Here is a 115,343-nt window from a genome sequence, read left to right on the forward strand (position 1 = left end):
ACGCCGACTTTATTAAGAACATGATCACCGGTGCCGCCCAGATGGACGGTGCGATCCTGGTCGTGTCGGCTGCTGACGGCCCGATGCCGCAGACTCGCGAACACGTGCTGTTGGCTCGTCAGGTAGACGTCCCTGCACTCGTTGTGTTCCTCAACAAGATCGACCTCGTCGACGATCCCGACCTGCTCGAGCTCGTTGAAATGGAAATTCGCGAACTGCTCACCAAGAACGGCTTCCCCGGCGACGACATTCCAATCGTCCGCGGTTGCGCCCTGCCCGCTTACCAGAATCCTTCGGATCCTGCTGCTCGTAAGTGCATCGAAGACCTGCTCGACGCAGTCGATAGCTACATTCCCCAACCAAAGCGCGAAGAAGACAAGCCATTCCTTATGGCTATCGAAGACGTCTTCTCGATCGAAGGTCGCGGTACTGTCGCCACCGGTCGTATTGAGCGCGGCGTAGTGAAGGTTGGCGACGAAGTCATGATCATCGGTCTCAGCAAAGAGCCGACCAAGACCACCGTCACTGGCGTCGAAATGTTCCGCAAGGAACTCGGCGAAGGTCGTGCAGGAGACAACGTCGGTTGCTTGCTCCGTGGCGTTCGTCGCGAAGACATCGAGCGTGGCCAGGTTCTCGCCAAAGCCAACTCGATCACCCCGCACACCAAGTTCGAAGCAGAAGTGTACTGCTTGTCGAAGGAAGAAGGTGGTCGCCACACTCCGTTCTTCAGCGGTTATCGCCCGCAGTTTTACTTCCGCACCACCGACGTGACCGGTACTGCCGACCTCGTCGGTGCCGACATGTGCATGCCTGGCGACAACGTCAAGGTTGTGGTCACACTGCACAAGCCCATCGCCATGGATGACGGCGTGCGTTTTGCTATCCGCGAAGGTGGCAAGACCGTCGGTTCGGGCGTTGTGACCAAGGTTGTTGAGTAGTCCAAGATAAATCTCAGCTGGCGGCCCTCGTTTGGGGTGTCGCCAGTGCTGGCAGATTTGTAGATTAATACAGGTGAGCCGCCGGTTTCTAGTAGATCCAGCGGCACCCATTGCCCGGGCCCTTTGCGGTCCGGGCGTTTGCTTACGGGTGTAGCTCAATTGGTAGAGCACCGGTCTCCAAAACCGGGGGTTGCGGGTTCGATTCCCTCCGCCCGTGCTGGCAGAAGGTTGGATTGCCGCAAGGCAATGTTGCCTCAGTAAAAGATGTTGCCTTAATAACTTGTTCAATTGGGGGACGGCGAGGATCGCCGGCTCCATGCTCGCTCAGCGATGCACTTCGGTGCCCTGCTGAAAGAGCAGCACCGCCGGGCAAGGGACCATGTCAAAAGATAAAGCGGCGTCGAGTATGGGACTGAATTTGATTCTCAGCGAATTCCTGAGCACTGGGCTGTACAAGCGTAGCCAGGGTCGCCTCGCGCGCCAAATTACGTGCGTGGTGATCTGGGTAGTTGTCGCTTTTGGTGCCTGGCGATTGGCTGAAGCTGGCCTGCAGGGGCAGCAGAATGCTGTTCGCTACGGCATTGCTTCGGCAGTGCTGCTAGCTGGCCTCTGGATTGGCTATCGACTGGTAAACTATCCGCCATTCGCCGATTTTTTGATCGCCGTCGAAGCGGAAATGAACAAGGTCTCGTGGCCGACCTGGCGCGAGTTGTCGCGCAGCACCACGGTGGTGATTGTCTTGATTATCGGCCTGACGGCTGTCCTGTTTGCCCTCGATGCTGCCTGGCTGGGCATCTTGACGGCCCTTGGCGTTGCCAAGGGTTAGGTTTGTTGTCCCGCATCGACGTTGGTTCTCGAGTACCGGTGAAGGCCCCGAAAATGCATCCCGATAGTCCCGAAAATTCCGAGCCTGATGCTGGTCCTGCGACTTCCAGCGATGTGGTGCCGCCCGTCGAGCCAACTGCTGCCACGCCCGCACAGCCTCAGCCCGATGATGTCACGCTCTCGCCCGGTTCGCTCGCCGCCTCCAGCCAGGCTGGCGATCCTCCGCATCGCGCTACCGAAGAAGCGCAATTGGATGCCACCGAGATTGACGAACCAGAAGTCGAAGCTGATGAGCCGGAAGCAGACGTTCCGGACCGCGAGCCGCTTGAGTTCATCGATGAATCGCGGCTCGACGACTCGCTGACGTTCGATTGGTACATCCTCAAAATCCAGGTCAATCGCGAAGACTCGATCAAGGACGCCCTCCTTCGCCGCATCAAGATGAATGGGGTGGAGCGGTACTTCAAAGACGTGGTCGTTCCCACCGAAGATGTGGCCGAGTTCACCAAGACCGGCAAGCGCAAGGTTGTCAAAAAGAAGCTCTATCCGGGCTACTTGCTGATTAACATGGCCGTCAACGATGAGTCGTGGTTCGCGATTCGTGAAACGGCCGGCATTGGCGACTTCACCGGCTCCGGCGGCAAGCCCACGCCGATGTTGCCGCACGACGTTGAGACCATTCTGCGGAAGAGCAAGGTGCTCACCGACGAAGCGACTCCCGTCAAGTCGACCATTCCTTTCAAGAAGGCCGATCGTGTTCGGGTCAAGGAAGGGAACTTCCAAAACTTCGAGGGCGAGGTTGCCGCCGTCGATCAGGCCAACGGACGGGTCAAGGTTCTGGTGCTCATTTTTGGTCGCTCGACCGAGATCGAGTTCCAGCACTGGCAGATCGAACTCATTTAGACAAAGACAAGCCAGTCGCCGGTAATCGCCGCAGGCCGCGCGATTCCGCATTAAATCAAGTTTCCATTCGTTTTGTGAAGGCAGTAGTAGCATGGCTAAGGTTAAGCAGGTTACGGGTCAGGCAAAGTTTCAAGTGACGGGTGGTCAGGCTACCCCGGCCCCGCCAGTTGGTACTTCGCTCGGTAAGTTCGGTATCAACCTCGGCCAATTCGTCTCGCAGTTCAATGAGCGAACTCGCGAATTCATGGGGATTCCAATTCCCGTGGTCGTGACCGTTTATAACGATCGTTCGTTCGAATTCATCACCAAGAGCCCCCCCGCGTCAGCGTTGCTCAAAATGGCTGCTGGCTGTGCCAAGGGTGCAGGCGTGCCGAACAAAGACAAGGTCGGCAAGGTGACCAAGGCCCAAATCTTGGAAATCGTGAAAAAGAAAGAGGACGTCCTGAACTCGATGGATCCCGAGCGTGCTGGCAGAATGATCGAAGGGACGGCTCGCAGCATGGGGATTGTTGTCGAAGGTTAATTCGAACCCCCTTGTCACCTAGCAGGCATCTCGCTAGGATACTCGATTCTCCGCATCCCGCACTATTCCCGCGAGGAGAGCCTGGGGCTCTCTGTTTTCCATGCCCAAGCAATCGAAGCGTTTTCGTGCCCTCCTCAAGGTCGCGCCGCCCACTAAGGACGTTATTTCCTTGGACAAGGCTGTCGAGCGCCTGAAGCAGTTTGGCAATACCAAGTTCGATCAAGCGATCGAAATCCACATGCGTTTGGGTGTTGATCCCAAGCAGGCCGACCAAATCGTGCGTGGTAGCGTGGTGCTGCCTCACGGCATTGGCAAGGCTCAGCGCGTTGCTGTGTTCGCCAAGGGCGAACTGGCTGCGGCAGCAACTGCTGCTGGTGCCGACTTTGTGGGCCAGGAAGAATTGGCTCAGAAGATCAAGGACGGCTGGACCGATTTCGATGTCTGCATCGCCGCTCCCGACATGATGGGTCTCGTTGGTCCGCTCGGTCGCGTGCTCGGCCCGCGTGGCTTGATGCCGTCGCCTCGCGCCGGCACCGTGACGCCCGATGTATCGCGCGTGGTCAAGGAATACAAAGCTGGTAAGGTCGAATTTCGCAACGACAACGGCGGCATTGTGCACGCAATTGTTGGCAAGGCGAGCTTCGAAGCACCCAAGCTGAAAGAGAACATCGAGGCCTTCGTGCAGTACGTGTTGGGCCTGAAGCCAAACACGGTGAAGGGCACTTACGTAAAGAGCGTGGCCCTTTGTGCCACGATGAGCCCGGCGGTTCGCATTGCAGTGTAGTGATTGCTGTTTGCTGGCGTTTTGTTGGTCGGCAATTGGATTTCATTGAGAATAGAAGTGCGGCATGAGCAAGACACTAAAGCGTCTGATCACTGAAGAAATCAAGCAGCGGCTGCAGGGCGTGAACGACGCCGTGCTCGTCAACGTGATTGGCTTGGATTCTTCGAACACCTATAACCTGCGGCGCGAGCTGAAGAAGAAGGGCCTGTCGTTGATGGTGGTCAAGGCGAGCTTGGCTCGTCGCGCCACTGAAGGGACTTCGCTGGCGCCGGCATTCGAAGGTGGCGAGGGAAGCTTGGCAGTGGTCTATGGCGGCGAAGACTTCGTCTCGCTGGCCAAAGAGATGGCTGCAATCCACAAGAAGCCAGAGTTTGAAAAATGCCTGCCTCGCGGCGGCGTGATGGATGGCGAGAAGCTCTCGGCCGAAAAGATGAAGGAAGTGGCCAAGTGGCCCAATCGCGTGGGGCAAATCAGTTTGCTGCTCGGGCAGATTTTGTCGCCCGGAGCCAAGCTCCTCTCGCAAATCAATCAGCCCGGCGGTGCTCTGCTCAGCCAGGTCAAGAAGATTTCGGAAAAAGAGCAGGTTTCAGAAAAAGAGGGTGCCGAACCGGCTGCCAGCTAGTTCGCTCCTATTTGTATATCTTGGGTGGCCCGCCGCGTGTGGCTGGGCGTTTACTAATTGGTGATTTTCAGCGGTAGTTGCGGTCGGTGCCGTCCAATCAAGGTATTGGGCACCAACCGGCCGCGGGTTCAGAAAGGGTTGTGTATCATGGCTGACGTAGACATTTCGTCCTTGGGTGATCAAATCGCCAACCTGACGCTCAAGCAGGCCAAAGAGCTGAGCGATTACGTGAAGGATAAGTACGGTATCGAACCTGCTGCAGGCGGCGGCATGATGATGGCTGCACCAGCTGCTGATGCTGGCCCGGCCAAGGCTGCCGAGCAGACCGAGTTCGACGTCATCCTCACCGCTGCTGGCGACAAGAAGCTGGAAGTCGTGAAGGCCGTGAAGGCCATCACTGGCGCCTCGCTGATGGACGCCAAGAAGTTGGTCGACGCTCCTCCAGCGAAGATCAAGGAAAAGGCCTCGAAGGAAGACGCTGCCAAGGTCAAGGCTGATCTCGAAGCTGCCGGTGCTACTGTCGAATTGAAGTAGTTTTGGGTGGTAGATCGGCTGGCTGGAGTCGGTTCAGCTAGCTGTTCTTGGGTTTAACGGGGTTCCCTACTGGTCCCGTGATGGTTTTGCGCGTACGCTATGAAGAATGGCGGATGTTGTTTCCTAACTCTTGGCGCCGCAGGTGGTTTGTTGCTCTCGCGGCACAGGCAGGCAGAATTGATCGACACCCCGGACCCGTCCAGCGGTTTTTCGCTACTGGAATGGTGCGGGGTCGTCTCGCGCGCAGTCGGTGTTAACGGCGGCCCTTCACGTATTTCGTCACCACTTGTTATGGCGGTGCTGAGCGGCTGTTAGCTGTTCGCATCGTCCGACCGGTTTCGCTGATAGCTCACGGATGACGCTCGGCGGTTGGCAGCAACTCTTTCTCCTGTTTGGAGTGTTTCCGGCTTATGGCTATTCCTACCCAGCGCCGCTTGATTCCCCGCGAAGTCCGTCAGTTTGGTTCGGGTCGCGAGCAGCACCCGATTCCGAATCTGACCCAGATTCAAACCGAAAGCTACGCTGCGTTCCTGCAAGAAGATATTCCAACTGAAAAGCGGAAAGATCACGGGCTCGAATCGGTCTTGCGCGAGATTTTTCCCGTCGAAAGCTACGACAAGACGATCAAGCTTGAGTATCTGCGGTACGAACTCGGCAAACCTCGCTACACGCCCGAAGAATGCCGCCAGCTACGTTTGACCTACGGCAAGCCCTTTCGCGTTTGGCTCCGCCTCAACAAAGAGCAGCCGATCGAGGAAGAAGTTTATCTCGGCGATATCCCCGTTATGCTCGGTGGTGGTGAATTCATCATCAACGGTGCCGAGCGCGTGGTCGTCAGCCAGTTGCACCGCAGTCCGGGTGTCGACTTCGTCGAAGAACTCGAGGGAACCAGCGATCGCAAGTTGCCAAGTTGCCGCATCATCCCCGAACGCGGCAGCTGGATCGAAGTCAATGTGACCAAGAAAGATGCGCTCAATGTGCGCATCGATCAAAGCGGCAAGTTCTCGGCCGTAACGCTGCTCCGCGCGATGAGCGCCAAGTACAGCACCGACACCGATCTGATTCGTGCTTTTTACGAGACAACCTCGGAGAAGATCACCGATGGTCGCAGTGTCGTAAAGATCGAAGGGAAGATCTCGGTCGACGACGTTTGCTATCCTGTTAGTTCGGAACGGGCTGGCGAAATCATCGTCGAAGCTGGTCACAAAATTTCGAAGACTGCGGCGGAAATCATCTGCACCGCAGGCGTTTCGAAGGTCGAAGTGATGCCGGTTCCCAAGGTGCCGGTCGTCCTCAACAGCCTGGCTGAAGACGCCACTTCGAGCCACGAAGAGGCTCTGCTTCGCATCTACCAACGTCTTCGCCCCGGCAATCCGCCCCAGTTGGAAAAAGCTCGCACGCTGTTCAATGAGAAGTTTTTCGATGTGAACCGCTATCGGCTGGGTCGCGTCGGGCGTTTCCGCCTCAACCGCAAGTTGCGTCAGGACGTCGCCGAGAAGGAAATGACGCTGCGGCCGGAAGATCTAATCGCCGCCGTGAAGTACCTGATCGACTTGCTCGAGAAGAACGATCGCGCTCAAATCGACGATATTGATCACCTCGGCAATCGCCGCCTCCGCACGATTGACGAGTTGGCTGCCGACGAACTCCGCAAGGGCTTTCTCAAGCTCCGCCGTACCGTCCAAGAGCGCATGAGCCTCAAGGACCTGGAGGACATGACTCCCCGCAGCCTGGTAAACCCCAAGAGCATTTCAGCTGCGATCGAATACTTCTTCGGCCGCGGTGAGTTGTCGCAGGTGGTCGATCAGACCAATCCGCTCTCGCAGTTGACGCACGAGCGTCGTCTGTCGGCACTCGGACCAGGCGGTTTGAATCGTAAGCGTGCGGGCTTTGAAGTTCGCGACGTTCACATTTCGCACTACGGCCGCATCTGCCCGATTGAAACGCCGGAAGGTACGAACATCGGTCTGATTTCCAGCCTGGCGATTTACGCCAGTGTGGATGAGTATGGCTTTTTGGTTTCGCCCTATCGCAAGGTTGCCAAGGGCAAATTGACCGACGAAATTGTCTGGCTACGGGCCGACGAAGAGGCCGATGCCTATGTGGCACCGTGCGATACGAAGGTCGAAGACAACAAGATCGTCCCCGGGCCATCGCTGATCGCTCGCCACCGCAGCGACTTCGAAATCGTGACCCCGGAACAGGTCTCTTACATCGACGTGGCTCCGAGCCAGATGGTCGGTGTATCCGCCGGGTTGATTCCGTTCCTCGAACACGACGATGCGAACCGCGCACTCATGGGTTCCAACATGCAACGGCAAGCTGTGCCGTTGCTCGTCACCGAGCCCCCCATCGTCGGCACGGGGATGGAAGTCGACGTTGCTCGCAATAGCAGCATGGTCGTGCGGGCCAAACGGGCCGGCAAGGTTTCGTACTGCGATGCCACGCGGATCGAAATCGGCAGCGACGTCTACCACATGCGTAAGTTCCAAGGTTTGAACGAACGAACCTGCCTCAACCAGAAGCCCATCATAAACGTGGGCGAGAAGGTGGAGAAGAATCAGGTTCTGGCGGATGGACCGGCAACGTACAAGGGCGAACTAGCCCTAGGTCGTAACGTGCTCGTCGGCTTCATGTCGTTCGACGGTTACAACTACGAAGATGCGATCATCATCAGCCAAGAACTGGTGCAGAACGACACCTACACTTCAATTCACATTGAAGAGTTCGACGTCGAAATTCGCGAAACCAAGTTGGGCCGCGAAGAGTTCACTCGCGATATTCCCAACGTCAGCGAGAAGGCTCTTCGCAATCTCGACGAAAGCGGTATCGTTCGGGTCGGTACCTATGTGAAGCCCGGCGATATTCTCGTTGGCAAGGTTTCGCCCAAGAGCAAGACCGAACTGACGCCAGAAGAAAAACTGCTGCACGCGATCTTCGGTCGCGCTGGCGAAGACGTGAAGAACGATTCGCTCGAAGTTCCTTCGGGCATCGAAGGGATCGTGATCGATACCCAGAAGTTCTCGCGCCGCATGAGCTTGTCCGAAGACGAACGTAAGAAGTTCGAAAAGGAACTCAAGGACGCCGAAACCGAAGGGAACAAGTGGGTTGCCCAGGCTTTCACCACCATGGTGGAAGAGCTGGAAGGAATCATGGGCAAGACGCTGACCGACGAAGACGGTACTCCGCTGGCCAAAGATCAAGATCCGAAGTTCATTGCCGAAAAGGCCGCAAACTTCCGGTTGTCGACCCACACCAGCAAGTTGCGTAGCGAAGACAAGATCGCCGATTCCGAAAAGGCCGTGAAGATTCACTGGCCTAATGTGGAACTCGCGATCGACAATCGCGACCGCAAGCTGAACAGCATGAAGCGGGGCGATGAACTCCGCAGTGGTGTACTGCAAATGGTCAAGATTTACATCGCGACCAAGCGGGTGATTTCGGTCGGTGACAAGATGGCCGGTCGCCACGGTAACAAGGGTGTGATCGCCAAGATCCTCCCGGTGGAAGACATGCCATTCCTGCCAGACGGCACCAGCTTGCAGATCATGCTCAATCCGCTGGGCGTGCCTTCGCGTATGAACGTCGGTCAAATTCTCGAGACCCACCTGGGTTGGGCTGCCGCTGCGTTGGGTTTCCAAGCCGTGACGCCCGTGTTCGATGGTGCGACCGAAGCCGACATCAACAAGTGCCTCGCGAATGCCAAATTGCCTTCGCACGGCAAGCAACGTCTGCAAGATGGACGTACCGGCGACCTGCTACAGCAGGAAACGACGGTTGGTTACATCTACATGCTGAAGTTGCACCACCTGGTCGACGACAAGGTGCATGCCCGCAGCACAGGTCCATACTCGCTCATCACACAGCAGCCGCTGGGTGGTAAAGCCCGGTTTGGCGGCCAACGCTTCGGCGAAATGGAAGTGTGGGCGCTGGAAGCCTACGGCGCAGCCTACATCCTGCAGGAGTTGCTCACGGTTAAGAGCGACGACGTCGAAGGTCGTACCAAGATTTACGAGTCGATGGTCAAAGGCGAAAACACTCTGGAAGCCGGAACGCCCGCCAGCTTCGAGGTGTTGTGCAACGAAATCCGCGGGCTGGCCCTTAACATCCAATTGGAGAAACGACGCGTCTAGCGCTGCACAAATCCAGGTGTCAGCGCACCGCAGTTTTTCGGTAGGAAGTTTCCAGTCCCGTTCACGTTGCACAAATTCGAAATCGCACAGATTCCACCGTGAGATCGCACGGTGATCCCTTTAGGAGTCAGACCCTATGTCGTCCTCGTCCATTGGCGATACCAACTACGACCGCATTAATGACTACGCTTCGGTAAAGATTAGCCTGGCTCGGCCGCACGATATCCGCAGCTGGTCCTTTGGCGAAGTAAAGAAGCCCGAAACGATTAACTACCGCACGTACCGGCCAGAAAAAGACGGCCTGTTCTGCGAGCGCATCTTTGGCCCTGAAAAGGACTGGGAATGCGCTTGCGGTAAGTACCGCGGCATGAAGTACAAGGGCATGATCTGCGACCGCTGCGGTGTGAAAGTCACCCACAGCCGCGTCCGCCGTAAGCGGATGGGTCACATCGAACTGGCCGCGCCAGTCGTGCACATCTGGTTCTTTAAGGCAATGCCGAGCCGGCTGGGCAACCTGCTGGATATGAAGACCAGCAGTCTCGAAAAGGTGATCTACTTCCAAGATTACGTCGTGGTGAATCCCGGTACGACTGACCTCGAACGGGAACAACTACTGACAGAAGAAGAATACCGCGACGCGCGCGCTCAATATGGCGAAGGCTCGTTCGAAGCCGACATGGGTGCCGAAGCCGTCCGCAAACTGCTCGGCGGACTTGATCTGGTAAAGCTATCAGAAGAACTTCGTAAGAATCTGTTCGAGACCAACTCGAAGCAGAAGAAGAAGGATCTGATCAACCGGCTGAAGATCGTCGAATCGATTCGCGACAGCGATAACCGTCCCGAGTGGATGGTTCTCGATGTTGTCCCGGTTATTCCTCCGGATCTGCGCCCGCTGGTGCTCCTCGATAGCGGCAACTTTGCGACGAGCGATCTCAACGATCTCTATCGCCGCATTATCAACCGCAATAATCGTCTGCGCAAGCTGGTCGACCTGAACGCGCCGGAAGTCATCATTCGCAACGAAAAGCGGATGTTGCAACAATCGGTCGATGCCCTGTTCGACAACAACCGCTGCAAGCGCCCCGTGCTCGGTTCGAGCAATCGCCCGCTCAAGTCCCTCACGGACATGATCAAGGGTAAGCAGGGTCGTTTCCGCGAAAACCTGCTTGGTAAGCGCGTCGATTACTCGGCCCGTTCGGTGATCGTGGTCGGTCCTCGTTTGCGGCTGCACCAATGTGGTCTGCCGAAGAAGATCGCGCTCGAACTCTACCAGCCGTTCATCATTCGCAAGCTCAAGGAACTCGGTCACGCCGATACCATCAAGAGCGCGAAGAAGATGCTCGAACGGAAGGACGAAGAAGTTTGGGATATCCTCGAATCGGCCATTCAGAATCACCCTGTGATGCTGAATCGTGCTCCGACGTTGCACCGTATGGGTATCATGGCCTTCGAACCAGTGCTGGTCGAAGGGAACGCCATCCACCTGCATCCGCTGGTGTGCAAAGGCTTCAATGCGGACTTCGACGGCGATCAAATGGCCGTTCACTTGCCGCTGTCGATCGAAGCTCAGGTCGAGGCGCATACGCTGCTCCTTTCGCCGCATAACATTTTTGCTCCTTCGAACGGCCGCCCGATCATGAGCCCGTCGCAGGACATGGTTATGGGTTGCTACTACGTCACGGTAGAACTGCCAGGCTTGCTGGGCGAAGGAATGATCTTTTCTTCCGTCGCCGAAGCCGAAATGGCCTTCTCGATGGGCAAGATTCACTTGCACGCCCGCGTCAAAGTCCGCCTGCCACCATGGCAGAAGCTGAAGACCGAAGGCGAAGAGAAGCTTAAGGGTGGCGCGATTATTCAAACCACCTACGGCCGCATGGTGTTTAACAACATCCTGCCAAAGGGGATGGACTTTTATAACAAGGCCATGAAGGGTAGCGATCTGGCCAGCTGCATCAGCGACTGCTACCAGGCGCTCGGCCGCAAACCGACGATTCAGCTGCTCGACGACATGATGCAACTCGGCTTCCGCGAAGCGATGCGGAGCGGTCTGTCGTTCGCGACGGACGATCTCGTGACGCCCGACTCGAAGGTGACCCACATCTCGGACGCCGAGAAGAAGGTGATGCGGTTCAAGAAGCTGTACGAACGTGGCGTCATCACCGAGAAAGAACGATACAACCAGGTGCTCGATACCTGGACGCACGCCCGCGAAGCGATCACCAGTGAAATGCGTGAAGCGATGCGTACCGACGACCGCGGTGGTCACGGTTACGTGAACCCGGTGTACTTGATGGCGGACTCGGGTGCCCGAGGTGGTATCGAACAGATTCGCCAGCTCGCTGGTATGCGTGGTCTGATGGCCAAGCCGACCGGCGAAATCATCGAAACGCCGATCAAGTCGAACTTCCGCGAAGGTTTGACGGTGCTCGAATACTTCAGCTCGACGCACGGTGCCCGTAAGGGTCTGGCCGATACGGCTTTGAAGACGGCTGACTCGGGTTACCTCACCCGTAAGCTGGCCGACGTAGCTCAGAACGTGGTTGTAACGACCTTCGATTGCGGTACGACCCAAGGTATCACCAAGGGAACGATTTATCGCGGTGAAAAGGTGGAAGTCAAGCTGTCCGCGGCCATCCACGGCCGCGTCAGCCGCCAAAGTATCGTGAATCCGATCACGGACGAAAGTATCGTGAAGGAAAACGAGCTGATTACTCCCGAGATTGCCAAACGCATCGAAGACATGGGTCTCGAGAAGATCCAAGTCCGCAGCTCGATGACCTGCGAAGCGCCGCTCGGTGTGTGCCGCCTGTGCTACGGCATGGATTTGGCAACCGGTTCGATGGTCGAAGAAGGCATGGCCGTCGGCATCATCGCCGCTCAGAGCATCGGCGAACCCGGTACTCAGCTGACCATGCGTACGTTCCACATCGGTGGTACGCACACCGGTCAGGTCGAAGAGCACGAAACCAAGTCCAAGCGCGACGGTATCGTCAAACTGACCCGCATTCGTTCGGCCAAGAACGAAGATGGCCAGGACGTGGTGCTGACGCGAAACGGCGAAATCACCCTGCTCGATGCCAAGGGTCGCGAACTCGAAAAGTATGACGTGCCGAACGGTGCCATCCTCAAGATTCAAGAGAACGAAACCGTCAAGGCTGGCCAGGTACTGCTCGAATGGGATCCGCACAGCATCCCGATTCTCGCCGAAGTTGCGGGTAAGGTCCGCTACGAAGACGTGGTCGAAGGGGAAACTCTCCGCGTCGAGAAGGACAACAGCGGTAACATGCGGCGCATGATCATGGATCACAAGGGTGAACTACATCCTCAGATCGTGATCGAAGACTCCGAAGGGAAGCCGGTCGAAGTTTACTACTTGCCGGAACGAGCCCACATTGTGGTCGAAGAAGGCAAGATCGTGAAAGCTGGTTCGGTGCTCGGTAAGACGCCGCGTGAAGCAACCGGCATTGCGGACATCACGGGTGGTCTGCCGCGGGTTACCGAAATCTTCGAAGCTCGCAAGCCGAAGGATCCAGCTGTGATGGCTGAGGTCGACGGTATTGTCGAAATTCTGCAAGAGAAGCGGCGTGGTAAGCGAACGATCATTGTTCGCAGCGAAAGCGGCATCGAACGCGAGCACCTGGTGCCGCACGGCAAGCGGTTCCTCGTGCACGCTGGCGATCACGTCAAGGCTGGCCAGGCTCTGGTCGATGGCCCGCTCGTGCCGCACGACATCCTGCGGATTTCGGGCGAAGAAGCCCTGCAGCAATACCTGCTGCACGAAATTCAAGGTGTGTATCGCAGCCAACGCGTGGAAATCAACGATAAGCACATCGAGATCATCGTCGCTCGCATGCTGCGGAAGGTGCGCATCGAAACTTCGGGCGATACCAACCTGCTGCCGGGTCTGGTGATGGATCGCTTCGACTTCCGTTCGGTGAATACGAACCTGTCGAAGTGCTTGAAAATCTCCGACAAGGGAGATGCCGATTTCGCCGAAGGCGCCATCGTGCCGAAGGAAGCGATCGAGCAAACCAACAGCGGCATTGATGCCCTGGGCGGAAAGACTGCCCGCGGCGTGAAGCCCAAGTCGGCGACGGCGAGCACGCAGTTGCTCGGCATCACGAAGGCGGCCGTGCAAAGCAGCAGCTTTATCTCGGCGGCCAGCTTCCAAGAAACGACCAAGGTTCTCACCGAAGCGGCTTTGGCCGGCAAGGTCGATCACCTGGTTGGTTTGAAGGAAAACGTGATTCTGGGTCACTTGATCCCCGCCGGTACCGGCTTCCGTGCCTTTCAGGATTCGGAAGTTCGCTATCGCCCCGAAGCTTTGCAGGCGATGTCGCTGGAGAAGGACAAGACCTTGGAGTCTGCTTTCCCGCTACTCCAGCAAGGCGACACCAACGGCAATGCGGCTGCCACAACTGCTGGCAGCAAGAGTGGCAGCAATGCCCTCGAAACCCTGTTGGGTGGCGGCAAGGATTAGACAAACGAAGACTAGGTAATCTGGATGGGCGAATTGGGGCCGTCTCCACGGCGGCCCGGTTTGCCAAAACGATGACAATTTCAGGGCCAGCCTTAGAGCTTGCCTTGACAGACCCGCCAGCATTGGTAGGCTATTGGATTCCCAATTCGGCGATAACAGTCGCGAACTATCGATATAGAATTACGGACCTTGTAACGCGTTATGCCCACGATCAATCAACTGGTACGCAAACCGCGTCGCCAAAAGCGTGTCTTCAGCAAGTCGCCCGTGCTGGAAAAGAACCCCTTCAAGCAAGGCGTTTGCTTGATCGTCCGCACGATGACTCCGAAGAAGCCTAACTCGGCTCTGCGGAAGATCACCCGCGTTCGTCTGTCGACGGGCCGCGAAGTGACCGTTTACATCCCAGGTGAAGGTCACAACCTGCAAGAACACTCGATCGTGCTCGTCCGTGGTGGTCGTATCCGCGATCTACCAGGTGTGCGCTATCACGTCGTCCGCGGCGTCCGCGATACACTCGGCGTCAATGGTCGCAAGCAAGCCCGTAGCAAGTACGGGGCTAAGGGCAGCTAAGCCCACCGAGAGCACCCGCTCTCGCCTGAGAATCATTTGCCGCTGCTCGTCAACAACCGACAGCGGCCGCGGCGGATCGAGCGATCCGCCGTCTTGGCTAGAACATCACCGCATTTGCAATTTCCGGATTTCGTATGGGCAAGATTACTGCCAGTGCAACGTCGCTTAAACCCGACCCGCGTTATCGTTCGATCCTCGCCGGCAAGTTCATTAACTGCCTGATGTACAGCGGCAAGAAGAGCGTCGCGCAAGTTCTCTTCTATGCAGCCCTGGACTACATCAAAGAGAAAATTCCGGATCGCGAACCGATCGAGGTGTTCCACACCGCGCTCGAAAACGTGAAGCCCTACATCGAAGTTCGCTCGCGCCGCGTGGGTGGTGCCGCCTATCAAGTGCCAATGCAGGTGAACCGCAATCGTCAGCAGTCGCTGGCCATTCGCTGGCTGCTCGCCGCTTGCCGCGAGAAGAAGGGGCGTCCGATGTATCTGAAATTGGCCGACGAACTGATCGCCGCCTACAACAAAGAAGGCGTTGCCTTCACCAAGCGCGAAAACGTCCACCGCATGGCCGATGCGAACAAGGCGTTCGCTCACTTCGCCTGGTAGTTTTGCTGATAAAATCAAAGCCGCGGTGCCTGCAAACATCGCGGCTTTTTCGTGCGCCGACCGAATTCAAGTTCTGAGTTTTGAGTTCAGAGCTTTGCGACCAGAGTACTCGAACAATGCTTGTCTCAGAACTCTAAAACCTTAGAACGCAGAACTGATATCCATGTCTCGCCAGATCGAAAAAATCCGGAACATCGGCATTATTGCCCACATCGATGCGGGCAAGACGACGGTCACGGAACGCATGCTCTTCTTAAGCGGTGCCAAGCATCGGGTGGGCGAAGTCGACAAGGGAACCACCGAGACCGACTCCGATCCTGAAGAGCAACAGCGCGGCATCACCATCTATGCGGCGTGCGTCACGTTCAATTGGAAGGATGTGATCATCAATCTGCTCGATACTCCCGGGCACGTCGATTTCACTGCCGAAGTCGAACGCTGCCTGCGTGTGTTGGACGGTGCCGTTGTCGTCTTTAGTGCCCGCGAAGGTGTCGAAGCCCAGAGCGAAACGGTCTGGCGCCAGGCCGATCGCTACAAAGTGCCGCGCGTCGCCTTCGTCAACAAGCTGGATCGCGAAGGAGCCAACTTCGAAGCCGTGGTCGGGCAAATCAGCGATCGCCTGCATGGCAATCCGCTGGTGATCGAAATTCCCGTGGGGCAAGGCCCACCGCATACGAGCAATCCGTTTCGCGGTGTGATTGACTTGATCGATCTGAAGTTCCTCACTTTCCCCACCGATCGCGACAGTCGCGACGTGAACATCGGCGAGATTCCCGAAGACATGCAGCTCGAAGCGCAAGCCTGGCGCGAGCAGATGCTCGAAAAATTGTATTCCTACAGCAACGAATTGATGGAGCTTGCACTCGAAGAAAAGCCGATTCCTTCCGACTTGATCCGCAAGGCCTTGCGCGAAGCGACTCTGGCCATGCAAGTTCAGCCGGTGCTTTGCGGTTCCGCCTTGCACGGCATCGGCGTGCAGCCGGTGCTCGATGCGGTGCAGTACTATCTGCCGAGCCCGGTCGATTTGCCTCCAGTCGAGGGCGAGAGTGTTGGCGAAAAGAACAAGAAGACCATTACTCGCAAGGCAAGCAATGACGAGCCGATGTGCGGGCTGGTGTTCAAAGTGCTGCCGGCCAAGACGGGCGATATTCACTGGGTGCGAGTCTATTCCGGCGTGCTGAAGTCGAATAGCCGCGTGCTTAATCCAGGCAAAGACCTGAAAGAGAATGTTGCCCAGCTATGGCAGATTCATGCGCAAAAGAAAGATAAGGACGGCCAGGTCGATAGCATCGAAGCGGGGGACATCGTCGGCGTGATTGGAATGCGCCAGTCGATTACGGGCGATACCATTTGCGACACACGCGAGCCCATTTTGCTGGAGACGATCAAGTTTCCCGAGACGGTCATTTCGATGGCTATCGAGCCAGAGAATAGCACCGAGCGAAAGAAACTCAACGACACGCTCGACATGCTCAAGCGGCAGGATCCAACCCTGCATGTAGTCAGCGGCGAAACGGGCCAAACGCTCATCAGCGGTATGGGCGAATTGCACCTCGAAGTGATGAAGAATCGCTTGCTGCGCGACTTCGCCCTGAATGTGAAGTTCCACAAGCCGCAGGTCAGCTATCGCGAGACAATCGACCACGCCGTGGAAGTCGTTGGTGAGTGCCATCGCATGATCGCCGGGCAGCAGTTGTTCGCCAAGGTCCGCATCAAAATGGAGCCCGTGCAGGGTGCTGCTTCGCCGGTGACGGTCCTCAACTTCAGCCCCGTCGATGGCGTGCCTCCCGAACTCATGACCGCTGCAGTGGAAGAACTCAAAGCGGCCGGCGAAGGTGGCGGGCATATCGCAGGCTTCCCGCTGATCAAGATTCGCGTCAGTGTGCTGGGGGGTGAATGGAACCCGGAACAGACCGATATTCGCGCCATGAAGATCGCTGCTTCGGACGCCTTTGAGAAGGGATTGGAACAAGGGGGCAAGGTCTTGCTCGAGCCAATCATGAAGCTCGACATTGTGACGCCCGACGACTATCACGGCGACTTCGTCGGCGACTTGCAACGCCGGCGCGCGATCATCGCCCGCACCGATAACCGCGGCACGCTCACCACGATCGAAGCCCATGCCCCGCTCAAGGAGCTATTCGGTTACTCCAGTGCAATGCGGAGCCTGAGCCAAGGTCGGGCAAGTTGTTCGATGGAGCCCCTGATGTATGCTCCGGCACCGCCCGAGGTGGTGAAGACGTTTGAGATGTAGATGACATACTGGAACTTTGGCCCAAATTTTCTACTTGCTAGGCCGGGGACTCGTCGATATTGTTAGGAGTAATGCAGGGGCTCTGCTGACAACATGATTCTCTTCTGCGAGCTGTCAGCGGTCGGAACAGAAGTTTGAGGTCCGATCCATGCCCCGTTTCTCTGCCTCGTGGCGATTGCGCCACCTGTTGGCGGTCGTCGCCACTTTCTCCATTTCCTTCGTGATTGGTTCTTTCGCTCAGGGTAACAGCCCGGACGAAACACTGCCGCAACCCCTGTTTGCCGCGATCGCCGCGGGTGATCTGGAAGCCCAGGTCGTGCCGCGCGACTCCAAGCGGCTGACCATTCAGTTCAAGAACAAGACCGACCGGCCCCTGACCATTCAAATGCCGGCCGCCATGGCAGCGGCTCCAATTCTGGCCCAGCAACAGCCATTCAACTTCTTTCCAGGTCAACCGAACAATCAGCAGCCAAACAACCGCCAGCAGTCGCCGCAGCAATTGGGCATGCCCGGCATGAATAACAACAACGGCGGGAACAACAATCTCTTTGGAAACGGGATCTTCAACATCCCCGCCGGCCGAGCCATCAAGATTAAGGCTGACTGCGTTTGCCTCGAATATGGCAAGCCGGAGCCCGATGCTCGGATGAAGTACGAACTGAAGCCGCTGGCAGAGGTTTGCGACAAACCCGAGTTGGCGACCATGCTCCGCTCACTCGGCGATGAGCAAATCGACCAGCGCGTGGCCCAGGCTGCTGCCTGGCACCTGACGAACGAGCTCGGCTGGGACGAACTGGCCGGTCTGGTGAGTCGCCGAGTTGGCAGCTACACCGAGCATCAGTTCACTTCCGCTCAAATTGCGGTGGCCAAGCGAACTCTGGGCCAGATTGCCAGTAATAAGCAATCGCCCAAAGTCGGAACCGTAGCGTCGAAGTCTGCTACCACCCGATAGAGCAGCCCGCTACACCAGTCTGCACCGTTCTCCCCAAAATGCGGTCCACAAGTTACCATCAGCAGCAAGCAATGCGGATGGTAACAGGGCGGCGGATCAGTAGATTGGGGCTCTCATGGCGAGTGGTTTTCTAGAACAGCTGTTTGGACTGAATGGACAGACAGCTGTCGTGATTGGCGGAACGGGCGTACTTGGCGGCGCGCTGGCCGAAGGGCTAGCTCAGGCAGGGGCTAATGTCATCGTGGCCGGCCGCTCTCACGAACGTGGTGCAGAGCGCGTTGCCGCGATTGAGCAGGCCGGTGGTCGCGGGCTCTATTTGGAAGTGAATGCCGAGCAGCGCGAGTCAGTTCAGCAACTCCTGCGCAGCACCCTTGCCCGCTTTGGCAAGGTCGACATGCTGGTCAATTGCGCGGGGACCAACTCGGCCGTTCCCTATGCCGAGATAACCGACGAACAGTGGAACTCGGTGGTTACGAGTCAACTCTTTACCACACACCTGGGTTGTCAGATCTTCGCGCCTCAAATGGCCCAGCAGGCCGATGGCGGCAGCATTCTGAATATCGGCAGCGTGACCTCGCACTTGCCGCTGTCGCGCGTCTTCGCTTATTCAGCAGCCAAGGCGGCGGTCATCAACCTGACGAAGAACGTCGCGCGCGAATACGCCACGCAGAAAGTCCGGGTCAACGCGATTTGCCCAGGCTTTTTCCCGGCCGAACAGAACCGGAAAATTCTCGATGCCCAGCGTGTCGAGAATATCATGCGGCAAACGCCGATGGCCCGCTTTGGCGAACCCAAGGAACTGGTCGCCGCTGCGATTCTGCTTCTCTCCCGTGCTGGTGGCTCGTTTATCACGGGTGAAGACTTGTACGTCGATGGTGGTTTCACTTCAATGCGATTCTAAGACTCCGCTGTTTGCTTTTGACTGTTTGTAATCAGGACACGCTCATGCCGCACACGGTTGTGATCTTTGGTGCCTCTGGCGATCTAACTAGTCGCAAGCTCATCCCCGCGCTCTATCTCTTGCATCAAAAGGGACGACTGCCAAAAGAGACTCGCGTGGTCGGCGTGGCGCGCACTCCCTTCTCGCACGATGCCTGGCGCGCGGAACTCGAAACCAGCACCAAGAAGTTCACTGGCAAGGAATTCGACGCCACCGCCTGGCAAACGTTTGCCAGCACCATTTTCTATCAGCGGGGCGACATCGACGATGCAGCCAGCTTCACGGCGCTCAAGTCGTTCCTGGAGACCGACATCGAAAAAGGAGCGCCGGCCAGTCGTTTGTATTATCTGTCGACCAGCCCCACGCTGTACGAAGCGGCCATCGAGCAATTGGGGGCCGCTGGCATGGCGGAAGAATCCCAGGGGGTGCGGCGGATCATTATCGAAAAGCCTTTCGGCACCAATCTGGCTTCGGCAAAAGCGCTGAACATCGCCACGCACAAGGTTTTTAGCGAGAAGCAAGTCTATCGCATCGACCATTACCTGGGCAAAGAGACCGTCCAGAACCTGCTGGTGCTTCGCTTTGCCAATACGATTTTCGAGCCGATCTGGAATCGCAACTACATCGACCACGTGCAGATCACGGTGGCCGAAGAGGTCGAGGTGGGGAGTCGTGGCGGCTACTACGATAAGTCCGGCGTGCTTCGTGATATGTTTCAGAATCACATTCTGCAACTGCTGATGATTACCGCCATGGAAGCGCCGGTCCGTTATCAGGCCGACTTCATTCGCGATGAGAAAGTGAAAGTACTGCGGGCCATCCGTCCGCTGAGCGGAGCCGATTTCGCCAACTGCACGATCCGCGGCCAATATGCGGGCTATCGTGAAGCCAAAGACGTGCCGCCCGATAGCAACGTGGCCACCTTTGCCGCGCTAAAGTTGCAAGTCGACAATTGGCGCTGGAACCGAGTGCCGTTTTATCTGCGCTCGGGCAAAGCGATGAGCTGCCGGACAACGCAGATTGTGATTCAGTTCAAAGAGCCACCTCAACTCCTCTTCGGCGATGGCCCGCGCTCCAACCTCGATGCCAACAAGTTGGTGATTCAGATTCAACCGGCGGAAGGAATCCAGATTCACTTCCTAACCAAGGTTCCCGACGCTGGCATGAAGCTGCGAATGACCGATCTGAACTTCAGCTTCAGCCGCGAATACGTCGGCAAGTCCCTGCCCGACGCTTATCAGCGCCTGCTGCTCGACGCCCTCAATGGCGACGCCAGCCTCTTTGCCCGCAGCGACGAAGTGGAGCTTGCCTGGGGAATTATCGACCCTATCCTCGCGGCGTGGCAAAGCCCCGCAGCACCGCCGCTCGAGTTCTATCCGCCCGGCCAATGGGGACCGGATCTCAGCGACCAATGGATGCACGAGCAAAAACGCAGCTGGTTTGATGTCTGCCCGGTGCTGCACTAACAGCACCTTGAACATGCCCCCGGATTGCGCCGGGGGCGAAGTTGCGACTACTGCGAATAATTATCGTTCCGAAGCTGGAATGTGAATGGCTGCGAACGAGGTCAGACCAAAGCCAATCGGCTTCATCTTGGCGGGTCGCAGGCGATCGGCAGGGTGCCCGTTGAAGTTGACATAGAGCACACTCCCATCCGGGCTGAGCTTGATGCCGTAGGTGCCACCAGGAACATATTCCAGTTCCTTGTTGAGCGTCGGTGCCAAGAATGCGATGACCTTTTGCGTACGAGTGGCAATCTCGTACTGAATCACGGGTGTGCCGTCGAGCCACGCTTTGCCGTGAGCGCCGGGCAGGTAGTACATGTACTTCTCGTCGGGCGAGAGTTCGCACACGGCAACGTACGAGCCGGCCAGCCAATCGCTGCCGAGCATTTCGAGTTCGTCTTTGCGCGTGTCGTAGCGGAACAGCTGCGTGTTCTTGTAGGTGATGCCGTAGATCTGATGATCCTTCGTCTCGCGCGTCGTGCAGCGCATGCCCGGCGAGCCCTTGAACACACTGTTCGTTTTGTGGATCACCTTGTCGGCGAGATTCAACCGCATGATCGGGGCATCTTCGCCGTTCAACTCACCGTTGAAGTAAATCGTGCCATCGTTGCCGAGAGCGAAGTTGCGATTGAAACCAACGCTCTTGTCTTCGCCTTGATAGACGGGCTTGCCGGTCTTCATGTCGAGGCACCAGAGTGCGTTCCCTTCGCCGGATTCCAGATTGCACCACCAGAGATTTCGTTCTTGATCGAGAATCGATGTCGCTGTGCAACGGCGGGGCGGCAAACTGGCAAAAACACTTGTCTTGCCGGTTTTGGGGTCCCAACGATAAACCTGACCGCCAGGAAGTCCGTCGTGAAAGCCGTGCGTCGGCAGCTTGGCGCGATTGCCATCGTTGAGCGTGCAGCTGAAATAGATCATGCCGTCCGGACCTTCATCGACTTTGGCATGGACCTTCGACCAGGCTGGTTGTCCCATCTTCGGCGGAATCACCTGGTTCATATCGACGATCTGCGTCAGCTGCGAAACCTTCGGATCCCAGCGATAGATAAAGCAGCGCGCGTCGCCGCCGACATCGTTGCCGTGATCGCCAATCGCGACATATACGTTGCCATCTTTAGCGATGCCAATATCACCCCAAGACGACCACAAGCGGCGCGTGGCCGCTTCGGTGCCCAGCTGTTCGTGCAAGGCGATCTCCACGCGGGGAGGAGTCTTCGCCATTACGAACTTGGCCGAGCCTGCTTGGGCCGCTAGTTCGGCAACCTTCTCAGGTACATCGAGAAACGATTTGTCTTCGACGACCGCGGTCCCTTTCGTTGCACCTTTGAGTGGTGGCGGCCAAGGTGTGGCCTCTTGAGCGAAGTTGGTTTGCCATACGCCGCTAATGAGAAAAACGACGAGCCAGAGTGAGCGCGCGAAAGTGGTGGGCATCAGTTAGAATCCTCGAGGTGGGAAGAAAGGCGGGACTACGCAATTTCATCCGGAGTAGCGGCTCGATGCAAGTAAAAAATTCGACCTTTCTGGTGACCGGTGGCGCTTCGGGTTTAGGACAAGGAACGGTTCGCCGCTTGGCGCGGGCTGGTGCGAATGTCGTCATCGCCGATCTGAATACCGCAGCCGGTCAAGCGATGGTGGACGAACTAGGTGCGGACAAGGTCGTGTTTCAATCAACCGACGTCACATCTGCCGAGAGTGCCCAAGCGGCCGTCGATCTCGCCGTTCAGCGTTATGGCGGCTTGCAAGGGTTGGTAAATTGTGCGGGCATTCTGGGGGCCAGCCGCGTGCTGGGCAAAGAAGGGCCACACGATCTGGCCCTCTTTCGCCGCGTGATCGAAGTGAACCTGATTGGCACCTTCAATATGATTCGCCTCGCTGCCACTGCGATGGCCCAGGGCCAGCCCAACGAAGAAGGTGAGCGGGGCGTTATTGTTTGCACTGCATCGGTCGCCGCTGAAGAAGGACAGATCGGCCAGGCTGCTTACTCCGCGTCGAAAGGTGGCGTGGCCTCCATGACGCTGCCCATTGCTCGCGAACTGGGCAAGCACGGCATTCGCATCGTCTCCATCGCTCCCGGCGTGTTCGAAACCGCCATGATGCAAGCCGCCCCGACCAACGTACGCGATTCACTTGCCGCTCAGATTCCGTTTCCTTCGCGCTACGGCAGGCCTGATGAGTTCGCTCAGCTCGTGCAACAGATTGCCGAGAACACTTATTTCAATGGAACCATGATTCGGCTGGATGGTGCAATCAGGATGGGAGCGAAGTAGGGAATTGCAGAATGTAGATTGCAGAATGCAGAATGAAATACAGCGCGGAATTCTCTGTTCAATAGCAGTCTTGATGCGACCGCTACAGCTTACCAGCGTTCTGCAGGTGGTATCTTTCGCAAGTGAATGTTCAGGGCGGTACAGGCTGTTCGATGAAGAAGAGGCAGTGAAGCCTTCTTCTAGGAGCTTGCCGCTGATGAACGGATCTGAATCTGCGGAAAATGCGGTCGCCCGTCACTCGTTGCTGGCAGAGCTTGATGCCCGGCAGGACGAAGTACTGGCAGCCCTCGATGCCCTTAACGATCGAATTGAAGCTGCTCTGCGGGACGCGATTCCGCACGACAAGCTAGCGGAGGATTCCGCTGCGAAGTCGGCAGAGCTAGAAATCGTCGAACTCCCCGCAGCGGTAAAGCATCTGCCCATCAAAAAGGCAGCGTAGGTTTTTCGGCGCACTACTGGGGCACACTGATTACAGGTTTAGCCCCAGTCGCCCAAATCGGGCGAACACCGCTCGTTCCCCAGCCTTCCCTTGCCGCGCCTGCGAAACTACGATGCAGGATTGCCGTTTTTGCAGGGGAAAGGTGAATGACCGAACAGAATTTTGACGCGAATGACGACCCGTGCATCAGCGGGGGGAGTGCAGCTCAATTGCAGGGCTCGGCTCATGGCGCGGTAGCCGGGGATCCCAAACCCGTGGACTTGCCGCGGATCGAACGAGCCGTGCGCGAAATTCTCGCTGCGGTGGGCGAAAACCCCGATCGCGAGGGACTGCTCGAAACCCCTGCGCGCGTGGCTCGCATGTACGCTGAAATGTTCGCCGGTCTGCACCTCGATCCGCGCGAGCACTTGCGCAAGTTCTTCACGGAAGAATACGACGAGGTCGTGCTGGTGAAGGACATCAGTTTTTGCAGCATGTGCGAACATCACTTGCTGCCGTTCATCGGCCACGCGCACTTGGCGTATGTCCCCGATGGCAAAGTCATCGGTCTGAGCAAATTGGCCCGCGTGGTCGAAGTGGTCGCGCGGCGGCCGCAAGTGCAGGAACGCATGACGGAAGAAATCGCCAGCCTGCTGGTGAACGACTTGGGTGCCAAGGGAGTGGCGGTCGTCGTGGAAGCTTCGCACAGCTGCATGACCATTCGCGGCATTCGCAAACCGGGCAGCATGTGCGTAACGTCATCGATGAAAGGGCTGTTCCGCTCCAACCTCTCGACCCGCGCCGAAGTGATGCAACTGATCTACGGCGGCAAACGGTAATCTTCGTAGCGTGGGCTTCAGCCCACGTCATAGTAACGTGATTTGGCAAACGCTAGTTGAATTCCTCTGTCGACTGACTTTCGGCGTTGCGGCGTCGATGACGTTGATACCTGCGCAGTGGGTTACGAGCGGTTTCTTTCGCGTTCACCTTTGGGTACTGATGGGGCTGCAAACATTCGCCGCTTTGGCACTCTGGTCGCTGCGAGCGGGAAGCCCGGCCGGCGAAGGGGTCGTCTTTTGGCAAGTCGTGGCCGCTGTAATCGCCGCCGTGGTGAGTTACCTGGGCGCCGTGATTTGGATGTATGAAGCGCGTAGCGCCGGCAAAGCTGCACTGATCATTGTGGCAGCGGCCGCGTTCTTCATTTGCCTGGCACCGAGCGCAATGAGCCCTGGCGCAACCACCAGCGTAACCGCTGCGCCAATTGTGTCGCCCGGCATCAAAACGGTGGAAGTACTCAGTGGTGGCCTGCTGGTGGGATTGATTACCACCGCGATGCTGCTCGGACATTGGTACCTGAACACACCGACGATGAAGCTCGAACCGCTCCAGCGACTCCTCGTCTACCTGGCCATTGCTATCCTCGTTCGGATGGTCATCAGCGTCATCGGCACCAGTTGCGAAGCGGCCCGCTTGCTGCAGACCTCCGGGGGCCTGCAAACATCGTGGTTAGTGTTCATTTCACTCCGCTGGTTTGCCGGGCTGCTGTTGCCGCTGCTACTCACTTACCTGACCTGGCAAACGCTCAAGATCCCCAATACGCAGAGTGCGACTGGCATCCTCTATGCCGGCGTCATCCTCGTCTTCATCGGTGAACTCGCTGCCCAGATGCTCTCCGCTGCGACTTCGTTTCCGTTATGATTGGAGTAGCCTGAGTAGCACCCATGAACGTTACCTATCGTTGTCCTCATTGCGACGCAGTGGCCTCCGCCGAGTTGACGGAACCAGCCGGCGACTTTTCCTGCACCGCCTGCCAGACCGCCATTCATCCTCCTGCGGGGGCGATCCGCGAAGGGAAAGTGTTGCAGTGCCTGATCTGTCCTTGCCAGGAACTTTACGTTCGCAAAGACTTTTCGCAGACGGTCGGGATCGGCATTATCGCCATTGGCTTTATCATCAGTAGCGTGTTCTGGTTCTATCGCATGCCCCTCTGGACATATGGCACTCTCTTCGCGACTGCCATTATCGATCTGGTGTTGTACGTAACCGTGGGCAACGTGTTGCAGTGTTATCAATGCCAGGCGCAGTACCGCGGCATCAAGGAACTAGAGCAACACGAGGGCTTCGATCTCGAAACCCACGAAAAGCATCGCCAGCAGCAGATTCGGCTGGCTAGGGCCGGTGTCGGTGCCAGTTCACAATTGCCCCCAGTGCGCGAGTAAATATGATAAAGTTAGGACAGGCACGGACTTCGGCTGCGATGCGTTCATCTTTCTGCCTGTCGGCAACTTGCTCAACAACGTGACTAACCTCCCACGATGGACCCTCAGCGCGAACGTATCCAAGCCGATCTGAGGGGATTACTCTCCGGGCAGGTTCGTTGCGACGATGCGTTCGTGCAAATGTACAGCACCGACGGCAGCATCTATGAAGTGGCTCCGCTAGGTGTCGTGCGGCCGCGCAGTGTGAACGATGTGCAAGCCGCCGTTCGTTACGCTGCCGATAACGTGATTCCCCTGCACGCGCGCGGGGCAGGTACTGGCCTGGCCGGCGAATCGCTTGGTCCGGGCCTGGTGATCGACTTCTCGCAGGGAATGCGTCGAATTGTTTCCGTGGCCCAGGATCATGTCGTCGTCCAGCCCGGCGTGGTCCTCGGACAGTTGAATCGCTACCTGGCCGCCTTTGGCAAACAGTTTGGTCCCGATCCGGCAACTGGCGGTGTAACAACCATCGGCAGCGTCGTAGCGCTCGATGCTTCGGGCAGCAATTGGCTCCGCTATGGTTCCGCCCGCAAGCACGTTCGCAGTTTGCAAGTTGTGCTGGCCGATGGCGAAACTTTCGAAGCGGGCCGTCATCCCATCACCGATGACCCCGCGCTTGATCCCAATCCCCGGCGGCGCGAAATTGTCAAACGGCTCGCCGAACTCCTTCAGCGGGAAGATGCCGTTATCCGCGCGAATCAATCGAAAGCGTGGGTGAATCGCTGCGGCTATCACTTGAGCGATGTCCTCAGTGACGGCCAGCTCGACTTGGCGCGACTCATTGCGGGCTCCGAAGGGACGCTCGCACTAATCACGCAGCTGACGCTCGGCATTGTGCCGATACCCAAGCATCGCGGTCTCTGCCTGATGTTCTTCGACCGTCTGGAAGCGGCCGCAACCGCGGCCAGCGAAGCACAGTCGCTGGGTGTGAGCGCTTGCGACCTGATGGATCGTCGAATTCTTTCACTGGCCCGCGATCTCGACCCGCGTTATGCGCAGGCGATTCCGCGCGAAGCCGAAGCAATGTTGATGGTGGAGCAATTGTCCGACGATGCCGGACAGGTTTTAGAAACGTTGCAGCAGGTGGCTGTCCGCTGGCAACGGCGTCGCCGGCTGGCGTTTGGCTTTCATCTGGTCTTGGCACCGGATGAATACGATCTGTTCCGTCGCCTCGCCCGGCGCGTCTCACCCACTCTCTTTCGCGTGCAAGGTTCCGAACGACCGGTGCCGTTCATCGAAGACGTCGCGGTTCCGCCCGATGTGCTCCCCGAGTTTCTCGTCAAACTGCAAAACGTCCTCAAGAACTACCAGGTCACCGCATCATTCTTCGCGCATGCGGGACATGGTCAGATTCACGTTCGCCCGTTTATGGATTTGTCGAATCCAGCCGACATTCAGAAAATGCCGGAGTTGGCGACGCAGCTGTACGAAGAAGTCCTGGCCGTCGGCGGCACAATCAGCGGCGAGCATGGCTGCGGGCTGAGTCGAACGTGGTACGTCCGTCGGCAAACGGGCCTGCTCTACGACGTGCTGCGCGAGGTGAAACGGATCTTCGATCCCGAGAACCTGCTAAACCCCGGCAAAGTCGTGGCCGATGTGCCGCAGCCGTTGACGAAGAACCTGCGCTTGTCAGCCGCGGATATCGCCATCGACGAACGGATCACTTCTGAATCGCAAATCGCCGAAGCGGAAGCCAAGAAGCGCGAGCCGCTTGATTTGCATCTCGTCTGGCGACATCTGCCGCAGGTGGAATCCGAAAGTTGCAACGGCTGCGGCCGCTGCCGGACCATGTCCCCCGAAATGCGCATGTGTCCGATTTTTCGCTATGCACCTGCCGAAGAAGCCTCGCCCCGCGCGAAGGCGAACCTCATGCGGGCCGTGTTGCAGGGGCAACTGCCGACGACCTCACTCGCCGGCGAAGAGCTGAAAGAAATCGCCGACCTTTGCGTTAACTGCCATCAGTGCCGGCTGGAGTGTCCCGCCGAAGTCGACATTCCCAAGCTAATGGTTGAGGCGAAGAGCCAGTACGTCGTCGCCAATGGACTCGATACCACCGACTGGCTGCTCGCGCGGCTCGATTGGGTTTCGCGCTGGGCCGCGCGGTTTGGCCCGATTGCGAACTACGCGCTGCATACGCGTTGGACTCGCTGGGTGATCGAAAAACTCACGGGCCTGGCCCAAGGACGAAAGTTGCCCAAGCTTGCGGCGACGACATTCCTCCGCCGGGCCGATCGGAATCGCCTGACTCGCCCAGCACGTCGCACCGGCGGCAAAATCCTGTACTTCGTCGACGTCTACGCAAATTGGTACGACACCCAACTTGCTGAATCCCTCGTCGCGATCATGCAACATCATGGCATTGCCGTGTATGTGCCGCCGGGACAACTCCAATCGGGCATGGCCCGCATTTCGCTCGGCGATGTGGAGCGCGCTCGCAAGTTAGCGGCGCGCAATGTCGCCTTACTTGCCGATGCGGTACGCCAGGGATATCAAATTGTTTGCACCGAACCCTCGGCAGCACTCGCGCTCACGCACGAATATCCCAACTTGCTCGACGATGACGATGCTCGCCTGGTCGCCGAGCACACGACTGAAGCCTGCGCTTACTTGTGGAAGCTGCATCAGATTGGCCGCTTGGAACTTGACCTTCGTCCCATCAATCTCACGCTCGGCTATCATCAACCTTGCCACTTGCGGGCCCTCGATGTAGGTTCACCCGGCGAAAGCTTGCTCCGGCTGATTCCGGGACTAAGTGTCAAGCGGATCGAACGCGGCTGCAGTGGCATGGCCGGCACCTTTGGTTTACGGCGCGATAACTACCGGGCCAGCTTGCGGGCGGGCTGGGGGCTGATTTCGTCTTTGCGCGATCCGCTCATTGATCTAGGGACGACCGAGTGCAGCGCGTGTAAAATTCAGATGGAGCAAGGGACGACGAAGCCGACCATTCATCCCCTCAAGATGTTGGCGCTTGCGTATGGCCTGATGCCCGAAGTCGAATCGCTGCTGACGGCCCGGGGTGAGGAGTTGTTGGTGACATGATTGTCTGGGTCAAACTGTTTGCCGCTGCCCGGCAACGTGCTGGCACGCCAGCGACGAATTTTTCGTTAGCCGAAGGAGCCACCGTGCGCGACCTGCGGGCAGCCATTGTGCAAGAGTACCCGACTTTGGCCGATTTTTTGCCTCATTGCCGGATTGCTGTCGATCGGGACTTCGCGCCAGACGACCATGTACTGACGGAAACTCAGGAGGTCGGCATCATTCCGCCGGTAAGTGGAGGATGAGCCGGAAGCGTCAGCACCCGGAGATCTTACCACTAGTAAAAGTCGATACTCTCCGGGCGCTAACGCTTCCGGCTCAGGAACCATGATCCAACTTGTTCACGAACCGATCGATACGCAGGCCATTCTGGCGGCAGCGGCACACCCGCATGCCGGTGCGGTCGTGCTGTTCTTGGGTGTGACCCGTCAACTGACGGCGGGGCGCGAGACGGAATCGCTCGACTACGAATGTTATCCCGAAATGGCGATTTGCAAGTTGAGAGAGTTAGAAGAACAGGCCCGTGCGAAATGGCCGCTGCTCCATTGCGTCGTCGTCCATCGGCTGGGGCATTTGGAAATCAGCGAGGCCAGCATTGCGATCGCCGTGAGTTCGCCGCATCGGCGCGCGGCGTTTGAAGCGGGGCAGTGGTTGATTGACACCATCAAAGAGGTGGTTCCCATTTGGAAGCAGGAGAACTGGCAGGATGGTTCCCGCGAATGGGTCCACCCTGGCACCGGTTTACCGAAAGCAACATGACAGAGCGTGAGCCACTTTACGATGCGCTGGGACGCGTGCATACCAGCTTGCGAATCAGCGTGACCGACCGCTGCAACATTCGCTGCTTCTATTGCATGCCCGAGGAGAACGTGCGCTTTCGCCCTCGCCACGAGTTGCTCACCTTCGAAGAAATTACGCGGCTCGCGCGGGTCATGGCTTCGCTGGGCGTCAACAAGTTGCGACTCACCGGCGGTGAACCACTCGTGCGTGCTGAGTTGCCAAAGCTCGTCGCACAATTGGCAGCTGTGCCAGGCATCCACGAAATTGCCCTCACCACCAACGGCATTTTGCTGGCCGAGCAGGCTCAAGCACTGAAAGATGCCGGGCTGACACGGGTGAACATCAGTTTGGATGCGATGACCGAAGAGACTTTTCGCCGCATCAGCCGGCGAGACGGTCTCGACCGGGTAATCGCCGGCATTCATGCTGCCAAGCATGTTGGCCTGGCACCGATTCGGCTCAATACGGTTGCGATCAAGGGAATCACCGAGCCCGAGATTCCCGCGCTCGCCAGGTTCGCCCGCGACGAGCAGCTGGAACTGCGTTTTATTGAGTTCATGCCACTGGACGCCGATCAACAATGGAATAACGACCAGGTGCTGACGGGCGAGGAGATACGGCGGCAGTTGGAAGCAGCGATTGGACCTTTGGAACCAGCGGATCGCCCCGATCTGAGCCAGCCGGCGATGGACTATCAGTATGCCGACGGTAACGGGCGGATTGGCTTCATTAATCCGGTCTCGCAGCCATTCTGCGGCGACTGCAATCGTCTGCGCGTAACTGCCGAGGGCCAACTGCGGAATTGTCTATTCTCGACAGTCGAATGGGATGCTCGGGCGCTACTCCGCGCGAGTGCCACCGACGACGAACTGGCTCAATTGATTCGCGATTGTGTCCGCGCCAAGAAACCCGGCCACGGCATCGACTCCAGCGAGTTTATTCGCCCGCAGCGAGCCATGTATCAGATCGGCGGGTAGGGCAGACCTTGTGACCGAGCCACGCATCTATCTCGATAACGCAGCCACTAGTTGGCCGAAGCCACCCGGCGTTTATCAGGCTGTCGATGACTACCAGCGCAACAATGGCGCTGCTGCGGGGCGCGGCGTTCATCGCTCGGCACAAGCGGCCGAGCGGATTGTGTCGCAATGTCGCAAGCGAATTGCCGATCTGCTCGGTGCCCAATCACCGGAGCAAATCGTCTTTACACTCAATGGCACCGATTCGCTCAATTTGGCTTTGCATGGTGTGCTCAAGACCGGCGATCATGTGGTCACCAGTGTATGCGAACACAACAGTGGGCTGCGGCCACTCAGACATCTGGCCGATACCCAGGGAATAACCTTCGACACCGTCGGTTGCGACCGCGAAGGGTTCATCAACCCTGCTGAAGTGCGAAGCGCGATTCGTCCTCACACGCGTTTGATCGCGCTCACCCACGCGTCGAATGTGACTGGGGCAATTCAACCGCTGGCAGAAGTCGGTGAAATTGCGGCCGAGAAGCATGTACTGTTTTTGGTCGATGCTGCGCAGTCGCTCGGTCATTTTGGAGTGAGCGCGGGCAAACTCGGTTGCCACTTGTTGGCAGCCCCTGGACACAAAGGGCTGCTTGGTCCGCTGGGGACCGGGTTCCTCTATCTGGCTCCCGGCATGCAGGACGAGCTATCGGCCGTGCGCCAAGGCGGAACAGGTACTCGGAGCGACGACGACCATCAGCCCGAGTCGCTGCCCGACAAATACGAATCTGGCAATTTGAATGTCCCCGGCATCGCGGGCTTGAGCGCCGGACTCGCCTGGCTGACTGAAGCAGGGATCGACAAGATTGCAGGGCACGAGCGCGATCTCACACAACAGCTTTTGAGCCAGTTGAGCGAGCTTCCCCCCGTCACAATCTATGGTCCTCGCTCAGTTGAACGGCGCGTCGGCGTGGTCAGCTTCAATGTGGCTGGCTTTGATCCGCAAGAAGTGGCTGCTGGGCTCGACGCAGTGGCCGGCATCGAAGTGCGCTCCGGTCTGCATTGTGCGCCGCGCATGCATCAAGCACTGGGGACTTCTCCTGCTGGCACTGTCCGGGCGAGCATCGGGCCCTTCACAACTGGGGACGATATCGACTCCCTGGTGGCCGCCTTACGCGAGCTGTCTTCCTAGCAACCATATCGGGGGGTGTCCAATTAAGGGTTTCTTAATTGAACAGCAGTTAGCGCAACTCTCGGGTTTCCGAGCGATTGGTGTCCAATTAGGAGGGTCGTAGTTGAACACTTTGGTTGAACGTGCAAGGCTTGATTCTGCCGTGGCGAGTCGAGAACAGTGCAGTCATTGAGCGGTCAGACGGGCTGGTCCAAGTTGGTCCTCCTGAGCGAATAAGACTTTCTTGCTCTCATCACTGGCTACCGATACGATGAACGAGTTGAAAGGGCCAATTCCGGGGCTGATTGAATTCTTGCCAAGCTAACACCGCTGCCAGAGCGGTTGAAGGAGCACTGCCATGCAGGTGCCAATGTCCCGTGGTCTATGCGCGTTCTTGTTTTTGCCCTTTGCCGCGTTCGCGTCCGCTGATGAAGCGGAGACCAAAGCAGGCATCGTGCGAATGATGGAGGTTGGCTGGAGTGTGACGCCCACAGCGCGCTCGGCAGCTGATGCCAAGTTTGTCGAGTTGCAGGCCATCGCGCCGGGTGATCCACGCTTGCTGACTGCTGCGTCGCTCGTCCTGCTGCAGCAGCGCCGTTATGAAGAGGCAGGGAAAAAGCTGGAAGAATTGCTGGTTCAGGATCCCGATAACATTCTGGCCCTGCGGGCGAAATGCTGGTTGGCTGCGACCTTCAAGAACTTTGGAGTCGCGATGGTTGACGCCGAGAAGTTGCGAGCGGCCTTGCCCGCTGCATCCACACAGGAAGAGGCGGCCAGCGAAGCGGACGCTCGCGAAAACCTGGCATTTCTCGGTCGGCTGTGTGGGTATCTGTCGGGGCCCGCTGCCGAGAATGTGGACCAACTGGCCCGCAAAGAGCTTGAGAAAACGATCATCACCGGCTTGAATGCCGACCGCCTCTTGATCTTTGAACAAGCTCGCGATGGCGTGACGCAAAAGTTCTTCGAACTGACCGACACTAAGACCGATGTCGAAGCCAAGAACATCGAGGATCGCAAAGTTGAAGCTGGCAAAACGCTGCAAGATGTCGAAGCGACGCGGCAGGAGATTGCCGACCGGGTAAAAGACCTGGAAGCTCTCGCGGCCAAACTACAGAAGGAATTGAACGATGAATTGGCAGATATCGCTCGGCTCGACCGGCCACTGGTCGCAGAGCTGCAACGCTTAGAAGTGCGCGCAGCGTCGATCAGCAACGACCTAGGTAATACCGAGGTTCAGATCGATCGCTTGCAGTTTCAATTGAATCGCGAGAAGGACCCCGTGGTGCGCAGCCTGTTGCGCCGCGATATCGATCAATTGGTTTTTGTAGCCAATCGCATTTCGAACGATCTGTCTGCTCTCAATCGCCAGGCACAAAACGTACAAGGTCAACGTGCCCAACTTGCCCAGCGGCAAGCCCAAGCCCAGAACAACTTCGGGGGGCAAATCAATCGGGCGAACAACGAACTGGTAGCGCTCGGCAAACGTGAGAAGCGGGCTGATTATGAAGAGAAGAAAGCCAAGCGACCAGTGACGGGGAGTTCCACACGAACCGTGGCCCTGTCTTCACTGGTGACCGCGCTTAGCACCTACGACAAGTTCCCGCTGGAAGCGGCGCGTCAGCGTTTGCTTAACGAACTACGTTAGGTAAGCGCCAAGATGTGGAACCTCCCGCAATCGCGTGAGGAACACACCACGCGAGGAGCGATTCATCGCTAGCACTGCGCTGCATCATTTCCGGATTTCCCCGCAAGATTACTCAAGTTCTCGGGTTTTCCTCTTTCAAAAATGTAGAAATCCACGGTACGTTTTGTATATCTTACAAAGGTCGATCGACAGCAGAGAGCAATCCTCCCGCCGGACAAACGCGGGAAGACCTTGCCCCGCAAGAGGTTGCACTTAGCCTAGGGACGCCCGGTAAGATTGATGGAAGAAACTGGCCCCGCGATTGCTTAGAGGTGATTCGAGGTCAGATCATGGCACTCTCGCACGATGCGGGAGAGCGAAATTAGGGTCAGCACGAGTCGGATGCCCTGCCTCAGCCGTAGTGACTGGTTCAGCTGGTTTGGTTGGTTGACTACGTCTGTCGCTATAACTCCCGATTCGTGAATGATCACAACTCTCTGGAAGGATCCAAGAGCATGGAAGCTCGCCGTGTCATTGCCGCGCACATTGCGCTGTTCACGCTGCTGCTGTCGCCCGTCGTTACGTTCGGGGCCAGCGTTCGTTCACAAAACTTTATTGTGAGCGCCCCCACCAAAGCCCTCGCCCAGGAAATTTGCGAAGCGGCCGAAAGCCAGCGACGCGACCTGGCCATCGAATGGCTTGGGCAGGAATTGCCACCGTGGTCGCAACCCTGCCCCGTCGAGTGCCAGATTCATCCGCAGCTTGGTGCGGGCGGAGCGACCCAATTCAGCTTCAGCCGCCAAGGCGTGCCTTTTGGCTGGACGATGTCGGTACAAGGCTCTCGCGAGCGAGTGCTCGACTCGGTATTGCCCCACGAAATCACCCACACCATCTTTGCTTCGCACTTTGGCCGACCACTGCCCCGCTGGGCCGATGAAGGTGCTTGCACCACGGTCGAGCACACCAGCGAAAAGCGGAAGCAAGAGAAGTTCCTCATCGACTTTTTGATGACCGAACGAGGTATCCCCTTCAACAAGATGTTTGCCATGAAGGAGTATCCACCAGATATGCTGCCGCTGTACGCTCAGGGCTATTCGCTGGCCCGCTACTTGATCATGCAAGGTGGTAAGCGGAAGTATGTGCAGTATGTGGGCGAAGGGATGCAGACCGACAACTGGCCAGCCGTCACTCGCAAGTATTACGGCCATAAAGATCTCTCGGACCTGCAAGTGACCTGGCTGGAATGGGTGCGGCTGGGAAGTCCCATGCTGGACAGCGTCGAAGGGCGCAGCGACGTGATGGTGGCCAGTAACAATCGGCCGACCGCGGTTCAACAAGTGGCTCAGCAGGTTGCCCCTGTGAACAACGCGATAGTCGCTACACCCCAGACCCATGCCATGCCCAACATCGTTCACCAGCCAGCCGCACCGGTCGCTCCCGCTGGGAATTACGGCTCGTATTCGCAGCCCGCAGGTGCAGTGTCGCCTCCGCGACCCGACTTTGGTTCGGCCACCCGACCAGAAGCTCAGGCCAGCAATGTGGCTCGCCCTTATTCAGAAGGCTGGTACTCGCGCCAGGCTCGCCAAGGAACTGACGCCCCTCAAGCTCAACAAGCAGCAGAAAACTCCGGGAATCTGGCAAATCAGCAGTTGTTGGTTCCCCCACCGGCCCCAGTACCTGTACAATCGCAACTTCAATCGAATGGCGAACGGGCAAACGTTGCTCCGCCAGCGAATCGTCGCGTGATGATGGAGTGGTCGCGACCGACGAATCAGCCTTGGGATCCTGCCTCCGAATTGGCCGCGAATCCTGCAGTTGCGAATTTCTCGGCCCGAGTCCCTTTGGAACCACGCAGTGCCGAACAGTTGACACGCCGCGACCTGCCCGCTGAAGCCAGTGATCAGGCGTGGCGGTAGCGAAGGGCGAGGCTATGAGCCTCGCTCACAAAGAAACGAAGCAAACGGATGCAGACTTCCTTATCCCCGGCCCAGCGGCGCCTTCGAGTTCACTGGTTTGCCCTACGTCTCGCGGTGACCGCAGTCGGTCTGCTGGTTATCGTTCTCTTCTCGTCGTTGATTGTGTCGCTAATTGCCGAAGAGACGCCGCCCCAGGAACAAGCAAAGCAGCCGACGATCGATCTGAAGTCGATTCAGCCCGATTTGCAGACGCCCGCGATCGAAGATGCTCCACCTGCAGCGGGGAAGCGTGTCAAACAACAATTGCCGCAGTATCGCGATAGCAAACTTTTCCATGCTCTCTATCTTCCGACCGACTGGACACGCGAACGCCGCTGGCCAGTGATTGTCGAATATCCTGGTAATGGGCCCTATTCGAACTCCCAAGGAGACACGAATAGTGGATTCGTCGAAGACTGCAATCTGGCCTACGGTTTGAGTGGCGGTAAAGAGTTCATCTGCGTTACTCTGCCGTTCGTAAACAGTGAGAAACAGGAACACCAGCGTCAGTGGTGGGGCAATCCGACTGCGACGGTGGAATACTGCCTGCAAGCGGTCGAACTGATTTGTCGCGATTTTGGCGGTGATCTCGACCAGCTTGTGCTCTGCGGATTCTCACGTGGCGCAATTGCGTGCAACTATATCGGCTTGCGGGACGAACGGGTTGCAAAACTATGGAAATGCTTCGTCGTGCACAGTCACTACGATGGCGTACGCCGCTGGCCCTACGACGACAGTGACCCTGAATCAGCTCGCGCCCGCTTGGCGCGATTAGCAGGACGACCTCAATGGATTTCGCACGAGTCTAGCATTGCAGCAACAGAAAAGTTTCTGGACGATTCGCAAAGCCAGGCGAAGGCTTCTCTCGGCCAATTCACCTTCGTCTCACTCCCCTTTGCGAACCATACCGATACGTGGGCGCTGCGCGATATTGAACCCCGCCGCGCTGTTCGCGCATGGCTCCGCGAGCGGCTAAAGTAGCAATCTAAGCCTAATACGTTGGCTGCCGGGTAATTTCTTTTCGCATCCGGCAAGTTTCTGCAGATTTTGCAGATGTTCTTCGCGCGTTCATACAACGCCAACATTGGCCATCTAAAACATGCCTCATCGGACTGACAGAGCGCTTGACTGACGCAGAAGTGCCACAAGCTGGGTAATTCATGCGGACGTTAAGTGTTTTGCCTCGGTAAGTACAGGCATCTTCACAATTTCTTCACTGGGGGCACACGCGACCTTGATCCTGGTTCTGCCTAATGCTTTGCACCTTAGGAGCCACACTCGGTCCTGCCTACCTCAACGAGCGCGAATGGATTCGCAAACTGGAGAATTTTCGATGCCCACCAAACAAATTTACCCTTTGAAACCGCTTCCACGAGCTAAGAACATGCGACTTCATCGCGCATTTACTCTCGTTGAAATGCTGGTGGTAATTTCGATTATCGGTATCCTGGTCGCTCTGCTCCTGCCTGCTCTTGGCGTAGCGCGTGAAACGGCTCGCTCAGTCGCATGTCAGAACAATCTGCGTCAGTTCGGCATTGGGTTGATTGCTCACTCCGAGCGAAACAACGGGGCAATGTGTACCGGCGCATTCGATTGGCTAAACGACGGAGCCGTGACGGAAAAAGGCTGGGTTGCTGACCTGGTGAATGTTGGTACTCCCACTGGGGAGATGTTGTGTGCATCGAATAGCGCGCGGGTTTCCGAGACGTTTTATGATCTGCTCCAGGCCCCGACGGCTAGTTTTGAAGCAGATAGCTGCGTGCCGCGATTGGGTACCCCAGTAACCAAAGAGCCGGATGGGTCGGATCTTTTTAATGCGTGTCGCAACATCGTCAAAAATGCGCCCGGAGTTGGTTCGACAGGCCGGAACAACGTCGTCCTCAAAGAAATTTACGCCAAGGCCTATAACACGAATTACACAGCTAGTTGGTACTTGGTGCGTGGCGAACCGATGGTCGGTGCCTCCGGCAATCTTCAAGTTGCTAATGGCGCTTGCGGTCCGGCATCCCTCGCCAATCGGCAGTGCTCGACTGGCCCGTTGCGGACGTCCGTTCTAGACACCTCCTCAACTCCCTCTAGCGCTGTTCCGCTGATCGGCGATGGCGGGTTGGTAACGCAAAAACCTTTGCCAATCGATTTTGAGGACTCGCCGTCAGGCTCCGCCACCGCCCGATCGTTCACGACCGGCCCGGTGTTGATATCGAGCTTGAGTATGCCCACTTTCAGCGGTGCGATGCGTGATGGTCCATCAGGCTGGTGGGCAACGTGGCACAAGCAAGTGCTGCAGGACTATCGCGGCTTTGGAGTTGTACATCGCAACTCGTGCAATATCGTGTTCGCCGACGGTAGCGTGCGGGGAATCGGTGACAAGAACCGCGATGGTTACATCAACAACGGCTTCGGTGCGATCGGCGGCTTTACGACAACCGCGCCCGATGTCGAAACGACCGAATTGCATAGTTCGTTCGCAATTGATCCTAAAAAATTCTAGCAGTGTTTGTCGCTGCTGACTTTGTGACTCTTTCTGTTGGCAATTGTTTTTTTGGAGGTTCGGGGGATGAAAAAATCGATTCGTGGTGCGTTTACTTTGATCGAGTTACTGGTGGTCATCGCGATCATCGGCATCTTGGTCGCCTTGCTGCTCCCAGCGATCAGCAAAGCTCGCGAAGCTGCGCGCGGTGCGCAGTGCAAGAACAACCTGCGTCAGTTCGGCATTGGGTTCCACCTGTTTGCCGACAAAGACCCACAAGGCCGCCTCTGCACAGGTGCCTATGACTACCTGCGCGATGGTTGCACCGACAGCTACGGCTGGGTCGCCGACCTGGTGAAAATCGGCGCTGCCCGGCCTGCTGAAATGCTGTGCCCAAGCAATGCGGTTTTACACTCGGAAAAGACAAATGAGTTGCTTGGTGGCGACACCAGCAACGGCGGCAAGGATGGCGTTCCAGTTTCCCGCTTGGCATCTGGTCAGTGTGGCAACAACAATTACAAAGGAACCATCACTGGCGGTGGTACTGCCGGCTTTGTCGGCACTGGACCTGCTGCGACGGATGCGAAGCGTCCTTTCGCCGTTGCCCACGCCTTCTTTGCGGAAGGCCTGAGCAGCAACTATGCGTCGAGTTGGCACTTCGCCCGCACAGGCGTTCGCGTCGTCGATATGGGTGAGGATGTGATTGTTCGCAAGACTGGCATCGCAGCGGAAGATACCAAGCCTGGCGTTAAAGGGCTCAGTACCACGATGGGTGGCCTGACTCGCCGAGTTGCCGAAACCGCCAGCGTGCCCTCCTCGTCGATCGCTCTGCTGGGCGACGCCGGTCCTGGTGACATCAACGAAGCAGTGCTAACACATACGATCGAACAAAACGGTGAAGACACCAACGACTTCATCTCGACCGCCCTCAATAGCAAGAAGCAACGTCTGTGGGCCAGCCAGGGCATGCTACTCGCTGAAACGATGAACGATGGTCCAGCCTATTTTGACGCCGCCAAGTTTGCTGTGAAGCTGATTGCCAAAGAAGCAATCCTGTCCGATCAGGTCGCTTGCGATTTCAAGAATAACTGCCCTCCCCCAATCGGCCCAGGCGGATCGGCAGGAACTCGTACTTACCTGCAAGACACTCGTGACTGGTTTGCCGTTCACGACGGTGGCCGCAATGCCTCCTGCAACATTGTGATGGTCGACGGTAGCGTCAAGTCGTTCCAAGACAATAACGGCGACGGCTTCCTGAACCCAGGTTTTGCTGTGAGCGGCATTACAGCTGCTACTCAGGCCTCGATTGGTTACAGCAACGGTGACTTGGAAATTCAGCCCGGCGAAATGTTCAACGGCGTGTTTCTGAACCGCCTGACCAAGGGCAAGTTCGAAGAGTAAATCTGATGAGAAGTGCCAAAGCAATTGCTTTTGGCAATTCAAAAACTCGCTAAGGGCAGACGGCGCGCAGATGCGAGCCGTCTGCCTCTTGGCAGTTATAGCAAGGTGTTGCCAAAGGGATCTGGGAAGGACCGAAATGAACCGTGTATTCGTAGTTGGTATGTCAATCTGTGCCCTATGCTGCGTGGCCATTGTTGCCCTGGCATCGCAAAGTGTCTTCCTCTTTAGGCATGCCAAGACTGACGGTCTGCGAGTTGTCATAGGCGAGCGAGGTGGAGCACAGATTGCCCCCGAATACCTCAATCCAGCTGCCTTCAAGGACGACGCCACTGCACCGCGCCTGCCTCGCGCCTTAGTGCCAGAGAAAAATTACGACTTCGGCATCATGAATCCACTTACCGAAGGGAAGCATGAATTTTTCATTCGGAACGTAGGCACCGCCCCACTGCTTGTCGACATCGAATCGACAACCTGCAAATGCACCGTGGGGGGAGTCAGCAAGAAAGAAGTCGAGCCAGGTGGCGAAACCAAGGTTACGCTCGAGTGGAATACTGGCCGCAATCTGTTTTTCACTCATGGCGCGGTGGTCAAAACAAACGATGCGTTTAACCGGACCATCGAACTTGTTGTCGACGGTAAAGTTCGCATGCTGGTCGGCAGCAATGTGAGGGAACTGATCGTCCCGAATATCGAGCCTGGTCAAGATAAAGATGCCGAATTCCTGCTCTATTCTCAGCTTTGGGACGAGCTAGTGGTCGCCGACATCTCTTGTGGCATCAGCGATCTCAAGTGGCAAGTGGTTGCGATGAAGCCAAGCGAAGCGCCCGAGCTCGACGCCAAAGTAGTGCGACGGGTCAGAGTCACAGTTCCAGGTTCGTTGGCCTCGGGCGATTTTGCGGACAGCCTCCGGATTATCGCGAAGCGCCCCAAGGCATCACCGGTGTCTGATAGTGCCAACGAGCAAACCGCTGCGTCGGAAGAATCTGAAGCGACAGAAACAGAGATTTTTGAATTGGCGATGCACGGCACCGTGCTCCGCCGTTTCGCATTATTTGGACCTGTGGTGCGCGGAGACGGAGTCTTGGAGTTAGGAGACATCCGCCACGGTCGCGGTAAGAAGTTCGTTATTCGCGGCAAAATTCGAGACGAGGTACGGACCCTTGGTGAATGCAGTGTGCAAACCACACCAGACTTCCTAAAAGCAACATTTGTCGAACGCCAGGGTGAAGACTCTGCGGTTGGCTTATATGAGCTCCATCTGGAGATTCCGGCGACTGCACCCGCTTGTCAGTTCCTGGGATCCCCCGAGGGGGAATTGGTCATTAAGTCGTCACATCCACGCCTCGGCGAACTGCGCTACAAGGTTCAGTTTGCGATTACCCCGTAGTTGTTCCGCTCCTACCGCCCCACCCGCTGGAATGAAAATGTCAGTTGCAGCCGTCGACTTTGATCCGTATCGGGATTGGCTAAAGGTGGACGATGTTGCCCACCCGCTGAACGCCTATCAGTTACTGCGTCTCGCTCCGTTGGAAGCGGACTTGTCAAAAATTCGTGTTGGCTACATGCGCCAACTCGACGCGCTCGATGCGAAGGGTGACCATGGCGACGGAGCACTAATCGACCGCCTTCGAGGAGAGCTTCAACAGGCTTTCGACCTGCTGTGCGATCAGGATCGTAAGGCGGTACTCGATGCTCAGCTGCGGCGTCGAACGAACACTTCAGTGCCGCAGCCTTCAGCCGAAGCGGTGGCCACCGCGGGGCACACCGTTCAATGCCGTCGATGCCTGAAGGGGAATTCACCCAATCGTCGGTTCTGCGGCGACTGTGGCCAGCCATTATGGGAGAAGTGTCCGCAGTGCGCTGCCGAAGTATCCGTCGCCGAGCGATTCTGTGGTGGCTGCGGTGCCAACATCCGCGGCGAACTCGAGCAAAAGGAACGCACTTTCCGCGAGCAGCTTTCGGCAGCTAAACAAGCAGCCGATGCTTTGCAGTTCGATGCAGCAATTTCCCGCTTCCGCAAACTAGCAGCAATCGACGATATTCGCTTCGAATCACTCGCGCGCGAAGCGCTCGCGGCCGTGGAGGAAACCGAACAGCGACGAGCGACACTTCAAGTCCAAATTGAAGAGTCGTTTCGGCGGGCTCAACAACTGATAAGTGAGCACTCGTATGAACAGGCGATTTCGATCCTAAGCGATGTGCCGGCAGCACTTCGTACGAGAGAGTTGGAGAAACTGCTGGAACGCTCCAAGTCCGTTCGCCAAGAGTTGCTTCAATTGAGTGGCGAAATCCGTCAGGCAATGGAGCAGAAGGAATACACGGGCTTGCTCCTTAAGATCGAACGCCTCCTGTCGCTAAAGCCAGGGCATACGCAGGCCCAAGGAATTGCGAATCAGTTGCGCGAGCACTTTTATAAACAGGCAAAAGCCAAAGTCGCTACCTGCCGGTATGCAGATGCGGTTGATATCCTGACTCAAATTCCCGAGTCGTTTCGAACCCCCGAAACAAACACGCTTGAGGATTCCGCCTCCGAGTTGGCGGCCCTGCTGAATAGCGTGCAGAACGAACCCTTGGCTATCGGCTCGTTGCAGGGAATCGCAGACAAACTTGGCAAGTTTGCCCCCCAGAATCAAGAAGTGACGAAGCTTCGCCAACGGCTGGCCGATCGCTTAGCCAAGGCCCCTTCGCAAGAACGAATGGCCGCTGCCGATTGGCAACCTGCACCGGTCAAGTCGGCAATCGGGCCTCCTGTCGACTGGCTTGCACACTTTACCCGCGTGCAATCCCTAGACGAAAAAGTCAAATCCACACTTGCGGACCATCCGGGCGAGTTCTTCATCGCACTCGGTCTCGCCCTGCAAGGCGTCGAACAGGCCGAGGTGCCGCTGAATCTAATCACAGCCGAAAAAGGAAGTGTTCTTGCGCGATTCAAAAGCGTCTTTGGCCGCAAGTCACCAGCCATGGTCTGGGGGCTCGATCTGGGCGACCATGCCCTGAAAGCCATCAAGCTGGTGCGGGACGAAAAGACCGGCCAACTGCACCTAGCTGCCTGTGAATATATTTCTCACGAGCGATCGCTGGGCGGTAGCGATGCGGATATGATTCGGGCCGAAGTGCAGGAGAAGACACTCGCTGATTTCGCCGGTCGTAACGACCTCAAGGGGTGCCAGGTGATTGCGGCAATCGCCGCCCAGCGGGTGCTCGGGCGGTTTTGCGAATTGCCTCCCCTGCCAGCCAAAAAAGTGGCCGCTGCAGTCGAGTTCGAAGCCAAGCATCAATTCCCCATTCCGCTCGACGAGTTGAAGTGGGCCTATTACGTGCTCGATGAAGCCGAAGGCAAAGCGGCGGACGAGGCTCCGCGGCGAATCATGATCGTCGCGGCCCGCAACTCGCACGTGCAAGAGCGATTGGCACTTTGCAAACGAGCCGGGATCGAAGTGTCGGTGCTGCAGAGCGAATGTGTCGCCCTTCATAATGCGATTCGCTTCGAGTTTGGCACACCTCCCGCAGCGGAAGAAAAAAAAGGAGACGCCAAAACCTCTTCCCAAAAGGCTCCGCCTGTCGTAAATCCCGCCAGCGTCGAAGAAGACGTGGCCCTTGCCATCGTCGATATAGGTGTAAGTTCGACGAGTGTGCTCGTTTCGTCCTCACGCGGGCTTTGGTTTCGTACATTCGGTCAGGCTGGCAACAACTTCACCAATCAATTGGCAAAGCAATTACAGGTGACGCACGAGCAGGCCGAGCAGCTCAAGCGCTCACCGTCCAAAGCCCGGAGGTATCACCTGTTTCTGGCAGCCACGCAGCCGCAGTTGGTGCAACTGGCCGGCGAAATCGAACGTTCGCTAGCTAGCTATCACAAGCAAAACTCCGCCCTCGATATTAGCCGAGTGTACGGAATCGGCGGTGGCTTTCAAACCCACGGACTGCTGCGGCAACTGCGATTCGGGAAGTGAGCAGGCACAAGCCACGCTCGCTCCTTCGCCGCGATTTCGCCACTTCAATATGCGCCTAAACGTTCAATTATTAGTCGATAGTTGAACACCAACCCCCAGCCAAACCCGAGAGTTGCGCTATCTACTGTTCAACAATCAACCCGATTGTTGAACACCCTCCTGCCTTGTAGTTGGCGCAAAGAGATATCTACAGAGAACTCGTGAGTGGCCGAAGTCAATCGAATCAGGCCACCATCCACGAATTCAATCTGTCTCTTTAGCAGCTTGCCCTAACGAGCATAGGCTGGAGTTCGCGAAGCGCGGAAGAAGCCGAATTTCTCGAGCGACTTGTAAACTTCGTCGAGCGTCTTCTCGCCAAAGTTGGCGATGCTCAGCAATTGGGCTGGCGTGCTGTTAAGCAGATCGCGAACAGTGAAGATGCCTCGTTCTTCCAGGCAGTTCGTCGTGCGAACCGAGAGGCCAATTTCGGCGGTGCTCATTTCCAGACGTTCTTTCATCTGGCGAGCGGTTTCTTCCTGACGGCTGAGCGGAATGCGGGTACGGCTCATGACGGGATTCCCTTCCAAAACAGGATCGAACTGAGCGGGACTTGGCCGAGTTCCCAGTCGTTGGGAAGTTATCGGCCGAGCGAAACTATAACGATTGCGCAACTAATTTCAACTCGCTAGCATCCATTTTATCAAAAATGATTCATGACATGACAGCAGGCGGACGCTAGCAAGGCAAGGGAGCAACTCTCCCCTAAACGCTAACATTTCAACCATCGACTCAGCGAGGCAGCTGTTGAATGAGCTGCTGGTCGGAGTCGTAGACCTCAAACCGGTGTTCGACGGCCGCTTGGGCCAACTGGCCAGATAAGGCTCGCACGAACGCTACGACCTCGTCCAATGAGCCGGCCACACAACCGTTCAGCAGATGGCGCGACGGCTCTTCGAGCGGAATCGACTCGAACTCTGCCACGTCGCTGGCGAACCGCAGAATCTCGTCGCCGTTGAACTGCGATACATGCACAAAGGCCCGCTGCTCGCCGACCACCGGCGTCACCGCGTGCAGAATGACATTCAGCCCCTGCGGTGCCTGAATGTGGCCGTAGACGTTGTTGACCTCGGGAATCTTCGGATTGGTCATTGGACTGCCCATTCCTTTCTTCCAGCGTACAACCGGTTCAGCTACTAACTTACTCCCCAAGGAGCTTGATTAACACACGTTTCGCCCGGTTTCCGTCGAACTCAAAGTAGAAGATGTGTTCCCACGGCCCCAGGTGCAATTTGCCGCCAGTGATGGCGACGACTACTTCTCGCCCCATCACCTGCCGCTTGAGGTGAGCATCGGCGTTGTCTTCGCCCGTGCGATTGTGGTGATACCGATCGCTCGATGAATCAAACGGCGCCAGCTTCTCTAGCCATACCTCGTAGTCGTGATGCAGCCCACTCTCGTTGTCGTTAATGAACACACTCGCCGTGATGTGCATGGCGTTCACGAGGACGAGTCCCTCCTGAATGCCGCTCTCGGCCACGAGGCGTTCGACTTCGCGCTGAAGTGATACTATGCCGCGGCGCTGCGGTACGTTCATCCAAAGTTCTTTGGTGACGGATCTCATCTCATTGCCTTCTACCCAGAAACGAAGACGGTCTAGTTACTTCGCGACTGCCGCCTTCGCGCGGTTGCCGTAGTAAGGGAAACGATCCCAACGGTCGTCATCGCGAGTCGAGCGCGGGTCACCGGTAGTCTGCCGCCATTTTTCCAGGCGAGCGTGCAATTCTCGCTTCACAGTGGCAAACTCGGTTCGGTCAGCCACATTCATCGTCTCGCCGGGATCCGCATTCAAGTCGTACAGTTCTTCCGCAGGTCGCTTGGCGAAAATCATTCGATAGAACGGTGCCATCGCGGGTTCTTCGCGATGGGACAAGATTAGTTCCTTCGTCGGAGAATTGTCGACATCGCCAAACGGCCCCACCGAAAAGTGCAACTCGGGATCGCCCGCTGGCCAGCGATCAGGTCGCAGATTGCGGATGTAGAGAAAATCCTTCGTGCGAATGGCCCGGCACGGATAGCCCACATCGCCTGCGCGAACGTTTGCATGCCGCTCTCGTTCCAAAAACACCTCGTCGCGACCTTCGACGGGTTCACCAGCTAGGATTGGTCGCAAACTGAGGCCCGTCATTTCGGCCGGGACTGGCAGACCGACCAGTTCCAGCAGTGTGGGTGCCAAATCTTCGAAGTTGACGAACGCTTCGCACTTTGCCGCGTTACTCAGGTGCGTCGGTGAGCGGATGACCAGCGGCACGTGTGTGCTCAAGTCGTACATGTGAGCCAGTCCACGTGGCATCTGCCATCCGTTGTCGCCGAGCATCACGATGATCGTATTCTCGAAGACGCCTCGCTGTTTCAGCAATTCGATCGCCTGGCCACAAGTGCGATCAAAGTTCTGCACCTCGCAGTAGTAGTGCAACAAATCCTCTCGCACCGCGGGATGATCCGGAAATACCGGCGGCACAGTGACCCGCGACCGGTCGAGGGCCGGCAAAAAATCGCGCCCTTCGGTCCAAGGGACGTGCGGATCTTTGCTGCTCAGCCAAAAGCAAAACGGTTTGTCCTTGGGCACGGCTTGCAAGAACGCCCCTAAGTCATCGTAAGGCTGCCCTGCGGGATTGTGCGTTAAGCCAGTTGCCGACCAATTGCCGGGGCCCCAGCCTTTGCCGGAAAAGCCCGTGGCATAGCCACTGTCAGCGAGTAGTTGCGGAAAGACCTTGAGCCGGGCAGGAAATTGGCTATGCAAGCTGGCGGCATCTTCCAGTCGATGGGCCGCCTGCCCGGTGAGAAACACTGCTCGTGCTGGCGAACAAGAGGGAACCGAACAATAGGCCCGGGTGAAGAGCGTGCCTTCGCGAGCCAGGGCATCGAAAGTTGGCGTCTTCACCACTCCATCGCCATAGGCACTGGCATGCGGCCAGGCCCAATTGTCGGCCATCAGCACCAGAATATTGGGGCGGGCCTGTGCTGGTTTATCTGCCAGCGCCGAACCGACGACATTCAAATGGAATAGACACAGTAGCACTGCAAACATGAAGAATCGCGACATTGAATCACTCCATTACTTCGGCCAGGTCGACTAGGCGGCTCTTTTCATTCAGCGATTTGGCAGCTGCATGGATAATGGCAGTCACTTCCAGAATCTCGTTGTGCGGAACTGGTTCAACACCGGTTTCCAGCATCCCGCGAAAAGCATTGGCCATGTTCATCATTTGGTAGGAATGCCCGAGCCAGTAGTTGCCATCAATGGCTGGCGTCCAAGTGTGCGTCTTCTTGGGAAAATGGACCTTTGTCTCGCAGTACAGGCCCACAATATCTGGCCGGCCATACCAGACCTCAGCCGGCATGCGGTCGGCGTAGGTCAACATCGCATGACAGGCATTTTCTTTGGCGAGCATGCTTACGCTTTCAACGCCCGGGCCGCAAAGTGTTTCGACCATCCAGACCGGGTGCTGGCCATAGATGAACCACGAGGGAAGCGTCCAACCGCCGGCCTGGCAAGCTTGAACGAACTGTAGCGGGCCGATGTCCTTCGTTTCTTTCAGGCGGAGGCCTTCAGCGGTGCCCCATTGATGGCGAAACAGGCTCGACGACATCAGCTTAGCGTTGTGCTTTTTTGCCAGTTCCAGGATCTGCCGAGTCCCCTTCACGGTTTTGCCGATGGGTTTATCGACGAACGACGGCAGGCCTTTCTCCAGGGCGGGGGCGATCAGATCGAAATGATCGCTACCAGTGCCCGAGGCATCACCCAGCCAGACGGCGTCGACTTCCGGTACCATTTTTTCGACCGAGTCGACGACCTGTACCCCGGGGTAAGCACTGGCAAACAATTCGGCACTCGCGCGGTCAGCATCATAGACATGCGTCAGCCGCGTGTTAGGAAATGGCATCAGGCCGAAGTTCAACTTCGGGTTGCGAAAGTACTCGGCGAAAATCCGCGTCGAACCAGGATCGAGCGTCTTCTTAATGACGTCCTGATTCACTTCGGGATGAAACGGATGGCAAAAGTGCCACGTGTGCCCGTTTGTTCGCTGCGTCTTTCCCTCGATGCTCGCCGATATAACGCCAATGCGAAACACCTTTCCGGCAGCAGCTTGTTCCTTCGCCGCGGCAATCTTCGCCGGAGTGCTTGCGGCCAATAAGCCAGCCCCGGCCAATCCCGCCCCCGCCAACCATTCCCGCCTGCTATTCATGGTGAAGTCTTTCTCTGTGGAACACGCCCGGTATTGCGAATTGATTTCCGCGGTCAGTATCCGAGACCCCCAAGCCGAAGTAAAGCAGTTCTTTTTCTGCCTCTCATTCAACTGGTATTGTCCACCTAGTCCTCCGCCCCCTCGTCGTGCGCGGTGCCCCCAGTTAGCATTGAACCCATGAGCAATACATCGGGATTAACGGGCCTGCGGGTAGCTTCGCTGGAGAGTCGAAAGCAGGAAGAAATTGCGCGCCTCATCGAGAAATTCGGCGGCCAGCCGTTCGTCAGTGCCAGCCTGCGCGAAGTGCCGATCAGCGAGAATCGCGAGGCGATCGACTTTGCCCAGAGTGTGGTGACCGGCGGCATCGACGTCATGATTCTGCTGACGGGCGTCGGCTTTCGTCACTTGCTCGCGGCGGTCGAAAAGCACGTCGACCGACAGCGGTTCCTCAATAGCCTGGCCGATATCGTCACGATCTGCCGCGGGCCGAAGCCGGTCGTCGCGATGAGCGAAGTCGGACTGAAGCCGACGCATCGGGTGCCGGAACCGAATACCTGGCGCGAATTGCTGGCAACGATCGACGCCGGCATTCCGGTCATCAATCAAAATGTGGGGCTCCAAGAATACGGCGTCACCAATCGCAGCCTGATTGCCGGCCTCGAAGCGCGCGGAGCCCGCGTCGTACCTGTGCGCGTGTATCAGTGGGAACTGCCGATCGATATTGCTTCGCTCGAACAAAACATTCGAGCCCTATGTGCCGGCGAACGTGACGTACTGATGTTTACCTCGGCGCATCAGGCAGTGAATTTGCTGCGGATTGCCGAGCAATTGCATTTGCTCGATCAGCTGCGCGAGGCTTTGAAGAAGACTGTCGTCGTTTCGATTGGACCGACCACCAGCGAGATGCTTCGCGAACACGATTTGCCCGTCGACATCGAACCCGAGCATCCCAAGATGGGCTCGATGGTGATGGCAGCTGCCGAACAGGCGGCTGAGCTGCTCGCCAACAAACGGCGAGCAGTGATTTCGTTCGCCTCGGCCGACAGCCCACCACTCGATAAAAACGCAGCCTGGTATAACAGTCCATTCATGAAGGCTTGCCGTCTGGAGCCAACGAACGTCACTCCGGTGTGGTTGATGCGCCAGGCCGGTCGCTACATGGAAGAGTATCGCCAGGTCCGCGGGCAGACGTCGTTCCTCGACCTCTGTAAGAATCCACAGCTATGCAGCGAAGTGATGTGTACCGCGGTTCGCAAGCTGGGTGTCGATGCAGCAATCATCTTCTCGGACTTATTGCCGATTCTCGAACCCATGGGTCTCGAACTGGAATTCGCCAAAGGTGAAGGGCCGATCATCTATAACCCGGTTCGAGCTCCTGCCGATGTCGACCGCGTGGAAGAGCTTGAAGACCTGAGCGAACTAGAATTCGTCTTCGAAACCGTGCGTCAAACTCGCGCGGACCTGCCGGCCGACTTGCCGCTGATTGGTTTCGCCGGTGCGCCATTCACGCTGGCCAGTTACACCATTGAAGGGGGCAGCAGCCGTACCTATCAGCACACGAAGGCCCTCATGTATCGCGATGAGGGAGCCTGGCGCACGTTGATGACGCGCCTGGCGCGTACCGTCACCCGCTATCTCAACGCGCAGATCAAAGCGGGCGCACAGGCCGTGCAGATTTTCGATTCTTGGGTCGGCTGCCTCGGGCCCGATGACTATCGCCGCTATGTAATGCCCTATTCGAAGATGATTATCGATGGCGTCACGCCGGGTGTGCCCGTGATTAACTTCGCAGCCGGCAACCCAGCTCTCTTGCCGCTGATTGCTCAAACCGGCGGGCACGTGATTGGCATCGACTGGCGCGTGCGGCTCGACGATGCCTGGAAGACGGTCGGATACGACCGCGCGGTGCAAGGAAATCTCGATCCGCTGGTGCTTCTAGGTGAGCAGAAAGAGATTCGCCGCCGTGTGAAGGAAGTGCTCGATCAGGCAGCTGGCCGACCGGGACACATTTTCAATCTGGGCCACGGCGTTGTGCAGCAAACGCCGGTTGAAAATGCCGTGGCCATCATTGAAATGGTGCACGAATTGAGTCAGCGCTAGTGGCAATTGCCTGGAGCATGCGCTCGCGCAGCAACTTCGAACTGCTAGCTCAAAGCAGCCTGCCACTTGTACTTCTTCATTTTGTTCACTGCTTTGCGCCGTGCTTCTTTGCTCTTGAGAGTTTTCAGTTTGCTCGCGTATTTTTCGCTGAGGGCCAGCTTACGAGCTGCGTTGGGAGATTCTTGCGACATAACCTGTCTCGCTTGAAATGAATCGGAAAAAGTAACGAACGGAATCAATCGACTAGCATCCCGCATCGGCCGGGCGAATCACACGCCGCGGCGATAACGCTTGGGTGGACGACGCATCAGATTCGTCGGGAGCGGCGGTGGTGCAGGCACATCGATGGCTTCGCCTGTCTCGCTATCGATCGCGCGGTTCAGCGGCATCGGCGCGCTGACCATTTCGAAGTTCTCCATCTCGCCACGCTTGAGCTGGATGTTAATCCGCTGCTCGATGCGCGTCAGTTCCGGCCCTTCATCGGGAGCGACGAACGTATACGCCACTCCTTCGCGCCCCATGCGACCCGTGCGGCCGACGCGATGCACGTAGTCGTCGCTGAAGGCGGGGATATCGAAATTGATAATGTGCGAAACAGCGGACACATCGATACCGCGGCCGACAACGTCGGTGGCAATTAGGTACGAGATGGTGCCGTCACGAAAGCCACGCATCACACGGTCGCGACCGCCTTGATTCATGTCGCCGTGCATGCAACCTACGCCCGGCAACTTCTTGCTCAAACGTTGGAAGATCTTTTCGGTACCACGCTTGGTACGACAGAAGACGATGGCTTGCCGCGGCTTTTCGCGCTCGATCAAGCGTTGGAGCAGATCGAATTTGCGCTGCGGATCAACCGTGTAATAGAATTGCTCGATCGTTTCGACCGCGAGTTCCTTGGGCGAGAAATTGAGCGTCGTCGGTTCGACCATATACCGCTCGGCCAACTTGGCGATCGGCGGGGGAACGGTCGCACTGAGCAGCAGCGTTTGCCGGTCTTTCGGGCAACGGCGCAGGATCTTTTCGATATCGGGGCGAAAACCGATATCGAGCATTCGGTCCGCTTCGTCCAGGACGACGATTTCAAGTTCGTCCATTTGAATGGTGCCGCGGGCCAGGTGATCGAGCACGCGACCGGGTGTACCAACCACTACGTGGACACCTGCTTTCAACTTGTCGATCTGAGAGCGAATCGGCTTGCCGCCATAAACGGCCACGCTGGTGATTGGCCGGCCAAAAGACAACTTGGCGAATTCATCGCGGACCTGCACGGCAAGTTCGCGAGTTGGCACGAGCACAAGCGCTTGCGGATGGCGGGCATCGGGGCCGACATACATTTGCTCGAGAATCGGAATCGCGAACGAAGCCGTTTTGCCGGTGCCAGTACGAGCTTGACCTACGACATCGACCCCTTCGAGCGCGAGCGGAATCAGGCCGGCTTGAATCTGCGTTGGATACTGATAACCAGCTTCTTCTAGCGAGGCGAGCATCGACTTGCTCAACCCCAAGCTGGCAAACGAAGGTTGCGATGCGTCCGCAGCTGGTGTGGCAAAGCGTTCTGCTTTGGCCGCTGGCTTGGAAGCTGCCGACTTTGCTGCTGGCATCTTTGTTTCAGCGGCCTTTGGTTCGACGCCTTTTGGTTCAACTGGTCGAGGAGGCTGTTTGTCGCGTGGCGGGCGCTCCGAGTCAACTCGCGGCGCAGGAGCAGCTTCGCGGCGCGGCTGTTGGGCACGAGGTTCCTCACGACGCGGCGAGCTACCACGCTCACGCTCACCGGTTCGTTCCCGCTCGCGGGGCTCACGTGCTTCCGCGGGCTTGCGATCGCGAGGCGCGCGATCGTCGCTTCCTCGGTCATCTCGACTGCGGTCAGAACTGGGACGTTCATCTCTGCCCCGCCCGCTGCGAACTTGATCGCCGCCGGTGCGTGCGACAGGCTGTTTCCTCGGCGCACCACGGTCGCGTGAGTCACGCTCGGGCTGACGCGGACTCGGCCGGCCAGCGGGCTTTTCTGCTGCGGGAGTTGCTCGGGCTGGCTTAGCTGCGGGAGTAAAGTCGAAGTCGTCGTCGTCGAAATCCTCGTTGCCAAAATCGGCATACGAAAGTCGCTTGGGAGCGGTTGCCGGCCGCGATTCACTACGAGGTGGTTCGCTCTGCGTTGGTGCTGGTCCCGCTGGGCGGCGCTCATTGGGGCGCGTGTTTGATCTGGGATTGCCGCCACCTTGTCGACCGGAGTCGCGACTCGCACCGCGATCCTGTTCAACACGCGCTGGACGCTGGCGATCTTCGCTGGCAGGAGCGCGTGCTGGACGCGGCTCGCGCGGGGCCGCGTTCTCTCGATCGCGCACTGGCCGCTCGCCACTTGGCCTTTCAGCACGAGGGCGTTCACGCGATTCGCTGCCCGCGCGGCGCGTGTTTGGCTGGTCCGAAGTGGGCTGTTCCGAGCGGCGGGACTTCTCGGCAGGACGACGTTGGGGAGAATCTTCTTTCATCCTGCCTAAAACTATCTGGCAGAAGGGGTTTCGTCAACTTCCTGAATGCGAGGAAATTTCGCAATTCACCAATTGCTAATACATTCGCGCGCTCCATACCGGACCTTGATCGCTGCGAGATCGGCCTTCACGATCACGCTCGGGGCGAGGGTGAGAAAGTAGCAACGAGTCGGGGGCTGCCTCGGTGCATTTCCAACGAAGCGAAGAGCTGCAGTGATTTCGCTTGACGGAGCAGGGAAGAACGAATAGCCTAGTACGCATGCGTAGCTGTTGATTGATGGCTGGGATTTTCACCTTAGCTATCAATCGCGAACGCGAACCCGCCTTCCTCCCCGAATTCCCGCCGTCAGGAGGCTGCCAATGCCTCGCCCGTATCTGTTTGGAAGCAGCCTGTTGGCTGCGAGCCTGTTATGGTTCGTAAACTCAGCCATAGGTGCGGATACTCCGCAGCCCAGTCTGCATGAGCGGATCGATCGGTTAATGGAGCAAGGCTCCGTGGGGCCGAGCGCACCGATTTGCAGCGATGCCGACTTTGTCCGCCGCGTCTGGCTCGATGTGGCCGGCATGGTTCCGCCAGCCGATGAAGTTCGGGCATTTCTGGCCGATACGACCACCGACAAACGTGCGAAGCTCATCGACCGGCTGCTAGCGAGCCCGCAGTTCAACCGTCATATGACGCTGGTGCTCGATGCCACGATCAACGAGCGCCGGGCCGATAAAGGCGTAACAACTCCCGACTGGCAGATTTACCTCTATAAGTCGCTGACCGAGCAAAAGCCGCTCGACCAACTGCTGCGAGAAGTGATTATTTCTGACGGCGTCGACGCCAACCTGCGTCCCGCGGCCAAGTTCATGCTCGACCGCGATTGCGAGCCCAATGTCGTTACGCGCGATCTTGGCCGCTTGGTGTTCGGCATGGACCTGCAATGTGCCCAGTGCCACGATCATCCCTTGGTCGACGACTATCTGCAGGCCGATTATTACGGGCTGTATGCCTTCGTAATGCGCAGCACGGTGTTTCCCGACCCCAAAAACAAGCAAATCCGGCAAATCGCCGAAGCTGCCGAGGGCGAAGCAAATTTCAAATCGGTCTTCACCGGCAACTCGGGCGAGAAGGTTCAGCCGCGCTTGCCGAAAGGATTGGGGACGTTTGAACCTGTCGTGAAAAAAGGTTATGAGTACGTCGTCAAACCATCTAAAGAAGCGCGAGCTGTTCCCAAATACAGCCGTCGGCAGCAGTTGGCTGGGGCATTTGAAAAGAGCATTCACTTTCGCCGCAATCTGGCGAATCGCCTGTGGGCCCAAGTGATGGGACGGGGCCTGGTCCATCCAGTCGACAATCATCACCCGGCCAATCCACCCGCTCACCCGCAAGTTCTCACTTTGCTGTCCGATGAACTCCCGGCCCTCAAATACGACCTGCGCAATGTGCTCCGCGAACTACTCCTGACGAACACCTATCAGCGTAGCTGCGAAATCACCGCCCCCGCGAACAGCGACCTGGCTACTATCGAGCAGCAGTTGAGTCAGTTTGCCAATCAGAGGACTGAGTTGGTCAGCGCGAAGGAACAAAAGAAAGCAGTCTGGAATGAATCGCTCGCCAAACTGGAAGAGGCCCGGGCCAAATTGACCGAGGCTGCCAAAACGCTCAATCCCTTGAAGGCCGCAGTTGCCGCCGCGCAAGCTGAAGTTGCTAAAGCTAAGGCCGCCGTCACCGTCGCCCAAGCGGATGCAGAGAAGAAAAAAACACATGCCGTCGCAGTAAACACTGCTGCTGCCAAAGCCAAAGAGGCTGCGGACTTGCTGAAGGACGATAAAGTGTTAGTTGAGGCCGCTGCCAAGATTGCCGAACGAGCGAAAGCCGTGACAGCCCTGGAAGCCGCAGCGGCGAAGAAAACAACCAGCCTGACTGCGGCCTTGGAACCTCTACAGAAGAAAGAGCAAGAAGCTCAAGCGGCCGTTGATAAGGAGTTGGCCACGTTGCCAACACCGGCCCAAATCACCGAACTCGAAACCGCGGAACGCAACGCCAACGCCGTCTTTAACGACGCGCAGTACGCTGTGGCAGATCTCGAAACTCGAGAGTCGCTGACGAAACTCCTGCAGCAATATGCTGAGTTGCAAGTGTCCGACGTCGCCGCCGCTGCTCGGCTTTGGAATCAACTGGTCGAAGAACTGGCCAATCGTGGCCAAATCGCCCTCCTCAAACCTCTCACGGCCGAGCAGTTCGCACTTAGTACCATGCAAGCGGCCGGACTGATCTCCGTCCAGCAGCAGGCTGCCGAAGCGGCCGTTACCAAGTCGGCACCGGAGGAATGGAAAAAGGCTAGCGACGCCGACAAGCCAGTGGTAATGAAAAAACTGAGCGAGCCCAAAGTCTTCGAGAATGTTCGTGGCCAGTTAGCGGAATTCGTTCGCTTGTATGGCGGCTTGCCGGGACAGGATTTTCAGGCCACCGTGAATCAGGCCCTGTTCTTTGGCAACGGCAGCATCCTCGATACCTGGCTTAAGCCCACGCCAGGCAATCTAGTCGCGCGAGCGCAAGAAAAGAAGGAGCCCGCGGAAGTGGCTGACGAACTCTATCATGCTCTGTTTGCTCGTCCAGCGACCGCTGATGAAACAACTGCAATCAGCGATTACCTGAAGGAGCGGAAGGAAGATCGGCCCGTCGCGCTGGCCGAGCTCACCTGGGCCTTGCTGGCCAGCAGTGAATTCAGGTTTAACCACTAATCGGCCTGAAATCGCAAATCGCAAACGACAAAAGACAAAAGACAACGTATTTCGAAAACGCAAGAACCAAGCGTTGAAGCTTTAACCTAACTGCCTCAGACCTCTCCACTCAGAACTTATTCCACGGAGTCCTCCCATGCGATGCAAATATGCTTGCGGCACGATGGAACATGCCCTTTCTCGCCGGGGCTTTTTGCAATCGACGGTGGCCGCAGCGAGTGTCGCAGCCGGCAGTTGGGGTGGCGGACTCATCCAGCCCGCCATTGCCGAACAATTGGCGAGTTCACAGAAGCGGGTGTTGAACATCTTCTTGCACGGCGGTGTAAGCCAACTTGAAACGTGGGATCCGAAACCGAACACCGATACGGGCGGCCCTTTCCGCGCTATTCCTACCTCGGTGCCCGGTGTTCACATTAGCGAACTCTTGCCTCATACCGCCCAGGTGATGAACCACTTGGCGATCATTCGCGGCGTGAACACGCGTAACGGCGATCACGGCAAAGGTCAGGTCGAAATGACCACCGGTCGCAATCGCATTCCCGGCACCGACTATCCGCACTTTGGGGCTGTGAGCGCCAAGGTTCTCACGCCCGAGCAATTCCCGCTGCCAGGGCATGTGCTCATTCATGGGGGTGGCAATGGCAATAGTCAATCGGCCTATCTCGGGCCAAAGTATGCCAGCGTGTCCCTTTCAGACGGCAAAGCGCCACAGAACTCCGAGCGGCTCGCCAGCGTGACGGAAGCGGCGGAAGCACGCCGAAATCAATTCAGGCAGTTGGCCAGCGACCGATTTGCTTCCCGTCGTCGCACCGCCGATACCGACGCTTACACATCGTCTTACGAACAGGCGCGCCAACTAATGCAGCGGCGCGATGTCTTCGACGTGACCAAGGAATCAGCTGCAGACCAGGAGCGGTACGGCAAGCATGAGTTCGGCCAACACATGCTCCTCGCCCGCCGACTGCTCGAGCAGGGCGTCCCCTTTGTGCAAGTGAATCACTCGAATTACGACACGCACTTCGAAAACTTTGATTTCCATATTGAACAGTTGGGCGAGTTCGACAAGCCTTTCGCGACCCTGGTCGGTGACCTGGCCGATCGCGGACTGATGAAAGATACGCTAATCGTCGTGATGAGCGAATTCGGTCGCACTCCCAAGATCAACAAGAACTATGGTCGCGATCACTGGGGCAATGCGTGGAGCGTGTGCGTAGGCGGAGCGGGCATTCAGTCGGGAGCGGTTATCGGCAAGACCAACGACAACGGCACTGCCGTGACGGATCGCGAAGTCGATCACGGGCACCTCTTTCACACCTACATGCGTGCTGTCGGTGTCGACTCGAAACTGGAGTTCAACATCGGTGGTCGCAAGTTCCCGATCGCCGATCCCGCCAAGGGCCCCATCGCGGAGTTGCTCGCATGACCCAGTCAGAGGCCAAGGCCGAAGAGAAAAAAGAAGACAAGAAACCCGACGCTAAGCCGGCAGAAGTCAAGCCCGCTGAGGCGACAGTTACCGGCGTCGATCCAGCCAAGACGCACGAAATCTCGAAGTGGAAACACTCTCGGCCGCTGACAGCCTGCCGGTTCGATCCCACGGGCAAGTTTGCGTTCACCGGGGCCGAAGACAACACCATTCAACGGTGGGATCTGGCAACAGGGACGATGACCTCGCTAGCCGGTGGTCACGATAGTTGGGTGCGGGCGATTGGGTTTTCGCCGGATGGTCAACAGGTTTATACCGGTGGGTATGATGGCCGCCTTATCTGGTGGCCCACGACCGCAGAGAAGCCGGAACCGATCCGCAAGATCGATGTCGCCCATAACGGCTGGTTGCGGGCTCTCGCTGTCAGTCCCGACGGCAAGACGATTGCCACTTGTGGCAACGATAACCTGATAAAGCTATGGGATGCAGCTGACGGAAAGCCGCTCGGTGAATTGGCCGGCCATCAGTCGCACGTCTACAACGTCGCCTTTCATCCCGCGCTCCCCGCACTCGTGTCGTGCGATTTGAAAGGAACCGTCAAGCAGTGGGATCTGACGGAGAAGAAGCACGTTCGCGACTTTGCCGTCGCCACGCCTCTGCATAAGTACGATACTACCTTCCGGGCCGATCTCGGCGGAGCCCGTAGCATTGCCTTCTCGACCGACGGCAAACTCCTGGCGCTGGGCGGCATCACCAATGTCACCAACGCGTTTGCGGGAATTGGCAATCCTGCCTTGGTAGTGTTTGATTTCGAGACCGCGCAGATCTCAAAGACCCACGTGGCCAAGGAACCGGTCAACGGTACTGCTTGGGGTGTCCGCTATCACCCAAACGGGTATTGGATTGGCCTATCGGGCGGCGGCGGTGGTGGTTTCCTTTACTGCTGGAAACCTGATGCGGTCAATGAGTTCTTCAAACTCAAGCTACCCGATTTCGGTCGCGATCTTGATCTGCATGTCGACCACAAACGGCTGGCCGTCGCTTGTTTCGACCAGCATCTGCGGCTGATGGGACTCTTTGCCAAGGGCTGACGCGATCGCTAGCCCCGCCTATTGCAAATCCTTTCGCGCAAGTAACATAAAGGATTCGTTTTTGCTTGTGCGTCCGCGGTTTTTGGGTCGCTAGTGCCTCCACGCGGTTTGCATCAGCCAAGGCCCTTGTGTACTGCTTCACCGCGAAATGTCACTGCGCCGCGCTCCGTCGTACGACCTGCTCGAAAATCTCCTGGCCGACCGCGTGCTGATTCTCGACGGCGCGATGGGCTCGATGATTCAGCGCTACAAGCTGACGGAAGAAGAGGTCCGTGGCGAGCGTTTTGCCGAGCACGATCCGGCGAAGCACCTCAAAAACTTCTCCGACCTCCTTTGCCTCACGCACCCAGACAAGATCACCGCCATCCATCGGCAGTATCTGGACGCTGGGGCCGACATTATCGAAACGAACACCTTCGGCGCCAGCTTTGTAGGCATGGAAGAGTTCGTCCTGCCACGGGAACTGGTTCGCGAAATCAATTTCGCTGCGGTGAAGTGTGCCCGCGCTGCTGCTGATGCCTTCAGCACCAAGGACAAGCCGAGATTCGTGGCTGGCTCGATCGGTCCGACGGCGAAGCAGATGTCGATCTCGACGAAAGTCGATGATCCCAGCTATCGCAACGCCGAGTTCGACCAGATGGTCGACTCGTATCTCGAACAGATCGAAGCCCTGGTCGATGCAGGTGTCGACCTGCTGTTGCCGGAAACAGTGATCGACACGCTTAACCTCAAGGCCTGCTTGTTCGCGGCCGAGAAGTGCTTCGCGAAGCGGGGCTTTCGCGTGCCAGTGATTGCGTCGGGCACGTTCAGCGATGCGGGCGTGACGTTCGTCTCGGCGCAAAATGTCGAAGCGTTTTGGAACAGCGTCTCGCACGTGCCACTGCTGGCCGTCGGCATGAACTGCGCGCTGGGCCCGCAGACCATGCGGCCACATATTGAGGAACTATCGAAGGTCGCCGGAACGCGAATCAGTTGTTACCCGAATGCTGGTCTGCCGAACGAAATGGGGCAGTACGATCTTGATCCGCCGCAGATGGCCGCGCTGGTGGGCGAGTTCGTTGAAAGCGGCTGGATCAACATTCTCGGTGGCTGCTGCGGCACGACGCCGCCGCACATCGGTGCCATGGCAGAACGCGTTCGCCGGATGAAGCCGCATCAACCGCCAACGCCCGAGCCCTGGTTGCGTCTGGCCGGCACGCAGGCTTTTACGCAGCGGCCCGATACCAACTTCACCATGGTCGGTGAACGAACGAACGTCACTGGCTCGAAAGCTTTCGCGAAGTTGATTCGCGACAGCAAGTTCGAAGAGGCCGTTGATGTTGCCCGCCAGCAGGTGCTGGGTGGTGCCACAGTTATTGACGTCAACATGGACGACGCGCTGCTCGATGGCGAAGCCGCGATGACGAAGTTCCTGCGACTGATTGCCGGCGATGGCGAAGTTTCCAAAGTGCCGGTGATGATCGACAGCAGCAAGTGGACTGTCATCGAAGCTGGCCTGCGCGCGACACAGGGCAAGAGCATCGTCAATTCGATCAGCTTGAAGGACGGGGAAGAAGAATTCCTGCGGCGGGCGCAACTCGTTCGCAATTACGGCGCTGCTGCGGTGGTGATGGCCTTCGACGAGCAAGGCCAGGCTGTTGAGACGGACGAAAAAGTTCGTATCTGCAAGCGGGCTTACGATCTGTTGACACAGAAGATCGGCTTCCCGCCGGAAGACATCATCTTCGATCCGAACATCCTCACCGTCGCGACGGGGATGGAAGAACATAACAACTACGCGGTCAATTTCATCGAAGCGTGTCGCAAGATCAAGGAAGTCTGCCCACTCGCGAAAATCAGCGGCGGCGTGAGCAACGTCAGCTTTTCGTTCCGCGGCAACGACATTGTCCGCGAAGCGATTCACAGCGCGTTTTTGTATCACGCCATTCGCGCCGGTCTGGATATGGGAATCGTCAACGCAGGGCAACTCGCGGTGTACGAAGAAATTCCCAAGGAATTGCTCACGCGCGTCGAAGATGTGCTGCTTAATCGCCGCCCCGATGCGACCGAACGGCTGATTCAGCTTGCCGAAACGGTCAAAGGCAAAGGGAAAGCGGCCGCGACCGAAGACTTGAGCTGGCGTGATGGAACCGTGCAGGAACGATTGAAGCACGCGCTCGTGAAGGGTGTCGATAAATTCATCGAGCAAGACACCGAAGAGGCTCGCCAGCAGTACGATCGCTGCCTGCGGATCATCGAAGGTCCGCTGATGGACGGCATGAGCGTCGTTGGTGACTTGTTCGGCGCGGGAAAGATGTTTCTGCCGCAGGTGGTGAAGAGCGCCCGCGTGATGAAAAAGTCCGTCGGCTATCTCCTGCCCTTCATGGAAGAAGAGAAGAAACTGGCCGGCCAGGAACAGCAAAGTTTCCGCGGCAAAATGCTGATCGCTACGGTGAAGGGCGACGTTCACGACATCGGCAAGAACATCGTCGCTGTTGTGCTCGGTTGCAACAACTACGAAGTGATCGACCTGGGCGTGATGGTCGCGGCCGAAAAGATTCTCGACGTCGCGGTCAAAGAAAGCTGCGACATTATCGGCCTTTCGGGACTGATCACTCCTAGCCTAGACGAAATGACGCACGTTGCCCGCGAAATGCAACGCCGTGGGCTGACGATTCCGTTGCTTATCGGCGGCGCAACGACCAGTGCCAAGCACACCGCCGTCCGCATTGCGCCACAGTACAGTCAACCCGTGGTTCATGTGCTCGATGCTTCGCGCTCGGTTGGCGTGGTCGAACGGCTGCTCAATCCCGATTCGCGCCCCACCATCGAGGCCGAGAATAAAGAACTGCAGCGGCAGTTGGCACTCTCCTATTCCAATCGCCAGCAGAAACTCGTACCGCTGGCCGAAGCGCGGGCCAAGAAGTTCGTGACCGATTGGCAGACCGTGCAGATCGACAAGCCGTCGTTCACGGGAACCAAAGTGGTGCGCGATATTCCTCTCGAATCGATCGTCCCCTACATCGATTGGTCGCCCTTCTTCCAGACATGGGAACTGAAGGGGAAATATCCGCGGATCTTTCAGGATCCCACCGTGGGCAAGGAAGCAAAGAAGCTCTTCGACGAAGCGCAGCAACTGCTGCAGCAGATCATTTCGCAGAAGCAGCTGACAGCGAATGCCGTGTACGGTTTCTGGCCGGCGGCCAGCGACGGCGACGACATTGTTCTCTACACGGATGAATCGCGGCAAACCGAACTCACCCGCTTCCACACACTGCGGCAGCAATGGCAGCGACAAGGACAGGAATGCTATCGCGCGCTGAGCGATTACATTGCGCCCGTCGGTCGTGGGCGGGAAGATTACCTGGGCGCATTTGCCGTGACGGCCGGTCTGGGCTGCGATGAACTCGCCAACGAGTATCAAAAGAAGTACGACGACTACAACTCGATCATGACCAAGGCGCTCGCCGATCGTTTGGCCGAGGCGCTGGCTGAAAAAATGCACGAGCAAGCTCGGCAAGATTGGGGTTACAGCCGCGTGGGCGAGCACTCCAACGAAGAACTGATTGAAGAGAACTACCGCGGCATTCGCCCGGCGGCTGGATATCCGTCGCAGCCCGATCATACCGAAAAACGCATCCTGTTCGACCTGCTCGCCGCCGAAGTGAACACCGGCCTGCAACTGACCGAATCGTTTGCGATGTGGCCAGCGGCCAGTGTCAGCGGGTTGTACTTTGCTCATCCCGAGGCTCGCTATTTCGCGCTCGATCGGATTACAAAAGAGCAAGTTGAAGATTATGCCCGCCGGAAGAAGATTCCGCTGGCCGAAGCCGAGCGCTGGCTCGCTCCCAATTTGGGCTATGATGCGTAACTGAATTTGATCCCCAGCGCCCGTCCTTCGAGTGAGTGCGGGCGTTTTCCTTTCAATATCGATGGCTCATGAACTTCATCGCAAACCTGGATTGGTTATCGTTGGGCGGGCTTCCCTTGGGCATGTTCGAAATTCTTGGCCAAAAGGTCGAGGGTTCCGATCTGGCGATTGTCGCCCTGCTGATCTTGCTCGAAGGGGTTCTCTCCATCGACAACGCGCTGGTGCTCGGTCTGCTCGCCAAGCGTTTACCCAAGCATCAACGGGCCCGCGCGCTGAGTTACGGGCTGATTGGCGCGTTTGTGTTTCGCGTCATTGCGATCTGCACGGCCAGCCTGCTGCTGCAGTTGCCGTTCGTCAAGTTCATCGGCGGCGCTTACTTGGTCTATATCGCGGTCAAGCACCTGTTTTTCGAATCGAAACAGGAAGGTCACGACGACATTCAGCTCGATGAGCACGGGCATCCGGTCATTATTGACGAAGAAACCCACGAGCCCGTGACCGGCGATCGCGAAGAGCAAGAAATCGAACAGCGCTCGCCGCTGCCGATTAAGCCCGCAGGAAAATCCTTCGTCGGTGCGGCCTTCTGGCCAACCGTGCTGGTGATCGAACTGACCGACGTGGCATTTGCTGTCGATTCAATTCTGGCCGCCATGGCGCTCGCCGGCAGTCGCACCGAGAAACTCTGGGTTGTCATCACCGGAGGTATTATCGGCGTCGTACTGATGCGTTTTGCCGCCGCGATCTTCATTCGCCTGCTGGAAAGGTTCCCACGGTTCGAAGTCTCGGCCTATCTACTCGTTGTTGTCATCGGTCTTAAGCTGCTAGGGGATTGGACATTCAACAGCGACTGGAGTTTCGACAAGCACTTTGCCGAAGGAATGATCGGCAGTGCCAAGCCAACATTCGTGCAGATCGAACAGAAGCGCCGCGCAGCAGTTGTCAGCTACGAAACGTGGCTGGAGAAGAACTGGATTTTCAAGCTGCCAAGGAAGGACCACGGCGATCACCATCACAACGATCCCGACGCGCACAAGGCCGACGTAAATCAGCCAGCTGATCCACATGCTGCGGAGGCAAAACCGGATGGCAAGAAAATGGATCTACCTGCCCACATTCCGCACTTGCTCGATTTCCACGATCTGCGTCGTCCGGAGTGCATGAGCTTCTGGTTGATTATGGTCGCCTGCTTTGGTTACGGATTCATTCCGGGCAAGAAGCACGGCGCGCATAAGTAGGGGCCGACTTTCGCCAAACGCGTGATTCTGCCGTATTCCGAGGCTAGACTAATGGCGGGGCCCTTCGCGCGAGGATCATCGTCATGCAGCGTCGAGATTGGCTAATCGGAGCTGGTTCACTGGCGGTTGGCAGCTATGTCGGCAGTCGGTGGTGGGATCGTCGACAGTCTGCAGATTTTCGAGCGCCGACGCACAGCGTGGTGCCGGTCGTGGGGGATGGCAAGTGGATTTGGAATCAGCCCCCTACCGATCAAACCGGCTATCTGGAGCCGCGCTCGTTTGAAGTTTCGATCGGCCTCGAACTGCAAGGGAAGGGGGACGCTGGTCGCATTCAAGCGACCACGCCCGTGCCAACCGAATTCCCCGAGCAGAAAATCGAATCTGCCGAAGTTCTGACCGAAGGCTGCGAAGCCCGGATTCAACCGCTCGCGCCGGGGGCCGCTCAATTGGAAATGGCAGCGCCGGGAATCGCCAAGGGGCAAATCATTCGCGCCGTCGCCAAATTGAAGTTGACGCTCACCAAGCAGTACCTGGCGTTTGACAAGGAGCAGTTTCCAGCGAGGCAAACCGTGCCCGCCGATGTGCGGAAGGGATATTTGCAGGACAGCCCGGGTATTCAAACGAGCAACGAGAAGGTTCGCAAGTTAGCGCAAGAGATTGCGGCGAAACAGACGCATCCGTGGGATCAGGCCGAGGCAATCAGCAAGTGGATTCGCCAGAATATTCAGCCCCAGATTGGTGCGTACACGGGGGTGGCCACGGCCATGGAAAAACGTCGTGGCGATTGCGAAGAAATGGCCGCGGTTTTCGTCGCCGTCTGCCGTTCGCTGCAAATCCCCGCGCGGCTCGTCTGGGTGCCGAATCACAACTGGGCGGAGTTCTATCTGACGAGCGAGAAAGGCGAGGGGCATTGGATTCCCGTGCACACCGCCTGCTACGGCTGGTTTGGTTGGACCGGTGCCCATGAACTTGTGCTGCAAAAAGGCGATCGCATTGTTCATCCCCAAAAGCGAGTTACGCAGCGACTCGTCGAAGATTGGCTGCAATGGCAGGGAGCGCGGCCGGACGTTCGCTTTGTCGGCGAATTGAAACCGGTGGCTGCGCCTACTTCAGGCAGCGATGCCGACGCTGGCCCTGGTGCCCGTCGGAAAGAAAAAAACGGTGCTTGGAAATTGACCGGCGAACATCCGTTGGATCGGTATCTGCGAAACGCGTGAGCGGACCTTAAGCCGCGTAGTGCACAAGCCAATGAACCCCCGCCGCAGGGGCGGGGGCGATTGAATACTACTATGGCTGGAGCAAGAACGCGAGCAGGTCGCGCAGTTCTTGGGGAGTCAGTTGACCGGGAAGGCCCTCGGGCATAATCGATTTGTCGCTGGCTTTGCGATATTCCACGTCGCGCGGATGGAGCTTGAAAATCGTGCCGGTGTTGTCGGCATATCGAACGTGCCCATCGACCTCTTCGCCGACGTAAACGCCAGTCTTGCTGGTGCCATCGGTGGCTTGAATCACCCAGGGAGTGAACTGCGGGGCAATTTCGCGGCTGGGATCGACAATCGACTGCAGCAGCCGCTCGCGCGTCATCGACTTGGCCACTGTCGACAAATCCGGACCAACGCGACCACCGCGGCCGCGATACTCGTGGCACTTGTAACAGCTGGCGACTTTGGGATGGAAGAAAATGCGTTCTCCGATTTCGGGATTCCCATTACCAGTGGCCCGTTCATTCCAGGCTGCCTGGTTCTTGGGCTCTGGCGAAGATGGGAGGCTTTTTGGATTCTGCTCTCGCAGCATGCGGAGTGCTTCGGACTGCAAGTTCGGATGATCTTTCTGATTGGCCAGGCGCTGAAACTTTGCACGATCCTGTTCTAGTTCAGCAGACAATCCCAACAGAGCTTCGCAGCGGAGCTTTTCTTCAGGTTTGTCATCCGCAACGATCTCGCGTAGTCGCGCGACAGATTCTTCACCGCCGCGGAGTCGTAGGGTGCGAACAGCCTCAAATTGCAGTGCCTTGTCGGCGTGCTTCGTCAGTTCAATCAGCAGCGGCAGTTTCAGATCGGCATGATTCGGCGATACCATCCGCAGGGCCATCAAGCGTGTCGCTGCCGAGCGCTGAGGCGAGATGACGAGCTTGGCGGCAAAATACTCACCCGTGTTTTCATGATTTCTTCCCGACAGGCGATCGAGCGCCACGAGCGCTGCTTCGAAATTGCGACGGTTGAGCGTTTCGCGCTCGAGCAGCTTCTCAATTGCAGGGACATGTTCGGTAAGTTTCGACTCCATTGCCCAGCGGATGCCGAGGAAGCGGAGATCGGCATAGTCGGAACTAAGCAGGTCGGCAATCAAATGCCGAGTGGAAGGCGCATCGACCCGTTGCAATTCAGCAGCTTGCCAGATCGCCAAGGGGGAGGAACTATCGGCAGCTAACGAATTCAGTTCGCATTTGTCACCAGCCCGTTCGGCCTGATAAGCGGCCAACTGCAGCCAAGGGTCGTGGGCAATGTCCATCGACCGAATGCCGGGCTCATGCGCGCGATGCGCGGCTAAAGTTGCGTCTTGGTTCTTCAACGAGCAAAGCCGTTCATAAGCAAGGGAACGCACACGCTCGTCTTCGGCTTCCTCGCTCAGTTTAGTCGCCTGATCGCTCGCTAACTTCCTGGCTGCAGCTTCGCGCCATGGCCGATGAGGATGTGCCAGCGCGATGGCTGGCTCATCCGAAAGTGGTTCTCGTATGGCGGGCTTCTTCGCCCGCAAGTGCCAGATGCGGCCTTTGCCGTGAATGGGGTAGCTCTTGTCGACCCAGTCGCTCATGTAGAGCGAGCCATCGGGGGCCATTGCGAGGCCGACGGGGCGGAAGTTCTGATCGCCGGTGACGACGGGCTTCATTTCAGCTGAGAAAGAAGCGCCACGAGGTTTGAGCGTGTAGCGTTCCAGGCGATGATCGCCCCAACTGGTGACGAGGAGTTCGCCGCGGTACTCGGCCGGCAGATTGTCAGATTCATAAGCCATCACAGCACAGGGAGCTTCTCCGGTGCCGGCAACCATCGGCAGCGTGGCGGGGAGTTCGCCATTCCAGGCGGTGAAAGGAGAAACCCCTTTGCGGCCGTTGCGAAAACGAAAGCCGTAGTCACCACCTTCGACCACGTGCAGCAGGCGGCATGGCGGACGCGAATCGGGATCGTTATCGACGGTGAACAAACGGCCGAAGGCATCGAAGGTGACATGGAACGGATTCCAAAAGCCGGTGGCGACCAGCCGCAGCTTTTTGCCCCCTGCGTCGCAGGAGTAAATATTGCCACCTTCGCCACCGCCCGTGAGCGTCGTGCCATCGGTGCCGATCACTTTGTAGTCTGCGCCCAGGTTTTCGCCGAAGCCGAAGTAAATATTCCCGACAAAGTCGAGTGCGAAGCCCGCAAGGCCGTTGTGGGGGTAGTTGCCAGCTGTTTCGAGCTTGATCAGATCGGTGCGGGTTTCGGCCTTACCGTCTTTGTCCTTGTCTTGCAGGCGAAAGACTTCGTTGCGCGTAGCGACGAGGAGCGAACCATCGGTCTCGAAGACGAGACTCATAGTGTTTCGCAGGCCGGTGTAAAACTCGTCAACTTTATCAGCGCGGCCGTCGCCGTTGGTATCTTGCATGCGCAAGATTCGGTCGAGTTCCGGACGGTTGTATTCTTTGGGGCGAAAGTGGGTGTTGTTCTCGATGACGTAGACGATGCCTTGCTCGTCGACCGCGATACCCGTGGGGGTCGTTACCTGCGGATCGATCGCAAACAGGCTGATTTCGAGGCGGTCGTCGACGACCTTTGGCAGCGGTGCTTTGGAGAAATCGGGTTCCGCAGCGAAGGTGGAGAGGGCGACGAGAAGACAGAGAGGGTTCATGGTTGCCCGCTGAAATTGCGATGTGGAGTGGTGAAGGGGGCGAGTTAATTGTAGCGGGTTTGTGAGCGAAGTTCGCAGAATGGCTGAGCATATCAAGAGGCCAGTCCCCTCGCCCCGACCCTCTCACCTGGAGTACCGGAGGAAGCGAAGGGGCCTAATAATGTGAACGTTGTGCTGCGGCCATTCATCGGCGTCGAGGATCTTCCGCTCGAGCTTCGATTGATATTCGTTGCCGGAGGGAATCAGGGCCAGTTTGATGCCGACGGAGTCCGTTACCGGGTCGATCTTGGGCTGTTCGGCGTGGGCCACCTATCGCCAACCGATCGTAACCATCAAGAACAGAACGGAGCGAGCGCAACGAGGATTCATGGTGCGATCAATTTCCAAGACGTGGAGAAGAGAGTGGTCGCGAAGAGAATCGTGATTGGGAGCGGCTGAGAATTCAATGCAATCACCTGAATTCGGGGACTAGGATTCGAACCTAGACAAGCAGAACCAAAATCTGCTGTGCTACCATTACACCATCCCCGAATGGTCGCCGAAGCGAACTGAGCGAATCATTGTAGTATTTAGACGCTTTTCGACAACGGGAGTTCGCGGAAAAAGCCCGCCGTATTCTACGGGCCTTTGGCTAGCTTACTCACCACGTTGAATGAAAGCTGTTCGAGCTCGATGGCCAGGTCGACGCCAACGGTGTGTATGTGCTTGGGGAGGGCGAGCGTAACGGGTGCAAAATTGAGAATTCCCTCGACTCCAGCCGAAACAAGGGCATCGGCCACGCGCTGGGCGACGGCTGAGGGAACGGCCACGATGGCGAGCCGAATGTTTTTCTCGCGGACGACCTGGGTCACCTCGTCCAGGTGATAGACCTGCAGACCTTCGATCTTGTTGCCGATCTTGGCCGGATCGGTATCGAAGCCGGCGACAATTTCGAAGCCCTGCTGCTGAAAGCCGCGGTAGCCGATGAGGGCACGACCCAAGTTACCCATACCGACAATGGCCAGTGACCACGATTGGTTGGTGCCCAGGATTTTCTTGATCGCGGCGATGAGTTCTGCACAGCGATAGCCAATGCCGGGGTAACCGAATTGGCCGAAATAGGCGAGGTCTTTGCGAACCTGAGCGTCGGTAAAGCCGAGTAGCCGGCCCAACTGCGTGGAACTGGTTGTTTCGAAACCGTCGCGAACCAGATGCTGCAGCTCGCGCAGGTAAAGACTCAGGCGGCTGACGACGGCCTGCGGAACTTGTGGTTCAGCACTTTCGTCAACATTCTTTTTGTCTTCCGCCATGCACCCCGTCCCGCCAACTCAACAATTTCCTTTACTTCCAACTGGAGTCCGTTCGAGGGTTTACTGTAAACCGATTGGAGCATGGGGACAAGAAGACTGCAGCCGATGTATGTATGAAGATTTACTGGTATCGCAAGAAACTGCTGACGGGGCACGCCGGCTGGCTTAAACTTGGCGGCAGCTGACGAAAATGTTTACGCAACGAGGAAGTAGAGTGATGCAACGGAGCGAGGCGATTGTACGATTGCTGGCCGAGCATCGCGGGGCACTCTTGAGTCGCCAGTTCGATCCTTCCACGTTGCTCGCTGCCCATCGTGAACTGCTGCCCGAGTTGGCCACGGCGATCGAGGATTTGCTCTCAAACTCTTCCCTCTTGTCTGGAGCAGGTGAGACACAATCGTTTAGAGCTGCCGATCCTGCCGGCACGTTGAACTGGGACCGAATCGATATCCACGAAGCGGCGACTGCCACCGCGGGCGCCAAGTTTGGTCCGTTCGAACTGGTGCGAGTACTGGGTGAGGGTGCCTTTGGTGTGGTGTGGCTCGCCCGCCAGCCCGAATTGGAACGAGACGTCGCGCTGAAGATCTTGCGCGCGCAGTTTGCATCGAGCCAGACGATTGAACGGTTTTGGCAAGAGGCGAAAGTCCTCGCACGCTTGAAACATCCGTACATTGTGCAGGTTCTGTCGGTGGGGACCGTGGGAAGTGAACACTACATTGCCATGGAGTTCGTCCCCGGCGGTGACTTGCGAGGGCGATTGCAAGCAGCCGTGCCGAGCGCTGCCTGGTCGGCAGCCGTGCTACAGAAAGTGGCGTTGGCCGTCGAGCACGCGCATCAGGCCAACGTGATTCACCGCGACTTGAAGCCAGCGAACATTCTGCTCAACGGCGAAGATGAACCGTTCGTCACCGATTTCGGACTGGCCAAGCGACTGGAAAATGGGCCGGAATTAACCGCCAGCGGCGATGTGCTCGGGACGATTGCCTACATGTCTCCCGAGCAGGCCAGCGGCCAAACCGCGAGTGTGAATGCCCAGAGCGATGTCTATTCGCTCGGTGCGACGCTCTATCACTTGCTCACAGGCCGGCGTCCATTTCCCCTCACCGAGAATGAACCGCTGCAACAGACGTTGGCCGATATCCGCGAGCGCGATCCGCAACCTTTGCGTCGGTTGAATGCCACGCTGCCCGTCGAACTCGAGACGATCTGCCTCAAGTCGCTGGAGAAAGACCCCACCAGGCGCTATGCCACGGCCGGTGCATTGGCGGCGGACCTGGGCCGATTCCTGGCCGGCGAACCGATCTTAGGTAAGGCGACTCGTTGGCCTGAGCGCCTCTGGCGGGCAGTTCGGCGCAGACCATTGTTTGTGGGTTCGCTGATTTCGGGCGCCGCGGTGCTCTTGATTCTCGTGAGTACCATTTGGAATCTGGCTGCCCGAGGCCAACAACTGGGCCAAGACATTAAGACGAAAGAGGAATCTCTGCAAACTGCGCAGCAAGAATTACTGGCGACGACGACAAAGGTTTCGCAAGCCGAGCAAGTGGCCCAAGAGCGGAAAGCTGAATCGGAGCAAGTGCGAGCCGGCCAGCGGTGGACGAACTATCTGGCGGCGATCCAAGAGATTCACGCGGCCTGGGATGAAGGACAACTAGCGCGGATGCGAGAACTGCTGCAACAGCAAGTCCCTGCGGCAAGTGATTCAACGAATGAAGACTTGCGCGGGATCGAATGGTATTACTGGCAATCGCGACTCGACAATCTCGGCTCGCATATTCCCACAACTGCGATTTGCGATGCGCTGGCGATTAGTCCAGATGGATTACTCGTGGCAGGTTGCGATGAGACACATGTTCGCATTTGGAACATCGAATCAAAACAGAAGATCTTCGACCAGCCGATTGGCAGGCCGCGCAGCGCGGGAGTGCTGGATTCTTACACGCAGTTTCTCACTCCGCCGGCAGTTGCTTTCAGCCCCGATGGCAAATGGATCGCGGGGACTACCTTTCACTTAACGCGCGATAATCGGCGGCTGGGCTTTTTGCGCGTGTGGAATGTCGCCAGTGGCGACGAGCACTTTTCGGTTACCAACGATCGCCTCCTTGGTGGCCGCGCGGTCGCATTTTCGCCCGATAGTCAGTTTGTGCTCGCCGGGGGGCTCGATAGTTATTTTCGCTGTTGGAAGTTGGAGACGAAGCAAGAGGAATTGCCCGCAGCTGACGAGCGGTTTGCTCGTCGCAACTTACAGCCTCGCCCGCCGCCGACTCCCGGCACGGCCACGGGTGGTGCCAAGGTGGTGCGCGACCTGCAGTTTTGCAGCGATGGCAAGACGTTGCTTTGCCGCAGCGACTGGACTGGCCCCGAGTTTATTCTGTGGAAGAACACCGATCACGAAGCGGCGATTGCGGAAGACTATCGTCAGTTGCAGCAAAAATTGCGCGGGCATGTGGTGCAGGGGAAGACGTTGCTCGGGGAGTTTCGCGACAATCTGTTCGCCGCTCACTTGAACGAAGGTCGCAACATTGAGTTGCACTTGTATGAAGGACCGAAGTTCGAAGGCCCAAGTAAGCGGCTGCTGGAAGGGCACGATGCCATGTGCCTACAGGCTGGAGAGAAATACTTCGCCGTGGGAAGTAACGATCAGTTGATCCGCGTGTGGGATCTGGCCTTTTTGGAACCAGTCCGCGAACTGCGCGGTCATACCGCAGTTCCCAGCTGCCTGGTGTTTGGCAAGCAAGACGGTATGCTCGCGAGTCGCGCCAGCGATGGGATTCGCGTATGGAATTTGCAAGCTGAATCGAACGTGTTTGTGGTCGACCGGAGTGCGCGGAGCGATACCGCCAGTTTTCTGCACCGTGGCAAGCGCGGCGGCGTAGAAGTAGAAACCAACGGCCATCAGCAGCTGAGCGTGAAGTTCCTGGATCATTTCCGTGAGAAAGTGACCATTCACTTGCCGGAGCTGTTCGTGCTGCGAACCGTGCTCAGTGACGACGACTCACTGCTTGCCGTGGTAGTGAGGCGATTGCCTGGCAGTCCGCTCAAGCCGACCAAGCCGGAACCGAAGACGCTGTTATTCCGCTTGCCCGACGGCGAACAGGTGGCGGAACTCCCACCAGCAACTCTCTCCCCGATTCAGTTAGCGTTCAGTCCGACGAGCGAGTATCTGGCCATCGGCAGGCGCATCTGGAAAACTGATACTATGACCGAGGTCGGCGCACTTCCCGAACAGGCTCCTAACCGGCAGGCCTGCTTCAGCCCGTCTGGGCGATATCTCGCGCTCAGCGATGCGACGCGTACGGAGATCTATGACGTGCTCACCAACACGCAAGTCTGCGCCATTCCTCGGGGCGGAAGTGCGTTCTCGTTCAGTCGCGACGAACAGCAGCTGTATCTGGCGAGCCCCGCGATTTCGGCATGGGAGATTGCTTCTGGCCAGGAGATTGAAGGGGCCTTCGGCAAGCAGCCGTATGAGATTGTCGAGTTGGCTGCGGATGGTCGCCGAGTCTATGCAAGGCGCGGCAAGTACTACGATGTGTTTAGCGTCGAAGGTTCGCGTTTGCTGTTTAGTACTGAATGCAAAGTGGGCTTCACCACTGCGCATCTCGAAAAGCTGTTCACGGACTACATCGGGCGGCTGGCGAAGTAGACGCAGTATGCTGGCATAAACAAAAAAGGCCTGACTCGCCACGAGTGCGAGTCAGGCCTGTCGTTTCAATCTGTCAATTCCGGTGCGTTCCGTCAGTCCGGCCTGTTCCAGGGCCGAGCTAACTTACTCGGTGACCAGATCAGCGTGATCGATCCACACGTTGCCGCTGCCGAGGTGATACAACCAGCCGCCGCCACCCGTGGTGCAATCCGAAGCTTGGGCTGGATTGTTGGTGATGACCTTGATGGCCTGGCTATTGGTAATTGGGTTCGCAGGCAGGTCACGCAGGTAAGGACCATAAGGGAAATTGATGCCCGTACCAGCGGTGCCAGCAGCGTTGGTCGATTGAGTCAGTTCAATCAGGGTAGCACTTGGCTTCACGCCACCGTGGTGCGTCTTGTAGAGTTCGACCTGACCACGCAAGGTGCTCAGATTGAACTTCGCGGTGCCGACCTTGGCATCCATCGAGGAATCGGTGAATTGCGGGATGATGGTCGCGGCCAAGATGGCCATGATTACGACCACGATCAAGATCTCAACCAGGGTGAACGCTGAACGAAGTTTGCTTTTCATGTCAATCTCGCGAAGGGAATAACGTGTTGAACGGAAACCGGGAATTGTGCTGCGGCCAAGTTCAAGTCATCAGCACGCAAGTTCCTCAGCAGGAGAGGGATGGTGCAACGTCATGGAGGGTTGGCAAGTCCGAAGCATCTGCGAACCGCGGTGTGTCGCGAAATGCTTCTCTGATTAATTAGGTTGCGGGGGGCATCGCGTCAAAGAAAATGGGTAACATTCCTCGGTTCCGTTAGAAAACGCTTGGTTGCAGCGATGGCGACGATTGGGCAGACGCACCCGGCTGCTGCGATCGTATAAAAAAGAGTTGCCGGAGCAGGCGGGTAAAGCAATCGAAACGTTCGATCGCCGTGGACGCCAAGCAATATCCGTTCGAATCTGTGCACCCGCAGGAAATGAGACGAAGCGGACTGGCAAATGAACTTTGGTGAGTTCAGTCGCGGGCGAACAGACACATGTGGCAGTGCTCGCAGAATTAGAACAGCGGGCGCAAGCGGCCGATTTGCGGTGTCGGCAATTCGGGGGCGGGTAGCGGCTTGCCATAGTAATAGCCTTGGCCAAGCTCGAAGCCCATCTCGCAACAGCAGCGGTGCTCGGCTTCGGACTCCACCCCTTCGGCCAGCGAGAGGCTGCCGAGTTCACGAACCATCTGCACCAACTTCGCCACCATTTGTTGATGACGCGGCGGTGATAGGTGAATATCGCGAATCAGCTGCATGTCGAACTTGACGACATCCGGGCTGACTTCGGTTAGTTCGACGAGACGTGACTGCCCAACACCGAAATCGTCGTATGCGAGTTTGATGCCCAGATCGTGCAGCCGGCGTTTGAGCTCTTTCATCGAAGCCAGGTCGGTGGCCGAAGCTTCGTGAACTTCGAGCGTGATGGCCTGCTTCGGAAACGTTTCGACCAGGGAAGCAAGCGAGTCGTACAGGCCCGTGGTGACGATTTCGGCCGGGTGTGTATTCAAGTAGAGACTAAGTGAAGTATCTTCCTGCGGCGCGCATTCGAGGCCAGCCACCCGCAACATGGTGCTGAGTTCCGCTTCTAAATCGAGTTGCGAAGCAGCGAGAAACATGTCGCGCGGAGTCTTTAGACCGAACAGGTTGCTGCGGCCGAGAACCTCGTAGCCCGTCACTTTTCCCGAGCGAATATCGAGAATTGGCTGGAAGTGGGGCACCACGGCGCGGTCGGTCATTAGCTTATCGAACTGAATCAGCGACAAAGCGCGTTCCGAAGCGCCCGAAGGGTCGCAAAGCGTCGAGCTGGTGCCGACGGGTACTTTCATGCCAACGCGAAAGGGGACATCGGCGAATTGAATCAGGTCGCCATCGTTGAGCAGAACCTTATCGTGAACTTGCTTGCCGTTGACGAACGTGCCGTTGGTGCTGCCAGCATCGCGAATATGCAAGTAGCCTTCTTCGAAAATGATCTCCGCGTGTACGCCCGACACGGTGGCATACGACAACGACAACGGCAGCCCATGTCGCCGGCCAATCTGGAACGGGAACGAGGTGACGTCGATGCTCTCGACCTTGCCCATGACGCTTAGGCGTCCGGTCAAGAACCAAGTCACCTTCATGCTGTTGGGGATGGCGGGAGATTTAATCATTACTGGCCACTTAGGGTCACGAAGCAACTGCACGACTGCTTGCGGAACCCTCCTTAAAATCCAATCACTGAAACTGACGCGGAGATAGCAGAGATCCCCGTTGAGCGAAGCCTAGCTCATGCTACCGCTGCAGGCGTTGTTTGCTGCGTGAAGCCCAGCCCCTGAACGAAGTAGGGCCCTTGCTGATGACAAGACTTGTCTAAGCCGAGTAGGCGGACAATTGCGAACAGCCTGTTTGATCGTCAGGGGAGTGCTAGCTGGCCTGCTTTACCTGACAAAACAACTTTGCATATACCCCCCATCTCAAGCCAGTTGCCCAGACTGACGATGAATTCCTACGACCGACCGCTGTGCGGGCACGTTCCACGTTGGCATTGCGCAGTTTCCGGCGAGGTCGACCCCCCAACATGACAGTATGTGCGGGTTATGCCGGTTAAGAGTGAGTTGCGACCATGGCGAGCGTTTCGCCAGACCAGATACAGCGTTTATTCAGTGAGCTACCAGTGAGTCAAGGAGATCGGAACATGAAAGCCCTTTTGGGTCTGCCGATGATAGCGGTTCTGCTGACCGTCATCTCGGTGAACACCAGCTCTGCCGCCTGCTGCGGCGCAGTCAGCTACAGAAATGTGGGCTGCTGCGACCCAGTCGGTTATGAGCCCTGCAAACAGCAGTGCCACACGGTGATGAAAACCGTGAAAGAGACTGTGTACGAACAACAGCAGTACACCTGCTACAAGAACGTGTACGACACGGTCTACGACGAAAAAACCATTAATTGCGTGAAGCACGTCCAAGAGACGCACTATCGCAATTGCGAGTACACGGTTTGCAAGCCTGTGTACACCACGCACTACAAGACCTGCTGCTATACCGTTTGCAAGCCCGTGTATCAAACACACCAGAAGACGGTGTGCTACACGGTCTGCAAGCCGGTGTACGAAACCAAGTATCGCCAGGTCTGCTACACGGTGTGCAAGCCAGTGTACACGACTCACCAGAAGGAGATCTGCTACACGGTGTGCAAGCCGGTGTACACGACTCACCAGAAGGAAGTCTGCTACACGGTCTGCAAGCCAGTGTACGAAACCCGCACGAAGGAACTTTGCTACACGGTCTGCAAGCCAGTGTACGAAACTCGCACCAAAGAGTATTGCTACACGGTGTGCAAGCCAGTGTACACGACTCACCAGAAGCAAATTTGCTACACGGTGTGCAAGCCCGTGTACGAGACCAAGACTCGCACTTACTGTGTCAACGTGTGCAAGCCAGTTTATGAAACTTGCCACCGCGAATGCTGCGAAGTGATTTGCAAGCCAGTTCACTACACCAAGGTGGTGAAGGTTTGCTCGGGTCACTGGGATACTCAAGTTACTGAATGCCCCGGCCCGGTCATGACCAAGTGCGTTCAAGAGCCAGGCTGCTGGACTTGGGATCCTTGCTGCTGCCGCTGCGTTTATTGCCCCGGCGAATGCAAGACGGTTCAAGTTCAATGCCCGCCTCGTAAGATCTGCACCAAGGTTTGGGTGCCTGAAGTGAGCGAGAAGACGATCAACTGCGTTCGTTACGAGAAGGAAGTCGTCAAGAAGATGATTCCTTACACGACCTGCCGTTACGTCAACGAGCAACAGACCAAGACCTGCTCGTACCAGGTCTGCACGATGGTGCCAGAGCAGAAGGTCAAGACCTGCACTTACACCGCTTGCTGCATGGTTCCTGAAGTCGTCCGCAAGACCTGCACTTACCAGGTTTGCACGATGGTGCCCGAAAAACGGACCAAGGTTCTCACCTACCAGGTTTGCACGATGGTTCCTGAAACCCGCACCAAGACCATTAGCTACACCTGCTGCAACATGGTTCGCGAAAACAAGGTCAAGGTCGTCAACTACACTTGCTGCCAAATGGTTCGCGAGCAGAAGACGAAGACCATCGCCTATCAGTGCTGCCACATGGTTCAAGAACAACGGAGCAAGATCGTCACCTATCGCACCTGCCAGATGGTTTCGGAACAGCACACCAAGCAAGTTCCTTACACTGTCTGCAACATGGTCGAACAGAAGTGCGTGAAGCAAGTTCCTTACTGCGTCTGCAAGCCAGTTCACTACACCCAAACGGTGAAAGTGCCTCGCTGCGTCTGCCGTCAGGTTCCCTACACCGTGACCCGTTGCGTGCCAAAGTGCGTTTGCAAGCAAGTGCCGGTGCAGGTCTGCTGCCCGACTCCTTGCTGCGATCCTTGCTGCGTCAAGACTCGCCGCTGCCGCTCTTGCGTCAGCTGCGACACCTGCGGCTCGTAACTTGCTGATTTGACGATTGTGGTTCTGGTCGAATAAACGCTGCGGCGGTCCGGTCAAGTTGATCGGGCCGCCGCTTTCATTTCTTGCTGGTCAATTGCATTCTGAATCGTGGGGAGATACCTTCGGGCCTGATTCGATCGCTTTCAAATTGCCCGGAGCGTTTTCATGTTTGCCCCCTCTTCACCCGGCCGACTCCTCAGCTTGGCCCTGCTCTGCACTGCCTGGACTCCACTCTTAACCGCGCAAGACTTCCCCGCGTTTACCGATCTGAAGCCGCAGACTGAACTCCCCAATCCACTGGTGGCGATGTCGGGCCAGAAGATCACAACCAAGGAAGCGTGGGAGAAAAGCCGCCGGCCAGAATTAAAGCAACTGTTTCAGCACTATATGTACGGCAAACTCCCCGCTGTGCCAGAAGCACTCGATGTGAAAGAGTTATGCTTGAATCGTAATTTCCTCGGCGGGAAAGCGACCCTCCGCGAATTGGCCGTTCGTTTCACATTGCCGCGATCTTCGAGCACCGCTGACATGGCCTGGTCGAAGCACACCATCTACGTATTGCTCGTCACTCCCAACGAACGACTCTCGCCGGCGCCGGTGTTTATTGGCATGAACTTCTGCGGCAATCATGCCGTGGTCGAGAGCGAGCAAATCCAAATTCCCGAAACCTGGGTGTATAACCGCTGCGAGGGAACTGAAAAGGATCACGCGACGGCGAAAGGGCGAGGAACTCAAGCCGATGTCTGGAACGTCGACCTCATCATTGACCGGGGCTATTCTCTCGCCAGCTTTTATAGTGGTGATATCGATCCCGATACCGCGGACTTCGCTGACGGCTTGAATGGCGAATTGAAGCCAGACCTGAAATTCGCAGGCGACGACGCTGGCACCATCGCCTGTTGGTCGTGGGGCTATCATCGCGTGATCGATGCCCTGACGAAGCACGCCAAAGAAGTTGCCAAAGGAAACAGCCGACTCGATTTGAAGAAGATCGCCGTGGTCGGCCATTCGCGCAACGGCAAGACGGCGCTCTTGGCCGCAGCTATGGACGACCGGATTGCTCTGGCCATTCCCAGCCAGGCGGGCTGCGGCGGCACAGCCCCCAGTCGCGGCACGGTTGGCGAATCGGTCAAGCGAATCAATACTTCGTTCCCGCACTGGTTCTGCGACGAGTTCACCAACTTCAACGACGAACCGGCTCGCTTGCCCTTCGATCAAAACTGCCTGGCAGCCATCTGTGCTCCCCGCCCGGTCCTCTTCGCCAATGCCCAGGAAGATACCTGGGCCAATCCCGATGGCCAACTCGAAGTGCTCAAAGCAGCGGCACCTGCCTACGCACTTTATGGGAAGCGCGGAATCGATTCCGACGCCAAAGCCGAGATGGGCAAACTCATCGGGCACGAACTTGGCTACTTCATTCGTCCCGGCAAACACTCGATGAGCCGTGTCGACTGGCAAGCCTATCTCGACTTCGCCGACAAGCACTTTTCGGCCAACTAATTTGACCCGCAGCCCCCCGGATGCCTAAACTGCAGCATCCCCGGGGGCTCCGCGGAATCTATCCTCCCATGCGTTATCGCTGGCTCTTCATCGCGGTGCTGATTGTCGTAGGCGGTGGTTTGGGCATTCGCCAGTTCATCGCCCACAATCGTGCGAAAGAGCGGCTGCAGGCCTGGCAAGCGGAACAAGAGCGAGAACAACGGCTCGACCGCCCAGTGAAAATCAGTTTCGGGGCTTCGGTCGAATTGACGACGTGGCTCGATGAATGGTCGCAGCAGACTGGCATCAAAGCTACCTTCGTAGAGTCCGCTCCGGTCAGCGGCTTCGGGAACCCCATGGTGGGGCCAGTTTGCTACGACGGGTCACACCACATCGCCCTCGATCTTCCCCAACTCCCAGCACGTGAGGCGCTGCGGGCCTTCGCTGCTTATTGCAATTGCAGTTGGCATCTGGATCAGAGAGGAGATCTATCGGTGTACGCGAGCGCAGACGAAGCGCCGCTTGTCACCCGTACCTATCTGCTCCCCGCTCAGCTGAATGAAAACCAGCAAGAAGACTTTGCAGATGTGTTCGCCTACGCTCCGGCCTCCGATTCGTGGGATGTTGTTGGCGGCCGTGGTGGCAAAGTGCTGACGCCGGGAACGTTGACGGTCGTTCATCATGCGGATGCCCAGCAGCAAATCAACACGTTCTATCGCGCGCTGGTGCCGCTGCTTGAGCAGTCGAGCGAACTCACCCCCGCTGCCTGGCTGGTTGATGATCCCCGGTTACAGCCGGTGCCGATCTGTGAAAACCCAGCAGCGTTCGCGAGGCTGCTGACAGCTTTGCAGCAGAAAGTCTCGTTCAACGTGGTCGACATGCCTGCGCAGGACTTCGCGAACAAGATCGGTGAGAAGCTAGGCGTGCCGGTGAACATCGACCCGCTAACCGGACCGTTCTACGCCACCACAGTCACCCTGCGTCTGAACAACATCTCGCTGCGCTCGTTACTTGATATCCTGCTGCGCGAGCGCAATTTGGCCTACGTGCCGATCGCCAGCGGGCAGGCACTTTTGATTACCAACGAAGATCAACTTCAAGAGCAACGATATCTGACGACCTGCGCCTATCAAGTACACGATCTGGCCAGCACAGCGATTGGCGAACCAGATCTCGATCCGCTGGCCGAGCTCATCGTAACTACCATCGAGACTGACGCCTGGGAAGATGTGGGTGGAACGGGAAGCATCAATTACGTGTCAGACTCGCCGCTCCTGGTGATTGCAACCACGCTTCACAATCATCAGCGGATTCAAGGTTTGCTGGCCGCGCTGCGCAAGGCGAAGTTGGTTCCGTTGCCTGTAGGTTCCAAGCGTACGCACCCGAAACGCGGGCTGGATTTGCGCGGCCTCCCCTTCTCCATCGTTCCTATCGTTGGTTAGCGACCTCAATTCAGTTCTGCATTCTGCGTTCTACATTCTGACTTCGATCCTTGAGAAGATCTCCCATGTCGAGCGAATCGAAACCAACGAAACGACCCTGGTACCGCCGCATTCGGCTGTGGCAGTTCAGTCTGCGGACGCTGCTGCTGTTGATGGGAGTCGTGAGCGTAGCCTGTTGGTACTGGCTGCGGCCGGAACAGCTCGAAGAGAAGTTGGCGAGTGGCGAGTTGATCTTAAGGCGGGAGTATCGGCAGAATGGCTTCGAGACAGAGCCGTTTCTTTCCGGCCAGTACAATGTGCCTACGCCCAATCCGCAGCCTGCTCCCAAACCCAAACTTGCAAATGTGGGTTATTGGCAATTGCGTAGTTTTGCCGGCGATCCTGTTGTTAGCGGCCAATACCGCAAAGGTAAGCAGCACGGTGCCTGGACTTCGTATTATCCCAATGGTCGCGTCGCCACGCAGGGCACAATGCGAGAAGGGATGCGATTGGGAGTCTGGAAGACGTGGTCGCAGTCGGGAAAGTTGCTAAGTGAAGTGAAGTATGAGGCCGCGGCGAACTTGCAACCCCGGTTTGAAGTAAGTCGTCATCCGCCCGTTGCTGCCTACCGGCAATCCGGTTTGCAGGTTGGACTGGTTTATCTCGTGGAGACGAAGCTACCGGTCAGCTTTTTGCAAGGGGAAGCGCGCACCTGGCACGACAATGGCCGCCGCAAAACCGCGGGCAACTATGCGAATAACCAGAAGGTTGGCGAGTGGACAACTTGGAATGAACAGGGAAAACTAATCGCGCGAGGCGAGTATCGCCGCGGAATCCAGGAAGGGATCTGGGAAGTTCTCGATCCGGAAACAAACCAGCTGGCAAGAGTCGAGTTTGTGCGCGGCCTGCGGAAGAGCCAGGCTGAGGAGCAAGGCCGCCTGCTGGCGAAGCGACTGGAACAAACAACCAATCGAGATAAGCAGCTCAAGTGCCTGGAGTTAGCCGCTCAGTTTGGTCCTGTGGCCTTGCCGCTGCTCGAAAAGTTCGTGGATCGGGACGATCCGCAAGTTCAATTCACAGCCATCATGAGTTGCACTAGCTGTGCGGAAGATGCGGCCCCGTGGAAGGAGCAGTTAATCAAACTAGCCGAGAACAGCGACCCTGAGTTTGCAGCTGAAGTGCGCTGGAGCATGTTTCAGGTGTTTCCCGACCAGCGGCAGTCGCTCCTCCCTGTGATCCTGCACGACATCGAGCTGGCAGCAACCACCGACTGGCAAGCTGCGCTGGAGCAGGTGAAGTCGCTGTATGTGGCCATGCCGGCCGATCGGGCGGAGACCTTCGCGCTGTTCCTGAAGATCGCCGCCGACCACGAAGCGGAGTGGTTTAGTGATAGTTGGGCCCATTTCGTGATGGCCGAGTTCCGACCGTTCGTATGCTGCTGGGGCATGGCTCAGCCGGCTTCCACCGCGAGCGCCGTTCGTTGGCCCGGTGACTTAACGCCGCACTTGAAAACAGCCTTGGAGCAGGGCGATCCGAATGTGCGGCTGGCAGCGGTCTGGGTGCTGCACATTCTGATTCGGGATGCAGCGATGCAGCTCCCTCTCGCGCCGGGAGCGCAGCCACCTGCCAATCCGCGCTTTAAAATTCCCGAGCAACTGGTTCCGCTCGTCGAACGAGCCCGGCAAGACGCCGATCCGAAAGTTGCCGAGCGAGCTGCCGAAGTAGATGCAGCCGTGACATTCATGCGTCAGGGCATCGGCCCGGGAGGCTGGGGAGGCGGTGGGGGAGTGTTTTGAGTTTCAACCCGAGTTTCAACCCGAGTTTCAACTCCAGCACCTCGCTCGTAACTTCCCCCTGCACAAGAAAGCAAAAAGCCCCCGGTCATGGACCGGGGGCCTCTTGTATTCAGCAGAGGTTACTGTTCGTCGCAGTGGAGTATGCGAGAGCGAGCAACCCGTTTTACTCAGACTAACCAATTCAGACTACGAGCAACCGCAACCACCGCAAACCGGGGCTGGGGCACAGCAAACTGGCTTGCAGCAGCGAGTCTTGCAGCAGCGTTGCTTGCAGCACTTAGGAGCGCAGCACTTCGGAGCTTTGCAGCAACGAGTCTTGCAGCAGCGTTGCTTGCAGCACTTAGGAGCGCAGCAGCTAGGAGCAACTTCGCAACCGCAAGTAGGAGCAGCAGCGGCACAGGTCGGAGCAGCAGCTTCGCAAGTCGGGGCGGGGGCGGCACAGGTCGGGGCGGGAGCGGCGCAGCTAGGAGCAGCGGCGGCGCAACCCATGTCGCAGCTATTGCCGCAAGCAGGCTTGCAGCAACGGCTATGACGGCACTTCTTCACTTTGTAGCAGCAGGTCGGCTGGCAGCAAGCTGGAGCAGCTTCGCAGCCGCAGCCACCGAGGAAATCGAACGCCGAAGCGCTCGACGCGATACAGAACAACGCAACAGCAACGCAAGCACCAACGATACGGCTCTTCATGGAAAACTCCTCAAGACCAAAAAACACAGGGAGACGGAAACGGAAACAACGGGAACTACGTGGTCGCCGGAACCGCCGGCCCCGCGTGCTCTTGAGCAGTGCGGCAGGCCGTGACTCTGACGTTCAGCGACTGACCGGTAATTGCTTACCGACCTGGAAGTGCTATCGTCGCCGCTGCTTGCCCCGCTTAACCAATCGATAGATTTCAAGTCATTTTCTCCAAGTCCCCGGGCCGTCTGCGTGGTGCTTAGCGATTGCGCCGTGTGCGCCTGTCAGAGACATCGCCCAAGCTGGGGGCTGCTGGGGTATCGAACGTGTTTCCGCCGACAATGACTAAGTCTGCTGCGGAATTCCGCACCGGCCCGGCCGACTGCGTGAGTCCGCTCGTGACCTAGCTTTGTGCAGTACAGAAATCGAGTAGGCACCGATCGCGCACGCTCGAATCGTTCGTAACGACTATCCGGCCCGCTGCCGTTCCAGCGGGTCCACGATGTGAACAGGGGGCGAAATGTCGCCAGTAGAAACAGCCAAGGCAGATGATTGCTACTACTCCCCGCTGTGCGAGGACGCCGATCTTACGGAACTCGTGCAGCAGTTCGTTGACGAACTTCCCAGCCGCATCGTCCAACTGCATCACTGCCTGGACGACCGCCAATGGAGCAACCTGGCCCGCTACGCCCATCAACTGAAGGGGGCAGGTGGCAGCTATGGCTTCCCGCAAATCACTCCCGTGGCCGCCCGGCTCGAACTCCTCGCCAAACAGTTCGCCGACGAACTGGCCATCCGCAGCGCCCTGGACGATCTGGTGATCGTCATCAGCAAGATCCGAGCTGGGACGGTTCACCGGCAATAGGCCGGCCGGATTCGAGAATTCAGCCCGCAAACGGCAATAATCGTCACGATCTGCGCGTCTGTAGTTAGCAACTACAGCAGAATCGAGGCGGGCAATGACGTGGCAACTGAGCGGGCAGCGTTTCTTGTGGTGCAGCCTTGTTTTAGGCCTGGTCGGCGGAATAATTTCGACCACCTTGGCCCAAAATAAGAATCAGCCAAAAAAGAAGAATGACGAAGCGGAAATTCGGGCTGCCCAGGCGAAGCTGGAAGACGCCAAAAAGGACGCCGCCGATGCGCAAAGGGACTTTCAAACGGCCCGGCAACAGGTCGAGAAAGTCCGCAGCAGCTTGATTGCCTTGCGGCGCAAGATTGAAGATCAGGCCGAAGATTCCGGCAAGTTGAAACAGGCTCACGAGCGGGTCGATCGCGCGAAGGCCAGCTTGCAGCCCCTTATCGAGCCCATCTTGGCAGAAGTGCAGAAATCTCCCGAGTACCTGGCGGCTGCCAAACAGCGCGACGAGTTGCGCAATCAGCTGCAATCTTTAGCCGCGACAGAAGCCTTGCAACGCCCGGTAATTGCCAAGCAAATTGCGGACGCGGAAGGGGCGCTCAGAAAACTCGAAGCGGCTGAACTCGCCAAACACCCCAAGCTTGTGCAGCAGAAAGAAGCGTTGGCGCAAGCCGAGGCTGACTTGCGCACTGCCTTAGCAGCCGCTGACGATGTGCTGCTGAAAGACAGTCGCTATGCCGCTGCCAAGCGCGAACTTGACCAGGCCGAAGGCAAAGCCGACGCAGCTCAATCGCGCGCGGTTGCCAAACAAAAAGCAGTCGCTGCTGCGCAAAATAAGGTTCAAGGCGAGATTGCGGAAGAACGTCGCGAAGACGCGCGCGAGCGGGCTCAGCAGCAAAAAAAGAAGAACGACAAGAAGAAAAAATAGCGGCCACGTTCTCGCTCGCGGAGAGCGGGTTTGCTGTTTCACTTAGTCATTCGATTGCGCACTCTCAGGCGCAGCAGGTTCAGGCGCTGCCCCGCCCGCATCAAGCAGTATTGCGACCTGCAGATCGCCCATCACATTCACGGCGGAACGCAGGCGGGCGATGATAAAATCGATGCTCAGCACGATTGGAAACGCAAATTTCACCGTCTCATCGGAAAGGTTCGCTGCCCTCAGCACGAGCGTAAGAATGATTAAGCCTGAGTTGGGAATTCCAGCGATTCCCATACTGCCGGCGAGTGCGGCCAGCAAGATCGAAATCTGCGCGCCGAGCGATAGATCCATGCCGGCGACCTGTGCAATGAAGAGCGCCGTCATGGCTTCATAGAGCGTAATGCCATCGTTGTTGAAATTGGTTCCAACGCAGGCCGACAGCCGGGCAGAAGAATCACTAACGCCCATTCGCTCAAGCGCCTGCAAGGTCAGAGGGGCAGTCGCGAGACTGCTATTGATTGAGAAGCCGGTCAGAATCGCGCTCGCGCCTTCGCGAAAATAGATTGCCGGCGATTTCCCGCCGATGAGCCACGCCGAGAGCGGGTAATAGATCAAGGAGTGAATCGACAGCGCAGTCACCGTGGTCAGGAAGAAGACCCCTACGAGCTTGAAGGTTTCCAGCCCTGACGTTCCCACAACCCCGATCACTGCCAGGCAAATTGCATAGGGCGCCAGTTCGATCAGCCAGAAGAGCATTTTCAGGATGATCTGATAGCAGGCGATGATGAGGTGGTCGAAGGTCAGCACCGCAGCTTGCAGTTCGGGATCGGCAGCCGCCTTCAGCGACCGGAGCGCTGCGCCGACGAGAATCGCCAGCACAGCGACGGTCAGCACCATGTTGTCTGTGAAAGGCTGGAGGAAGCTCTTGGGGATGTAGGAGCGGACCAATTCGAGCGGCGAGAGCGATTTCTTGCTCGCCTGCTCGGTGACGAGTTTCAGTTTCTTCTGGTCGGCTGTTTCCTCCGCAGACGAAGCAGCGTTCTGCTGATACTCGGCAAAGGCTCCCGACCAGGCTTTGCCCGGTTGCCACGTATTCAGGATTACGAGACCGATGACGAATGCCACGGCAATGTTCACCAGGCAGATGGTGAACATCTTCACCCCTTGGCGCGCCGTGATCACGGTGCGGATGAAGGCTTCAGCGACGGCGAAAAAAATCAACGGCGTCGCCAGCGCCGTCAGCAGGTCGATATACATGCTGGCAATCGAGCCGAGGTCGGCCGTCGTCCAACGCAGCAAAATCTCGCGTGGCTTGAACGAACCATCGAGCTGTTTGACTGCTGGAAATGAGATTCCAATTACGGTTCCCAGCACCACGCCCAGCAGCACGCGCAAATAAAGCGGCCAGCAGAGTGGATTCCACTTGGGGGCGCGCGTCGCCTGTCCCTGAGTTGCTTCATTGGCCGACATCGTCGTTCGCTCTCAGCGCGGAGGGGTGATTTTGTGTGCCCAGCATAACATCGACAAATGGTGACGGGGCGAACCTGTCACAGCCGAGGTCAAACTCCCCGCCCACGGCACCCACCTACCCCGAATAAGCGTTACGGCTAATTTTGGGCTTAATTTCCATTATTTTCAGTTTGAAGCAAATTGCTGGCGTTGCTACGCTACCCACTCAGTACTCCGCCCTTTTCCGCTCTCTGTTCTTAAGGGCCTCCATGATTCGCCTCTCTCGTCTGCTTTGCCCTGGTATTCGCAATCGCTCGTTGGGGTTCACACTCGTCGAACTGCTAGTGGTCATCGCCATCATTGGTGTCCTCGTGGCACTATTGCTCCCCGCGGTCCAATCGGCCCGCGAAGCGGCGCGACGCACGCAGTGCCTGAATCACATGCGGCAGTGGGGCATCGGCATGCACAATCACGTCGATACCTATCAGACCTTGCCCTATGCGGCCAAATCGAATCCCCGCTCGGTCTGGGTGATGCAACTCTGGCCGTACGTAGAGCAGAAGGCCCTGTACGAAAAGTACGACTTCACCGTCGGCTTTGAGGTCGCTCCCAATACGGTCTCGGGTTCGGAGCTGTCGCCGATGGGAACGCGGGTCAAAATCTATTACTGCCCCAGCGATCGGCAAAATGCGATGCAACTCGCTCCCGGCGATCCTTACATTCGCGCGAAAGGAAACTATCACCTCAACTGGGGCGATGTAATGCAGCCGACGTCGACCGGTGCTCCCGACGCGTTCAGTCCGTTCGGCTACACCGACTTCGCCACAACCAGCAAACCGCGGATCACGCGACTTGGCGAGATTACGGACGGAACTTCGAACACGATGTTGCTCTCCGAGATGCGAGCTCCCCTGAGCAATGTGCAGCAGGATCATCGCGGCGATTTTCTCAACAACGATGAAGTTTGCACGTACTTTACCACTATCGATACTCCCAACTCGTCCGTTCCCGATGTCATGGCTCCTGGCTTTTGCGTCAGCGATCCACAGAGAAATCTGCCGTGCACCACCGGCGCGAATCGCAAAAAAGCAGCACGCAGTCAGCATCCTGGCGGCGTGAACGTAATGATTGCCGATGGCGCTGCCTCATTCATCTCGAACACGATTAGCTTGAACGTTTGGCGGGCGATGGGAACCATGAACGGTGGCGAGCCGTTTTAGTCATTCAATTCGGAGTGATTCTGTGCTGTTGATTGTTCGTATTCGCCGCGCCCAATGGCTGGTGATTGTCGCTGCGTTGGCCCTTTGCAGTGGATGCGACTCGGGACCTCAGATGGGGACGGTCGAAGGAGAGGTATTGCTCGACGGTCAACCTCTTGCCGAGGGGAACGTGAATCTAGAACCACTCGACGGGAAGACACAGACTGCTGGTTATGTGATCAAAAATGGCAAATTCAAACTGAAGATCGGCCTGGGTAAAGCACGCGTGCGAATTACGGCGAACAAAGTGATTGGCGAAGAACCCGTTTATCCTGGGCAACCCAATAGCCCCATGCGACCAAGGGTGACCGAACTGATTCCCAAGCGGTACAATTCGACTTCTCTTCTCGAGGTCAACGTGGGCGAGGGCGTGAATCCTGCGAAATTCGAATTGACTAGCGATCCCTAAACGGAGCCGTTTTTCGTCGGCCGTTGCCATTACGCGGCGTAGTTCCGCGGATTGCGTTGCACAACCTCTGCGGCCCGGTCTCTTAAAAGTCACCCGGGATGTCACCGTCGTTGCGCGTGCCGAGGGCTCGCCAGGTTGCAAGATTGACGGTGGAAGAAATCGAGCGTACCGAAGAATCCATCAACAGCGTGCAAACCGTTCCCGGATGATAACTGCGCGACGTAATCACGCCGTAAGTGTTGTCGGTAGTGGTGGCACCCTCACGCATGCTAGACACATCGATATCGAATGTCTTGCCACCGCTCACATGCGGTACCTTGGTGTTCGGAACGAAGGTTGTTGTGAACCCCGTATGAATCGCGCGTCCGCAGACCCATTCCGTATGTCCATTGAACTCTGACCAGGCTCCGCCGCTCACACTACCCGAAACAGCACCCGGCGTTGCAGGGGCCGTGGCGGGTAAAGTTGCATCGTGGAACCGAGGATTAAACGCTTTGACTTCCGACATGCCAAGCGTATTGCTTAGCCCATCGCCGATTGATGCGGCCGTCATTCGAGCATTTGGGGCGAACGCAGCACCACCGTCAGCCCGAGTGGTGGGGTTGTAGACAAGATACGGCCCGACACTCAGGCCGTAGCAAAGTGGATAGTGCTCGGCGACTCCGGCATTAAGACGCGCTTTGTCATTAGGATCGCTGGGACACATCAAGACTTTCACCTTCGTCGCCGCAATGCCGTTGGGCGGAAACAGGGCCTTATTCGTGCTGGTGTGATAGCCCACGCTAAAGTCGATCTTGCTGAACTGCCCGGCTCCTTCCATGTACGGCAGCAAAAAGGATTGCCCCGACCAGGGCTGAGAGGCAGCGCCGCCATCTGTAATGGACGACGGTGGAAACACCTGAAAAGCACTCTCGTAGTTGTGCAGCGCCAGCCCGAGTTGTCTTAGATTATTCTGACACGAAGCACGTCGCGCCGCCTCGCGGGCTGCCTGGACGGCCGGCAGGAGTAGAGCGACAAGTACACCGATGATGGCAATGACGACTAGCAATTCGACCAACGTGAAGGCAGGGCGGCGATTCATGGAAAATCTCAGGTTGACTCAATGCACTTCCAATTCACAACTTACGACTGCGAAAGCAAAGCAGACCAACTTTGCCCAAGCGAAGCAGAAGAAGTCATGAATGTTGATAATAAGTCTCAGTTGCGACAACGATAGCGAATTGCGGCCAGCACTGTCAACCATACTGCGTCGAGAAAACTGACACAGATCGAGATTCTGTCGATTCGCTCGACAGCTAAAACTGATGGCCGAAAAAGCAGAGATTCGCCTGCGATGGATCTGGGATGCAGAGTGCTCATCGTCAGCAACACACCCGTCGTCGATGCTGCGAAGATTAGCCTGCACCTTCTTGCTGAAAGTCCCAGATCCAACTGGGTAGCGTTATCCTGCGAAACGGCGGTTCGCCCAACACGGCTTCGAAGAAGGTGAAGTAGTGCCAGACCTGCTTCTGCGTTGGCTGGCGAAACTCACTCCACGGAATGAAGAGGGGAGAGTGACCAAAGTGAAACGGAAACATCACGGCGATTCGCAGCCCGGCTGGGCAGACTCTGAGGTTCAGGCACGAACCGTAATTGCAGGGACTGGACCACTTCGCGAGTCCGTTCATCGCACCGCTTTGGAAGCGGAACGTCTGGCCCTCGTGGCTACCGTCATCGGGATAGCGGCGCGCCAGTTCTTTCCAGCCGGCCCAGACTGCGATGACGTTGAGCAGGCCGATCCAAAACGCCGCGAAGGTGCCCAACAACAAACAGAGAATGAGGGTATCGGCCATTGGTGGTCCCTCAGCGAAACAGGTTCTACTGCAGCGATTGCCAACGCTCGCGAACTTGGGCCGGCGAAGCGGTGCCCGTCGTGCCGAGTTGCTCGATGGTGATCGAGGCCACGAGATTGCCAAACACGGCCGCTTCGAGCGGTGTCGCCCCACTCAGGAGCGCGGTCACAATGCCGCTGGTTGCCGAGTCTCCCGCGCCGACGATATCGATGGGACCTGTCACTTTGCAGGCGGGTGCCATCGTTGCCTTGCCATTCGGCTCGGTAACGAGCGTCCCTTGCTCACCAAGCGTGCAATAGACGGGCCGCCGGGTACGACTAGCAAGCACAGCTGCGGCCCGCTCAAGTTCAGCCAGTTCAGCATTCGCAGCGAGATTACCGGCCCGCGCAATTTCGGCACGGTTTCCCTTCAAGACACCAGCGTTGAAATCACTTAGTCGCTGGCGACTATCGACGTAGATCATCTTCCGTGGATTCTGTTCAGCCAGCCATTCCAGGCAAGTCCGAACTCGGTCGGTAATCACCCCGCAGCCCGTTTCGTTTACCTGATCGAGCACAATCAGGCCGTCACTCGATTGCCAGACAATTTCCAGCCGGCGGCAAAGCTCTTCTTGCACGGCATCGGCAATGGGGAGGCGGCTGCGAACATCGAAGCGATTCAATTCGTGCCAGGCATCACCCGCCGGCTTCAGCGGCTTGGTATAGGTGGGTGTCAGTCGCTGGGGCGAGCAGATGATATGCAGCGGATCGACCGGCAACCGCCGCACTTCGCGCAGCAGATCGTAGCCGTGACCGTCATCGCCAATGACTGTTGTCGGCACCAGCAGACCCACGCCGAGGGCGGCGAGATTGTTCATCACGGTGCCCAGTGCACCGGGCGAGTTGCGCACCTTCTCGACTTGATAGGCTTCGAGACCGGATTCGATCGACACTTCGCTGTGGGGCGAAAGGTGCAAGTAGCGATCGAGAAACAAGTCGCCCACAAGGCCAATGGTGAGTCGGGGCAACGACGAGAGAATCGATTCGAGGCGGGTAGCAGTCAGCACGTGGTGGTTCCTTCCAATGATTGCCAGGGCTTCATGCCGCGCTGACGGATGAGTCATGCAGCCCGAGTCGTTCGAGCAGCGGTTGCCAGCAGCGATAGTCGCCAATGATGATATCGGCCCCAGCGCGAATCAAATGTTCGCGCTTCAGCGGATCGATGCCCGAGCCCGTGACCTCGTTGCTCGCGAGCCCCACGGCCAAGCCACCAACCTTTTTTATGGCAGTGATTTCAGCTGGTCCATCGCCAATGGCAATGAGACTCTTCGCCGGCATCCCCTGGCGAACCAGCTGTTCCATGACCGTCTGCTTGGAGAACTTCGGGTCTTGATTCACGGGCCCATGCACGCGGAGTTCGAAGTAGGAATCGAAATCGAGGACGCGCAGTTCGTTTTGCACGTCTTTAAGTTCGGTGCCAGAGGCTAGGACCAGGTGCAACTTGCGGTGCTGCAATTCGGACAAGATGCGCCGCGCTCCGGCAACCGCCATGGAGTCGGGCGAAGCATGGCCACGGACGACCGCGCGAATGCGCGCATTCGCTTGATACATCAAGCTCGTTTGGTATTGATCGAGATAATAGGTCGCCGGCTGAGCATCGTGCCCGCGCTGGCGAATCTCGTCGGCCAGTCGCTGCATCTGGACCATCGTCGGCTGACCTGTCAGCTCGACAACAAACGCTTCCACCAATTGTTTCAGCCGCCCGGCTGCTTCGCCCGTATCGAGTTGCTGCAGCCACTCGACCATCATCGGGACCATCAACCCCTGCCAATTGCGGCGAATGAGCGAGAGAGTACCATCAAAATCGAAAATGACCGCCCGATATCCCGAGCGCGGAAAGTCCGTGCGCACGGTTTCGATCTCGGGATGAGGATTGCGGGGCATGGTGGGGAGCTCGGCGTAGATCGCAACTTACAATACGCAAGCTACCGAGTCTAATCTGCCAGCCTTTGCGGAGGTAGACCGAAGTGCTGCCAGCAAAGTGGCTACCAGCAGTTCATCGGCTTCATCATTCCTTGGCTAGTGGCGAGGGGACCACGCTGACGAAGCGGCCGCCGTTGTCGTACCAGCCGTGACGGCTGAAGCGGCACCAGGTGAGTTCCATCAACAGGCCGACCCAGCGGCCGTCGTGTACGGCGAAAGAGGCGATGACTTTCGACCATTCGACCGGCTGGGCGTAATAGAAGTCGACGCCGTGATCGGAAACGTGCTTGCCGACGACGACGAATGTCTGATCGAGCAAAGGTTGCCCGTGGCGGTCGACGGGAGTCATGTGAATCGGATACGGATACGGATGGCGAGTTTCGGTCCGGCGTTCGATCTGACGCTCGGCCTGAGCGCCGGCCAGGGCAACCTGCACGTTCTGGCTAATGACATCGCCGGTTCGCCGGTCACCACTCGCGACCGGTGGGGTAATGGCCTGATCCGCCGCGGTCCAATCCAAAGTCAACGTGGTCACACCAGCCTCCAAACGAGCAAGGGAGAGAGAATGCGCGCGGAACTGCGGAGGCCGATCGGCGAGTCAATCGCTTCCGCCAACGAAGAGAGAAAAAAGCCAAGCCCTATCCCATCAGTCCGCAGGCGATGAATTGCTCGCCGCGGTGAAAGTCGGGCTTGTGAAGAGCACTCACGTCGAATCAGGCAACCTAAGTGCGTAACAGATATCTAGGTCGTAAAACCGGGGCGGTCAAATGGCAATTGAACAATTCGGACCGAGGCGAAGAAAAACGTGTGCGCGGTGACCAGACTAGTCCACGCGGCGCGGATAATGCGGGTTGCAAGCGAGGTCTTTGACAACCTGGTGGGAATCAGAAAATCGTGTGCATCAGCGTCGACCTGTTTTTCAAGTTACGACGACGGAGCGATGCTCGACCGCAAAAGGGGGGTGTTGATAAACCGGCTGAGCAAATCGACACCAACACGCGTATTTCTCGAGAGTTACGCAAGATGAGTGCTAAAAAGCAGCCGGGTTTATCAACAGATAGGATGAATTTGGAGTCTGCCAACGCGATGTTACTCGGCCGCAAACTTCGCATAAGCTTCGGCGACTTTGCCTTCTTTCTCGTCACCCTTGTGGAAGTAGACACGATACTTCAGCGCGAATGTCTCACCCTTCTTCATGGTGTGGGCACCATTGCGATCTTTGCCGTTGGGAAAATCGTGCAGCCCGAACGGATTGGGGGCAAACAGGCCGTACGTGCGAACGTGCCAGGTGGTGGGATGACGAAAGCTGGACGGGTGATCGAAAATGGCGATCCCCAGCGTCTCAGTGCCGACGGGTCCGTGATAGTCGACCCATTTGGCTGGCATGCCCCAAGCTGCTTTATCGCTGAGTCCTTCGCTGGTGACGATCTTGCCACCCTTGTTGGCATCGACCTTCATTGTTTCCGAAACTCGCACGCCAAAGGCACCTTCTTTGGTATCGCCGAAGGTGACTTCGTCGGCCACGGCAGTGACCTTGGTGGCAAAATCGATCCAGCGGGCATTGTCGTTGGCACCGAAGGTGAGCGTTGGCTCGTCCTGGCAGATCACTTTGCCATCGGGACCGACCCATTCATTGCGAGTGGAAATGACCGCGGTGGAGCCCCCCTCCGCTTTAATCAGCTCTTTGTGGTTAATCAGACCTTGCACCTTGGCAACTTCACCCCAGAAGTCGACGCCATTGACGTTGCCGTGGGTGAACCAGAACGAGCGATGGTGAATGTGATCCTTCTTTTCGCCCTCCACGCCATCCTTCAGCGGCCACGAACGAGTCATTTCCTGCCCAGTTGGTCCGATGATGGGCCACACGATAGGCTTGGTGCCCGATTTGAAGACATAGGTGGCGAACGGCTTGCCGTCTGCTTTGACGACAACGCCGTCGTCCTTCTTCTCGACGGTTAATTCGCCGGCAGAGAGAGGCAAGGCAAGACAGGCGGTTGCTACGAGGCAAACGAGAGAAGTGAGAAACTTCATGGTTGGAAAACTCTAAAAGGAAATGTTGCGGGATGGAACTTGCTCCAGGCGTTCGTATCGTAATGCACTCAGATTTGGATTGCCAGCGCGGCGCAGCATCAAATGAAGGAGCGACTGATTACGAGATGATTCACTACCTGACCGCCTCGTTTCAGTAGGAAGCCGGAGCATCCAGCGAGCGGATGCGGCAGATGAGCGTCGCAATCAAATTCCCAAATTTCGTCCCCGTCTATTTGCTGCAACTGCAACTTCTCCCAAGCCGGCTGCATGTGCCCTAAGTCACGAGACATTTCATCCTTCGAGACTTGGCGAATGATGATCAGCCACGAGTAGTCAATGAACTCCATGTCGCCCCTCACAGCCAAAATCGTTGTACGCGATGATTGTAGGTGTCAATCACATAGAGGCGGCCGTAGGAATCGCGAGTAAGTCCCCAGGGTTGATCGAGTTCGCCAGGCTGGCGGCCGTTGCGGCCCCAATGGCCCAGATATTGGCCGTCGAGCGTGAATTTTTGAATTCGGTGATTGCCGAACTCGCAGAGGTAGATGTGACCGGCGGGTTCGTCCAAGTGCAGATCATAGGGATAACTGAGTTGCCCCGGCCCGCTGCCATATTCGCCCCACGACTTGGCCAATTTGGGTTCGGGCCCAGAGACATCGAAGACTTGCAGCCGATGATTGCAGGCGTCGGTGATCCACAGCAGACCTTGGCGATCGAACTCCATTTTCTGCGGCCTTAGGAACTGGCCAATGTCGCTGCCATGGCCACCCCATTGCGAAACAAACTGTCGATCGCGCGTGAACCTTTGGACCCGGTCGAACTCGCCATACTCGGCGATGAAGTAATTGCCCTCGGCATCTTGTTGGCAATCGGTAACGAAGTGAAACTTGCCGGGAGTGAAGCCCCGCTCGCCACCGATGGTCTTCTCTGCGAGGAGTTTTCCTTCTTTGGTATAAGTCAGAATTCGGTAGTAGTGCGTATCGGCAACGAGCAGGTTGCCTTCAAGATCGAAAGATAGGCCGCACGGTTTGCCGAACTGAAATTCGGGCGTTTGCCAGGTGCGGACCAATTTGCCATCGGGAGTGAATACCTGAATTCGCGGGGTTTTATCGACAATATAAAGCAGGTTGTCGGCATCGATGCAGATCGCGCGCGGGTGATTCAACTTTCCTTCACCGGTTCCTGGATTGCCCCAAACTGCATCAAGCTGCCCTTGCGCGGGCCCACTGGGAGTGCAGCCGGCAACCATCGCCCCGCCCAGCGCGCAAGTGCTTGCCAATAGCTGACGGCGCGAGATGCCCGCGCCAGCGCGAGGACTGGAAACAGTCGTTGCCCGATTTGAATTGTTAGTCATGCGGCAGCGATGAAGGGAATAGGGACAAGCACCGGAGCAGTGTCCTTCTATCTTAACCGGCCGAGTGAGGGTCTCGCACGCGGTCAAAACATGGGTGGAAACCCGCAAGGGCGAAAGCGAAGCGATGCGGAATTTGCCGGACATTCGCCCTAGGGGGTGGCAACTCTTGGCGGGACTCTGCCAACTAAGGAGTTTCTTTAGGTTGGCTAAACTCTGCGGGCAGCCCCTTCCGAAGAGCAACAGTACCGGGGGGTGAGTACCACGAGCAGGCAGCGCGTGGGAAAGTCGGTAGTTCGCGGGGCAGCGAACGAGACGCCGGACAAGCGCAGGCCATTCTTCCTTTAAGGCTGGTGTTTTGTCTCGCGCACTCTGAGCAATCAGAGCGATTCTCATCCGGGAAAGCCGGTTGTACCTTTTCTGCACTGCTTGGACTGCAGCGCACTACGAGCGTCGCTCTTTGGGAGCCGCTGTAGAGAGAAGAGCGGGGGCAGTTCATTGTCGGCAGTCACCTGTTGAAGAACGGGTCGGGACCGCCGTATCTGCGCAGGAGCAGTTCCTTGTCAACGCTCGCTACGGAAGCGACGGCGCCGACCGCTGTCGTGACACCGGTCGTCGGTTCGTCCACTCAGTCGCAAACCACGTCCTCTCAACTCGTCAGCTTTCGCCTGGCAGATGAAGAGTACGGCATCGAGATCACCAAAGTGCAAGAGATCATCTTGCTCGGCGAGGTGACTCGCATTCCGCAATCGCCTGTATTCATCAAGGGGCTAATCAATCTCCGCAGCACGGTGATTCCCATCGTCGACTTGCGGCTACGCTTCGGCCTGCCTGAACAGGCCAAGACCGATGAAGCACGCATCATGGTCGTGAACGTGCGCGGCAAGACGATCGGCTTGATTGTCGATGCCGTCAGCGAAGTCCTGCGAATTCTGGCCGAGCAGATTGCGCCTCCGCCGCCAACGATTGCCGGACTCGGTCGCGACTACTTGACGGGACTCGTCAAGCTCGAGAAGCGACTCCTCATCCTGTTGGATGTGGACAAACTGCTCGATGAAGCAGCGCTCGCTGCCGCGTAAGCGACTGACACCGATCTTTCCATTGCTCACGATCCGCAGGCTGCGGAGACGCAAGCACCCGCTCGTACAGACTCAATCCAAACATTTAATTCTTAGTGAGATATTTCCATGTCCAAAGCGAAACCTGCTGCTGTTACCGCCACCAAATCCAAAGCGAATGCCGAAGTTGCCAAGCTGCGGAGCGATCTCGCCATTAACCGGGCGATGGCCGAGAATTCCCCCATCAACATCCTGTTTGCGAACAAAGACCTGGTCATCACATATGCGAACCCGGCCAGCATTCGCACTTTGAAGACGCTCGAGAAATACCTGCCAATTCGCGCCGAAGAACTGATTGGCAAGAGCGTCGATATCTTTCACAAAGTCCCTTCGCACCAACGCCGCATTCTATCGAGCGATCGCAATCTGCCGCACCGCGCGATCATCGCCATCGGCGATCAAAAGGCTGACCTTCTCGTCAGCCCTACGTACGACGACAAGGGCGAATACTTAGGACCAATGGTGACTTGGGAAGTCGTTACCGAAAAACTGATGCTGGAGGATAAGAGCCGCGACTCGAACGAACAGCTCGCAGCGGTCGGCAAAGTGACTGCTAAGGTCGAATTCAACATGGATGGCACCATAGTAACTGCAAACGAGAACTTCCTCGGTGCTGTGGGCTACAGCCTGAATGAGATCGTCGGCAAGCATCACCGCATCTTCTGTTCGAAGGAGTATGCAAACAGCACTGCCTACAGCCAATTCTGGGACAAGCTGAATCGCGGCGAATTCGAAGTCGGCGAGTTCATGCGAGTCAACAAGCGGGGCGAAGAGATCTGGATCTCGGCGACGTACTACCCCATCAACGATGTGAACGGCAAACCTTGCAAGGTTGTGAAGTTCGCCACCGATATCACAGCGGCGCGAAAGGCGGCGATTGCCGCAAATGAGAAGTCGGCAATTGTCGAGAACGCGCCGATCAACATCATGTTGGCCAATAACCAGGGCATCATCACCTATATCAATCCAGCCAGCATGAAGGCCTTGAAGAAGATCGAACACTTGTTGCCGATCAAAGCCGATCAGATCGTCGGCTCAACATACGACATCTTCCACAAGATGCCTGCACACCAGCGCCGGTTGCTGGCAGACCCGAAGAACCTTCCGCACCTTACGCAGATCAAGTTAGGTGGTGAGATTCTGTCGTTGCAGGCAAATGCCATCTTCGATGCTAAGGGCAACTATTCTGGCCCAATGGTAACGTGGGAAATCATTACGGAACGGATTGCGGCTGAAGAGCGCGAAAAGGAAAACCAGCTTCGCGAACGCCGTACTCAGCAAGAGTTGAGCGAAAAGGTTACCGAAGTGCTGGCCGTGGTAAATGCAGCTGCTGCCGGCGACTTGACTCGAGAAATCAGCTTCTCGGGGGACGATTCCATGGGCCAACTCGCCAGTGGCGTTCGCAAGATGATGACCGACTTGCGGAACATCATTAGTCAAGTGGTTGAAGGTGCCGCTCAGTTCGCCGAAGGCGCTCGCGTCATCGCCGAGACGGCTCAATCGCAGGCTCAAGGTGCGCAGACGCAGAGTGCCTCGGTGGAAGAAATGAGCGCTTCAATCGAGCAGCTGACCCGCAGCATCGAAACGGTAAAGAACAATGCTGCTTCGGCGAACACATTAGCTTGCGAAACAAGCCGTATGGCCGAGGAAGGTGGCCAGGCCGTGCAGAAGTCGGTCGAAGCGATGGGCCGTATCAAGAGCTCGTCCGAACAGATCAGCGAGATCATTCAAGTGATCGGCGAAATCGCCAGCCAGACAAACTTGCTCGCCTTGAATGCCGCGATCGAAGCGGCTCGCGCTGGTGTCCATGGCTTGGGCTTTGCGGTGGTTGCCGACGAAGTTCGCAAACTGGCCGAGCGTTCGAGCGAGGCTGCCAAAGAGATCAGCAAGCTCATCAAGGAATCGACCCAGCGTGTCGCCGACGGGGCCACCTTGAGCGAGCAGACCGGCCAGGCTCTCTCAAAGATTATTCAAGGTGTCGATTCGACGGCCAAGAAGATCAACGAGATTGCAACGGCAACGGTCGAGCAGGCTCAGAATGCGACCGAAGTCGCCGGTGCAGTTCAGCAAATCTCGACCGTCACCGAGCAGGCAGCCGCTTCGTGCGAAGAAATGGCTTCCAGCAGCGAGGAGCTTGGTGCTCAGGCATCGACGTTGCGAGAACTGGTTCGCAAGTTCAAGACGGAATAGTTTTCCGGTCCTCGTTGTCGCAGCCAGGCCCTGGCAACTGCTCGGGCCTGGCCTTTGTTTACGATTCGCCTTTGATCTGCTGAATGGCCTTCGCCCAACCGAGTTGTCATGACCACCGCTACTGAAACCTTGATTAGCCCCGAGCTCATGATGCGCTACGGCAAGCTGATCTATGACGTCACCGGCATTCGCATTTCGCCGCAGAAGCAGGCGCTCCTTGCGAATCGCGTACGGCGACGGCTGAAGGCAACCAACATCGCGGATTTTGAAGGCTACCTGCGGCATCTGCAAAAACTCAAGCCAGCCAATGCGGAGTGGGATCTGTTCCTGCAAGAAATCACCACGCACGAAACCTATCTCTTTCGCGACGAGTCGCACTGGACCTGGTTTCAAGATCAATACCTGGCGGCCATTTCGCAAGAGGCAATTGCAGGCAAACGACCGCGTTCGCTGCGAATCTGGTCGGCGGCCTGCAGCACGGGCGACGAAGCCTATTCGGCCGCAGTTTGCGTCGCGGCTTGTGTCAAGCAAATGTCTCCCTGGACCATCAAGATTATCGGCACCGACATTGGCATTGGCGCCGTTGAGCAAGCACGCCAGGCAACATTCAGCCAACGGGCAATGAAGCTGGTACCGCCGTCGTTGCGAACTCGTTACTTCACGGCAGCTGAGGAACCTGAATTCAGCAAGGCCAAGCCCGAACTGTCAGCCTTGGTTCAGTTTCGACAGCACAACTTGCTCGATCCGCTGCGGGAGCAGCCCTTCGATCTGATTTTTTTGAAGAACGTGTTGATCTACTTCGACGAAGCTTCGAAGCAGCGGGTGGTTGCGAACGTGCTGAAGTTACTGGCCCCTGGCGGATACCTGGTGGCCGGAGCTGCCGAAGGCATCAGCGATCACCTGAAGAACCTCAAACGTATTCACGCGTGGCTTTACCGCAACGAATGAACTGAATAACGGAATCGAACTGGACATGTCCGCCGAAACCACCGCTGCCGACGAATGGCTGCAAGGCATGATGTCCGACTTCTTAGACGAAGCGGGCAGTCTGCTGATCAGCTTGAACGAGGATCTGCTCACGCTCGAAGCGTGGACGGCCAACAATGCCAGTCAGCGCTCGCCGCTCGATCCGGAACTGATGAATAACATGTTCCGCTCGGCTCATAGTCTAAAAGGGCTATCGGCCATGCTGGGACTAACGAATATCAACCAGCTTACGCATCGCATCGAGAACGTCTTCGACGCCTCGCGCAAGGGACAACTCGACCTGACGTCCAGTATTGTCGAAACCATCTTTCAATCCATTGATGCACTCACAGCTATGATCGCCAAACTGCAAGACGACGGTTCCGATCAGTACGACGCCTCAGCCGTGATGCTCGGCATCGAGCAAGTACTGGAGTCCGGCGGCTGCGCCCGCCAACAAACATCGCAAGCCGATGCCGAGAAAGCGCTCGCCGCTTGCGAACAAGGTCTGCAACTCGACGCTGCCCTCGATTCGCCTGCAAGAGTTGAACCAGCACCAAAAGACTTGCACCCCGAAGTCGCTGCTTTGGAGCAGATTGTCGACGAAACCGACATTCCACCCAAGTATCTCGCCATTTTCATTGACGAAACCGATCTGGCACTCGAAAGTCTCGCCGAAGTGCTGCTCTGTGCCGAACGCTCGGCTCAACTGCGCACAGTCGAAGAGCTGTTGGTTACCGCGCACCGCATCAAGGGCTCGGCCGCTTCACTGGGACTCAATCGCACGGCAAAGCTTGCGCACTGGATGGAAGATGCATTGCAGACCGCTGGTGAGCGCAAACTAGTACTTCCGCCCTCACTCATCGACGCCTTGCTGCACTGTGTCGATGCGCTGCGACTCTACGTCACTGGCTTGAAACAAAGCGTACCCGACTGCTCACAGTTCGCCAGCTCGGCCGCTGAACTTCTCGTCGCCAGCAACGAGGCCTTCGCGAACTGCCCACCGATTCAGGTCGAACCTCCAGCGATCGTGACCGCCTGGCAACCCCAAGCGATTGCCGTGCAACTGGGAGAACTGGAAACCGGAACGCAGTTCAGTTGCGAACTCCACTTCGAAGCCAATCTGCCGCTCGTCGGCCTCAAGGCAAATCTCGCCTATGAGAAGGCCGTTCGTCTCGGACAAATTCTGCACTGCGACCCAACTGCAGAATCGCTCGAAGAAATCGAGCAACTTGAATCGCTTCGACTAATCGTACAGTCCGAGGCCAGCCGCGACGAGATCGCAGCTGCCTTGAACGTCAACGGAGTCCGCTCGGTCGATGTTCGCGTCCTTTCAGCACAATCGAAAAAGTGCGAAGACCCTGCGATGGCTGTCGCTCAGCAGTCGACTCACCTGCCAACCACGACCAACTCAGCCAAGCCAACGCAATCGCTGCCTGCAGTGGAAGATGCCAGGCCTTCCGCGGCCGAAGCGAAAAGCAAAGCAACCGATGAAGGGGGTAAGCCGAGCGAAACGCTACGCGTCGATATCGACCGCCTCGATCAGCTCATGAACCTCGCCGGGCAACTGGTCATCAGTAAGGCGCGGTTCAGTCAGATTGGGACGGCAATGCGCGAGAGTCTACCCGCCAAACAGCTGACGCAGGTGTGGAGCGAGACGGCTGCCTTCATGCAGCAATTGGCCGACGATGACGCCCACGGTGCCAGCGCCCAACATGCGGCCGCGACCATGAGTTCCATTCGTTCGCATGCACGCCGCTTGCAATCGGATATCGAAAAGATCACTGCCGAATTCGCGCGAGTCACCAAGTTGCATGCCCGCGTGAGCGAGCTGTTCGAAGCCGTTCATCAACTCGATCGCGTCGCCGCGAGCATTCAAAAGAGTGTGATGGACACTCGCATGGTGCCCGTGGGACCGCTCTTCAATCGCTTCAAACGCGTCGTTCGAGATATCACCCGTTTGAACGGAAAGGATATTCGACTCGTCATTCGCGGCGAAAGCACCGAACTCGATAAGCGAATGATCGACGAGCTTGGCGACCCACTGATTCACATGGTTCGCAACTCGGCCGATCACGGTATTGAATCGCCCGAAGCCCGCGTGGCGACCGGCAAGGCTGCCCAAGGAACCATCACGCTCGATGCGTTTCATCGTGGCAATAGCATCGTGATTCAAGTCTCCGACGATGGGAAAGGTCTCGACCGCGATCGTATCCTCCGCAAAGGTGTCGAACGCGGACTGGTCGATGCCGAAACTGCCGAACGTATGACCGCCCACCAGGTCTTTCAACTCATTTGGGAACCAGGCTTCAGCACTGCTGAGAAGGTGACAGAAATCTCCGGCCGCGGCATGGGCATGGACATTGTTCGTTCCAAGATTGAAGGCCTCAGCGGCACGGTTGAGGTCGAAAGCAATCCTGGTCAGGGCACTGTCTTCACGATCAAGTTGCCACTCACTCTCGCAATCATGCCAAGCTTAATGGCAGAGATCGACGGCGACGTGATTGCTCTGCCCATTGAGAGCATTGCCGAGATTGTCGGCCTGAAGGACGACAGTCTCGGTACCGTTCACGGCCTGCGAACGGCGACGATCCGCGGCCGCGTTGTTTCAGTGGTGGAACTCAAGGAGTTGCTCACCTGGAATTCGCACAGCAGTCGCACGCAATGCAAACCAGCGGGCGATCACACCATCGTGGTCATTCGCTACGAGAATCGCGAGATCGGTCTGCTGGTCGATACGGTGCTCGGCGAGGAGGACGTGGTCATCAAGTCACTGGCCGACAACTATCGCAATGTCGAAGGTGTCGCCGGCGCAAGCATTCTTGGCGATGGTCGAGTCTCGCTGATTCTCGACGTAGGTGCACTCGTCAATCTCGCTTCGCGGCCAGTGGTCAAAAGTGGAACCTGAAATACTCAACCGATAATCTGAAAGTATGTTTCTTTATGAACACAATCTCGCCTGAATTGAATAGCTCGCTACTCGAGCAGTTGTTCTCTGCCGCCACGCACGATGCGTCGACCGCCATGTGCCGTTGGACGAATGGTCAGATCACACTCACGCTCGATGAAATCGCCGAGATGCCGCTGGAGGAAGTGAGCACCAACCTCGATCTGGGTGACGACTTGCTAACGATGGTCGCCCTCACATTGCAAGGCGAACTTGGCGGCACCATGCTGCTGACCTTCGACGAAGAAAACGGTCGCAGCCTGGCGGCGTCGCTCCTCAATCGGCCACGGGCCACCACTCCCGAGTGGAACGAATTGGAACGGAGCGCGCTCAATGAAACGGGCAACATTCTGGGATGTGCCTACATGAACGCTCTCACGCGTTTTCTCGATGCGGAGCTGATTCCATCGCCTCCCTACTTCCTGCAAGACTTCGGCGCTAGCGTGCTTCAGCAGGCCCTGATGACTCAAGCCCTGACGTGCGATACCGCCACCATTTGCCGCACTACGTTTCGGCGCGAAGACCAGGCCCTCGACTGGAACGTGCTGTTCCTGCCAACCCAAGGCCTGCGCGATCGACTGATGAATTGCACGACCGCCTAACCAACCGCCCTGCGTAACAATTCGCGATCCGAACTTCCGGCCTTTGCACGAAGAGAACGTTGTATGCCTTGTGCCACCTTAGCTCCCTCTACTTGCCATCAGGCGGGCATGGGAAAGATCGTTCTGGCCAGTGGGCCCGACTCGATCACCACCGTCCTCGGCTCCTGCGTCGGAGTCGCCATCTATCATCCGCGCACGCATCACGCCATGCTCGCGCATGTGGTGTTGCCGGCCAGCAGCGGGCGGGCGTCGCTCCCCGGCAAATTTGCTGATACTGCAATTCCCGACATGTTGCAACAACTGGCCAGCCTCGGCATCTGCGACAACTCGCTGATCGTCAAACTGGCCGGCGGTTCCAACATGTTCGGGCTCCCGGCCGGTCCCATGCAGGTCGGCGAATCGAACCTGGTTGCTGTCGAGGCAGCCCTCACCAAAGCCAAACTCCGTGTCGCGAGTCGACATGTCGGCGGCAACAAGGGTCGCCGCGTCACGTTCGATTGCCAGACCGGCGTCTATCGCATTGAAGTCGTCGGTGCGGAAGTCGTCATCCTGTAACCACCTCGAAACAACCAGAACTCAGCGACTCGAATCTGTCAGGAATTGAACTATGACCAAGCGACTCCTCGTTACCGACGATGCAATAATCATCCGCGAAATGATCAAAGATACCGCCTCGCGTGCCGGTTGGGAAATCGTCGGCGAAGCTTGCAACGGCCAGCAAGCCTTCGAAAAGTTCCGCGAATTAAAACCGGACGCAATGACCCTCGACCTGGTCATGCCGGAGTTCGACGGCCTGCATGCCCTGCGTTCCATCTTGGGCGAAGATCCCTCCGCCAAGATTGTCGTCGTCAGCGCGCTCGATCAGAAGACCATCTTAAAGGAAGCCTTCAAACTGGGTGCTGCCGACTTCGTCGTGAAACCGTTTGACCATGGCCAACTGGTGGCCACGCTCAATCGAGTGACCGGCGTTTGCTAGGCCGCTGGTGGAATTGGAAATTTCCACTATCCACCATCACTTCGAAAAGTTTCCCGTATTGCGCAACGCCAATTCCGCCAAGCATATACGCTCCAGAGGAACGCCCTAAGTCCTTACCGCATGATGGAAACGTCGTAAATCGATTTCCATTATTCCGTCCTGTAGATTCTGAATAAGCTTCGCGCAGTGGCTGCAACGCCTCGTGGAAATTTCCACAATCCATCTGAATAAGCTTCGCGCAGTGGCTGCAACGCCACGTGGAAATTTCCACAATCCAATCGAACTCGCAAGATTTCCGGTATCGCGCAACTATCTGCCTGGCCGCAAGTTGTAGCGATCCGAATCGCCGTAAATCCTTACGGAACGAGGGAAACTTGCCAATTCAATTTCCATAATTGAGCGAACTCATCATCGCGTCACTTGCCACAAACTGCGCGATAAATACCGCGCAAGTTCCATCCACGTTCTACCAAATTGCCAACGCGCACCAACAAATTCGATGCGCAGTCGTTGACTAGTCTGGTCCGCGGTAAAAAGTTTCTCGGCGACTATTGTTGGCGCGCGATTCGCTTAGCGTAACCGGCTCGGACTACTTCTTCGTCGCGCCGGGCTGACTGGCAGCCTGATACTTTTTCAGCGTGGCGGCGAGCGAGGCGTCTTTCTCGCGTTCGGAGCCCTTGGCCATTTTGATCGCCTGTTCCTGGGCGGCGACCGCTTCCTTGAAATTGCCAGAAGCAAAATGAGCGAGCGCAACCGATTCCAGAGCGACCGACTTGTTCGCGGCGGGCATTCCTTCAATGCCATCCAGCAATTTCACCAGTTGCGAAGTGGCTTGCAAGGCAAGCTTGCCGCTGGCGGCATCCACTTTGTCGATGGGTTGGTCTTCGTCGTCGGTCAGCAGGGCGTTGGCAATGCTGTAAAGGGCGTTGGGATCGTCCTTGGCCACTTCGTCGATCAGCTTTTTGCCGTAGGCAAGAGCCTTTTCCTTTTGATCGTCCTGAGCGAGCAGGGCATTGAACTTCAGCGCGCCATGTTCCTTTTCGAGCGCCGGCGTCTTGGCAAAGGCCGTATCGAGGACAGCCACAATCTGCTGTGGCTTGCCCGATTCCATCGCCTTTTCTAAAGCCTCATCGAGAGCCTTCGAGGCCTTGGTCGATTCGACTTCGTCTTTGAATGTCTTGGTCGCAGCTGCCAGGTCCCATTTGCCGGCGATGATCTTGGCCAGTGGTTCGTCGAGTTCCATCGGGTGCCCGATCCAGGCTACCTTGCCGTCACCATTCACAATGAACGAAGCGGGAATCCCTTCCTGATAGCTGGCTTCGAGCCAGGTGCGGGCCATGATGCCGGCTTCTTCACTCTTGGGATCTTTCGCATCGATGGCGACGCGATACTCCATCTTCTTCCCCATTTGCTTGACGAATTCCTTCACGTCGTCGTCGGCATCTTCCATCACATCGACGCCGATGATCACCGCCTCTTTGTGCCTGGCCTGCAACTCGGTTACGTGCGGAATGCTCTTGATGCACGGCCCGCACCACGTGGCCCAAAACTCGAGCACATAGACCTTCCCCTTGGCAAACTCCTTGACGGGCTCACCTTTCACAAACTCCTTGAGCGCTAGTGGCGGGGCCGGATCGCCGACGAGCAGTTCCTTCTTCGGTGCGTCGGCAGCTGCTGCCACGAGCGACAGCAAAGGAAGAGAAAGGAGCGTGATGGCTAGTGTGCGTAACATGAACAGCCTCCGTGTGGGTCGTGAATTACAGCGATGATGTCTATCAACCTAGAACACGGGCAACATCGCGGGCAAGGGTACTGGCAGCCGGCGAGCCGCCTGGACAAATCCCCACTTAGCCCGACGCGTCAGCGAGGGAGCTATTTCGTTTGAAGTTTAATGTCGCTTCGGATGGCCAACGAGTGCAGCCTAAGTTCCAGCGTCCTTCGCAGCGGAAAGCTAACTTGCCAATACCCTCGCTGACGCGTCAGGCTATGTAAAAGGCAAGCTAAGTCGTGGGATCGGCCGGCAGCGCTTCGTCTGCTGAGGTCTCTGGTTGCTCCGGCATCGGCTTGGCTGTGGGGGGGAGCAGGATCTCCAAGACAGCCGCGCTGCCAAAGAGTTCGTTGCGGATGCGGTCGCGCTCGCGGTCGATCTGTTCGGGACCGGCACCCATTTGCCGCAGGATGAACTCCGTCATCGACATGGCGACTTCCCCCTCGCCGGTAAAGACGACGTCGGCACCGGCGCGGGTCAGAGAGGGAATCTCGCGCAGGTAACTAGCCCGGGCGAAAACGCGAATCTTGGGATTGCACTCGCGGGCGAGGCGAATCACTTCCTGACTATTGCGCAGCCCCGAGGCACTGAGGATAAAGACATCGGCCTGCGAGGTGCCCGCTTCGAGCTGCGTTTCTTTGTGGGCTGAGTCGCCATAGACGGCGCGCATGCCATCTTCGCGCAATTGGCGGACGGTCGTCAGGTTCATTTCGATGACGGTCGGCTCGATGCCATTCTCTTGCAGCAGTCGGCAGAGCGTGCGACCAACGGGCCCGTAGCCAATCACCACTGCCTGGCCATGATCGTGCTTTTCCGGATGTTCGTCATCCGGTGCTTGCTGGGTCGATTCGACGTGCGAGTTGCCGTTGATCAGCTTCCAGAGTCGCGGGGACTTTTTGGCTCGCTCTTCGAGGTAATCGGTCAATCGGTAAAGAATCGGGTTAATGCTGATCGAAACGATGGCGGCAGCAATGAGGGCGTTGTATTGCTGCGAAGTGAACACGTTCAGGCTCATGCCAACGCCGGCCAGGATGAACGAGAATTCGCCGATTTGCGCCAGGGCGACGGCGACGGAAAGGCCAATTCGTAGCGGATAGCGCAGCAGAATGACAATTGCCAGGGCGGCCAGCGGTTTGCCCAACAGCACGATGCCCAAGGTAGCGGCAATCAGCCCTGGCGACGTGATCAGCTGATTGGGGTCAAACAGCATACCGACGGAAACAAAGAACAACACGGCAAACGCATCGCGCATGGGAAGGGCTTCGCTGGCTGCCCGGGAACTGAAGTCGGAGCGACCGACGACCATTCCGGCCAGGAACGCGCCGAGAGCCATCGAGACGTCAAAAACTTTGGCAGCCCCCACCGCGATGCCGAGCGCTACGACCAGCACCGTCAGTGTGAAGAGTTCGCGCGAACGAGTTTGCGCAATCCGCGCCAGGAACCAGGGGATCGCCTTGCCTCCGACAAACATCACGAAGGCGACGAGCAGCCCGATTTTGATCACGGCAATCAAGATGGCCAGGCCTATATCGGCCAAGGAACTATTGGCCGAGCCGAACAGCACGGGCATGAGCACCAGGACCAGCACGGTAAACAGGTCTTCGACCACCAGCCAGCCGACCGCGATATGACCGGTCGGAGTGTGCAGGTCGTTGTTATCGGAGAGGACGCGCAGCAGCACGACAGTACTGGCGACGGAGATCGCCATGCCAAAGACGAGTCCCGACGATACAGTCCAACCGAAAAAGTAGGCGACGACCACTCCTAAGCCCGTAGCAATCAGGCTTTGCCCAACCGCACCGGGCACGGCCACGCGGCGCACGGCCAGCAGCTCTTTGAAGTGGAAGTGGAGTCCGACCCCAAACATCAGCAGGATGACGCCGATTTCGGCCATCTGCTGGGCAAGCTCGACGTTGGCTTCGACGCCGGGGGTATAAGGACCAACCGCAATGCCAGCTAATAAGTAGCCAACAATCGGCGAGAGCCCCACGCGATGCGTGATGTACCCCATGAACAGCGCCGCGGCGAGACCGCTGGTCAGCGTGATGATGAGTTCGAGGTGGTCGGAATGCGCAGCGGGAGAGGCGGCCAGCAGGCTCGTTGCGAACGTCGAAAGTGTGTCGAGCGAGTGCATGGGCCCATCTTACAAAACGAGCCTCGCTTTGGGCGGCGAGAGCCTGTAAATCGGGCCGAAAATGGCCGTATTTCTGAAATACTCACGAGATCGACGACAGACCGATGTATTACCGAAATCGATGCGATCCCAAGGCGTGGCATTTGGGCCGGAAACCGGTGTCCCGGCAGATTCTTTCCCTTCACGGGCACCCAATGCTTTGGTGGAAAGCAACGGAGGAGCAGCGCCGGCGTCACCAGGAACAGGAAAAACAGATTTTTCCGCAAAAGCATCGAGTACCGGCAGTTGAGAGCGCAGTCCTGGCCTATTCTTCTCCGTGTTCACAGCTGCTGGCGAGGCTGAACGATCACCAGAATTCGCGTCTCGTCCGGCTGAAACAGCCAATCGCTACGACTCCGTTCAGCGGTACACCTTCGCGGTTTACCGCAGGACAAGTCCCGCAGGCGGTACCGTTTATCAGATGCGTCAGGTCCAGCGAACGGCCAAACTTTCGGCAATCCGCGTGACAGACGCCCGACTTGTCTTTTTTCCAAGCTATATTGGTGGTCTGAGCCGCCTCGTGCTTCAGGGGATGCTACGTTTTGGGCGTAGTGGCCTGCTAGGCTTTCAAGTCATTGGTTTCACCCGCACCTCTCCGCGGGACCACGACTTGGGGCCAACCGGATACAGCAGGCAGTCGCACCCACCTGAGTAGCACGAGGCCCCACCCAATGCTCATGCGACACGTTCACCCAAAACTTCAGTTTACCTACATGATGCCGTACGGCGCCATTCTTCATGAGAATGGCGTGCAGTTCGTCGTCTATAGCCGCAGCGCGCAAGCCATGCGGTTGTTGTTGTACGACGGAGTCGACGATCGGGAACCAACCGAAATCATCGACTTCGAACGGGACACCGACCGCTGGGGCGATATCTGGAGCATTTTTGTTCCAGGTCTGAGCGCTGGCCAGCTCTATCACTTCCAAGCCGACGGACCTTTCGATCCGTCGCAAGGGCATCGCTTTAACGGGCGCGCTCGGCTGATCGATCCCTATGCCAAGGCTCTCGCGGGCAATTTCCAACTGAGTGAAGACGGCATCGTGCGACCACCCAAGTGCGTGGTTGTCGACGACTTCTTCGATTGGGAAGGAGATCGCCACCTGCGCCGTCCGATCAGCGAAACGATCATTTACGAAACGCACGTGGCCGGGTTCACCAAAGACCCGAGCAGCCAGGTGAAGAAGCCGGGCACTTATGCTGGCCTGATCGAAAAGATTCCGTACCTCAAATCGCTCGGCATCACAGCCGTCGAGTTGATGCCGATCCATGAGTTTCCCATCGGGGGCATTTATGGGCAAAAGCAGGAACGAGAAAATTACTGGGGCTATGACTCGATGGCGTTCTTCTCGCCCCATCGAGGCTATGCCCACAACACCGAGCCCGGCGGCCAGGTCGCCGAGTTCAAGCAGATGGTGAAGGCCCTGCATGCAGCTGGCATGGAAGTGATTCTCGATGTCGTGTTCAATCACACGGCCGAAGGCAATGAAATGGGCCCCACGCTCAGCTTCAAAGGCCTGGAGAACAAGACTTACTACATGCTCGCTAATGGCGGCAGCCATTACATGAACTACTCGGGTTGCGGTAACACCGTGAACGGGAATCATCCCGTCGTCCGAGAGATGATTTTCCACTGCCTGCGGCATTGGGTTCACAACTACCACATCGATGGCTTCCGCTTCGATCTGGCGTCGATCCTCAGCCGCGACCGGAACGGGCACCTGGTTCCCAATCCGCCACTCGTTGAGGCAATCTCCGAAGATCCGCTCCTCGCGGATACCAAGATCATTGCCGAAGCGTGGGACGCGGCCGGTGCCTATCAAGTTGGTTCGTTCGGCGATCTGCGCTGGGCAGAGTGGAACGGTCGCTATCGCGACGATGTTCGCCGCTTTTGGCGCGGCGACAAAGGCGTGCTCGGTTCGTTCGTCACGCGACTGGCCGGTTCGAGCGACTTGTACGGTCACTCGGGACGTGCCCCGCATGCGAGCATCAACTTCATTACTTCGCACGACGGTTTCACCATGAACGACATGGTGAGCTATCGCGACAAACACAACGAAGCGAATGGTGAAGGAAATCGCGACGGCGATAACAATAACTACAGCGACAACTACGGTGTCGAAGGGCCTACGACCCGGCCGGAAATCGAAAATCTGCGAGTTCGGCAGATCAAGAATTTCCTCAGCACCCTGCTGATGAGCCAAGGCGTGCCGATGCTGGTGATGGGTGATGAATGCCGCCGCACGCAGCGGGGGAATAACAACGCCTATTGCCAGGACAACAACATCAGCTGGTTCGACTGGAGCAAGGTCAACCAACATAAGGACCTGCTACGGTTCTCGCAAGGGTTGATCAAGTTCCGGCGCGTGCAACCGACTGTACGTCGCGAGACGTTCCTCTCCGGCCAGGCGCCGGTCGACGGAGCGCTCCCTGACGTCAGCTGGTACAGCGCCCTCGGAACAGCTGTCGATTGGCATGGTGAAGACAACACGCTCATCTGCCTGCTCAAGGCGGAAGACCTGGTCGAGAAACATCCCGAAGCTCGCGATGTCCTCATCCTGATCAACGCCACCAGCGAACCGCGGGAGTTCATCCTGCCGCCGGTCGCGAAGGGAACCAAGTGGCGGCTGTTCATCGACACTGCCGCAGCCACTCCCTATGACATCTACCCCGACTTCGATGGTCCTCCACCTCCTCGATCGCGGAGACTTACGCTGTCGTATCGTTCCACCTGCGTCTTCGTTGCAGAAGACCCACCGCGGCTCCCCTAAGCCGCTGATTGTCACCGCTGGGAGGATAGCCACTTGTAGCTAGATCCCGGCCCGTCGAGCAGCAGTCACCACCGCGAGTTTGGGTTCGTCGCCCCCACTCGCGCCAGCACTCCTCGCTCGAATCAACTCCCGCGTGCGATCTGCCTCCGCACACCAAAAGCCCTCTCCGGCCGAGAGGGCTTTTTTTGTTGATCGATGAGCCTGCTTGATAGTTCTCATTTGCAATAGGAATGCTTACACTTTGGCATTCACTTCTAGCTGCCCCAATCCTCGGCGACCCAAACGTGCAGCCCAATATTGCCAGCTCTGACCGTCATTGGTTCATCGTCTCGCGGTGGCAAGAGTTCTCCGGCGAAGCGCGGGCGAACATGTTGCGAGTCCTCGCGATTATCGTGTTTTATGCAATTCAACTCATTCAGCGGCCGGGGACAGCGCATGGCACCTCGCTGGAGTTCCATCGCCAGGTAACTTTCATCGCCGTCGCCTGGTCGCTGATCGCGCTAGCAGTGCTTTTGTGTCTGCAGCGGCGCATCTTCCCGGCAATCTTGAAGTATGTGGTCACCACGTTCGATGTGGCGCTCCTCACCATCCTGGCCATGCTCGCAGGCGGACCTTCCTCGCCGGTGACGAATGTTTACTATCTCATTCTGGCCCTGGCAGCGCTCCGCGCGAGCGTCGGAATGACGTGGTACACCACCATCGCCTGCCTGCTCGGCTACTTGACGCTCGTGGCGGAGGCCGATCCGGTGTGGTTCGATGCCGAACATGCCACACCGATCGTGAATCAACTGATGATGCTCGCCTGTCTGGCAATCACGGGCATCGTGATTGGGCAGGTCGTTCGCCAACAGCGCAGCCTGGCGGTCGCATATGCCGAGCGCCAAGCGGTGGGAGTGGCGAAATGAGCAATGCTCTTCCAGTCCACCAAGCGCCACACTGCCCAGAGTGTGGTGCCGAAGTACAAGGATTCGGCGATTGTTGGCTCTGCCACCGTCGCAACGCAAACCTGCAAGGCGTGCAACCTCCGCCGATTGCTTATCAATCCCCCGCAGCACCGCAAAACAACAGCGTGTATTACACGCTCAAGGGGCTGTCGATCGCCGCGTTCTTGATGGTCGCCCTAATCGGCCTCGGGCTGCTAAATAGCGATACGTCGTTCGGCATCCTGTTCTGGATTGTCGTCCTTCCGGCCCTTGTCTCCATGGCGGTCGTGGCCTGCCAGTTCAATCCGGCCCAGCGTGCCGCACCCGGTGCGATGAACGTAATTGCTAAAGTCGTTATGGCCATCGGCCTCACGCTGGGGATGATCGTGGTTTGTGTGACAGTCGCCGTGGGAGCCCTGTTCATTATCTGCACCAGTATGATGTAACGCGTCGCGAGCAGAGTGTCGCCCGGAACGACGCCCATGAACCAACCCCAATTCTCCACCAAGCCCCTATTACAGTGCCCCGAATGTGGCGCCGAAATCGACGGCGTGGGAACTTGCTGGCTGTGCAATGCACACGTGACCGAACCTCGACTGCTGAGTGCGGCAAAGTTCGCGAGTGAAGGAACCTCGCCATTCGCACCCACCGCCAATCGGCGACAGCAGCAATGGCTAATTGCCATTGCGGCGTTTGTCATGGCGACCTTGGTCGGAATTGGTACGTATGTTTATGAACCAATCCTCGGTGTGCTTTATTTGATTGTGGTCACCCCGGCGATGGTGGCTGTGGCCGTGTCGATCCTCACTTATCGCGAGTCGCCACATTCCAGCAATTCGCTCCTCGCCCGCGTGGTCGCGGTGCTGGCCACGTTTTTGGCAACTGTCGTCATAATTCTGGCGATTGGTGCCATCCTGATTGTCGTGGCCATCATCGCTTTGGTCGTCCTGTGCTTTCGTCTGATTGGCGGAAACTAACTCTTAACTGACTGACTCGCTCATGCCTGCTCATCGCGATTACACCTTTCTCGGCACCACGCAAAGCCTTTGTCCCGAATGCCTGGGACTGGTGCCAACGAAGATCATCACCCGCGGAAAGCGCGTCTACTTTCGCAAAACCTGTCCCACGCATGGACTGCGCGAGGACTTCGTTTGCAGCGATGTCGCCTATTACGATCGGCACGAATTCAGTGTGCCGGCAAAGTTGCCCGAGGTGGTCGGCGTCGAACCCGATAAGGGCTGTCCCTTCGATTGCGGACTGTGCACCGAACACGAACAGCACACGTGTGTCGGCCTCGTCGAAATCACCGGCAATTGCAATCTCACTTGCCCGATGTGCTACGCCAGTAGTGCTCCGGGAGGCAAGCACCTCTCGTTTGCGCAAGTGACTGCAGCCATCGACCGCTTAGTGCAAGTCGAAGGTCGCGCCGAGGTCTTGCAACTCTCGGGTGGTGAACCCACCGTTCATCCCGAGTTCGAGCGCATTGTCGAATACGCACTCGCTCAACCAATCGATTATGTGCAGATCAACACCAACGGCATTCGTCTGGCCAGCGATCCGGAACTCGTCAAGCGTTTGGCGGAGCATCGCGACCGGCTGGAGATCTTTTTGCAGTTCGACGGCTTGAACGACAGCGTGTACGAACAATTGCGCGGCGAACCGCTCCTCGCCCTGAAATTGCGCGCGGTAGAGATCCTCGGCGAGCACGATCTGCACATCACGCTGGCCGCCACGTTGCAAGCGGGTGTGAACGACGACCAGTGGGGACCGATTGTCGAGTTCGCATTAGCCCATCCGTGGATCACGGGCTTGAACCTGCAGCCCGCAACTTATTCCGGCCGCTATTACCTGCCTGCCGAGATTGAGCGACGGATCACGTTCCCCCAAGTTATTGAAGAACTCAGCGAACAAACCGGCGGACTATTGCAGCCCAACGATTTCATGCCCCTGCCGTGCGCGCATCCCAATTGTCATAGCCTGGCGATGATTTTCCGCTCGGAATCGGCCGGCAATATTCCCGTGAATCGCTTTTTCGACGTGAAGCAGAATTACGACCTGCTGGCCAACGGAATTAGCTTTACGCGGGCCAAGTCGCGCGAACTGGCAATGCAGTATTTGTCGCGCCAATCGTGCTGCGCGGGAGGTTGTGCTCCGGCGACAGAAGAAAGGACTAGTGGCCTGCCGATGTTCGGCAGTTCACCCGAGCCTCAACTTGATGCCGACATGCTGAAAAACCTGTCGCCAGCCGCGCTGGAGTTTTTTGGTCGCGTGCTGAATGAACAAATGGGAGCCCGCGATTTGTTTCGCATCACGATCACTTCGTTTCTGGATGCCTACAATTTTGATGTCCGCCGCGTGATGAAGTGCTGCACGCATCATGTGCTGCCGAGCGGCCACGTGATTCCGTTCTGTGCCTACAACGTCCTCTATCGTCCCGGGCACGTGGCGCTGCCGCCTCTCACGATTCAGCAACTGGTGCGTACCCCCTGATGCCACCGAACCTGGCCTATTCAGCGATGATGTTGCTGTCACTCTTGGTTGGGGCAATCCTGCTGCGCCGTTGGCAGTCGGGCCTGTCACTCCTGTGGTGGCAAAAACTGGGCATTGGCTTCGGTGCCTTCTGCGGCGCATTCCTCGGAGCCAAGCTGCCGTTCGCCCTGTACGATTGGGCGAATACGAACGTCGCGAATCCCTGGCTTGGCGACGGCAAGACCATCATGTTCGGCGTCGTTGGCGGCTACCTGGGCGTGGAAGTCGCCAAGTGGTCGCTCGAAATCCGCCAGCGCACCGGCGACTCGTACGCGGTGCCGGTGGCCGTGGCCGTCGCCCTTGGTCGCCTGGCTTGTTTCATTGGGGGTTGCTGTTTTGGCACGCCAACGACCTTGCCCTGGGGCGTGGTCTTCACTGCGCAAGGCCCCCTGCCGCGCCATCCCACGCAGCTCTACGAGTTCGCGTTTCACATCACGGCTGCGGCGCTCCTCTGGTATTTTCATTCGCGAGGTTGGTTTCGCTATCAACTCATCAAGCTCTATATCCTCAGCTATCTCGTCTTCCGTTTTGTCACCGAGTTCATTCGCCCCGAACCCGAGTTCTACGGCCTCTCGGCTTATCAATGGATCGCGCTGGCCCTCTTTCCGATCTTCATCGGCCTGTGGGTGCAGACGGATTGGCAAGTGCGCAAAGAGAATGTGCTATCGAATGTGACCGAAAAGCCGCCGCATGGAGCGTGAAGAGTACGACCAATTGAATTGCAATCGCCAGCGAACTCACCGATACTGAATGGGCTAAAGTTACTCACCTTCCTTTCCCTTCCCACCTCCGCACGGCCAGCCAATGGATGCCCTGTTGTCAGCGATGAATAACTGCTGCCGTCAGCTGCCAATCGCTGCGATTGTGATGCTGAAAATTGCGGCGGCTTTGGTGGGCATGGCGTCACCCGCTCAGGCAACGGAAGGCCAGGTGAACGTAGCCCCGTCGTTCAATCGCGACGTGATGGCGGTCCTCTCGCGGTCGGGTTGCAACATGGGAGCTTGCCACGGCAATCTAAACGGCAAGGGTGGCCTCAAGCTATCGTTGCGAGGCGAAGATCCCGCGCTCGATCACCGCACGCTGGTGCGCGAACTCGAACAGCGCCGCGTCAACCTGCACGATCCGGCCGTAAGCCTGCTGTTGCAAAAGCCAGCCGGGCAAGTGGTGCATCAGGGGGGCCTGCGTTTCAGCTCGCACTCGCACGAATACCAGGTGATTCACGATTGGATTGCCGCCGGTGCGCCCGGACCAAAGTCCAAAGAGGCGAAGCTGGTAAAGTTGGAAGTCGAGCCCAGCGAAACGGTCGTAGTTGCGCCGCAAGAGAAGCTACAGCTTGAAGTCACCGCTGTCTTTGCCGATGGCAAACGCCGCGATGTCCGAAATCTGGCCGTGTATGAACTGACCGACAACCTGGCAGAAGTAAATAGCGACGGACTCGTGCAACGGTTATCGCTCGGCGAGACGACAATCCTCGTTCGCTATCTGAATCTGCAAACCCCGGTTCGCATTGCGTTTCTTCCTTCGTCTCCCGCCATCACCTGGCAAGCTCCGTTGCCAGAAAACCGCATCGACGAGCATGTCTTCGCCCGACTCAAGACGCTGCAACTTGCACCGTCGCAACCCTGCGATGACGCAACGTATTTGCGCCGTGCATATCTCGATTTGCTCGGCATTTTGCCAACCCCAGCAGAGGGTCAGGTATTTCTCGCCGATCAGTCCCCCGACAAGCGCGAGCAGTTGATTGACCGGTTGCTAACGCGGCCCGAATTTGCCGAGCAATGGGCGCTCAAGTGGTCCGACTTGTTGCGCAACGAAGAAAAAGTGCTCGATATCAAGGGAGTCGATCTGTTTTACGAGTGGCTCCGCAAGTCGTTTGCGCACGGCCTGCCCCTGAGTGACTTGGTGCAGGAACTGGTGACCGCCGACGGTGGCACGTACGAGAATCCGCCCGCTAACTATTACCGGGCGATGCGAGATCCGTTTGTCCGCGGCGAGACCACCGCGAGGTTGTTTCTCGGCGTGCGACTGCAATGTGCCCGCTGCCACAATCATCCGTACGACACCTGGACTCAGGACGACTACTACAACTGGGCCGGCGTCTTCGCGCGGATCGACTATGAAATTCCCGATAACAAGCGCAAGGACAAATTCGACAAGAACGAATTCATTGGCCAGCAGATCGTCAAAATTAAGAGTGAAGGGGAAGTGAAAAATGCTCGCACCGGCAAAGACGCACGGCCGCAACTACTAGGCGCAAAGAAACCTGTCGACACGAAGAGCGAACGGCTCGATGCCTTGGGCGAATGGCTGACATCGGCAGACAACAAGCGATTTGCTGAGAATCAGGCCAATCTGGTGTGGTATCACTTGCTCGGTCGCGGTCTGGTGGAACCGATCGACGATTTCCGGGCCACTAACCCCGCCGTTCACCCTCAACTGCTCGATCAGTTGGCGAGCGACCTGATCGCGGCCGACTACGATCTTCGCTCCTTGATTCGGCAGATCATGAGCAGCCAGATTTATCAGCTGGCCAGTTCGCCCAATTTGAGCAACGGGCAGGACGTACGAAACTTCTCGCGCACGGTACCGCAGCGACTATCGGCCGAAAAGCTGCTCGATGCCTGGTGCCAGGTGCTAGACATGCCCATTGAGTACGCGGGCTATCCCCTGGGAACTCGCGCGGGTCAAATTCGCGGTGTTGAGCGAGTGCGTTCGCGCGAGAAGCCGCCAACCACGGCCGACCGTTTTCTCAAGACCTTCGGCAAGCCAGACCGGCTGCTCGCTTGCGAATGCGAACGCTCGGGCGAAACCACGCTCAAGCAGGCGTTCGTACTGCTGGGCGATGCGGGACTCGATGCGCTACTCTCCCAAGACGAAAACCGCCTGGCCAAGCTCGCGGCTTCCGATCGTAGCAACGAGCAAGTCGTGGCCGAGTTGTACTTCGTCGCACTCCTGCGGCAGCCTACGTCGGCCGAACTCGAAGCCGCCATGGAACTTCTTACTCAGCACGAGAAACGCCTCAACGGACTGCAAGATCTTGCCTGGGCTTTGCTGAATAGCAAAGAGTTCGTCTTCCGGCACTAAGCGCAATTAGCAAGCTGCCGGTTGTGTCTGACCAGCAAACGCAGCACGCTTTCGGCTGCAAATAGCCCGGCTGCCCAAACTGCCAGCAAGCTGAGAAGATGAATCTCCAGCGAGGGAATCCATTCACGCGCGAAACCCCAAGTGCGAAACGCAAAGTTCACGTTCATCGCCGCCGGTGTGAGACAGCGCGAAAGAACAATCAGCAGCAGAATCGCGAGGTAGGCCTTCCACCAATCGCCCTGCAATCCCCCCAGCCGTCTCAAGCCCAGGATGCCCACTGTAGTTCCGCCCAGGTGAGTCAGGATCGATGTCGGGTAGAACTCGCCGCCGGTCGCGAGGCCGACGAGCCACATCGGCACGCCAAAGCCGAGCATGACGAGCCCCGTCGCCGTGATGGCTCGCGAAGCAAGCACCAGACCAAGGCCAACTGCCAGATCGGCCAGGTGACAGGCCCAGAGCAGGTTTTCGAGTCGACCATGCAGCTGTTGATAGAGCGCATGGATTAGAAAGAACGCAATCGCTGCCAGCCCAAGTGCGCGGAGGCGTTGAGAGTCGCTGTCTACATTCGTTTGCGTC

Annotated in this window: 88 protein-coding genes and 2 tRNA genes (2 of these 90 running past the window's edge); 64 read left to right on the forward strand and 26 right to left on the reverse strand. The window is 57.4% G+C overall.

Features of this window, described 5'->3' with window-relative positions:
* The 16 genes from tuf to zwf form a co-directional block, all read left to right on the forward strand.
* Nucleotides 1-938, forward strand: partial view of an elongation factor Tu gene (gene tuf, locus ETAA8_RS27005; RefSeq protein WP_145096067.1) — the 3' portion only. Its footprint begins 259 nt before the window's first position; 938 of the gene's 1,197 nt are visible here — the last part of the coding sequence; the start codon falls outside the window, past its left edge; it ends in the stop codon at nt 936-938.
* Nucleotides 939-1,082: 144 nt separating this feature from the next.
* Nucleotides 1,083-1,155, forward strand: a tRNA-Trp gene (locus ETAA8_RS27010).
* A 162-nt stretch (nt 1,156-1,317) separates the two neighbouring features.
* The gene (gene secE / locus ETAA8_RS27015) at nt 1,318-1,764 is read left to right on the forward strand and encodes a preprotein translocase subunit SecE (protein WP_145096070.1); all 447 of its coding nucleotides are present in this window, start codon (nt 1,318-1,320) and stop codon (nt 1,762-1,764) included.
* A 53-nt stretch (nt 1,765-1,817) separates the two neighbouring features.
* Nucleotides 1,818-2,666 (forward strand): transcription termination/antitermination protein NusG, encoded by an 849-nt coding sequence (nusG, locus tag ETAA8_RS27020; RefSeq protein WP_145101001.1) that lies wholly within the window; start codon nt 1,818-1,820, stop codon nt 2,664-2,666.
* Between the two features lie 91 nt (nt 2,667-2,757).
* Complete coding sequence (rplK, locus tag ETAA8_RS27025) at nt 2,758-3,189, forward strand: 50S ribosomal protein L11 (protein WP_145096073.1); 432 nt, start codon at nt 2,758-2,760, stop codon at nt 3,187-3,189.
* Between the two features lie 100 nt (nt 3,190-3,289).
* Entirely contained in the window at nt 3,290-3,973 is a 684-nt protein-coding gene (gene rplA, locus ETAA8_RS27030) for a 50S ribosomal protein L1 (protein ID WP_145096076.1), read from the forward strand.
* Nucleotides 3,974-4,037: 64 nt separating this feature from the next.
* Nucleotides 4,038-4,595, forward strand: a complete 558-nt coding sequence (rplJ, locus tag ETAA8_RS27035) for a 50S ribosomal protein L10 (protein ID WP_145096079.1) — start codon at nt 4,038-4,040, stop codon at nt 4,593-4,595.
* A 147-nt stretch (nt 4,596-4,742) separates the two neighbouring features.
* Entirely contained in the window at nt 4,743-5,129 is a 387-nt protein-coding gene (rplL, locus tag ETAA8_RS27040) for a 50S ribosomal protein L7/L12 (RefSeq protein ID WP_145096082.1), read from the forward strand.
* Nucleotides 5,130-5,539: 410 nt separating this feature from the next.
* The gene (rpoB, locus tag ETAA8_RS27045; RefSeq protein ID WP_145096085.1) at nt 5,540-9,262 is read left to right on the forward strand and encodes a DNA-directed RNA polymerase subunit beta; all 3,723 of its coding nucleotides are present in this window, start codon (nt 5,540-5,542) and stop codon (nt 9,260-9,262) included.
* A 136-nt stretch (nt 9,263-9,398) separates the two neighbouring features.
* Nucleotides 9,399-13,742: a DNA-directed RNA polymerase subunit beta' gene (rpoC, locus tag ETAA8_RS27050; RefSeq protein WP_145096088.1), complete on the forward strand. Its 4,344-nt coding sequence runs from the start codon at nt 9,399-9,401 to the stop codon at nt 13,740-13,742.
* 201 nt (nt 13,743-13,943) lie between these two features.
* A complete protein-coding gene (gene rpsL / locus ETAA8_RS27055; protein ID WP_145096091.1) occupies nt 13,944-14,312 on the forward strand; it encodes a 30S ribosomal protein S12 in 369 nt (122 codons plus the stop codon).
* A gap of 134 nt (nt 14,313-14,446) precedes the next feature.
* The gene (rpsG, locus tag ETAA8_RS27060; RefSeq protein WP_145096094.1) at nt 14,447-14,917 is read left to right on the forward strand and encodes a 30S ribosomal protein S7; all 471 of its coding nucleotides are present in this window, start codon (nt 14,447-14,449) and stop codon (nt 14,915-14,917) included.
* A 163-nt stretch (nt 14,918-15,080) separates the two neighbouring features.
* A complete protein-coding gene (gene fusA / locus ETAA8_RS27065) occupies nt 15,081-17,171 on the forward strand; it encodes an elongation factor G (RefSeq protein WP_145096097.1) in 2,091 nt (696 codons plus the stop codon).
* Between the two features lie 148 nt (nt 17,172-17,319).
* A complete protein-coding gene (locus tag ETAA8_RS27070; RefSeq protein WP_145096100.1) occupies nt 17,320-18,123 on the forward strand; it encodes a hypothetical protein in 804 nt (267 codons plus the stop codon).
* A gap of 115 nt (nt 18,124-18,238) precedes the next feature.
* Nucleotides 18,239-19,024: an SDR family oxidoreductase gene (locus tag ETAA8_RS27075; RefSeq protein WP_145096104.1), complete on the forward strand. Its 786-nt coding sequence runs from the start codon at nt 18,239-18,241 to the stop codon at nt 19,022-19,024.
* Between the two features lie 44 nt (nt 19,025-19,068).
* On the forward strand, nt 19,069-20,529 hold the full coding sequence (gene zwf / locus ETAA8_RS27080; RefSeq protein ID WP_145096107.1) for a glucose-6-phosphate dehydrogenase: 1,461 nt from the start codon (nt 19,069-19,071) through the stop codon (nt 20,527-20,529).
* Nucleotides 20,530-20,589: 60 nt separating this feature from the next.
* Here zwf and ETAA8_RS27085 read toward each other — a convergent pair whose 3' ends face one another.
* Entirely contained in the window at nt 20,590-22,002 is a 1,413-nt protein-coding gene (locus tag ETAA8_RS27085) for a ligand-binding sensor domain-containing protein (protein WP_145096110.1), read from the reverse strand.
* Nucleotides 22,003-22,067: 65 nt separating this feature from the next.
* Between ETAA8_RS27085 and ETAA8_RS27090 the strand changes: the two genes are divergently transcribed.
* The 17 genes from ETAA8_RS27090 to pilM all read left to right on the forward strand — a co-directional run bounded on the left by ETAA8_RS27090 (nt 22,068) and on the right by pilM (nt 42,857).
* On the forward strand, nt 22,068-22,838 hold the full coding sequence (locus ETAA8_RS27090; protein WP_145096113.1) for an SDR family NAD(P)-dependent oxidoreductase: 771 nt from the start codon (nt 22,068-22,070) through the stop codon (nt 22,836-22,838).
* Between the two features lie 196 nt (nt 22,839-23,034).
* Entirely contained in the window at nt 23,035-23,277 is a 243-nt protein-coding gene (locus ETAA8_RS27095; protein ID WP_145096116.1) for a hypothetical protein, read from the forward strand.
* Between the two features lie 146 nt (nt 23,278-23,423).
* Nucleotides 23,424-24,095: a GTP cyclohydrolase I FolE gene (folE, locus tag ETAA8_RS27100; protein WP_145096119.1), complete on the forward strand. Its 672-nt coding sequence runs from the start codon at nt 23,424-23,426 to the stop codon at nt 24,093-24,095.
* 97 nt (nt 24,096-24,192) lie between these two features.
* Nucleotides 24,193-24,954 carry a hypothetical protein gene (locus tag ETAA8_RS27105; RefSeq protein WP_145096122.1) on the forward strand — a complete coding sequence of 254 codons (762 nt, stop codon included), beginning with the start codon at nt 24,193-24,195 and terminating at the stop codon, nt 24,952-24,954.
* Nucleotides 24,955-24,977: 23 nt separating this feature from the next.
* A complete protein-coding gene (locus ETAA8_RS27110; RefSeq protein WP_145096125.1) occupies nt 24,978-25,475 on the forward strand; it encodes a hypothetical protein in 498 nt (165 codons plus the stop codon).
* A 180-nt stretch (nt 25,476-25,655) separates the two neighbouring features.
* Nucleotides 25,656-28,553, forward strand: coding sequence for an FAD-binding and (Fe-S)-binding domain-containing protein (locus tag ETAA8_RS27115; protein ID WP_238397828.1), 2,898 nt, complete (start codon nt 25,656-25,658; stop codon nt 28,551-28,553).
* A complete protein-coding gene (gene moaD, locus ETAA8_RS27120) occupies nt 28,550-28,795 on the forward strand; it encodes a molybdopterin converting factor subunit 1 (RefSeq protein ID WP_145096132.1) in 246 nt (81 codons plus the stop codon). The genes ETAA8_RS27115 and moaD overlap by 4 nt, the downstream gene beginning before the upstream one ends.
* A gap of 82 nt (nt 28,796-28,877) precedes the next feature.
* Nucleotides 28,878-29,309, forward strand: a complete 432-nt coding sequence (locus tag ETAA8_RS27125; protein ID WP_145096135.1) for a molybdenum cofactor biosynthesis protein MoaE — start codon at nt 28,878-28,880, stop codon at nt 29,307-29,309.
* A complete protein-coding gene (moaA, locus tag ETAA8_RS27130; protein WP_145096138.1) occupies nt 29,306-30,307 on the forward strand; it encodes a GTP 3',8-cyclase MoaA in 1,002 nt (333 codons plus the stop codon). Before ETAA8_RS27125 ends, moaA begins: the two co-directional genes overlap by 4 nt.
* Nucleotides 30,308-30,317: 10 nt before the next feature.
* Nucleotides 30,318-31,475, forward strand: a complete 1,158-nt coding sequence (locus ETAA8_RS27135; protein ID WP_238397579.1) for an aminotransferase class V-fold PLP-dependent enzyme — start codon at nt 30,318-30,320, stop codon at nt 31,473-31,475.
* A gap of 337 nt (nt 31,476-31,812) precedes the next feature.
* The gene (locus ETAA8_RS27140) at nt 31,813-33,099 is read left to right on the forward strand and encodes a tetratricopeptide repeat protein (protein WP_145096141.1); all 1,287 of its coding nucleotides are present in this window, start codon (nt 31,813-31,815) and stop codon (nt 33,097-33,099) included.
* A gap of 494 nt (nt 33,100-33,593) precedes the next feature.
* Complete coding sequence (locus ETAA8_RS27145; protein WP_145096144.1) at nt 33,594-34,994, forward strand: hypothetical protein; 1,401 nt, start codon at nt 33,594-33,596, stop codon at nt 34,992-34,994.
* Between the two features lie 48 nt (nt 34,995-35,042).
* Nucleotides 35,043-36,014 (forward strand): hypothetical protein, encoded by a 972-nt coding sequence (locus ETAA8_RS27150; RefSeq protein WP_145096147.1) that lies wholly within the window; start codon nt 35,043-35,045, stop codon nt 36,012-36,014.
* A gap of 403 nt (nt 36,015-36,417) precedes the next feature.
* Nucleotides 36,418-37,524: a DUF1559 family PulG-like putative transporter gene (locus tag ETAA8_RS27155; RefSeq protein WP_238397580.1), complete on the forward strand. Its 1,107-nt coding sequence runs from the start codon at nt 36,418-36,420 to the stop codon at nt 37,522-37,524.
* A gap of 66 nt (nt 37,525-37,590) precedes the next feature.
* Complete coding sequence (locus ETAA8_RS27160) at nt 37,591-38,904, forward strand: DUF1559 family PulG-like putative transporter (protein WP_145096153.1); 1,314 nt, start codon at nt 37,591-37,593, stop codon at nt 38,902-38,904.
* A 136-nt stretch (nt 38,905-39,040) separates the two neighbouring features.
* Nucleotides 39,041-40,291 carry a DUF1573 domain-containing protein gene (locus tag ETAA8_RS27165; protein ID WP_202921296.1) on the forward strand — a complete coding sequence of 417 codons (1,251 nt, stop codon included), beginning with the start codon at nt 39,041-39,043 and terminating at the stop codon, nt 40,289-40,291.
* 37 nt (nt 40,292-40,328) lie between these two features.
* Entirely contained in the window at nt 40,329-42,857 is a 2,529-nt protein-coding gene (pilM, locus tag ETAA8_RS27170; RefSeq protein ID WP_202921297.1) for a pilus assembly protein PilM, read from the forward strand.
* A gap of 269 nt (nt 42,858-43,126) precedes the next feature.
* Here the strand turns inward: pilM and ETAA8_RS27175 are convergent, their stop codons facing one another.
* The 5 genes from ETAA8_RS27175 to ETAA8_RS27195 form a co-directional block, all read right to left on the reverse strand.
* On the reverse strand, nt 43,127-43,405 hold the full coding sequence (locus ETAA8_RS27175; RefSeq protein WP_145096162.1) for a DNA-directed RNA polymerase subunit alpha C-terminal domain-containing protein: 279 nt from the start codon (nt 43,403-43,405) through the stop codon (nt 43,127-43,129).
* A 220-nt stretch (nt 43,406-43,625) separates the two neighbouring features.
* Nucleotides 43,626-43,985 carry a hypothetical protein gene (locus tag ETAA8_RS27180; RefSeq protein WP_145096165.1) on the reverse strand — a complete coding sequence of 120 codons (360 nt, stop codon included), beginning with the start codon at nt 43,983-43,985 and terminating at the stop codon, nt 43,626-43,628.
* Between the two features lie 49 nt (nt 43,986-44,034).
* Nucleotides 44,035-44,457: a secondary thiamine-phosphate synthase enzyme YjbQ gene (locus ETAA8_RS27185; protein WP_145096168.1), complete on the reverse strand. Its 423-nt coding sequence runs from the start codon at nt 44,455-44,457 to the stop codon at nt 44,035-44,037.
* A 36-nt stretch (nt 44,458-44,493) separates the two neighbouring features.
* On the reverse strand, nt 44,494-45,939 hold the full coding sequence (locus ETAA8_RS27190) for a sulfatase family protein (protein WP_145096171.1): 1,446 nt from the start codon (nt 45,937-45,939) through the stop codon (nt 44,494-44,496).
* A gap of 4 nt (nt 45,940-45,943) precedes the next feature.
* Nucleotides 45,944-47,083, reverse strand: a complete 1,140-nt coding sequence (locus ETAA8_RS27195; RefSeq protein WP_145096174.1) for a Gfo/Idh/MocA family protein — start codon at nt 47,081-47,083, stop codon at nt 45,944-45,946.
* Between the two features lie 177 nt (nt 47,084-47,260).
* On the opposite strand from ETAA8_RS27195, the gene hemE reads away from it, so the two are divergent.
* Nucleotides 47,261-49,183, forward strand: coding sequence for a uroporphyrinogen decarboxylase (gene hemE, locus ETAA8_RS27200; protein ID WP_145096177.1), 1,923 nt, complete (start codon nt 47,261-47,263; stop codon nt 49,181-49,183).
* 44 nt (nt 49,184-49,227) lie between these two features.
* Here the strand turns inward: hemE and ETAA8_RS34970 are convergent, their stop codons facing one another.
* Both ETAA8_RS34970 and ETAA8_RS35445 read right to left on the reverse strand, forming a co-directional pair.
* Nucleotides 49,228-49,374: a hypothetical protein gene (locus ETAA8_RS34970; protein ID WP_202921298.1), complete on the reverse strand. Its 147-nt coding sequence runs from the start codon at nt 49,372-49,374 to the stop codon at nt 49,228-49,230.
* A 78-nt stretch (nt 49,375-49,452) separates the two neighbouring features.
* Nucleotides 49,453-51,672: a DEAD/DEAH box helicase gene (locus ETAA8_RS35445; protein ID WP_238397581.1), complete on the reverse strand. Its 2,220-nt coding sequence runs from the start codon at nt 51,670-51,672 to the stop codon at nt 49,453-49,455.
* Between the two features lie 360 nt (nt 51,673-52,032).
* Here ETAA8_RS35445 and ETAA8_RS27210 point away from each other — a divergent pair, with 360 nt between their 5' ends.
* The 6 genes from ETAA8_RS27210 (at nt 52,033) to ETAA8_RS27235 (ending at nt 63,218) form a co-directional block, all read left to right on the forward strand.
* Complete coding sequence (locus ETAA8_RS27210) at nt 52,033-54,402, forward strand: DUF1549 domain-containing protein (protein WP_145096180.1); 2,370 nt, start codon at nt 52,033-52,035, stop codon at nt 54,400-54,402.
* A gap of 136 nt (nt 54,403-54,538) precedes the next feature.
* The gene (locus ETAA8_RS27215; RefSeq protein ID WP_145096183.1) at nt 54,539-55,825 is read left to right on the forward strand and encodes a DUF1501 domain-containing protein; all 1,287 of its coding nucleotides are present in this window, start codon (nt 54,539-54,541) and stop codon (nt 55,823-55,825) included.
* Complete coding sequence (locus ETAA8_RS27220) at nt 55,822-56,916, forward strand: WD40 repeat domain-containing protein (protein ID WP_145096186.1); 1,095 nt, start codon at nt 55,822-55,824, stop codon at nt 56,914-56,916. The genes ETAA8_RS27215 and ETAA8_RS27220 overlap by 4 nt, the downstream gene beginning before the upstream one ends.
* Before the next feature lie 148 nt (nt 56,917-57,064).
* Entirely contained in the window at nt 57,065-60,766 is a 3,702-nt protein-coding gene (gene metH / locus ETAA8_RS27225; protein WP_145096189.1) for a methionine synthase, read from the forward strand.
* Nucleotides 60,767-60,834: 68 nt separating this feature from the next.
* Nucleotides 60,835-62,001 carry a TerC family protein gene (locus ETAA8_RS27230; RefSeq protein WP_145096192.1) on the forward strand — a complete coding sequence of 389 codons (1,167 nt, stop codon included), beginning with the start codon at nt 60,835-60,837 and terminating at the stop codon, nt 61,999-62,001.
* 83 nt (nt 62,002-62,084) lie between these two features.
* A complete protein-coding gene (locus tag ETAA8_RS27235) occupies nt 62,085-63,218 on the forward strand; it encodes a transglutaminase-like domain-containing protein (RefSeq protein ID WP_145096195.1) in 1,134 nt (377 codons plus the stop codon).
* A 70-nt stretch (nt 63,219-63,288) separates the two neighbouring features.
* On the opposite strand, the gene ETAA8_RS27240 is transcribed toward ETAA8_RS27235, so the two are convergent.
* Nucleotides 63,289-65,880: a PVC-type heme-binding CxxCH protein gene (locus tag ETAA8_RS27240; RefSeq protein WP_145096198.1), complete on the reverse strand. Its 2,592-nt coding sequence runs from the start codon at nt 65,878-65,880 to the stop codon at nt 63,289-63,291.
* 162 nt (nt 65,881-66,042) lie between these two features.
* Between ETAA8_RS27240 and ETAA8_RS27245 the strand changes: the two genes are divergently transcribed.
* Nucleotides 66,043-66,318: a hypothetical protein gene (locus ETAA8_RS27245; RefSeq protein WP_145096201.1), complete on the forward strand. Its 276-nt coding sequence runs from the start codon at nt 66,043-66,045 to the stop codon at nt 66,316-66,318.
* A gap of 22 nt (nt 66,319-66,340) precedes the next feature.
* Here the strand turns inward: ETAA8_RS27245 and ETAA8_RS27250 are convergent.
* Both ETAA8_RS27250 and ETAA8_RS27255 read right to left on the reverse strand, forming a co-directional pair.
* Nucleotides 66,341-66,411: transfer RNA gene (locus tag ETAA8_RS27250), tRNA-Gln, on the reverse strand.
* 86 nt (nt 66,412-66,497) lie between these two features.
* A complete protein-coding gene (locus ETAA8_RS27255) occupies nt 66,498-67,169 on the reverse strand; it encodes a redox-sensing transcriptional repressor Rex (protein ID WP_145096204.1) in 672 nt (223 codons plus the stop codon).
* A gap of 217 nt (nt 67,170-67,386) precedes the next feature.
* Between ETAA8_RS27255 and ETAA8_RS27260 the strand changes: the two genes are divergently transcribed.
* Nucleotides 67,387-70,812: a serine/threonine-protein kinase gene (locus ETAA8_RS27260; protein ID WP_202921299.1), complete on the forward strand. Its 3,426-nt coding sequence runs from the start codon at nt 67,387-67,389 to the stop codon at nt 70,810-70,812.
* A 123-nt stretch (nt 70,813-70,935) separates the two neighbouring features.
* Here ETAA8_RS27260 and ETAA8_RS27265 read toward each other — a convergent pair whose 3' ends face one another.
* Together ETAA8_RS27265 and ETAA8_RS27270 are read right to left on the reverse strand one after the other, a co-directional pair.
* A complete protein-coding gene (locus ETAA8_RS27265) occupies nt 70,936-71,385 on the reverse strand; it encodes a type IV pilin protein (RefSeq protein WP_145096210.1) in 450 nt (149 codons plus the stop codon).
* A gap of 475 nt (nt 71,386-71,860) precedes the next feature.
* Nucleotides 71,861-72,997, reverse strand: a complete 1,137-nt coding sequence (locus ETAA8_RS27270) for an EAL domain-containing protein (protein ID WP_145096213.1) — start codon at nt 72,995-72,997, stop codon at nt 71,861-71,863.
* A gap of 524 nt (nt 72,998-73,521) precedes the next feature.
* Here ETAA8_RS27270 and ETAA8_RS27275 point away from each other — a divergent pair.
* The 6 genes from ETAA8_RS27275 to ETAA8_RS27300 all read left to right on the forward strand — a co-directional run bounded on the left by ETAA8_RS27275 (nt 73,522) and on the right by ETAA8_RS27300 (nt 82,440).
* Complete coding sequence (locus ETAA8_RS27275; RefSeq protein WP_145096216.1) at nt 73,522-75,288, forward strand: hypothetical protein; 1,767 nt, start codon at nt 73,522-73,524, stop codon at nt 75,286-75,288.
* 165 nt (nt 75,289-75,453) lie between these two features.
* A complete protein-coding gene (locus ETAA8_RS27280; RefSeq protein ID WP_145096219.1) occupies nt 75,454-76,788 on the forward strand; it encodes a glucuronyl esterase domain-containing protein in 1,335 nt (444 codons plus the stop codon).
* A 68-nt stretch (nt 76,789-76,856) separates the two neighbouring features.
* A complete protein-coding gene (locus ETAA8_RS27285) occupies nt 76,857-78,209 on the forward strand; it encodes a hypothetical protein (RefSeq protein ID WP_145096222.1) in 1,353 nt (450 codons plus the stop codon).
* Between the two features lie 65 nt (nt 78,210-78,274).
* Nucleotides 78,275-79,984, forward strand: a complete 1,710-nt coding sequence (locus tag ETAA8_RS27290; protein WP_145096225.1) for a toxin-antitoxin system YwqK family antitoxin — start codon at nt 78,275-78,277, stop codon at nt 79,982-79,984.
* Between the two features lie 1,192 nt (nt 79,985-81,176).
* A complete protein-coding gene (locus ETAA8_RS27295; RefSeq protein ID WP_145096229.1) occupies nt 81,177-81,521 on the forward strand; it encodes an Hpt domain-containing protein in 345 nt (114 codons plus the stop codon).
* A 94-nt stretch (nt 81,522-81,615) separates the two neighbouring features.
* Nucleotides 81,616-82,440, forward strand: a complete 825-nt coding sequence (locus ETAA8_RS27300; protein WP_145096232.1) for a coiled-coil domain-containing protein — start codon at nt 81,616-81,618, stop codon at nt 82,438-82,440.
* A 42-nt stretch (nt 82,441-82,482) separates the two neighbouring features.
* Here the strand turns inward: ETAA8_RS27300 and ETAA8_RS27305 are convergent, their stop codons facing one another.
* A complete protein-coding gene (locus ETAA8_RS27305; protein ID WP_145096235.1) occupies nt 82,483-83,901 on the reverse strand; it encodes a dicarboxylate/amino acid:cation symporter in 1,419 nt (472 codons plus the stop codon).
* A gap of 248 nt (nt 83,902-84,149) precedes the next feature.
* Here ETAA8_RS27305 and ETAA8_RS27310 point away from each other — a divergent pair, with 248 nt between their 5' ends.
* Both ETAA8_RS27310 and ETAA8_RS27315 read left to right on the forward strand, forming a co-directional pair.
* A complete protein-coding gene (locus ETAA8_RS27310; RefSeq protein ID WP_145096238.1) occupies nt 84,150-85,100 on the forward strand; it encodes a DUF1559 domain-containing protein in 951 nt (316 codons plus the stop codon).
* 22 nt (nt 85,101-85,122) lie between these two features.
* Nucleotides 85,123-85,548 (forward strand): hypothetical protein, encoded by a 426-nt coding sequence (locus tag ETAA8_RS27315; protein ID WP_145096241.1) that lies wholly within the window; start codon nt 85,123-85,125, stop codon nt 85,546-85,548.
* Between the two features lie 82 nt (nt 85,549-85,630).
* On the opposite strand, the gene ETAA8_RS27320 is transcribed toward ETAA8_RS27315, so the two are convergent.
* The 8 genes from ETAA8_RS27320 to ETAA8_RS27355 all read right to left on the reverse strand — a co-directional run bounded on the left by ETAA8_RS27320 (nt 85,631) and on the right by ETAA8_RS27355 (nt 92,726).
* Nucleotides 85,631-86,629: a DUF1559 domain-containing protein gene (locus tag ETAA8_RS27320; protein ID WP_145096244.1), complete on the reverse strand. Its 999-nt coding sequence runs from the start codon at nt 86,627-86,629 to the stop codon at nt 85,631-85,633.
* 313 nt (nt 86,630-86,942) lie between these two features.
* On the reverse strand, nt 86,943-87,380 hold the full coding sequence (locus ETAA8_RS27325; RefSeq protein WP_145096248.1) for a hypothetical protein: 438 nt from the start codon (nt 87,378-87,380) through the stop codon (nt 86,943-86,945).
* Between the two features lie 25 nt (nt 87,381-87,405).
* On the reverse strand, nt 87,406-88,425 hold the full coding sequence (locus ETAA8_RS27330) for a bifunctional heptose 7-phosphate kinase/heptose 1-phosphate adenyltransferase (RefSeq protein WP_202921300.1): 1,020 nt from the start codon (nt 88,423-88,425) through the stop codon (nt 87,406-87,408).
* 31 nt (nt 88,426-88,456) lie between these two features.
* Complete coding sequence (locus tag ETAA8_RS27335) at nt 88,457-89,302, reverse strand: HAD family hydrolase (protein WP_145096255.1); 846 nt, start codon at nt 89,300-89,302, stop codon at nt 88,457-88,459.
* A 124-nt stretch (nt 89,303-89,426) separates the two neighbouring features.
* Nucleotides 89,427-89,876 carry a hypothetical protein gene (locus ETAA8_RS27340; protein WP_145096258.1) on the reverse strand — a complete coding sequence of 150 codons (450 nt, stop codon included), beginning with the start codon at nt 89,874-89,876 and terminating at the stop codon, nt 89,427-89,429.
* 554 nt (nt 89,877-90,430) lie between these two features.
* Complete coding sequence (locus ETAA8_RS27345; protein WP_145096261.1) at nt 90,431-91,372, reverse strand: DUF6807 domain-containing protein; 942 nt, start codon at nt 91,370-91,372, stop codon at nt 90,431-90,433.
* A 98-nt stretch (nt 91,373-91,470) separates the two neighbouring features.
* Nucleotides 91,471-91,719 (reverse strand): hypothetical protein, encoded by a 249-nt coding sequence (locus ETAA8_RS27350; protein ID WP_145096264.1) that lies wholly within the window; start codon nt 91,717-91,719, stop codon nt 91,471-91,473.
* 8 nt (nt 91,720-91,727) lie between these two features.
* Nucleotides 91,728-92,726, reverse strand: coding sequence for an NHL repeat-containing protein (locus tag ETAA8_RS27355; RefSeq protein WP_145096267.1), 999 nt, complete (start codon nt 92,724-92,726; stop codon nt 91,728-91,730).
* A 557-nt stretch (nt 92,727-93,283) separates the two neighbouring features.
* Here ETAA8_RS27355 and ETAA8_RS27360 point away from each other — a divergent pair.
* From ETAA8_RS27360 to ETAA8_RS27390, 7 genes are all read left to right on the forward strand, one after another.
* Entirely contained in the window at nt 93,284-93,802 is a 519-nt protein-coding gene (locus tag ETAA8_RS27360; protein ID WP_238397582.1) for a chemotaxis protein CheW, read from the forward strand.
* Nucleotides 93,803-93,910: 108 nt separating this feature from the next.
* Nucleotides 93,911-96,031, forward strand: a complete 2,121-nt coding sequence (locus ETAA8_RS27365) for a methyl-accepting chemotaxis protein (protein WP_238397583.1) — start codon at nt 93,911-93,913, stop codon at nt 96,029-96,031.
* Between the two features lie 108 nt (nt 96,032-96,139).
* Entirely contained in the window at nt 96,140-96,979 is an 840-nt protein-coding gene (locus tag ETAA8_RS27370; RefSeq protein WP_145096270.1) for a CheR family methyltransferase, read from the forward strand.
* A 25-nt stretch (nt 96,980-97,004) separates the two neighbouring features.
* Nucleotides 97,005-99,905 (forward strand): chemotaxis protein CheA, encoded by a 2,901-nt coding sequence (locus ETAA8_RS27375; protein ID WP_145096273.1) that lies wholly within the window; start codon nt 97,005-97,007, stop codon nt 99,903-99,905.
* 35 nt (nt 99,906-99,940) lie between these two features.
* Nucleotides 99,941-100,546 (forward strand): chemotaxis protein, encoded by a 606-nt coding sequence (locus ETAA8_RS27380; RefSeq protein ID WP_238397584.1) that lies wholly within the window; start codon nt 99,941-99,943, stop codon nt 100,544-100,546.
* Nucleotides 100,547-100,609: 63 nt separating this feature from the next.
* Nucleotides 100,610-101,101 (forward strand): chemotaxis protein CheD, encoded by a 492-nt coding sequence (locus ETAA8_RS27385; RefSeq protein WP_145096276.1) that lies wholly within the window; start codon nt 100,610-100,612, stop codon nt 101,099-101,101.
* 52 nt (nt 101,102-101,153) lie between these two features.
* Nucleotides 101,154-101,522: a response regulator gene (locus ETAA8_RS27390; RefSeq protein ID WP_145096279.1), complete on the forward strand. Its 369-nt coding sequence runs from the start codon at nt 101,154-101,156 to the stop codon at nt 101,520-101,522.
* Between the two features lie 589 nt (nt 101,523-102,111).
* Here ETAA8_RS27390 and ETAA8_RS27395 read toward each other — a convergent pair.
* The 3 genes from ETAA8_RS27395 to ETAA8_RS27405 all read right to left on the reverse strand — a co-directional run bounded on the left by ETAA8_RS27395 (nt 102,112) and on the right by ETAA8_RS27405 (nt 105,808).
* Entirely contained in the window at nt 102,112-103,254 is a 1,143-nt protein-coding gene (locus tag ETAA8_RS27395; RefSeq protein ID WP_145096282.1) for a TlpA family protein disulfide reductase, read from the reverse strand.
* A gap of 268 nt (nt 103,255-103,522) precedes the next feature.
* Nucleotides 103,523-105,424 carry a cation:proton antiporter gene (locus ETAA8_RS27400; RefSeq protein WP_145096285.1) on the reverse strand — a complete coding sequence of 634 codons (1,902 nt, stop codon included), beginning with the start codon at nt 105,422-105,424 and terminating at the stop codon, nt 103,523-103,525.
* Between the two features lie 9 nt (nt 105,425-105,433).
* A complete protein-coding gene (locus tag ETAA8_RS27405) occupies nt 105,434-105,808 on the reverse strand; it encodes a hypothetical protein (protein WP_145096288.1) in 375 nt (124 codons plus the stop codon).
* Nucleotides 105,809-106,134: 326 nt separating this feature from the next.
* On the opposite strand from ETAA8_RS27405, the gene glgX reads away from it, so the two are divergent.
* The 7 genes from glgX (at nt 106,135) to ETAA8_RS27440 (ending at nt 114,767) form a co-directional block, all read left to right on the forward strand.
* Nucleotides 106,135-108,231, forward strand: a complete 2,097-nt coding sequence (glgX, locus tag ETAA8_RS27410; protein ID WP_145096291.1) for a glycogen debranching protein GlgX — start codon at nt 106,135-106,137, stop codon at nt 108,229-108,231.
* Between the two features lie 230 nt (nt 108,232-108,461).
* The gene (locus ETAA8_RS27415) at nt 108,462-109,136 is read left to right on the forward strand and encodes a hypothetical protein (RefSeq protein ID WP_145096294.1); all 675 of its coding nucleotides are present in this window, start codon (nt 108,462-108,464) and stop codon (nt 109,134-109,136) included.
* Nucleotides 109,133-109,600, forward strand: a complete 468-nt coding sequence (locus tag ETAA8_RS27420; RefSeq protein WP_145096298.1) for a hypothetical protein — start codon at nt 109,133-109,135, stop codon at nt 109,598-109,600. Before ETAA8_RS27415 ends, ETAA8_RS27420 begins: the two co-directional genes overlap by 4 nt.
* A 36-nt stretch (nt 109,601-109,636) precedes the next feature.
* The gene (locus ETAA8_RS27425) at nt 109,637-110,131 is read left to right on the forward strand and encodes a hypothetical protein (protein ID WP_145096301.1); all 495 of its coding nucleotides are present in this window, start codon (nt 109,637-109,639) and stop codon (nt 110,129-110,131) included.
* A 22-nt stretch (nt 110,132-110,153) separates the two neighbouring features.
* Nucleotides 110,154-111,644, forward strand: a complete 1,491-nt coding sequence (locus ETAA8_RS27430) for a radical SAM protein (RefSeq protein WP_145096304.1) — start codon at nt 110,154-110,156, stop codon at nt 111,642-111,644.
* Nucleotides 111,644-112,384 (forward strand): prolipoprotein diacylglyceryl transferase, encoded by a 741-nt coding sequence (locus tag ETAA8_RS27435; protein ID WP_145096307.1) that lies wholly within the window; start codon nt 111,644-111,646, stop codon nt 112,382-112,384. Before ETAA8_RS27430 ends, ETAA8_RS27435 begins: the two co-directional genes overlap by 1 nt.
* 124 nt (nt 112,385-112,508) lie before the next feature.
* Complete coding sequence (locus ETAA8_RS27440) at nt 112,509-114,767, forward strand: DUF1549 and DUF1553 domain-containing protein (RefSeq protein WP_202921301.1); 2,259 nt, start codon at nt 112,509-112,511, stop codon at nt 114,765-114,767.
* Here ETAA8_RS27440 and ETAA8_RS27445 read toward each other — a convergent pair.
* Nucleotides 114,764-115,343, reverse strand: partial view of a hypothetical protein gene (locus ETAA8_RS27445; RefSeq protein ID WP_145096313.1) — the 3' portion only. Its footprint extends 44 nt past the window's final position; the window shows 580 of its 624 coding nt (coding positions 45-624); its start codon lies off the right edge, out of view; it ends in the stop codon at nt 114,764-114,766. The genes ETAA8_RS27440 and ETAA8_RS27445 overlap by 4 nt on opposite strands.

Source organism: Anatilimnocola aggregata, assembly GCF_007747655.1.
Taxonomy (GTDB): domain Bacteria; phylum Planctomycetota; class Planctomycetia; order Pirellulales; family Pirellulaceae; genus Anatilimnocola; species Anatilimnocola aggregata.

Coding starts and splice junctions, on each gene's coding strand:
- secE (WP_145096070.1), top strand. CDS start 1,318: ATGTCAAAAGATAAAGCGGCGTCGAGTATGGGACTGAATTTGATTCTC.
- nusG (WP_145101001.1), top strand. CDS start 1,818: ATGCATCCCGATAGTCCCGAAAATTCCGAGCCTGATGCTGGTCCTGCG.
- rplK (WP_145096073.1), top strand. CDS start 2,758: ATGGCTAAGGTTAAGCAGGTTACGGGTCAGGCAAAGTTTCAAGTGACG.
- rplA (WP_145096076.1), top strand. CDS start 3,290: ATGCCCAAGCAATCGAAGCGTTTTCGTGCCCTCCTCAAGGTCGCGCCG.
- rplJ (WP_145096079.1), top strand. CDS start 4,038: ATGAGCAAGACACTAAAGCGTCTGATCACTGAAGAAATCAAGCAGCGG.
- rplL (WP_145096082.1), top strand. CDS start 4,743: ATGGCTGACGTAGACATTTCGTCCTTGGGTGATCAAATCGCCAACCTG.
- rpoB (WP_145096085.1), top strand. CDS start 5,540: ATGGCTATTCCTACCCAGCGCCGCTTGATTCCCCGCGAAGTCCGTCAG.
- rpoC (WP_145096088.1), top strand. CDS start 9,399: ATGTCGTCCTCGTCCATTGGCGATACCAACTACGACCGCATTAATGAC.
- rpsL (WP_145096091.1), top strand. CDS start 13,944: ATGCCCACGATCAATCAACTGGTACGCAAACCGCGTCGCCAAAAGCGT.
- rpsG (WP_145096094.1), top strand. CDS start 14,447: ATGGGCAAGATTACTGCCAGTGCAACGTCGCTTAAACCCGACCCGCGT.
- fusA (WP_145096097.1), top strand. CDS start 15,081: ATGTCTCGCCAGATCGAAAAAATCCGGAACATCGGCATTATTGCCCAC.
- ETAA8_RS27070 (WP_145096100.1), top strand. CDS start 17,320: ATGCCCCGTTTCTCTGCCTCGTGGCGATTGCGCCACCTGTTGGCGGTC.
- ETAA8_RS27075 (WP_145096104.1), top strand. CDS start 18,239: ATGGCGAGTGGTTTTCTAGAACAGCTGTTTGGACTGAATGGACAGACA.
- zwf (WP_145096107.1), top strand. CDS start 19,069: ATGCCGCACACGGTTGTGATCTTTGGTGCCTCTGGCGATCTAACTAGT.
- ETAA8_RS27085 (WP_145096110.1), bottom strand. CDS start 22,002: ATGCCCACCACTTTCGCGCGCTCACTCTGGCTCGTCGTTTTTCTCATT.
- ETAA8_RS27090 (WP_145096113.1), top strand. CDS start 22,068: ATGCAAGTAAAAAATTCGACCTTTCTGGTGACCGGTGGCGCTTCGGGT.
- ETAA8_RS27095 (WP_145096116.1), top strand. CDS start 23,035: ATGAACGGATCTGAATCTGCGGAAAATGCGGTCGCCCGTCACTCGTTG.
- folE (WP_145096119.1), top strand. CDS start 23,424: ATGACCGAACAGAATTTTGACGCGAATGACGACCCGTGCATCAGCGGG.
- ETAA8_RS27105 (WP_145096122.1), top strand. CDS start 24,193: ATGACGTTGATACCTGCGCAGTGGGTTACGAGCGGTTTCTTTCGCGTT.
- ETAA8_RS27110 (WP_145096125.1), top strand. CDS start 24,978: ATGAACGTTACCTATCGTTGTCCTCATTGCGACGCAGTGGCCTCCGCC.
- ETAA8_RS27115 (WP_238397828.1), top strand. CDS start 25,656: ATGTACAGCACCGACGGCAGCATCTATGAAGTGGCTCCGCTAGGTGTC.
- moaD (WP_145096132.1), top strand. CDS start 28,550: ATGATTGTCTGGGTCAAACTGTTTGCCGCTGCCCGGCAACGTGCTGGC.
- ETAA8_RS27125 (WP_145096135.1), top strand. CDS start 28,878: ATGATCCAACTTGTTCACGAACCGATCGATACGCAGGCCATTCTGGCG.
- moaA (WP_145096138.1), top strand. CDS start 29,306: ATGACAGAGCGTGAGCCACTTTACGATGCGCTGGGACGCGTGCATACC.
- ETAA8_RS27140 (WP_145096141.1), top strand. CDS start 31,813: ATGCAGGTGCCAATGTCCCGTGGTCTATGCGCGTTCTTGTTTTTGCCC.
- ETAA8_RS27145 (WP_145096144.1), top strand. CDS start 33,594: ATGGAAGCTCGCCGTGTCATTGCCGCGCACATTGCGCTGTTCACGCTG.
- ETAA8_RS27150 (WP_145096147.1), top strand. CDS start 35,043: ATGCAGACTTCCTTATCCCCGGCCCAGCGGCGCCTTCGAGTTCACTGG.
- ETAA8_RS27155 (WP_238397580.1), top strand. CDS start 36,418: ATGCGACTTCATCGCGCATTTACTCTCGTTGAAATGCTGGTGGTAATT.
- ETAA8_RS27160 (WP_145096153.1), top strand. CDS start 37,591: ATGAAAAAATCGATTCGTGGTGCGTTTACTTTGATCGAGTTACTGGTG.
- ETAA8_RS27165 (WP_202921296.1), top strand. CDS start 39,041: ATGAACCGTGTATTCGTAGTTGGTATGTCAATCTGTGCCCTATGCTGC.
- pilM (WP_202921297.1), top strand. CDS start 40,329: ATGTCAGTTGCAGCCGTCGACTTTGATCCGTATCGGGATTGGCTAAAG.
- ETAA8_RS27175 (WP_145096162.1), bottom strand. CDS start 43,405: ATGAGCCGTACCCGCATTCCGCTCAGCCGTCAGGAAGAAACCGCTCGC.
- ETAA8_RS27180 (WP_145096165.1), bottom strand. CDS start 43,985: ATGACCAATCCGAAGATTCCCGAGGTCAACAACGTCTACGGCCACATT.
- ETAA8_RS27185 (WP_145096168.1), bottom strand. CDS start 44,457: ATGAGATCCGTCACCAAAGAACTTTGGATGAACGTACCGCAGCGCCGC.
- ETAA8_RS27190 (WP_145096171.1), bottom strand. CDS start 45,939: ATGTCGCGATTCTTCATGTTTGCAGTGCTACTGTGTCTATTCCATTTG.
- ETAA8_RS27195 (WP_145096174.1), bottom strand. CDS start 47,083: ATGAATAGCAGGCGGGAATGGTTGGCGGGGGCGGGATTGGCCGGGGCT.
- hemE (WP_145096177.1), top strand. CDS start 47,261: ATGAGCAATACATCGGGATTAACGGGCCTGCGGGTAGCTTCGCTGGAG.
- ETAA8_RS34970 (WP_202921298.1), bottom strand. CDS start 49,374: ATGTCGCAAGAATCTCCCAACGCAGCTCGTAAGCTGGCCCTCAGCGAA.
- ETAA8_RS35445 (WP_238397581.1), bottom strand. CDS start 51,672: ATGAAAGAAGATTCTCCCCAACGTCGTCCTGCCGAGAAGTCCCGCCGC.
- ETAA8_RS27210 (WP_145096180.1), top strand. CDS start 52,033: ATGCCTCGCCCGTATCTGTTTGGAAGCAGCCTGTTGGCTGCGAGCCTG.
- ETAA8_RS27215 (WP_145096183.1), top strand. CDS start 54,539: ATGCGATGCAAATATGCTTGCGGCACGATGGAACATGCCCTTTCTCGC.
- ETAA8_RS27220 (WP_145096186.1), top strand. CDS start 55,822: ATGACCCAGTCAGAGGCCAAGGCCGAAGAGAAAAAAGAAGACAAGAAA.
- metH (WP_145096189.1), top strand. CDS start 57,065: ATGTCACTGCGCCGCGCTCCGTCGTACGACCTGCTCGAAAATCTCCTG.
- ETAA8_RS27230 (WP_145096192.1), top strand. CDS start 60,835: ATGAACTTCATCGCAAACCTGGATTGGTTATCGTTGGGCGGGCTTCCC.
- ETAA8_RS27235 (WP_145096195.1), top strand. CDS start 62,085: ATGCAGCGTCGAGATTGGCTAATCGGAGCTGGTTCACTGGCGGTTGGC.
- ETAA8_RS27240 (WP_145096198.1), bottom strand. CDS start 65,880: ATGAACCCTCTCTGTCTTCTCGTCGCCCTCTCCACCTTCGCTGCGGAA.
- ETAA8_RS27255 (WP_145096204.1), bottom strand. CDS start 67,169: ATGGCGGAAGACAAAAAGAATGTTGACGAAAGTGCTGAACCACAAGTT.
- ETAA8_RS27260 (WP_202921299.1), top strand. CDS start 67,387: ATGCAACGGAGCGAGGCGATTGTACGATTGCTGGCCGAGCATCGCGGG.
- ETAA8_RS27265 (WP_145096210.1), bottom strand. CDS start 71,385: ATGAAAAGCAAACTTCGTTCAGCGTTCACCCTGGTTGAGATCTTGATC.
- ETAA8_RS27270 (WP_145096213.1), bottom strand. CDS start 72,997: ATGATTAAATCTCCCGCCATCCCCAACAGCATGAAGGTGACTTGGTTC.
- ETAA8_RS27275 (WP_145096216.1), top strand. CDS start 73,522: ATGAAAGCCCTTTTGGGTCTGCCGATGATAGCGGTTCTGCTGACCGTC.
- ETAA8_RS27280 (WP_145096219.1), top strand. CDS start 75,454: ATGTTTGCCCCCTCTTCACCCGGCCGACTCCTCAGCTTGGCCCTGCTC.
- ETAA8_RS27285 (WP_145096222.1), top strand. CDS start 76,857: ATGCGTTATCGCTGGCTCTTCATCGCGGTGCTGATTGTCGTAGGCGGT.
- ETAA8_RS27290 (WP_145096225.1), top strand. CDS start 78,275: ATGTCGAGCGAATCGAAACCAACGAAACGACCCTGGTACCGCCGCATT.
- ETAA8_RS27295 (WP_145096229.1), top strand. CDS start 81,177: ATGTCGCCAGTAGAAACAGCCAAGGCAGATGATTGCTACTACTCCCCG.
- ETAA8_RS27300 (WP_145096232.1), top strand. CDS start 81,616: ATGACGTGGCAACTGAGCGGGCAGCGTTTCTTGTGGTGCAGCCTTGTT.
- ETAA8_RS27305 (WP_145096235.1), bottom strand. CDS start 83,901: ATGTCGGCCAATGAAGCAACTCAGGGACAGGCGACGCGCGCCCCCAAG.
- ETAA8_RS27310 (WP_145096238.1), top strand. CDS start 84,150: ATGATTCGCCTCTCTCGTCTGCTTTGCCCTGGTATTCGCAATCGCTCG.
- ETAA8_RS27320 (WP_145096244.1), bottom strand. CDS start 86,629: ATGAATCGCCGCCCTGCCTTCACGTTGGTCGAATTGCTAGTCGTCATT.
- ETAA8_RS27325 (WP_145096248.1), bottom strand. CDS start 87,380: ATGGCCGATACCCTCATTCTCTGTTTGTTGTTGGGCACCTTCGCGGCG.
- ETAA8_RS27335 (WP_145096255.1), bottom strand. CDS start 89,302: ATGCCCCGCAATCCTCATCCCGAGATCGAAACCGTGCGCACGGACTTT.
- ETAA8_RS27345 (WP_145096261.1), bottom strand. CDS start 91,372: ATGAAGTTTCTCACTTCTCTCGTTTGCCTCGTAGCAACCGCCTGTCTT.
- ETAA8_RS27350 (WP_145096264.1), bottom strand. CDS start 91,719: ATGGAGTTCATTGACTACTCGTGGCTGATCATCATTCGCCAAGTCTCG.
- ETAA8_RS27355 (WP_145096267.1), bottom strand. CDS start 92,726: ATGACTAACAATTCAAATCGGGCAACGACTGTTTCCAGTCCTCGCGCT.
- ETAA8_RS27365 (WP_238397583.1), top strand. CDS start 93,911: ATGTCCAAAGCGAAACCTGCTGCTGTTACCGCCACCAAATCCAAAGCG.
- ETAA8_RS27370 (WP_145096270.1), top strand. CDS start 96,140: ATGACCACCGCTACTGAAACCTTGATTAGCCCCGAGCTCATGATGCGC.
- ETAA8_RS27375 (WP_145096273.1), top strand. CDS start 97,005: ATGTCCGCCGAAACCACCGCTGCCGACGAATGGCTGCAAGGCATGATG.
- ETAA8_RS27380 (WP_238397584.1), top strand. CDS start 99,941: ATGAACACAATCTCGCCTGAATTGAATAGCTCGCTACTCGAGCAGTTG.
- ETAA8_RS27385 (WP_145096276.1), top strand. CDS start 100,610: ATGCCTTGTGCCACCTTAGCTCCCTCTACTTGCCATCAGGCGGGCATG.
- ETAA8_RS27390 (WP_145096279.1), top strand. CDS start 101,154: ATGACCAAGCGACTCCTCGTTACCGACGATGCAATAATCATCCGCGAA.
- ETAA8_RS27395 (WP_145096282.1), bottom strand. CDS start 103,254: ATGTTACGCACACTAGCCATCACGCTCCTTTCTCTTCCTTTGCTGTCG.
- ETAA8_RS27400 (WP_145096285.1), bottom strand. CDS start 105,424: ATGCACTCGCTCGACACACTTTCGACGTTCGCAACGAGCCTGCTGGCC.
- glgX (WP_145096291.1), top strand. CDS start 106,135: ATGCTCATGCGACACGTTCACCCAAAACTTCAGTTTACCTACATGATG.
- ETAA8_RS27415 (WP_145096294.1), top strand. CDS start 108,462: ATGCTTACACTTTGGCATTCACTTCTAGCTGCCCCAATCCTCGGCGAC.
- ETAA8_RS27420 (WP_145096298.1), top strand. CDS start 109,133: ATGAGCAATGCTCTTCCAGTCCACCAAGCGCCACACTGCCCAGAGTGT.
- ETAA8_RS27425 (WP_145096301.1), top strand. CDS start 109,637: ATGAACCAACCCCAATTCTCCACCAAGCCCCTATTACAGTGCCCCGAA.
- ETAA8_RS27430 (WP_145096304.1), top strand. CDS start 110,154: ATGCCTGCTCATCGCGATTACACCTTTCTCGGCACCACGCAAAGCCTT.
- ETAA8_RS27435 (WP_145096307.1), top strand. CDS start 111,644: ATGCCACCGAACCTGGCCTATTCAGCGATGATGTTGCTGTCACTCTTG.
- ETAA8_RS27440 (WP_202921301.1), top strand. CDS start 112,509: ATGAATAACTGCTGCCGTCAGCTGCCAATCGCTGCGATTGTGATGCTG.